The organism is Paenibacillus piri, assembly GCF_004354045.1.
Taxonomy (GTDB): domain Bacteria; phylum Bacillota; class Bacilli; order Paenibacillales; family NBRC-103111; genus Paenibacillus_S; species Paenibacillus_S piri.
The window spans coordinates 1-115,343 of record NZ_SMRT01000008.1; the positions used below are offsets into that span (position 1 = coordinate 1).

A 115,343-nucleotide genomic window follows, 5' to 3' on the forward strand; every position below is an offset into this window, starting at 1 on the left:
ATTTATACCAGTACAGGGATGAGAACCCCGAGGTTCGTCGGAGCATAGGCTTCGAAAGCATCGGCTTCGCAGTCTGGCTACGAAGTAGACAGTATCCCCTACGGGTCACCATTTAAGATTTGGGCGCTTAGCTCAGCTGGGAGAGCATCTGCCTTACAAGCAGAGGGTCGGCGGTTCGATCCCGTCAGCGCCCACCATAATATTACTGACGCGGGGTGGAGCAGCCCGGTAGCTCGTCGGGCTCATAACCCGAAGGCCGCAGGTTCAAATCCTGCCCCCGCAACCAATTTTCTCGAAGTGAATAGCTTCGAAGATGTGTGGAGCCGTGGTGTAGAGGCCTAACATGCCTGCCTGTCACGCAGGAGACCGCGGGTTCGAATCCCGTCGGCTCCGCCATTTAAGTAAATGATTCGCCGTTGTAGCTCAATTGGTAGAGCAACGGTATCGTAAACCGTAGGTTGGAGGTTCGAGTCCTCTCGACGGCACCATTTCAGCTTTTCTATAGCTTAATATGGCGGTCGTGGCGAAGGGGTTAACGCACTGGATTGTGGCTCCAGCATTCGTGGGTTCAAGTCCCATCGATCGCCCCATTTTTTCTTTATTGGGGATTAGCCAAGCGGTAAGGCAACGGACTTTGACTCCGTCATGCCTAGGTTCGAATCCTAGATCCCCAGCTTTCTATTATGAGACATTAGCTCAGCCGGTAGAGCACCTGACTTTTAATCAGGGTGTCGTAGGTTCGAATCCTACATGTCTCACCATTTTTTCATGCGCGTATGGCGGAATTGGCAGACGCACTAGACTTAGGATCTAGCGGGCGACCGTGGGGGTTCAAGTCCCTCTACGCGCATAATTTGCGGAAGTGGCTCAGCGGTAGAGCATCGCCTTGCCAAGGCGAGGGTCGCGGGTTCGATTCCCGTCTTCCGCTCCAGAAATGTCCCGTTTGAAAAAAAATTATTGCATTGTTTCTTAATATATTGTAAAATGTAGCATGTGTCTTTAAGAAAGACTGCTATGCGGAAGTGGCTCAGCGGTAGAGCATCGCCTTGCCAAGGCGAGGGTCGCGGGTTCGATTCCCGTCTTCCGCTCCAATTAAATAGGCCGGTATGGCGGAATTGGCAGACGCGCGCGACTCAAAATCGTGAGGGAAACCGTGGGGGTTCAAGTCCCTCTACCGGCACCATAATCTTCGGGACGTAGCTCAGCTTGGTAGAGCACCTGGTTTGGGACCAGGGGGTCGCATGTTCAAATCGTGTCGTCCCGACCATTTTATAAAATATATGCAAGCGGGTGTAGTTCAATGGTAGAACTCCAGCCTTCCAAGCTGGTAGCGTGGGTTCGATTCCCATCACCCGCTCCATTTATGTTCCAGTAGCTCAGCTGGATAGAGCAACGGCCTTCTAAGCCGTTGGTCGGGGGTTCGAATCCCTCCTGGGACGTCCAAAAGCCACTTGTGGCTTTTTTTGCGTTACAGGAGGCTGATGAGAACCCCCGACGAGGGGGGACGTCGGAGGACGATCGCCATCCGATAAAGGATGGCTGTGCGGAGTCTCGCCGCAGGCGAGTATCCCTCCTGGGACGTTCTACAAAAGCCACTTGTGGCTTTTTTTGCATTACAGGAGGCTGATGAGAACCCCCGACGAGGGGGGACGTCGGAGCACGATCGCCATCCGATAAAGGATGGCTGTGCGGAGTCTCTCCGCAGGCGAGTATCCCTCCTGGGACGTCTAAAAGCCACTTGTGGCTTTTTTTGCGTTACAGGAGGCTGATGAGAACCCCCGACGAGGGGGGACGTCGGAACACGATACGCGGCGGAAGCCAAAATATAAATGTGAGTCAAGAGATACCAGTCACATATTCCGATGTGGCCCATACACTAAGTAAAACTACATGGAAAGGGATGTTAGTCCATGATCGTCATCGCCGGGAACAAACTGACTAATTTTGATGATACTATGCTTCCCGAGCTGGAGCGGATCATTTACCAAAAAAAGATGGGTAGCTCGTTTGAACAACAGTACGACTCCATGGATGAGTTTTTGTTCGAGCTGCATATGCGGGGCCGAGTTGTGGAAGCAGCCCGATTGTTAAATAAAAGCGGAATCCAGTTCGCCGGGTTCAAAAATACCAGATGTAATGATGCGTTCTGGACAATTACAGAGTACGGAGGAATTCAACTCAAGGATGGAGTTGCTCCCCGTGATGCAATAAATGATATATTCCGGAACGGAAGCAAGTATGCAATCGAATGCGCAACTGCTATAGTGATCATTTTATACAAGGCGGTATTGGATTCCATCAATCCAGAACAATTCGATAGGCTGTTTGCGGATTTGCTATTATTTGACTGGCATTATAACAGCAACTTACGGATATTGAGAAGAAGTAATGTTCAGCAAGCCGAAGCCGGGGATGTGCTTTATTTCGAGAACCCCGACTTCTCTCCCAAAACTCCCTGGTGGAGGGGAGAAAATGTTATTTTATTAGAAAATGGCAAGTATTACGGTCACGGCCTCGGAATCAGATCCGGCAGTGAAATGATTGCCGCATTGAACAAGTACAGGGTGCCGGATAGCAACAAGTCGGCTTACTTAAGCGACAGCTACGAACAACTTTACTTTAACTACTTTCGGCAGTTTAGAACAGGAGTTCGGAGCTCACGTGTTAGAGCTATAATAGGGGGGAGCGCTTTCAGCATATACATTTAGTCGGTTCAGCGTGGGAAGCAATGAAAACGCCGCAAGCGATATGGACATTACAAGTCAGTTTGAAGCATTCTGGCGCCGCTGGATATACGCCTTGAAAATAAAAATCCCCATTTTATGGGGCGAAGGTACTCAGCGTCTATCTAAGGAACACTTTACTGCCTCGTGATGCTTTCAAGATCCTGCCAAGTGACGCTTCGGTATTTCCGTTTCTTGAGTACCGACAGCGTTCCGTTCAGCTCCAGTACCGCGAACTCGACCTGCTCGAGTTCGAAAATTCCCTTCCCTCTCAAGCCTTGCCTTAATGCTTCCATCGAGTATTTGTAATTCTTCATCTCCTCTTGCAACAATACGCCGTCCTTAATAATCACGATCGGCTCTCCGGAAATAGCGGCGTCGGCCTTCTTGCTGTACAACGATATTCTCATCAGCGCATACCCGATTACACTGATGACAAACAAGGACAAGATGAAATTCAGCAAACTGACCTTGATATTGAATGCCATATTACCGCCGATCGTCCCGATCATCATCGTAAGCACGAACAAGTGGTACGAGCTATGCGCAATCAGGCGCATGCCGATCAACTTCGTGTACAACCATAGCCATAAATAGGCAAGGATCGTTCTTATTATAATCTCTAGGGATTCGTTCAAGTTGTGACCAGGGCTCCTTCGTTCTTCGAGTTGAGAGTTGAAGATTTGCGAAAAATTCACGTTTTCCCACTATTATTGCTATGGAGATGTTGTTTTATCCATAAACCAGGCGACTTTGTCATAATTGTCGGCTCTTACCTGCCGATAAAATCCTTGGTCAGGATGGATCGCTTTCCCGTTCTAAAGCCATTTGTGGCTTTTTTTGCGTTCCAGGGGGCCGAAGAGAACCCGCTCAATTGACTTTATCCGCAGGAGTGCTCTAAAGTAAAGTGATAATTAAGGAATGAGCATAACCGAAGCGGAAGGTGATTTTATCATGTATAAGGCTTTGATCGTGGACGATGAGAGGATTGAACGGGAAGGCGTGAAATTTTTAATCGATAAGCTGGGGCTGCGTCTCGAAGCGGATGAAGCGGAGAACGGCCTTAAAGCGTTGGAATATTTACAAAACCATGAAACCGATATTTTGTTCACCGATATCCGCATGCCGTTTATGGACGGATTGGAGCTGGCGGCGAAGGCCAAGGCGCTTCAGCCTAAATTAAAAATCATCATTGTAAGCGCATACGGGGATTTTGAATATGCCAAACAAGCCATCCAAATCCAGGTGGTGCACTATTTGTTGAAGCCTGTGGAGGTGGCCGAGTTTCTCGGAGTGGTGACCGAGGTTGTTCGTCTATGCGACGAAGATCGGGAACAAAAAGCAAGATCGCAGCAGCTTCAGCAAGTGTACGAGATAGGGAGCCGTTATGTGCAGGAGCAGATGCTGCTTGATTTGCTGCATGGAAGCAAGTCAGCGAACGGCGCCGCTGCGGCTTTGAACGATTACGGCTGGATGAAAGCGGGAATGCCGTTTCGACTCCTTCTATTGGAAATGCGGGGAAAGTTTTTTGATAAGGTTGAAGAAACGTTTGCTTCGCAATTGATGGGTACTTTGCAGGAGGATGTTCACTATGTCAATTTAAACGAATATCAAAGCGTCCTGTTCGTACGTACGGAGGAGGCGTGGGACAAGACACAGCTGGAAGCGCATGGCTTGAAGCTTCAGAAGTTTCTCCTCACGCATTACGACGCGGATAGTGTGCTCGTATTCAGCGGCTTATTAACCGATCCGGCGAAGATTCCGGATGAATATCAGGAGATGGAGCGATTGCTGGAGAGCAAATTTTTTCTGCAGCCATCGGCACTATTGTACATGGAAACAGGTTCAATATCGGAAGAGACGGTTAACCTCGATCCTGTGCTGGAGGAAATTTCGCGTACGATCGGCTACGGCGAATCTCATTTGATTTTGAACGGAATTGAGAGACTCTTTGCGGAGCTGCAAGCGGGCAGCCGCTCATCAACCAGTTACGTCAAATATATGTGCACGGAGATCGCTAAAAAATATGTGCAAAGCTTTACGCGCGGCCCTCACATTTCAATTCAGCAGTTAGCCGAGCAAATCTACAGGACGGAAAGTCTGCTGCAGCTTAAGGAACTGATGACCGAGCTGGTGGGGGATAAGCCGAGGCATGCTGTCGAACCATCCAGAAAGGTGATCGCTGAAGTGTTAAAGATCATTCACCGTGACTACTGGCAAGACATCGGCTTGGAATCGCTGGCGGATAAAGCTTGCTTGTCGCCGAGCTACTTAAGCCATCTGTTCAAAAAAGAAACCGGGGCCAGCCTCATCAAATACATCACCTGCTACCGGTTGGAAAAAGCGGGTGAGCTGCTCCGCGGCACCAATATGAAAATTGCCGATATTTCTGCCGAGGTCGGGTATTCGAGCTTTGCTTATTTTTGTTCCATCTTCAAAAATTATTACGGAACCACGCCGGCTAAATACAGGGAAGGGGATTGATTATGAGCACCTGGCTCCAAGCCTTCAGAAATATGCGCTTCAAACAAAAGCTTATTTTATCGTATCTGATCGTAAGCTTCATTCCGATGGCGCTGCTCGGGACATATTCTTACCAGCAGTCGAAGCTGTTTCTTCGAAAGCAGACGATCCAGGGCTTACAGGATGCAGTCGGTACAATAGCGAGAGGGATGAGCGACAAGTCGGAGCAGTACGTGCGGACGGTCGATTCGGTCGTAATGAACACCGGGCTTCAGCGAATTTTGGGGACGAATTATGCGAGCCTTGCGCTGCTCTCCGAGGAGTTGAGAAAATATGTAGACCCCTTCTTCCGAATGATCAAAAGCTTGAACCGGGACATTGTACAGCTCACCGTGTATATGCCTAATATGCCCGAGTACGGCGATACCATCCTTTCTGTGGACCGAATCAAGGAAGATAGCGGCGGCTGGTACAACCCTTCCATACAGCAGAAAAAAACGGGATGGGCTCTGGAAAGAGGGGAGCTTGTCGTGTACAGGCAGTTTCCTACGATTCTGTACAACAACATAGCGGGCGTGGTATACCTGAAGCTGAACAAGGAGCAATTTTTCGAATCGCTATCCTCGTTCTCCACTTCAGAGTCGGGGCGCGACGGAATTTTGATCACGGATGGACAGCGGGGCGTCGTTTATTCAAACCGGGAGGATAATAGCCGGCTGCAGCAACAGATTGTGGGGCTCCCCTCACAGTTTGAGAATACGGTCGATATCGGGGGGATACGTTATATCGTGATTAACAGGCCGCTTCCGCCGCAAGGCTGGGTCATTCATTATTATATCCCGGAGCGGGATATATCGATGGATGCAAGCAGCATCGTAAAGGCAACGGTTGTGCTTATCATTACCTGTATCGCCATCTTGATTGCGTTCATCTCCTTATTTTCACACACGATGATTCGGCGCATATATCATTTGAACAAATTGATGAAGCAGGTGCAGCACGGCAATTTGCAAATGGATGTGCGCAGCGAGCATTCGGATGAAATCGGGGAACTGACCAACCGCTTCGGCATGATGCTTCACCGCATTAATGAATTGGTCACGGAAGTTTACGAGAATAAAATTATTCAGAAGGAAGCGGAATTTAAAGCGCTGCAAGCCCAAATTAATCCCCACTTTTTGTACAATACGCTGTCCGTCATTAATTGGAAGTCTTTGAAAATCGGCGCTTCCGATATCAGTCATGTTGCGACTACATTATCCAAATTTTACAGAACGTCTTTGAACCGGGGAGAGAGCATAACGTCTGTGAAGGACGAGGTGCATAACATCCAATCGTTTGTCGATATTCAGTTAGTCATGCATGACCATAGCTTCGATGTGAGCTATCAGATCGACGACGAGGTATACCGGTACGATACGGTTAATCTATCTATTCAGCCGCTTGTTGAAAACGCGATTATGCACGGGATCGATCAGAAAGAAGAAGGCAGAGGCAAACTGGTGATCACGGCCAAGGCTTGCGAAGATTCAATTGAATTCTCGGTAGAGGACAACGGACCGGGCATCGAGAAGGCGCTGCAGGACGATATCCTGGTCACACAATCCAAAGGCTACGGGTTGAAAAACGTGAATGAGCGCATCAAGCTCATGTTCGGCGACGGGTACGGCATTACCGTTATAAGCGATAAAGGACAAGGCACCTTGATGAAATTGACCATTCCGAAATACAGAAAGCAATAATTAGATATAATTCTAAAAAATCTGATAATTAAAACAATTTCACGCTGTGCTATATTAATATTCAAGAATGAATGCGCATTCCTTCATTGACGGGAAGGAGAGAGGTGAATTGCAGGAATCCATCGCAACCGACCGAAAAGCTGAAATCGCTTCCAAATTCAAAAGTGAATTAAGAAGAAAAATACGAAGCTACCGCGTTCTGTATTTTATGCTGCTGCCGGGGCTGTTGTACTTTCTTATTTTCCACTATGTTCCGATGTACGGCGTTGTCCTCGCTTTCAAAAATTTCAAAATCATGCAAGGGATTATGGCCAGTCCTTGGGTCGGTTTGGATCATTTTCATAAAGTATTTTCCGATCCCAACTTTTATCGCGTTCTGAAAAATACGATCCTCATCAGCTTGTATAAAATTGTGTTCGCTTTCCCTGTTCCGATCCTGTTTGCTATTTTGCTGAGCGAATTGACCAGAGAACGGTTCAAAAAATGGGTCCAAACGATATCGTATTTGCCGCATTTTATGTCTTGGGTCATAATGGCAGGCATTTTTATAAGCATTTTTTCGCTGAATGGCCCCATTAATGCGATCGTCAAGCTGTTTGGCGCAGATCCTGTTTTATTTATGGCGGATGACCGTTATTTTCGTTCGATTCTGATCATTACGGATATTTACCAAGGGTTCGGTTGGGGCTCGATCGTTTATTTCGCGGCTATAGCCGGAATCGACCCGCAGCTTCAGGAAGCGGCGATCATGGATGGTGCAGGCCGGATCAAGAGAATCATCTATATTACAGTGCCGATGCTGCTGCCCGTCATCTCCATTATGCTTATTTTGCGTATGGCTCATGTGCTGGACGCCGGCTTCGACCAAATTTTCAATATGTACAACCCTAAAGTGTACGGGGTATCGGACATTCTGGATACGTTCGTTTACCGAAAAGGTTTGGTGGAAACGAACTATAGCTACGCCACGGCCGTAGGGCTTTTTAAATCGGCTGTAGCTCTCGTGCTTATCGTGCTTGTCAACAAAACGGTAAACATGATGGGAGGAAAAGACCATACTTTATGGTAACTCGTATGTTTGACGGAGGAATAACGAATGACCCAAACGAGAAAAACAACCGCAGAAAAGCTGGGTGAAGGCTCGCTTTATTTGTTCATGATCGTGATCGCTGTCGTTACGCTGTATCCATTTTGGAATCAAGTGGTGACCTCGATCAGTGATGAAAGCACTTTATACAACACGGGCGTGGTGCTTTTTCCAAGCAAGCTGTCCTTTGAGAGCTACCATGTTATCTTTCAATACAAAGCCATTTGGTCGGGTTATGGAAACACGATCCTGCGCACGATACTGGGCGTAAGTCTTAGTCTGACGTTTACCGCGCTGTTTGCGTATCCGCTATCCAAACAAGATTTGCCGTTTAACCGAACGATTACGTCATTCGTTTTGTTCACCATGCTGTTTAGCGGAGGCTTGATTCCGAATTATTTGCTTGTGAAAAACTTGGGTATTTTCAACTCGATTTGGGCGTTGGTTTTGCCAAGTATGATCAGCGCCTTTAATGCGCTCATCATGAGAAATTTTTTCAGATCCATTCCGGACAGCCTCGAAGAATCGGCGCGTGTGGATGGAGCCGGCTATTTCTTTATTTTCCGTAAAATTATCGTGCCTCTATCCAAGCCCGTGATCGCCACCGTCGCCTTGTGGATTGCCGTCCAGCATTGGAACGCCTGGTTCGACGCGCTGATTTATATTACCGATCCGAAGAAGCAGGTGCTGCAGGTCGTACTCAGAAAAATTATCGTGGACAACAACATGGATCAGCTGAACGCGATGCTGTATCAGTTGGATCAGAAGGACATGTTCTCTACGCGCCAACTGCAGGCCACGGTCATTATGTTTTCGGTCATTCCGATGCTCGCGGTTTATCCTTTCGTACAAAAGTATTTTGTAAAAGGCGTTATGATCGGTGCTGTCAAAGGGTGATCTTTCCTTCTATTCCGAAAACGAAAGGGTGGTTATTTGTGAAAAAGGCTATGCCGTTGACTTTAAGCGCAGCGTTGCTCGGGGCGTTGCTTGTAAGCTGCAGTACAAAGGACGCGGCCGGGGATCAAACCGATTCGCCCGCTCCCGACAAGAAATACAAGCTGACCTACCTGAATCAAAATTTCGATAAAACGGTCAAGGATTCTTATGCCGTTAAATATGTAGAACAAAAATTCAACGTCGAGGTGGAGCAGCTCCCCAGATCGAAGGATAATTACAAGGAAGAGCTTCTGCTGAAGGTAGCATCCGGCGAAATTCCGGACGTGTGGGTGGATCTCGGCTTTCCCGAATACGAGAAGCTGGTCAATCAAGGGGCGGTAGCGGAAATCCCGCAAGAGATGATCGAGAAGAATGCCCCGCATTACTGGGCCTGGCTGAAGAAGCATCTGGGCGATGATCCGTTGAAGTTTTTCCGTAGAGACGGCAAAAATTATTCGCTGCCGATCATCCAGACGCTGGGGCCGGACCGTACGGTCGTTGGAATTCGTAAAGACTGGCTTGATAATGTAGGCATCGCCAAACAGCCGGAGACACTGGAAGAATTCGAGGACGCGCTGCGCAAATTCCGCAATAACGATCCCGACAAAAACGGCAAAAAGGATACGTACGGCTGGACAGGGCAAGCCGTAACGGTCAAAGACATTTTCAGTCCGGTATTCGGCGCATTCGGCGTGTTTCCCGGTACGTTCACCGAGCAGGGCGGCAAGATCGTCCGCGGCGAGATTGAACCGGGAGCCAAGCAGGCGCTTGCGGTATTGAGCAAATGGTATAAGGAAGAGCTGATCGATCCCGAATTCGTGCTGAATAAAGGACAAAATGTAGACGATAAAGTCATCTCGAGCAAAGCCGGAATGGTAACCGCTTCCTGGTATCAGTTTATACAGCGGGCCGCGTTTTTTGACGGCAAATATTATGAAAAGCTTCGCGGCAGCGTGCCGAACGCCAGTTGGGCGCTGACTGCGGGACCCAAAGGTCCGGACGGACAGCAGGGGACCGTACAGCTGAATCCGATTGCAAGCTCCGGCGGCCAATTCGGCAAGCACATGGAGCAGGACAAAGGCAAGATGGCCAAATATTTGCAGGTGGCCGATGCCACGGCTTTTGATGCGGAGATTTTCGAAAATATCGTATACGGAGAACAAGGCAAGACGTACAAGAAGGGGGAGAAAGGCGATTTCATTTACCTTCCTCCATACGACAAAGAAGAAGAGCAGATCAAATTCGGGATCGGGCAGCAGTATACATTCCTGGGCAAATCGTTCAACGATTACGATTTTCAGACGCCGTATATGACGCTTAACGAGCTGATGCCGCTTCGTAAAGCGTCCGAGCATATCGGTAAAGGAAAATACGACATGCTGCAGCCGGTTCAAATGCCTGCGTACAACGAAAATATTGATACGCTGGATCAAATAACGCTGAAATATTTCATTGATATCATCACCGGTCAACGCCCCGTCAGCGATTTCGACAAGTATGTGGAAGAATGGAAAAAAACGGGCGGCTCCAAAATGATGGAAGAGGCCCAGAAGAAATACGAAGAAAACTTCAAGAAATAACGATGGAGCAGCCCGTCAGTCCTCCGGCGTGCGGTCGACGTATAACCGGGTAACCTCCGTATAGTCTTTGTTTTCAATTTCTTCCTCGGTTGCCTCTTCTTCAAGCGGATCATGCGTATTCATGCCCGGCGCAATAGTAGGCTCATGGTTGTTCTTATCTTTTTCCATTATTTCACGCTCCTTTTGAAGTTAGGATTCCATTGATTTGCAGCATTATTCATGGAGAATCTTCGTTTATGTATAAGCAAGGTTAATGCAAACAAGCCGGTTCTCCTAATAGGAACGAATATACCTCCAATGCCACGGATTTCTGTGGCTTTGGAGGTTGTTATTTTGGTTGTTAAAGCCCGCACATGAGGCACAGATTATAGCCGACGCCGGTCAGCCGTTGACTGGACGCATAGAACGGGTGGCGGTAGCGCTCGAGCGCCGGCCCGCTGTCCTCCGCATTGGCGTCCGCCCAAATGCGGATCATGCCGTCCGGGTAGAAGCAGAGCAGCTGCTCGCCCGGCAAATCCATGAAGCGCGAAGCCATGGCGACGGTGCCGCCGACCCGGCCGCAGGAGCGGCCATGGCGGTCGAGTACCTCGCCGTCGCCGCCGGGGATGCCGCGCACGAGCTCGTGAAACCCGTCGCCGTTCAGGTCGACGGGGATCGTCTGGTACACGCTGAATGGCAGCGTGTACGGCTGTCCGCTCGCGGCGTCGAAGACGAACTCGTCGCGATCCTGGTGAAAGCGGCCGTCCGGCCCGCAGGTTTTGGCGCCGATGCGGATGGCCATCGCGACATGGCCGCCGTCATCTTTCAGGCGGGCCGTCCAGCCCATGTCCATATGGCCGCGTTCGACATTGCCCCACAGCCGCTCGCCGGCGGCGTTGTACAGCAGCACGCGCGGCGAAGCCTCATGATCGCTTTCGCGGATCGTGTATAAGCTCCATTCGCCGTTGTCCCGGCTGCGCATCGGCTGAATAATGTCGGAATGGCCGCGGTACGAATCGCGGTCGGCGCAGAACAGCTCACGGCCGGTATCGAGCTCGATACAGCGCTCGCCCCATAATATTTCATCAATTCCGTCGTGATTGAGATCGACGACCGGACATAAGTGGCTTCCCCGGGCGCCCGCCTCATCTTTGCCGACCTGAAACTCCCAGCGCGGGCTCATATCCCGGTTCCAACCCTGCAGGAACATATTGCCGTACGTGCCTTGCGCCGTCACCAGCACAGGCTCTTCCTTTACATATCCTCCGGCTATAAAATTGCGGAACTGGGTGGATAACGGCTGCTGTCTATCCGGGTACACCCAGGGGTACTGCCCGATCGTTTGCCCCGTCCTGCCGTCGATGCGCTCCAGGCAGCTGTCGAGCAGGCTTAGCTGGTGCTGCTCATTCCGGTTATGAACATACCAGATCTCATCCGTACCGTCCCCGTCCAGATCAAACGGAAACACCGGACAAAACCATATGCCCGGAATGACGGTTTTACCGAAATCCCGCGTCCACAACACTTCGCCTTCCTGGGTAAACAAGGTCAGCTTTAACGTGTCCGTCGGGAAGAAAAACATTTCATAATATGGATCAATGTCGAAGTCGGCGCTGTATACGGCGGCTATAGCCTGTTTGCCCTTGCCCAGCCGAACGGGAAACGCCCGCAGCATGCCGATACTTGAGCCCAGGGAGAGCTCCAAGACTTGCTTTAACTCGATTTTTTTGGCCATTTGTTTCACAACCTCCTGTGGAATGCCCGGCCCGCCGGGCCGGGGATCATTTCATGAATAGCACATGACTACCCCTTAACCGCCCCGACCATCACGCCTTTAACGAAGAAGCGCTGGATGAACGGATACACCGCAATAATCGGAAGCGACGCCAGGAAGATCGACGCTGTGCGAATAGATAAAGACGAAACCTCGCTCATCGCCGACATATCTCCCATCAAGGCCGCCATTTCCATCTGAATGACCATATCCCGCAAAAACAGCTGCAGCACCTTAAGATCGGCCGAGCTCGTATAAATAACCGCATCCATAAAAGCGTTCCAATGATGGACGGCGATAAACAAGCCGATTGTCATAATGGCCGGAAGCGATAACGGCAAATAAATTTTCGCGAAAATATAAATGTCGTTGGCTCCGTCTATTTTTGCCGATTCCTCCAGGCTGTCCGGCACGTTTTCAAAAAAGGTGCGGAGCAGGATAACGTTCCACGTGCTGATAGCGGTCGGTATAACTAACGCCCAGATCGTATCGATCAATCCGGTGGCTTTGACGATTAAGAAGGTGGGCACGATTCCGCCGTTAAACATCATCGTAATGATGATATACAGCATGAACGCCTTTCTTCCCGGAAGATACCTCTTGGACAGCGCGTAGGCAATCGTCAGCTGCAGCAGCAGATTAACCCCCAAGCCGAGCACCGTCCGGGTAACCGTCACCATAAACGAATGCAGAAACTGCGGGTTATCGAATATCAATCCGTACGCTTTGAGGTTAAAGCCTCTTGGCAGGAGCAGAAGCTCGCCTTCCTTGATCAGATTGGAATCGCTGACGGATGCCAGCATCACATAGTAAAATGGAAGAAAGGTCAGGATGGCGAAAGCGGTAAGCAGCGCGCCGATCCACAGGTTCGCAGATAGTTTGATGGACATAAGGGTCACTCCTTTCTTAGTTACCATAAGGAAACCTCGCTGTATTTTTTGGCAAGCCGATTCGTTCCCCAAATTAAGAAAAAGCCGATAACCGATTGAAACAGGCCGATGGCCGCGGTAATACTGAACTGGGCGCTCTGCAAGCCGATCCGGTAAATGTATGTGCTCAGCACATCGCCGACATCGTAAACGGACGGATTATACAGGATATAAATTTGTTCAAAGCCGACATCCAGCAAATACCCTACCTTCAAAATCAGCATAATCAGTATCGTGTTGCGTATGCCCGGAAGGGTGACATACACCAGCTTTTGCCAGCGGTTAGCTCCGTCGATGGTTGCCGCTTCGTACTGCTCCGTATCGATAGAGCTTAGCGCCGCTAAATAAATGATCGCACCCCAGCCGGACTCCTTCAGGATGGATGAAATAACGACGATCGGACGGAAATATTCCGATTTGCTCATGAAAAAGACGGGTTCCATGCCTAACGATCGCAGTATGTTGTTGATCAGCCCTTCATTCGGCGACAGCAGTTGAATGATGATTCCCCCGAATACGACCCACGATAAAAAATGCGGAAAGTATACAACGGTTTGCACGGCTCTTTTAAACAGCAGATTTTTCATTTCATTGAGAAGCAGGGCCAAAATGACCGGCACCGGAAAAGCGAATATCAGCTCGTACAAGTTAATGACGAGCGTGTTGCGTACGATTGCATAAAAATCTTGATTATGCAGCAAAAATTCAAAATGCTTCAATCCAACCCATGGGCTCCCCCAGATGCCTTTGGAAAAATTGTAATCCTTGAATGCGATCATAACCCCGTACATCGGCAAATACCGGAAAATAAAATACCACAGCAGCCCGGGAAGCAGCAGCACATACAAATATTTATGTTTGGTCGCGGTTAACCAAGCGGCCGCGAGCGGCTTGCGCTTCTCCCGCTGCAGCGCGCGGCTTTGCGGTTCCGTCATCGTTCTCATTTCTTTTCGCCTCCCTGATGGATGTTGCCTTTATTATAGGGGCGCCGAATAGGACCGGAAATTTACAATATAACGGATTGTGTATATATTTTTAGTTTTCGGCTTGCCAAATTTTTGAGTCAAAGAAATGTACCTTAACCGCCATGTATAAAATGTTATAATAACATGGCAGCGTTTTCTAAAATGTTTTGAAATATGTTTATTTTATTGGAATCATAATTTACAGGGGGAGAAACATGATGATCACAAGCCCGAAGCTGCCGAGAAAGAAGCTGGTGCTGCTAGTCATGGCCGTCGTGTTTATAGGGGTGCTCGCGTACGCAGTGAACTTGATCAAAATCCATAGAGATACTTCGGAGCGGTTTGTCGATTCATTCCACGTCACTCATCAAAATATGGGCTCCCTTTCTTTAGTACTGGAAAAACAAATCAATTCGATTTACTACCAGCTGACGTTGGACCGGGGCCTCGCACAATGGTTGTCGCAGCCGAAGCCGCTCATTTCCAATATGTACATGTTAGGCGAAGTTCAAGAAAACTCGCTTAAAATCATTAACAGCAATCCGCTTATCGTTTCCGTCTATATATACAGCAAAGTCAACAATATGGTATTAGCCTCCAATCATGAATTTACCGCGCTCGAACAGTTCCCCGAAAAGGAGCTGTTCAGCGATTTTAATGAGAAAGACGGGCATTGGGTCGGAAAAAGAGAGGAAAAGGCCGGATATTTAAACAAAAAGGACATTATTACCTTTGTCGGTTCGCTGGGAGACAAGGGGCTTGTAGCGCTCAACGTCGATGAACGGAAGCTGCTTGCCGCAACGCCGGATAATTACGCGATGATTCTGATGGGCAAAGCGGACCGCATTCTAACCGTACGTGCCGGCAAAGATGTCGATATCGACTCGCTGCCGCTGGACCGCTTGCCCGATTTGAACAAAATAACGGATAAGCCGGTCAAATGGGAGCAATTTTATATGGCCGTATCCGGACAGCCGGGCGGAGAATGGAAGATGATATCATTTACGCCGCAGGTCGAGCTGTCGCCTTCATGGAAGCATCGCAGAAATATGATTATCGTTTTGGCTGCTTTCTTAATAGGGTTAATTTTCTTCATTTACGCTTACATCCGAAGATCGTATTTTCAACCGATTGAAAGGCTGGAAATTTCATTCAACAAAAATTTGGAGGATCTCAAACACCATTTTGTGTTGAATGTCATGTCAGGCAAGCTGAAGGACGCGGATATCCGCGACAAAATGACGGAGACTGGGCTGAACTTCCCTTCGGACCGGTTTATGGTAATTGTTTTTCAAATTGACGACTTTTACAACTACTTGCTGAGTATGAAACAGGATGAACGGTTTTTTATGGATAAAACGGTTTACAACGCAATCAAGTGGACGTTTATGACTACCTATGCATGTTATTCGGTAAAGGCTGAACTGGAAAAAATCGCAATTCTCGTCTCCGTCCCCCGAGAGATGGATGAAGAAGCCATGCTGCAGCGGCTGGGGGGTACGGTTAAATATTTGCAAAATGAGATCAGAGATAATTGCAATCTGACTATTTGCGCTGGAATTAGCCGCATTCAGGACGGACTCAACCGGGTGCACTGCGGATATTATGAAGCGCTGCAGGCTGTCGGGTTCAAAACGATCTACGGCAAGCTCAGCATTATCCATTACCGCGACATTGCCGCCAAGAAAACGGACGACTATACTTACGGAATAGCCGATATCACCAAGCTGTGCATGCTTCTTAAGGAAGGGCAGACGGATGAGTTCGGAATTCAGCTTCAAGCGAAGATCAACAGCTTGGTGAATGAAGAACGTTTCTCGTTGGACCGGATGAATGCGTTTTTTTCCAATGTGCTGTACGGGATCGTGAAAATGACGCTTGAGCTGAGGATTGAAATGGCGGAGATCGTGCAGGGCGATATTTTTATGAATATGTACAGCTATGAATTTTTGCAGGATAAAGCGGACTATGTGAAACAGGTGGCGTGCAAGGTTTCGGATTCCGTAATGTCGCGTAAAAATTCCAACAATAAAACGCTGCAGCTGATTGTCGATTACATTCACGCTAACTATGATAAGTCCATATCGCTAACGACCATTTCCGACTCGCTAGGCATCAATTCATCCTATGTCAGCACGTTAATGAAGCATGAGTTCGGCTGCGGGTTTCTAGAATATTTGAACCAACTGCGGATAAAAAAGGCGCAGCAGCTGCTGGAAGACCCGAGCCTTGCAATCAAACGCATATCCGAAATGTGCGGCTACGATACCGTTCATTCGTTCATCCGTAATTTTAAAAAGCTGCACTTGTTCACTCCGAGCGAATACCGCAGCAAATTAATAGCGCAGCGGAATGTACAAAAAAATGAACATGGTCTGATCTAAAAGATTTTACACGACTCGAAATATTGTAAATTGCGATTTTTTCCGCATCATTGAACAATGGGGGTACCGTTCGGAATCAGGTTGACGGGCGGTACTATCCTAAACATTTGAAGGAGGAAGTCGTATGAAAAGGGTCGCTTGGAAAACCGTTTCGGTTCCGGTTCTGTTAATTACGGCTGCTTGCACCGCTATTGCGGGCTGCAGCGGTTCGAGCGGAACAACGGCCGGAGCGGGCGGTGCCGCGGATAAATCAAAGAGCGCGGGACCGTTCAAGTTCAAGGTTATGTTCGACTATAACGTCGATCCAAAGGGAATGTCATTGACGGATAACGAATATATCCGCTTTCTGAAGGAGAAGACGGGCGTCGAGGTTGTACTGGATTCCCCGGGAACGGCCGGATATGTCGATAAGCTGAACGTATTGATGGCTTCCGGCAGCTATCCGGATGCTTTTGCCGTAGGTGACCGCGATTTAATTATGAAATATGCCAAAGACGATTTGTTGGCCGACTTAAGCCCTTATATTAAAGATACGGCGAAATATCCGAATATTAAAAAGGTGATGCCCGCCGATTCGTGGCTGCCGGTCACCGAGAAAGGAAAAGTTTTTGCCTTTCCTTACAGCCGTCCGGACGGCTTGAGCCAAGTCGTCTACGTCAACAAGGTATGGCTGGATAAGTGAAACTGCCGGTTCCGAAAACGATTGACGATTTTTACAACGTGATGAAAGCATTTACATTGAATGATCCGGACGGCAACGGCAAAAACGATACCTTCGGGTTATTGACTACCAACAACGTGGACAACGGAGCGAGAACGTTCAAGGCGGCTTTTAATGCGGAAGCCTACTCGATCCGCGACGGCAAGGTGACGCCTCCGGAAATTACGCCGGAATATAAGGAATTTTTGAAGTTTATGAACAAGCTGGTGAATGAAAAAATTCTCGATCCGGAGTTCCCGACCGTAACATCGCCGATTTTCCAGCAAAAATTCAAGTCGCTGAAATACGGCGTCATTTCCGGCTTCTGGCATTATCCTTCCGGCCTGGAAATTCCGAAGGAGGTCATGAGCCAATATATTGCGGTTCCGCTGCCCCTGCAGTCGGACGGCAAGCCCGCCAGCTTCTCGTATCCGAGCTTGAACCGGCATTATGTGGCGATTCCGAAAACAACCAAGAACATCGATCAGCTAATGAAGTTTCTCGATTGGGCGGTTTCTCCGGAAGGCATGAAGTTTTCATTTCTTGGTGTGCCGGACTTCAACTATAAAGAAGCAAACGGCAAAATCGAGCTCACCCAGCAGCAGCTTGCACCGATTCATTGGTCGTTCTCACTCGTGAGAACCGGACAGCTGACCGACGATGTCAAGAAGTATATCGGTGTCGTTTATCCGAAGGAAGCGGTAGACAACCTGGAGATGGCGGCCAAAATCGGCAAGCCGGACCTGCTGAGCGCGGCGCTGCCGTATTATCCCGATCTGATCGGGTTCAATCTGGGCAAAATTACAAGCGAATATACGACTAAAGCGATGCTCGGCAACGCCGACGTCGACAAAACATGGGACGACTATGTCAACAGGTATAAATCGGCCGGTGGAGATAAAGCGATCGAATATTGGACTAACTGGTATAACACGGAAGGTAAGAATGTTTTGAAATAAGGGGTTAGGGGGCTGCCTGACAAAAAAGAGGCCGTGAATATTTATTCATAGTACCGTTCTTCCAAGAAAGGGATGGCACTCCACCGCTGTTGAAATTTAAGTTGTCTTTAATATGCCTTGCGGTAACAACTTAATTTCAAAGGCGGCCGTAAACTTTCCATACCATTCCCTTATCCTTCCAGAACCACATGAATAAATCTTCACGAATAATAAATAGTCAGTCAGCCACCTGAAGATGAATAGGAGGAGTAAGTGTGGTCAATTCAACGAAGCAGGTAAAATTGGAAAAAGTGATGGAATTGTCCGTCGGGCAAAAGCTGGGACAGCTGCGGGCGATCCCCGTTCAATTAGGAGGCGGCAAGCAGGCGTTTCTCGCGGTCTACTCGGCGGATTTCGATGTAGACCCGTCGGTTAATATGTTTTTTTATCCTACCGACACTCTAAAAATGATGCTGTTTACCGAAACAGGCGAGGTGCTATGGAAGCGGGAGCTGGGGAAGACCGTCGTGCCCGGCATCTGGTTTTGCCCGGTGTATCCGTTCGATCTGGACGGCGACGGCGTCGACGAGCTGTGGTTCGTAAACAACTTGAACGAACAGCATCCGTTTGCGGTTCCGTTCTACCGGCTGGAGCGGCTGGATGCGGCAACCGGGGAGACGACCGGCCAATGGCCTTGGCCGAATGACGGAGGCAAGGAGCAGCCGCTCAGCTGCACCTTCCGTAATTTTATCGTCGGCGGTTATGCGCACGGCGAGCCGGTGCTGGTAACGGCGCAGGGCACCTACTGGAGCATGTATTTGCAGGGCTGGAAGCCGGATATGAGCCCGCGTTGGGAGTTTAAGGTGGACAAAGATGAAGCGGGAGCGCGCGGCAGCCACGTGACGCCGGTAATCGACCTGAACGGGGACGGCGTCGACGAGCTGATGTGGGGCGAACGCTGCATTGAGCTCGATACGGGCAAGGAGCTGTTCTGCGCCGACCGCGACGTCTACGCGGGACATTCGGATGTGGTTCAGCCTATTCTGAATTTGAATCAGAACAGGTGGTCGCTGTTCACGGTCCGGGAGTCGGATCCGACTGCTACGCCGCGTGTTGTCGCCTTTGACGAGCACGGCAATCGCAAATGGGGAGATGTAGAGGCCGGTCACATGGACATCGGCTGGGCGGCACGGCTTCAGGACGACCGCAGTCATGTGACGATGGCCATCCGCATCGGCGCCAAGACATGTGGACCGGACGGCCGTTTTCACCAAAACATGGATGAATTTATTTACGATGCGGAGACGGGCAAGCCGTATGAGCTGCCGTTCAGCGTGTACCGTACGATCCCGGTAGACATTAACGGCGACGGCTATCATGAGCTGGTGCGGGGAATGCCTGCCGGCGACGGGGAACTGTTCGACCGCCACGGCGTATCCTACGGCAGCGTCGGCGGCACGGTAGCGATGGCATCGAAGTTTATGAATTTGCCGGGCGAGCAAATCTTATCGTTTCTTCCGGACGGCACAGTGACCATATGGGCCGACCGGAACGCCGAAGACGGACCGGAAGCGGTCGCCCGGTACAGCGACCCTTATTATAAAGCGTGCCAGCGGTTGTACGCGGTCGGCTACAATTTGTACATTGTAGCCGGGCTGTAGGCAGCAGCTTGTATATAAACCTTAGTCCGGTCTTGAAAAAAGTCCGGGCTAAGGTTTTTTAATTTTGACAAACACGCTCGTTTTCGAAGGACGGCGCAGCCGTTTATCCTTTCGTTGCAGTAATTCGCGGTCGTTATTCACGTGAGTGCTTGGTTGTCAGTGAAAGCCGATTATAGTAAAATACGTTTGGGTAAATTGTTAACCAAATACCTATTTTAATGGTTGACAATTATATTTACATACGGAGGTGCTTTTTTCATGATACAACTACGAACCGATTGGTACTCATTAGCTTATAAGGCCATTCAAGGCGAATGTCCGACTTTCGAAGAAGGACTGTCGGTGCTGCAGGCGGACGATGACGAGCTGCTTGCTTTAATGGATGCGGCGTTTCAGGTAAGGAAACATTTTTACGGTAAAAAGGTCAAGCTGAACTTAATCATTAATGCAAAAAGCGGGCTCTGTCCGGAGGACTGCGGTTACTGCTCGCAATCGATTGTATCGCAGGCGCCCGTATCCAAATATCCGCTGCTGGAGAAAGACATTCTGGTCGATGGAGCGCGCAAAGCGATGGAGCTGAAGGTTGGAACGTACTGTATTGTAGCCAGCGGTAAAGGCCCAACCGGCAAAGAGCTGGAGCAAGTAATAGCGGCGGTTAAAGAAATTAAAGCGACGATGCCGATGAAAGTATGCGCATGTTTGGGTATATTATCCGATGAGCAGGCGGTACGGCTGCAGGAAGCGGGGGTGGACCGTTATAATCATAATCTTAATACGAGCGAGCGGAATTTTGGCAACATTACAACAACACATACCTACGAGGATCGGGTGAGCACGGTTCAGAAGGCGAAAGCTTCGGGAATGTCCCCTTGCTCCGGCTTTATTGCGGGCATGGGAGAGAGCGACGAGGAGATCGTGGAAACGGCTGTTGCGCTGCGCAGGCTGGATGCGGACTCGATCCCGGTCAACTTTTTGAACCCGATTGCCGGAACGCCGCTGCAGCATATGAACACGCTGAACCCGCGCAAATGCTTGAAGGTGCTGGCTCTGATGCGGTTCGTCAATCCCTCGAAGGAGATCCGGGTTGCCGGAGGGCGGGAGTTGAACCTGCGTTCGCTGCAAGCTTTAGGCCTATATGTGGCTAATTCGATTTTTGTCGGCGATTATTTGACGACGGAAGGTCAGGAAGCGGCGGAGGATCATCGGATGATCGAGGATCTTGGCTTCGAGGTGGAGCTTTGTGCGCTGTAGACGCCCATCCGAGGCAGGGGGATCTTTAGGTGAGGTTGTCATTTTTTGAGGTCGATGGTGGCGCATTGCAGGCACTTCCCGTATAATAAAAGGGATGAAACAAGCTATCGGGTATTTGGATCAGAATGGGCTGAAACTATTTTTTAATGGGGTGTAGAAATGAGTTTTTTTGATTTGACCGGTAAAGCAGCTGTCGTCACCGGCGGCGCCGTAGGTTTGGGCGGGGGCATCTCCCTCGGATTGGCGAAAGCGGGAGCCGATATCGTCGTTGTAACAAGCAACGACCGCAACCGCGAAACGCAAAATCAGATTGAAGCGATGGGCCGCAAGGTTCACACCGTTGTAGCTAATTTGTCCGATGAGCAGGAACTGCCGCGCGTCGTTTCGGAAGCGCTGTCCGCATTCGGTAAAATCGATATTTTGGTCAATAATGCAGGCATTATCCGCCGCACGCCGGCCGCTGAGCACAGCGCACAAGACTGGCACGATGTGATCAATTTGAATATGAACGCCGTATTTTTCCTGTGCCAGCTTGTCGGGCGCGAGATGATCAAACAGGGCTCGGGCAAAATCATCAACGTTGCCTCGATGCTCAGCTTTCAAGGCGGGATCAATGTACCCGGTTATACGGCATCCAAGCATGCGGTAGCGGGTATTACGAAAGCGCTGGCGAACGAATGGGCAAGCAAAGGGGTACAAGTCAACGCAATCGCGCCGGGCTACATGGCTACCGATAACACAACGGCACTTCGCGCCGATCCGGAGCGGAGCGTGCAAATTTTGCAGCGTATTCCGGCAGGACGCTGGGGAACAACCGAAGATTTGCAAGGACCGGCCGTATTCCTGGCTTCGTCGGCTTCCGATTATATGAACGGCCATGTACTTTGCGTGGATGGAGGGTGGATGAATCGATAATGGCTACTCAACCGACTAATTCGCAAATGTTCCAGCCGGAAATGATTACGTTTGGGGAAACGATGGCTTTAATGCTGCCGAACAGCTCCAAAGGTATTGAATATTCCCCACAGTTCAGCAGCTTGTTCGGGGGCGCGGAAAGCAATGTCGCCATCGGAGTCGCCCGTCTCGGCCATCGCGTCGGCTGGTTTACCCGGATGGGGAAGGACCCGTTTGGCCGGATGATATTGAAAAAAGTGCGCGGCGAAGGCGTGGATGTGTCGCGTGTCGAGCTGACGGCCGAAGCGCCGACCGGCTTGATGCTGCGTGAAATCATTAACGGCAAGACGTCGGTCTACTACTATCGCAAAGGCTCAGCGGCGAGTACGTTAAAGCCGGAGCATCTGGACGAGTCGTATATTCAGCAGGCGAAGTACCTGCATGTGACCGGCATTACGCCGGCGCTCAGCGAGTCGTGCCGCGAAGCGGCGATCGAAGCGATCCGGCTCGCGCGCAAGCATGGAGTGAAGGTTTGCTTCGACCCGAATTTGCGCTTGAAGCTGTGGTCGCTGGAGGAAGCGCGGGAAGTTTTGCTTGAAATGGCGAAGGAAGCGGATTACTTCCTGCCGGGTCTGGACGAGTTGAAGCTGTTGTACGAAACCGAAAGCTTCGATGAGATCGTCAAGCGTCTGGGCGAGCTGAAGGCGGTATCCATCGTGAAGGGCGGCGACGACGAGACGTATGTCGTGGAGCAGGGCAACGTCAGCGCCGTGCCGTATTTCAAGGCGGAGCAGGTGGTCGATACGGTTGGCGCCGGAGACGGCTTCTGCGCGGGCTTTATCGTAGGGCTGCTGAAAAACTACAGCCATACGGAGGCCGTCCGTCTGGGCAATCTGATCGGCTCGATGGTCGTGCAAACGGAAGGCGACTGGGAAGGCATTCCGACCTGGGAGCAGGTTGAAGCGGTACTTAACAACGTGAAGCATGTAGAACGTTAACCTATTGCAAAGGAACGGATGATTCGATATGAAAAAAATCAAGCTGCTGCAGCAAATGAGCGAAGCGGGCGTCGTAGCCGTATTGCGCGGGGAGACGCCCGAGGAAGTGGTGGAGATGGCGGAACAGGCCATCGAGGGCGGCATTAAGGTCATCGAGGTGACGATGACCGTGCCGTTCGCTTTGCAAGCGATCGAGAAGCTTGCGAAGAAATATTCCAGCTCGACGCAGGATGCAGCGAAATACGCCATTATTGGCGTAGGTACGGCGCTGGATCCGGAGACGGCTCGAGCTGCTATCTTAAGCGGGGCCGAGTTCGTCGTCGGCCCGGCGTTAAACCCGGCAACGGTAACGCTGTGCAACCGGTACCGTGTGCCTGTTATGCCCGGCGTGATGACGATTCAAGAGATCCAGCAGGCGCTGGAGCTGGGCGTTGATATCGTCAAGCTGTTCCCGGGCAACCTGTACTCGCCGGCGACGATCAAGGCGATCAAAGGACCTCTGCCGCAGGCGAACATTATGCCGACCGGCGGCGTGTCGCTTGCCAATCTGGCCGAATGGGTCAAGGCCGGCGCCGTAGCTGTGGGCATCGGTTCCGATTTGACGACCGATGCGGTCAAAACCGGCGACTACAGCCTCGTCGCCAAAAAGGCGGCCCAATATATCGAAGCTTACAAAGCCGCTAAGCAATAACATCTGATTGCAGCGCAGCGATAACGGGAGAAACCATAACAAGCAGCCTCTGTTAACAGGAGGCTGCTTTTGTTATTTGCGCCGGGATTCGGGGAAGCCGAAAGTTGCTGCAACCGCCGGGACAAAAACTGGAAACAAAAGCCGAAAACTCTGTGATCTGAGAACATATATTCAATTAAATGAAAATTATGGTATATTAAATATATTTCTCAATGAATTCTCGGGAAAACAATTTTTCAACTCATCGTTTGGAAGTGGCTTAGCGGCATGTTCCGGCCGCTTGACGGTCAAGCACGCTAACTAACTTTGCGGAGGCATTATGAAATTCAATTGGCGAAGACGCTTGCTGCTGTCTTATCTCCCTGTTTTTTTTATCGTAGTCACGATGTTGATCCTAATTTTCTTCTTGTCCATGAGTGAATTTTCCAAGCAGGAAGCAAAGAAAGCGAACGATGTTTATGTCAAACGAATTATTGAAACGATCGATTCCTCTCTTCTTTTTATTGAGCAGACCATCACCAAAGAAATGATGTCCAACGACAAATTTGCACTCTTCTTGGGTAGCGAAGATACGTTAACGAGATATTATAATCATTTTGAAACATCGAAAGTTTTGTTCGATTTGATGCGATACAATCCGCTCATTGATTCGCTCTATTTGTACCGGAACTCAGACCAGGTCGTACTGACCGAAAAATCTTCCCCGTTGTTCGAGGAATTTGGAGACCGCCGATTTTTGATTAGTCTGATCGAGGACGGCGTCCCGAGGCGCTACACCGGGTTGAGAATGTATAAGGAGAACGCTGAAGCGGGAATGGGCCGACCCGTAATTACGCTGGTCAAAAAAATGTTCCCGCCGTTCGGCAATGAAGGTTTTATCATCGTCAATGTTCGGTTGGATTCAATACGGCTGATCGTTCAGCCGATGCTCGATTCTAAAATCAGCCATATTGATATTTTTGACCAGAACGGTTCGTTTTTATTTGGTGAGAGCGGGAGGTTGGCGGATGCAGCCATTCAGGCTCGTCCTTCCGCCACAACGATGGTCGCCTCCGACTATTCGGGTTGGGTGGGAAACAGCAGCTTCGCGGACAAAAGCTTGTTCGGATTATTTTCGGTAATAAGTTACGTCTGGATGAGCATCGGGATGTTTACTCTTATTGCAGGGTGTATTTGGATTTTCTATATTACCCGTAAAAATTACAAACCAATTGAAAAGATTATGGCTCGAATTATCCATGTTTCGCAGAACAGCAGTCTTTCTTTTGTTGGAAAAGCAGATAATGACGAGTTCAAGTTCATCGAAGCGGGTATCCACAAATTGATTGATCAATCGATTCGTTATGAAAAGCAAAATGAAGAAAACCAAATTTACCGAAGCAAACATTTCTTTCAACAATTGCTTGAAGGCAACCTGACGAGCGGTCCTTCGATATGGAAGGATGAGCTCCTGCATTTGGGATTTGGAAGAGACATCGAGAGGTTTACTGTCATCGTTGTAGAGCTGGATAAATATTCCGAGTTTATCAAAATCAATAACGTGAAGGATCAAAATCTTCTTAAATTTATCGTCAGCAGCGTCTTGAAGGAAATTTGTCAGAACCATTCGGCGACCGTATGGGTGGAATGGATCGATGCGTATCATCTGGCTGCGCTGTTTCCGATCGCCCGCGACATGGAGGCCGGTGGTTCGATACATCAAATAGGCGAGGAAACGATTCGATGGGTGGCTGACAATTTGTCGTTTACGATTACGATCGGCATCGGCTCGCCGACAAAGCGGCTCGAAGAGATCCCGGTTTCTTACGATGACGCCGTGACGGCGCTGCAATACAAGTCGACGCTCGGGAACAACCGGCTGCTCGACCTTACCGAAATTGCCGGCAAAACGGATCATAAGGACATGTTCAAAAATTTGCAGAGCATCCGTTCCATCACCCAATCGTTCCGGCTTGGCGACGAGAATTGGAAGGAAGAATACGCCAAGATTCTCGGGCAGATTCAATCTGAGCCGATACCCAAAGACGATTTAATCGGTATGATGAATTATATGATTTATCAATTGTATCAGGAGTCGACGGAATTGTCTGAGGAGCTGCGGCGGGTGTGGGAAACGAGGCTGCCCGAATTCAATGCCGTATTGGATCAATTTGATACCGTGGCGGAACTGGAAGCTTCCCTTTTTGGCGTATTGAATGGGACGGCCGAAGACATGCGCCGCATACGCGAAAGCAAAACTCATTATCAGCTGATTGGCGATATGAAGGCCTATATCGAATCCCATTTTGCCGATCCCGACTTGAGCTTAACCGTGCTTAGCGACCAATTTGAATTGCATCCGAACTACTTGAGCCGATTATTCAAAGAGGAATTCGGCGAGAAATTTATTGATTACTTGACCAAAATGCGTATAGAGCGCGCCAAGAAGCTTCTTGCGGAAACGGGGCATTCCGTGCAGGACGTATCCGTTCAGGTTGGTTATACGTTATCGGTATCGTTCATACGCGTCTTTAAAAAGCATGTCGGGATGACACCGGGTGATTACAGAAAAGGCATCATGACCTGATTTTGCTAAAATGCATATCCGTTACAAAATGCATATTGCCCATTTTCGCCCTTTGAAAAAGGGCTTTTTTGTTTTTGCATGCCACCTTAAAACATATCTATGTACGCCTCGGGCTTCAGCCTTTACGATGAATCTGCCAACAAAATATCGTCACAGAGAGAGGAGGTACTCTATACAAATGAAAACAGCTCAACCCCCTTTGTCAAAGGAAACGATGGAACGGGCGGTTCTAAGCGTCAGACTGCGCAGAAAAAGGATAATTAAACAAAATATTCCGTTAATGGTCATGTTTTTGCCGGTCATCCTGTTCTATATCGTGTTCAAGTACATCCCAATGCTGGGCTTAGTCATTGCTTTCAAGGACTACAACTTTTTCGACGGGATCATCGGCAGCGAATGGGTTGGTTTCAAACATTTCAAATATTTGTTTGGAAACGCCTATACGCGGGACATCATCTACAATACATTGCTGCTCAGCTGTCTGCGTGTATTCGTAAGCTTTCCTTTTCCGATATTGCTTGCTATTATGCTGAACGAGGCGCGAAAGCTGCTGTTCAAAAAAACGGTGCAAACGCTTGTCTACCTTCCGCATTTTCTTTCGTGGATCATCGTTGGCGGTATTGTGGTGACGGTTTTTGCCGAGCAGACCGGAGTCGTGAACGGCTTGATAAAGCTGCTGGGCCTACCCAGTTACGCATTCCTTTATCATGAAGGCTCTTGGATATCGATCTATGTCGGTTCAAGCATATGGAAGGAAGCGGGGTTCAGCGCCATTATTTATTTGGCTGCGCTCACTACGATCGATCCCAGCCTATATGAAGCCGCGAGCATGGATGGGGCAGGGAAATGGCACAAAATCTGGCATATTACGCTGCCTGGAATTCGCCCGACCATTGTGTTAATGCTTATTTTGGCGATGGGCCATGTGATGGAGGTCGGATTCGACCATGTCTACGTCCTGCAAAACCAGGTGGTTGCAAAAGTATCTGAAGTCATAAGCACGTATATTTTCAAGATCGGTCTGCAGGGAGCCGACTTTAGTGTGACTGCGGCAATGGGTATGTTCGAATCGCTGATTGGGATTGTTCTCGTGGTGATCACCAATCGAATCGCCCGTGCCTTTGATCAAGGACTTTGGTAAAAAGGTGGATTATCATGAAGGAGAAAAAGGGCGAATCGCTGTTTTATGCGATCAATTATTTCGTACTGACATTAGTGGCGCTCAGCTGTCTGCTGCCAATCATCAATATCGTCGCCGTTTCCGTCAGCGATCATAATGCGGTGGCATCCGGCTTCGTTTCCTTGTGGCCGATCGGCTTTAACTTGGATTCGTATAAAACATTGCTCAAAGGAACCGACATCGTACGCGCTTTTCAGAACAGTATAGTCATTACGCTGGTCGGCATATCGCTCAGCATGTTATTCACCGTCATGGCGGCTTATCCGTTGTCGCGCAAATATTTCTTTGGGCGGAGATTTTTCACGATGGCTATGGTGTTTACCATGCTGTTCAGCGGGGGACTGATCCCGACATTTTTGCTCGTCAAGTCGCTTGGCCTTGTCAATACGTACGGCGCTCTTTGGCTGCCCGGACTCGTCAGCACGTACAATATGCTCATTATGCGTACTTTTTTTGACAACATCCCGGCGGAGACGGAAGAAGCGGCCCGGATTGACGGCTGCGGAGAGCTGAGATTGCTTGGACAAATCATTTTGCCGCTCTCATTGCCGGTTATCGCTACATTGGCGCTGTTTTACGGGGTCGGTTTCTGGAACGCGTTTATGAACGTGCTCATTTACATCAACAATCCGAAAATGTTCAATCTTACCGTTCTTGTGCAAAAAATGGTGCAAAGCCAGCAGCTGATGCAGCAAATGAATAATTTGCAGCCTGACGATGTGGAAGCGGTCACGCCGGACTCAATCAAAAGTGCCGCCATCGTCGTCATGATCGTACCGATGCTGATTGTATATCCGTTTGTGCAAAAATATTTCGTCAAAGGGGTGATGATCGGGTCCGTCAAAGGATAGCGATGCTCCACAATCGGTTTTTAACAAGATTCATGCTTTCAAAAAAAATTCGCGGAGGCAAGCAAAATGAAAATCGGTTCAAACAAATGGGTGTCCGTATTTGCAGTAACCGCTATGACCGGTACTCTGCTCATTGGCTGCTCAGAAGGTAAGCAAGAGAAGCAACCATCTGACAACGGCAAGCCGGCAGCGCAGGGAGAAGCAAAAAAGGAAGTGAAAGAGGCGGCCAGAGGGTCCATTACCGCATCCCTTTACGACAGAGGACGTGTCCCTGCGGAAGAAGGAACGATGGATAAAAACAGATGGACTGAGTGGGTTAATAAGAACGGGCCTGCGGATGTGAAATATGTTTTGATTCCTAGAACGGATTCGATCGCCAAATTCAATACGCTATTCGCTTCGGGAGATGTTCCCGACATTATCAACGAGTACGATACGAAGTACCGCGATCTGCTGTATCAACAAAAGCAGCTGATGCCTCTGGATGACTTGATCGAGAAGTATGCACCCAATTATAAAAAGCTGCTGGAGCAATATCCGCAATTAAAAAAGGCGGGTACGAAATCGGACGGCAAGCTTTACGAGATCGGTCGTCTGCAGGGAACGATGTCCATGTATTCCCTTATTATTCGCGCTGATTGGCTTAAAAAGCTGAATCTGCAAATGCCCCAGACACCGGAGGAGCTCTTTAACGTCGCCAAAGCTTTTGCGACACAGGACCCCAATGGCGACGGGAAAAAGAATACGTATGGGATATCGCTCGCTCAAGATACGGGTATGGCGATCAGTAAGATGTATGGCGCTGCGGGCTGGGTCGTGAAGGACGGCAAACTCATCTACGATTGGGACAGAGAGAAAGCAAGCAACGCATTCAAAAAGCGGCTGTTTGACGAAGGCATCGTTGACAAGGATTACCTCACCGACAAAAACGGTGAAAAGGCGAAGCAGGATTACCTTAGCGGCAAGCTCGGCATTTATGCCATGCAGCATTCGCAGCAGCTCAATCCCGGGTTGAACAACTACCAAACGCTGAAGAAAAATGCGCCTAATGCGGAAATTGTGCCGCTGCCGCTGCCGAAGACCCAATTTGGCCAATTCAGCATGAACTTTCTCAATCCGGCACAAATGACGACCGTCATTTACCGGGGAGCTAAAGATCCGGTTGCCGCTATGAAATATATCGATTTCATGGCATCAAAAGAAACGGCCGGCGTCATGAAATACGGTTTGGAAGGAACGCATTGGAAGCAAGGCCCCAAGGGATGCCCAATCCCGATGGATGTCGAGAAAAACAAAAAAGAGCTCGTCTATGTGCCCGACCTTGCGATGCAAACATCGCCTGACTTGGTGGGCGTCTGCAATCAAACGGAAAGCTCCTTCGATGAGTCCATTCCGGATCAAAAGGAATATTTGGCCTTCATCAAGCAGGCTCGGGCGGCTTATGAAACGCCTGAGCGGCCGATTCCGGATTTAACGCTCTCCGAGCATATGCCTACTTTGCCGTCCGACCTCGCCAAAATCAGTAGCGATCTTGACCTGCAAATCAGCGGAATTTGGGCGAAATCGGTTGTCAGCGGATCGACTTACACGGTCGACAACGCGCTGTCCGATGCGAAGGCGGTATGGGAAAAAGGCGGAGGTAAGCAATTGGAAGACTGGTATGCGAAATGGTATGCGGAAAATAAGGACAAAGCGTTCCTCTCTCAGGACATTTATAAATTTTTGAATAAATAATAGTCGGATTACAGGTACCCCGAAGACGGCATGTTCCGTCTTTGGGACCTGCATTATGTCCTTCTACTTTCGATAGGAGACCGTTATGGATTATAATGTAAAGCTTTTTGGCGCCGTGGGCGATGGACAAACATTGGATCACGAGGCGATCCAATCTGCGATTGACGAGTGCGGTCGAAACAGCGGCGGCATCGTTCGTGTACCGAGTGGAACGTATCTTTGCGGAACGATCCATATCCGGTCGAATGTGTGTCTGCATCTGGAGATGGGCGCAGTCATTCGCGGGGCGGACGATTCGTCCCTCTACCCCGAAATTTGCAAGACGCCTTATGGAAACCTGCCCGGTCAAATACAGGCTTTGATTTGGGCCGACGGCGTGGAAAACATTTCAATTACCGGACTTGGGATCATCGATGGCGGAGGCGCCGGCCCACTTCCTCCGTCTGTGGCCGCAGGGGTGAAATTCCGGCCGGCACTGCTGTTTTACCGGGACTGTAAAAATGTGAAGTTTCTCGATATTACAATGCAGTATTCTTGCTTCTGGACGCTGCATCTAATGCGATGCGAGGATGTGATGGTGCGCGGGGTCACGATTCTTGCCAACAAGCAGCGAATTAATACCGACGGCATTGATCCCGACGGTTGCAAAAACGTCATTATCAGCGACTGCAACATTAAAACTGGCGACGACTGCATCGTGATCAAAAGCACGGAGGGAGATGTGTGCGAGAACATTACGGTGACCAACTGCGTCCTCAGTTCCGGGCACGCCGCCCTTAAAATCGGAACGGAAGCAACCGGACCGATACGCAACATCACTTTTAACAACTGCGTCATCCATGATACGGATGTGGCGCTTGCGCTTTATATGAAAGATGGCAGCGCTTACGAAAACATGGTATTCAGCAACATGATCGTTGAAGCGCGCAATGAATTCCCGATTTTGCTGGACATCACTCCCCGCTATTACAAGGAACCGAAGCTAGGACGTATCCGGAACATCACCTTTGACAATATTACCGTGACGGCGAAGGGGCGCTGCTACATCGAAGGAGTCCCCGGACAGCCAGTCGAGAATGTCCGTTTCCGCAATATCATTTGGAACGTATCCGGTCCATGCAATTTGGCAAATTCAACAAAACCGCCGGGGGCCCGCCGTGTTGAGATCGATCCGAATCGGGTTAATTACGCCACGCATCCTTACCAGTTCATCGCTGTGAATGTAGACGGCTTGCTTCTGAGCGATATCCGCATTCGACACGAGCGGACGGACTGTTTGCCGGATCGGGGGCGCCTCTTCGCAGACCATGTCCGCGATTTGACAGTGGAACGCATGGATTCTTTTGAGGTTCCGGCTGGGCTGGAACCGGTTGTAATTCATCACTGACTTGCCAATTAGCGCAAGAAAAGGGAGAGGCTGATGAAAAAGAATAGGTTCTTAAGTATAATGCTGATCGTTGTATTGCTGGCTGGGATGATGCCGGTATTTGACTCCGCCTTCAATATCGCACAGGCGTCAGGGACGGACACCTTCTTTTTGAACGAAGACTTTAACAACAATGTCAATTTCCCGACAGGTCAAGCGCCGAATTACGCGGATTGGTCGTCGGAAGGCAACGGGGTGTTGGATAAAAATTTTTGGATTACCGAAACGTCAACCGGCACCGTAACTGTAGAGGATTTCCCCGGTAGTTCTGACCGAAGCGTGAAAATAACGAAGTCAGCCAACAATACGAATAAAGCGGAATCCGCAGTAGATTTTAGCAGTCAGCCGCTAAGTGGACTGGTGACCGTGGAAGCGAAAGTGATGTCTTCCGGAAGCATGACCGGAACCCAGGTAGCCCCATATATCGTTGATGCGGCGGGCATTTCTATTGTAAAGATACAATGGAACGGCGGGCAGATAAAGGCAAATACCGGGGCTGCGCAAAATAACGTTCAAGCATTTGTTTCGAACACATGGTATACCGTTAAAACAGTGATCAATACATCGAATAATACATATGACTTGTATATTGATGAAACGAAGATGTTAACAGGCGCAGCTTTAAACGGCGGTACGGGCAAGGGTGTGGCAAAAGTTACTTTCAAAATGGACAGCGGCAACAACACCGGGACTATTCATTATGACAATATGAAAATCTATACGACCGCACCATCCGCCGCTGTAACGGGGCTGGAATTTGATCAGAATACATATAGCATCTATATAGGAGATAGTATCAATACCGTGGCGAGAGCGGTCTACGCGGACAACAGCAAGCAAGTTTTAACGAGCGGCAATGCGTTCTCTTCCTCCAATTCAAGCATCGCATCCATTCACCCGGCAACAGGGGTAGTGACTGCGCAAAATGAGGGTACAACGCAAATTTCCGTTTCAAACAGCGTATACAGCACGCCCGCAACGGCAACCGTGATCGTAAATGCGCTTCCGGTGCTTTCGGCGCCGTCCGGGGTTAGCGCAGGCGTGGTGACGGATATTTTCGCGCAGTTGAATTGGTCTGCGGCATCCGGCGCATCCAAATATTTTATATACAGGGCGGCCGCAGGAAGCGGGCAATACAGTAAAATCGGAGAATCGACTACAAATTCATATACGGATAATACAGTGGCGGCAAGTACAACTTACGATTACACCGTATCTTCCGTATTTACGACTCCGGGCAGACAAGTGATCGAATCTGCACATAGCGCTAAAGTGAGTACAACGACATCCGCGACATCCGGCTTTATTGTAAATGACGATTTTACTAGCACAGCAACAGGATCATTGCCTGCCGGATGGGATTACATCCTTGCGGGAGCCGGTACTGCGGCTGTCGCAGAAGTTCCGTCCGCCGCCGACAAAAGCTTGAGCTTAAAGGTGACAAACAAGAGCGATGCGGCTGAAGTCGACCGGATTTTCCCGGGGGTCGGCGGAAAAGTAGCCATCGAGGCCCGGGTGATGACAACTGGGGATCAATTCAGCGTTGCACCGTACATTTACAACAATAACGATAAAGCTGTCATGAAATTCGGGTTCAGATCCGGTTATTTTGTTGCCATCGGAGCGACAAAGTCTATCAACACGAAGCCGTTCACTGCAAACCGATGGTATGACGTTAAAATCGTAATGAATACTGGCGCGAATACGTACGATCTTTGGATTGACGGGGATAAACAGGACATTGACAGGGAAGATTTAATCGTTCCTTTTGGAGGTGCAGCCACTGGCATAACGCGAGTGATGTTTAAAGCGGACAACAGCAACGCTTCCACAAGCTATGTGAATAACCTGAAAGTTTATTTGCTGCCTCCTGCTCCAATTACGGACATCAGCTTCGATCGACCGGCGTACACCCTCTATACAGACGATACGTTTCAAGCAAGGGTGAACACGATTGATGCCGATGGCGCCAAAGTGAACGTAACTAACGGCGCAATAATTACCTCTTCCAATCCCGGTGTAGCGACTATGGATGCAACAGGTAAAATTACAGCAGTCGGCACAGGAACGACACAGCTAACCGCTGCCTATACAGTCGGGGGGAGCGAGTATCGAGCCGAGGCGACGGTAACGGTAAATTCAATCTCAGATCTGCATGCGCCTCAAGGGCTTACTGTGGAGAAAGAATGGAGCACCTCCGTCACATTAAAGTGGACTCCTGCGGCTGTTGCGACCCAATACAGCGTCTACAGGTCAAACAAGGGAGACAACCAGTACCGTTATGTCGGCCAGTCCCAGCCCGGCATTGCAGCCTATATCGATAACAATGTAGCGCCCCGCACAGCATACGATTATAAAGTAACATCCGTATTTTCGACTCCGGGCGGGCAAGTGATTGAATCGGCGCAAAGCGGTAAAATAACTGCCGTTACTGCGGCTCCGCTTGCCAATTTCCCGTCTGCGGCGACAGGACTGACCGTTGACGATCATTTCAATGGCAATAAAACTGGAAATACACCGGACGGTTGGACAGCGGATACTTCGGGCGGTACAGTGACCGTGGAGGAAGTTCCGTTCCCGGCCGATAAGAGCGTCAAGATATCCAAAAGCGCATCGGCGGATAATGCAACCGCCACAAGGACTTTTCCCTCACTGAACGGGATTGTGACCATTGAGGCTAAAGTAAAAGCGATGGATAGATCCGGAACCAAACACATCCCGACCATCTATGACAGCAATGGCAACACAATTGCGCGCATAGCATTAAATAATACGAATATCTCTTATGTCGGAAGCAACGGGTCATGGACCGGCGCAGGAGTCACTTTCGATGCGGACAAATGGTATATTATCCGGGCGGTTCTCGATACGACTGCCAATAAGTACGATCTTTACATTGACGGAATCAAAAAAGCGAGTGGAATTCCTTTCTTGACCGAGGCTTCGGATGTAGCGAAGTTATCTTTCGGCATCAGCTCGGGAAATACAGGCACTGTATACTTTGACAATGTTAAAATATACAGCCAGGCAACCTTTATAGGAGGGCCGCCGGCTCCGGTATTCGATGTTAAGGACTTTGATGCCAAAGGGGACGGAATAACAAAGGATACAGCTGCAATACAGGCTGCTATCGATGCTGCCGCAGGAACCGGCGGATCGGTTTATTTGCATGACGGTGTATTCCTTTCGGGAATGATCCAATTGCGAAGCAATATGACCTTTTATATCGATTCCTCGGCAACCTTAAAGGGAAGCACGTTGCCTTCGGATTATCCGGATACGAATCCGCTTACTTACAATACCCAATTAGGTCCTGCAGCCAACTGCAATAAAGCTTTGATTTATGTGGAGCATGCGGAAAATGTAATGATTGACGGCGGAGGAACCATCGATGGAAGCGGCGGGTCATTCACTACTGGCAGCGAGCCGACCCGACCTATGGCCATTTATACGGTGCTTAGCTATAACGTAACCATACAACACGTGTATATTACGAAATCCAGCATGTGGACGCTTGTTGGCGCGGAAACCGATTATTTGATCATCAGGAACATCTACCTGGATGTCAGACTGTCAAGCAACAGGGACGGTATCGATATTGTTGATTCCTGGCACGTATTGATTGAAAACGTTACGGTGAATACCGGCGACGATGCGATTTGCATAAAAAGCGGCAAAAGACGCGGAGTCATGGATCTGCTGGTGCGAAATTCAAATGTTACCGCTTCGGGCACAAACGGCTTGAAGTTTGGCACAGCCAGTTATGGAGCGTTCAAGGATGTTCGCTTTGAAGACGTCATGGTGAAGGGCGTTAAATATTGTGCCATGTGCGTTGAATCCGTTGACGGCGCCGATGTAACCAACATCAGCTTTCAAAGGATCGATGTCCAGGATGCGGGAAATCCGTTCTTCGTCATTCTTGGAAAAAGAAGCGACCGTACAACGAAAGACGATGCTCCGAAAAAGGGAACGATGGACACGGTGCGGTTCCAGGATATTATCGGGAAAAATATGAACACATCCTGGGCTTCTCCGATCTCCGGAGCCAATATGTCGGATGGTACGAAGTACAGATTAAAAAATATTCATTTCGACAACGTTCATATGGTCTACAAAGGCGGTGTAACTTCAGTACCTGGTAATCCGCCGGAATATGCTCTGAACCAATATCCGGAATCCAATATATGGGGCAATTTGCCTGCATACGGATATTATATCAGGCATGCGGATGGAGTTACTTTTACAAACAACACGACCGATGTGTCTCCTGCTGATGCAAGAAGCCCTTTCGTTTGGGCGGATGCGTTCAGTTCTACCGGCATTGCGCTCGACTCGACATCGTTCAGTCTCAATATCGGGGAGACTCACAACATTACCGTAACCCAAGCGTATGAAAACGGAGATACGCTGGATGTAACGCATTCAAGCCGATTTGAGTCATCGGATAAGAATGTGGCGACCGTTGATTCTACAGGAAAAATAACGGCAGTCGGCGTAGGAAGCGCAGTCATTACGGTTTCCAATGGCGATTACCAGGCGCAGGTCAATGTGACCGTGAATTTGGTGCAAACGCCGCTGATCACACCGACGAACTTGACCGTCACCGGCAAAACGGAGACAACGGCAACATTAAGCTGGAATGCCGGCGATGATGCTAGAGTGACGGGGTACGCAATATATGTGGACGGAGTTCTTGTAGAGGGAGCAGCTTACTTCGGATCAGGCCCGGCATACGGCTCGACAGTTAGCGGACTGACCGCCGGCACAACCTATCAATTTACGGTAAAGGCCTATGACGCGCAGGGCAACTTTTCGGAAGCAAGCAATCCGGTAAGTGTAAAAACAGACGATTGGGCGTTGAGCGATGACGCCGCATTAAGCGGCCTAACTATTAGCCAAGGTATCTTGACACCTGTATTTGACAAAGGAACAACCCGCTATTCTGCTGAAGTCGCTTATGATGTAAACACGGTTGACGTTACACCGATGTCCTCTTTCTCCGCCGCGGCAATTACGGTCAATGGAGTTCCGGTCGATTCGGGCAGCAGCTACACTGCGGCGCTGGATGTCGGGGTCAATACGATATCGGTCGTTGTCGCCGCGCAGAATGGAAATGTTCAAACATATACCCTTTCAATAACAAGAGCCGGCAACAATTCGGGCAGAAACAGAAGAAGCAACAACACCGGAAATAATGTACAGCCTGCACAGCCTGACACCAAGGACCAAACGGATCCGGTAAATGAAAAGGATCCTGATGTCACATCCGCTGTCACTGTCAGCGTAACGCTGGATACGGCAACACGAATAGCAAAAGCGGAAATCCCGGCATCAGTGTTGGGCGATATGCTGGAGAAAGCAGCCGCCGATAAAGATGGAATAAAAACCGTAAATATTCAAGTGTCCGCAGTAGAAGGGGCTAGCGTATATGAGTCCTTGTTGCCCGCAAGCTATTTAGCTAACGACAGCTCTGCTCTAAAGATAGAGATTGCCACGCCAATTGCCGTCGTCAAATTGCCAGGCAATATGTTCGGGGCATCCGGGATATCCAAATCATCAACGGTATCGGTTTCTGTGGAACTTGTCGGCAAGGGGGTTGTCATCAGGGACTCCGCAATAAAGGAACTGATCGGAGACAGGCCAATCCTGGAGATCCATTTGAAAGTTGACGGTACAGCGGTGAAATACGACAATCCTCAGGCTCCGGTCAGTATATCCGTACCGTATCAGCCGTCAGAACAGGAAATGAAAGATCCCGAACATATCGTTGTCTGGTATATCGACGAGGATGGTAATGCGGTGAAGGTACCGAACGGGAAATACGATACGACAAGAGGAATGGTCACCTTTAGAACGACTCATTTCAGCAAGTATGCCGTCTCTTATGTTTATAAAACGTTTGAAGATTTGGGCAACTACGGATGGGCAAAAAAGCAGATTGAAGTGCTCGCTTCAAAAGGTTTAATTAACGGCACATCGGATAACACGTTTACGCCGGCGGAAAGTATTACAAGAGCCGACTTCCTTGTCCTTTTGGTAAGAACGCTTGGAATCACCGCGGACTTTGACGACAACTTCAACGATGTAAGCAAGTCGGATTATTTCTATCAAGAGCTTGGCATCGCCAGGAAGGCTGGAATCAGCGAAGGAACCGGCAATAATATGTTTAATCCGAGGGAAAAGATTTCAAGGCAAGATATGATTGTACTGTGCGCAAAGGCGCTTAAGCTGGCAAAAATGACGAATGCGCGTGGCGGCGCGTCAGAGCTTGACGCCTTTTCCGATAAGTCGGATGCGGCCTCCTACGCGACAGAAAGCATCGCTTCCATGGTTAAGGAAGGCATAATCACAGGGAACGGAGGTTTGCTGAATCCACGCGGCTATACGACAAGAGCGGAAGCCGCAGTGATCATGTACAGAATTTTCAACAAGCATTAAATGGCTCGTATATCCCGACAGGCTCATGCTGACGCATGAGCCGTTTTTATGCGCCTGGCCCCTGACTTTATACGTTTATAAACTGAACTATTGAAGAAATCACATACTCATTTTAAATTGCAACTATAGCCGCCCAAGAAGCGTCTAAAGCTTACTTAACGAAAGGATGGTAAGCATGAGTCCATTGTTCCGGAAACGTTGTTTTGGAATGTTCTGTTGTTCGCTGTTGGCAGCGGGTATTTTAGGCTGTCAAACACAAGGCGGAGCAAAAGCTCCGGCGGCCGCTGCTTCAAACGGAGTGCCGCCTATCAACATACAGGCCGAGCCGCAGGCAAATAAGCAATCAGATGCCCCGGCTTCATCTCCGGTCTCAGATTCGGCATCTGAAAATCGGAAGACTGCACCTGAAATACAACGGGATGGAAAACAAGGCGCCTCGCCGCCCAATGTGACAGACACCCGGAATGACAAGCTTCAGCAGGATCAAAGACAAACTACTGCCTGCGGTAAGCTCGGCTTTGGGAAAGAGGGACAGGCTGCTGAAATAGAGCTGCCGTTGAACTGTATAGCTGCAAGCTACGGTGCCGATGATCCGGACAACCCGACTACAGTTACACCTAAAACACCCTTGAATACCGTTCCTTATTCCATACCTTCGGAATTGCGCGGAAAGCTTGCAGCCTATTGGATGAACCTTGGCGACAATGTGCGCGGGGTGCTGCTGCTTGCTCCTGCCGATTGGAAGATTACATCAGCGGCAGTCGGCGCGAACGGTTCGTCGGGAATCCGTTTGGAAAATCCGAAGGATCCGGGACAGTATATAAGCTACATGGATAACGGGGGCTGTCAAGGCTGCGTTATCGCCAATATCGGCGCCTATTTTCCGAAGCTTAAGGGTTGGGCGGAGCAGCAAGGGTTTACATCGGAACCGGTGCCGGAAATCAATAAACAAACGCTGCTTCATCCGAATTTGATGGCCTTTAGTAAGAAGACTCCCGTACAGGGGTACGCTGTGAACGGAGTCGCCTATCAAAAGCACGGCGGTGGAGGGGGAATATTCCGCATGCAAGAGGTGCAGCTGCCTGACTCCGAGCACAGGTTAGCGCAAGTCATTCTTAATTTATTTGTTGCGTTGAACCGAGCCGGTTCTGACGTTTCATAAGTCATCTCCAAAGTCTGTTCCCTATAGTTAATCGATAGCCTTCATAAGAGACAGTAGATGAACAGGATAAGGGCCTGGAAAATGGCTTCCGGGCTACCGCAACGACATCCGGTATTGCTTGGGCGAGACCGCAACGTGCCGCTGAAAGGCGCGGTTCAGATTCCGTTCCGAATAGCCGACAAGTTCGGCGATTTCAGTGATGCTGTAGTCCGTCTCCTCGAGCAGCTTTTTCGCTCTTTCCACTTTGAATTCCATCACGTATTCGATAAAGGAAACGCCGGTTTCCTTTTTAAAAATCCGGCTTAAATATGACGGGCTTAAATGCACCAGCCCGGCGCATTCCATAAGAGAAGGGGCTCCCTGATTAATCTCGATATGCCGGCATACTTTGCGGACAGCGTACTGCGATGCATTCGAGCGGATTTCCTCGGTAATTTGCAGATAGAGGGGAAATAAAGTTTCAATAAACCAATCCCGCACCTCCTGCGAAGTTTGCCGCAGCTTAAGCTGCTCGAATAAATTGCTGCCCAAAGTATCGATCACCCCATAGCCTTGGCGCTCCAGCGATTGAATAATCGATGATAGGAGAATGTGGTAGCATTGCATGACGGTATCGTACGATTCGGAGGCCCGGATGTTGCGGGAAAATAACAGCAGCGTTTTTTCCGCGTTTGCCATCTCTCCACGCACGAGCGACTCGATCAGTTCTTCTTCCAGCTCTTTGGGAAAATTGAACGCGCTCGCTTTTACAACCGCTGCAGACTGTTTATCGTAGATAAGAACGGATTCAACATCGTGGAGCAGCCGGGATTGAAGAGCAAGCCTCGCTTCTTTGTACGACTCGGACAATAGGCCTGCGCTGCCTCGCGGCTCGCCAATCCCTATGGAAACGGTAAATGACAAATATTTCTTTAAGGCCGAGCAGACTTCACCGGCGTAGCTGCGGACCGTTTTGTTGATTTCTTGCAAATCCGCGGTTTCCGGAAAATGCAGAATGGCAACGCTTTCCTTTTCTTCATGATCGACCACGAACCCGTTAATGCCCGTATAACGCTCCAGCAGCTCAAGCATCACATTTTTCACGGCAAAAATAATAATGGCTCCTTCGTTAGGCAAAAAGCGCTTCTCCTTAAACAGATTATCTACTTTGGTAATCATGACGACAAAAGTGCCTTCTAACGGAATCCGATAAAACCGCAAGGAGGGCTCGGCGGATACAGGATCGTACGAGCTGCCCGATTTCAGCAGCTTCATTAAAAATTGATCGCGCAGGTCCGGCTCAATTTTTTTAACATACTGGTCAAGCGCTTCCGCCTGTTCGTCCAAATAAGCCAGGCATGACCGGATAAACTCGATCTCGTTGCTTTTGGAGCCGGAAGCTTTGCCGGGCCGGACGGACCGAAGATGCTCGCCGTACCGGGTTAGCTTGTCGATCGGGCTGTATACCATTTTGGAGGACAGATACGTAAGCGCGATGCCGACACATAAGCAAAATAGGACGGAAAGGAGAATAAGCGCACGAATCCAGCCCAGCTGCTTCGTCATCTCCTCCTCCGGCATCATAATGATGTAAGAGCGGCCAAGCGCCGTCTTATGGAATACGGTGAGCAGCTGTTCCTGCTTGTCGTTCATCAGCATGTAATCGGCCGTACGTTCTTGACTCAACACCCGCTGCAAAATCGGAATGCTCCCGGCCGGCCGGCCGATCATGGCATTGTCGGAGGAGTGCAGCATAATGCGTTTATCCGAATCCATAACAAGCAGCGATTGATTTAACGTAAATAGATTGGAATTAAACAATTGCTGTCTTAAAGCGTCAATCTTGACATGGATGAACAGAGCCCCTTGCGGAGCTCCGACCTTCATTATGGGCAGCTGCCGGACATAGGTGATACAGCCTTCCGGTCCGATGCCCGGCGAGTATATCCATCCCCCCTGGCTTTTCAGCGAGAAAACCTCCCGGACAACGGCTTTCTGCGGGGAGCGCTCAAGAGCCGTCGAGCCGTAGGAATTGGATAATACGATATTCGAGGCGAGATCGTAAAAAACGATTTCCTCCACAAGACTATTTGAATTTTTCTGAAACAGAAGGGCATCCATGATTTCCGATTGGAGTACATACTGATTGGCGAAATCCGCTTGACCGAGCGCCGACCGGACGGCAGAATTGCTGGACAATTGAAGCGATTCCAGCTCGATTCGCGCCAGCACATTTTCGAGACGGTCCTTCAGCTGGGCGAGTGAGGCACGGCTGTCCGTTTGAAACTGCTCCGTCAATTTGACCATGGCAAAATGGTAGTACACGCTCCCGAAAAGCACGATCGGAATGGTGACAGAGACGCATCCCAGCCAAATCATGCGCCGCAAGTAATTCGTTCTGGACAACTGCGACAAGATTTTCGCACCGATGCCGTTTAACCAGCCTTTCATCAGATCAACCCCGCATACATGGTTATGAAAATATGACGAGCATGCGCTCCCGATAGCGGCAATACCGGACAACAAACAAAAGATCGGCTTTTGTCATCGTCCGGTATGCTTATGAAGCATATAAAATGAAGTTTGGACAAACGTTCAGTAACGCAGGCGGATTACTTGGCCTGAAACGTTTTATAATGCTCGGCGAATTCTTTGTAGGCCTGCTTTGTTTCTGGCAAACTGTTGACTTTATCGACAAACTGACGGTAATCGTCCATGCTGATTTGACCGACGATCGCTTTGGTCACGGCTGCTTTCCATTCGTTCTCGTATTTCGCCCACACATTAATCCATGTATTGGAGACCAAATAACGGAACGGATCAACCAGCCCGATTTCATCGTACTTTTCGACCTCTTTAATTTTGGCGTCGTTATACGCCTTATTGCCCGAAGCGCTAATCACCTTGCCCCATTTCTCGTAAGTGAGCACGCCGACGCCCTTGCCGGTCGTATTGACCTCCTTCACGCCCTGCTCGGTCAGCACCTTTTGTCCGTCGACGCTTTTATAATGAACATCGGGAATGCCGTAGTAGGAAAAGTCGCTGATTTCCTGCGAGGCGGTAAGCTCGAAATAGTCGAGCAATTGCTTTACTTTGGCCTCCGGCACCTTCTTGGAAATCAGATAGCCGCCACCGCCGCCGATGGCCAGATCAATCGCATAGCCTTTCGGTCCCTTCAAGGTAAGGTTAACGATTTTCGGATTCGGCTGGCCCGCCTTTTCGATTTCATTCTCCCATTCCTTATCCCACCAAATGCTCCGGGCGTACGAAGCGGCGCGGCCTGTTTTAAACAGCTCCTCGGCCTGCACTCTTTTCATTACCGAAAATTCCTTGGCAAGAATCCCTTGCTCGTACAGCTTTCGGAACCAGGCGATGGCTTCTGTGTATTGAGGCGTCAGGTTGGTGAACACAAGCCCGCCTTCGGCATTATAGGTCGGCTCCAGCGCCCCGAAAGCCGCAGCGAAAGAGGTGTCGCCGTCATTGACAATAACGCCGTTGCCGATTAAGCCGAGTGTATCTTTTTTGCCGTTGCCGTCCGGATCGCCTTCGACGATCTTCTTCATGGCCGCTTCATATTCATCAAGCGTAGCGGGCACGGGAATATTCAGCTTATCCAGCCAATCTTTGCGTATTTTAATGCCGATATCGACGCGGGAGCGGGAGCCGGGCAAGGAATAAATTTTGCCGTCGACGGTTCTGTATTTGAATGCGTCCTTGACCGTATTATTTTTCAGATTCGGGTATTTGCTGAAGTCGCCGAGAAACGGCGTCAAATCCCAGAATGCCCCGTTCTTGATGGCGCTGATCAGCGTAGGGCGCTTGAAATCCGGAACGGCAACCACCTCGGGCAAATCGCCCGAAGCGAGCAGCAGATCCAGCTTCGTGTTCAAGTCGCCGGCGGGGATCCACTCGACTTCCAGCTTGCTGTTCGTTTTCTTCTGCCATTCCGTCCAATACGCGTTGTTCATATCGGGTACCTCATTGTAGAGTCCCGCAAACATTTGTATCGACAGCGGCTTTTTACCGTCTGCCGCCTGTCCGCTCTGACCCGGCGATGCGCCGCCGCTGCCGCCTGTCGAGCAGCCGGCTGTAAAGGCAAGGCTCAAAGTTAACGCAGACATGCTTGTAACCCATCTTATCGATTGCTTCATTCCCGTACGTCCTCCCTATGTATACTTCTTTGTGCGGTTTATCGCCTGACAGCTTAAGCGTAACCCATGATTAATAGGCAAAAAACAGACATTTTTTCCTCCAAGGTCCGTGGAAATAATGTCCGGGGCGAAATGTTGCAGCTATAAGGACGGGAGAGACAAGGGGGAGGCAATGACAAATAAAGTCCGTTCTCTTTGGCGGCTTTCTGCCGTTGTCCGGCAATGGATTTCAGGCGAATCAGGTCTCGGCAAAAGCGGCTCAGGCTTCTTCTTCGTCCGGACGGCTGCCGCGCATTTTTCTCCGGAACTCCTTGGGCGAGCACTGATTATGACGTTTGAACAGCTTGTAAAATTGGCCCATGCTCGGAATTCCGACCTCCAGTCCGATCTCCGTCACGTTCAGGTCGCGGGTCAACAGCAGCCTCTCCGCTTTTTTGATGCGCTTGTAGTTGACAAAGTCGATGAACGAAATTCCCATGGCCTGGTGGAAATGGCGTATAAAATAATGGTAGCTCAAATTGAGCAGCCGGCATACGTCCTCAACAACGATTTTCTCATGCAGATGGCGGTCGATGTAATCGATGGCGGGGCGCAGACGGAGCGCGTCATGCTCCCGGGACACCTGCAGCAGCCCGCGCGTATCGTTACGGAGCAGGAGCAGCAGCAGCCTTTTGATTGCCGCGCTGATAGCCAGCTCATAGCCCCGCTCTTGCCGCTGGGTTTCCTCGTAAATGTCCATCACTAACGAAAACGCCTCGCGGCGGATCGACGGCTGCTCCCGGAACATATAATTCAACCGGTCAAGCGGCTTGGTCAGCTCGGAGAAATAATGCAAATAAGGCATCGAGCTCGGTTCAAAATGCTGCAGCAGGTCGACCTGAAATACGACGAATTTGAGCGTGGAGGCATGAGCCTTATGTACGCGATGCAACTGGGACGAGCCGAACAGCACCAGATGGCCGCTGTCGAGCATCTCGTATCCATGCTTGGTTTGGCAGCCGATACGGCCTTCCGTAACGGCGAGAAATTCGATTTCCTTATGATAATGCCAAGTCCAATTGTCGGGAATGCCATATGCCGGCGTACGGGACTGGATCTCCCATATTTTATGGAAGAGCAGCGGATTTTGATACGTCACGATTTCTTCCCTTACGAGATCGGGCTGCAGCTCTGTCGGCACGGTCATAACGGGATCACCTCTTCCGGAAACAATGGAAAGCATGTAAAAGCGAAACGACATTTTCGAGCATTCATTTTCCAAAGCAGTAAGCTGTAATTTAAAGCAAATAATCAATGTAATTATATCATGTTTTATTCGAGAACGCAGTATCGAGCATGTTTTGGGCAGTTTTGCGAATATCTTTTCGCAGCAATATTCTCTATACTCGGGTTGAATACGAATCGATCCCATGGGAGGAATAATGAATGAGCCAGCCGATACGCGTCACGATCTGGAATGAGTTTCGTCATGAGCAGACCAATGAAAAGGTGCGCGCCATCTACCCCGAAGGTATTCACCGTGCGATAGGGGAAGGCATTCAAGGCGATTATGAAATCGGTTACGCTACGCTTGATGAGCCGGAGCACGGATTAACGGAAGAAAAGCTGGGCCGTACCGATGTCCTGATTTGGTGGGGGCATAAAGCGCATAAGGAAGTTAACGAGGAGATCGTCGAGCGCGTCCATAAGCGGGTTCTGGAAGGGATGGGGCTTATTGTGCTTCACTCCGGTCATTTCTCCAAAATATTCAAAAAGCTGATGGGGACGACGTGCAATCTGAAATGGCGCGAAGCGGATGAAAAGGAGAGGCTCTGGGTCGTATCGCCTGGCCATCCGATCGTGGAAGGCATCGGCGAATATATCGAGCTTGAGCAGGAAGAGATGTACGGCGAACATTTTGAAATTCCGCAGCCGGACGAGCTTGTTTTCGTCAGCTGGTTCGAAGGCGGCGAAGTGTTCCGCAGCGGCTGCACGTATCATCGCGGCCAAGGTAAAATCTTTTATTTCCGTCCCGGACACGAGACGTATCCGACCTATTACAATGAGCAGGTGCGCCACGTAATCCGCAATGCGGTCGAGTGGGCCGCGCCTACCGGGCGCGAGAAGCCGGTTTACGGCAATTATAAGCCGCTCGAGCCGATTAAAGCGAAGCAGCATTCTTAATGAAGAACCAAGGACCGAAAAAGGAGATATAAACGATGGAACAAGCGGGAATCAACAAAACATATAAAGTCGTGCTAGTCGGCTGCGGCAAAATGGCTGTGCGTTGGGTGAAATACGCATTGAGCCGTAAAGATACGGAAATTGTAGCCTGCGTGGACATCCGGCTGGAGGCTGCGGAGGCAATGGCGAAGGAGCATCAGCTCGGCTGCCGCTGCTTTACCGATATGGAGGAAGCGATAAAGGCGACAGGCGCCAATCTGGTGTTTGACGTGACCATTCCAGAGGTTCATAAACAGGTGGTGACCACGGCGGTCAAGCACGGCTGTGATGTTGTCGGGGAGAAACCGATGGCGGCGACAATGGCCGATGCCGTGGAGGTGGAGCGGATTGTCCGGGAATCGGGGCATACGTATACGGTCATGCAAAACCGCAGGTATCTGAAACAAATTCGCGAGCTGCGCGGGATGATTGCGGCAGGCACAATCGGCCAAGCCGGATTCGTTACGGCCAATTTCTTCCTCGGACCGCATTTCGGCGGCTTCCGGGAGGCGATGGACAACCCGCTGCTGCTCGATATGGCGATTCACACATTCGATCAGGCGCGTTTTCTGCTGCGAGCAGACCCGGTGTCCGTATATTGTCACGAGTTTAACCCGACAGGCTCGTGGTATAGCGGCAACGCGGCGGCAGCCTGCATCTTCGAGTTTTCCGACGGCACCGTATTTACGTACAACGGCTCCTGGTGCGCTAATGGAGCGCCGACCTCATGGCATGCCGACTGGAGAGTCGTCGGTTCCAAAGGTACGGCCATTTGGGATGGAACCCATGATCCTTATTGCAGCGTTGTTTCGGATAACCAGGAGGAAGGCGCATTTTTCCATGAGTATAAGCAAATTTCTCCGGACAAAGGATGGGAAGGTCAAGAAGGGCATGACGGCTGCTTTGACGAGATGTTCGCCGCTCTGTCCGAAGGCCGACGCGCGGAAACCGACAGCTCGGATAACCTGAAAAGCATGGCGATGGTTTTCGGCGCGATCAAGAGCGCCCGGACCGGCGAGAAAGTACAGATCGCTTCGCTGCTGCAGCCTTAATCAAGGCGGGGTGATCCCAGCCCGGCTGAAGTGAACTCGTTCAGCTTAGCTGAACATCGGGGAATCAGATGGGGACTCTACCCCACCTGATTCAAGGCCCACCTTAGAGGTGGGGTCTTAACCCGATAAAGTCGTAATCGGATAAATAATCCCCCCGGCGTCGACTGGCTCCGGGGGGATTATTTGTTTCATACGTTGCTTTATGTTATTCGGTTGCGACCGATTGGTCAGCCTGCAGATTGACTGGAGCAATTCTTACGAAGCTGTCTTCCAGGTTAGCCAGCAGCTGCTCGACGGTTGCCGCTGCTGCCGTTTGGCTGGAGCCGATCAGCTCTTGGTGATAAGCGCCAAGCAGTTCGTTCAGATCTTTGATGCTTTGCGGACCGATTTTTTCGATCTTCACTTTAGCGCCTTTGGCGATCCGGCGCTCGATCGCGGCTTCGTTCAGACCCAGTTCAGGAACGAGGCGTTGGTAGATGACCCCGCCCGTCATACCTGCGCAAATCCACGGACCCGGGTCGCCGAGCACGACGGCGCGGCCGTTGGTCATGTATTCGAAGGCGAAGCCCTTCAGGTTGGCGCGGCTGGCAAGCCCGCCGAGCTCATCTTGAATCGGCGAAGAAATTTCGCCGCCGAATACGACGTCTGCACCGGAGAAGCGGATGCAGGCACGTGTGTCGGCGTTGCCCTGGATCAGGAACAAGCCTTTTTGCGCGCCGTAGCCGAATGATTTGCCGACGGAGCCGTTGATGAACTGCTTGTTTTTGCTGAGCGACTTCAAGATAGCGACTTTACCGCCGAACGACATTTTGCCTACGCCGTCCTCGGCACCGCCGTGTACGGTAATGTTAAGCCCGCGCGCATTGAAGGCGCCCAAGCCGTTGCCCGGCACGGAACCGTCAACCAGGCTAAGAGCGATGTCAGGCAGACTGTCGTAGCTGCCGTCGAAACGGTCTCTTACGCGATGGCTGGCATAGCGCGTTCCCAGAATGCGGGACTCGGCATCCACCTTGGACCAATTGCGTTCGATCGGTGCATGGAAGGAAAGCGAGTCAGGGAAAAATTCCTGGCCTTCCGCGCCGGCCGCGATGCGGATATCGGACGATACGGCCGCAGCGGCTTCCAATTTGGCATCATGCGCGGCTGCGAAAGAAAGCGGAGCCGGACGCAAAATGTCGGACAAGTCGATTTTATCGAGGCAGCTGACCTGCTGCAGCAGGTCGGAGCGTCCGACAAGCTCCTGCAAGCTTTGGAAGCCAAGCTGCGCGACGATGTCGCGAATTTCTTGACCCATGCCACCGTAGAGGCGAACGAGCGAATCTACCGCCGCATCAAAAACCCGCGGCACGAAGCGGCGAAGACCTTTCTCCTCGGCTTCCTCCATCGAATCGATCTGCGTAGCGATCCCGACGTGGCAAGTATCCAGGTGACAGCCGCGGCATGTAGTACAGCCGATCGCCTGCATCGAGATGCTGCCGAAGCCGCAGCGGTTCGCGCCGAGCATAACCATTTTGACGACATCGGCACCGGATTTCAGCCCGCCGTCCGACCACAGCTCGACTTGATGGCGAAGACCGGCTTCGATCAGAGCGACGTGAGCCAGCTTCGTACCGATCTCGGTCGGCAGGCCGACATGCGTCAACGAGTGAATGCGCGCTGCGCCGGTACCGCCGTCGAAGCCGGACAAAGTGATGACATCCGCGCCGGCTTTGGCAACGCCGACGGCAATCGTCCCGATTCCGGGAACGACCGGAATTTTAACGTTGATTTTCGCCTTGCGGCCGCTTGCTTCTTTCAGCTCGGAAATAATTTGCGCCAAGTCCTCAATGGAATAAATATCATGGTTGTTGGATGGCGAAATCAGGTCGGAGCCGATCGTCGCATTACGTGCGGCGGCAATCTTGGCGGTTACTTTGGAGCCCGGCAAATGGCCGCCTTCGCCCGGCTTTGCGCCTTGGCCGATCTTGATTTCAAGGAATGCGACGGCATTGGCCAATTCAACGTTGATGCCGAATCGTCCGGACGCTACTTGTGCGCCGCGCGTTCTTTTGTAACGGCCGAGCATATCTTTAATTTCTCCGCCTTCGCCGTTCATGGTGACCATGTTCAGACGCTCGCCGGCTTCCGCGTAGGCGCGGAACGCTGTTTCATTCTGCGAACCGAACGACATGGAGGAGATCAGCATGGGCAGATCGTGACCGCCGATTCCGATGTCGACCTGGGACGGGTCCAGCGGCTTGCGGCCGTCCTTGTGAGCCAATTCATAGTTGAAGTCGGCGACGTGGCGAATCGAGATCGGGTTGCGCTTCTCTTCCTCGCGCAGCTTGTCGCTGTAATCGGAGTAAGGCGCGGTGCCTGCAGCTGCTTCGCCCAGCGCTTTCCACATCCGTTGGAAGAAGTGAAAGTTCCGCGCCGCTTTTGCTTTCGGATTGGAGAAGTCCTCATAACGGGCTTCCGCATCTTTTTCCAGCTCGGCAAAGCCGGTGCCTGCCGATTCGCTGCCCAAGTAGTTGACGATATCCAGCACATCGGACACTTCAGGCTTGAAGCCGATGGACGAGAAGAAGCGGGTGTAGCCGCGCAGCTCGTGCGTACCGATGGTGGAAATAACTTTTTCCAGCCCTTTGCTCAAGGCGCTGTATACTTTGCGCGCCGCAGGCGCTCCGTTTTTATTGGCAGCCGTCGAGAACAGCAGATAAGGAGAGACCAGGTCTGCGCCCAGTCCGCAGGCTACGGCAATATCATGCAGATTGCGAACGGCCGCCGTGCGCAGCACAACCGTCGTTTGACGGCGCAGATTGTCGCCGAACGACAGCTTTTCGGCTCTGAGCGCGATGTCCACCTGCGAAACCGCCAAATGCGGATCGAGGAATAAGCGGTCATTCTCATGCACGCCGGCGTCGTCGAGAATAAGCAGCATGGCTCCGTTTTTCACGGCAGCTATCGCGTCCGCGGCCAATTGATCCAAGGCGGCCCGGATCGTTCCGCCACGGGAGAACGTTGTAGACAATACGGCGACAGCGCCTTCCCCTTGAGCGGCAAACAGCTCGCGCAGCTGTTCGAAGCTGAGCTGTCCGAGCTCTTCCAACGAATCGGCGGCATTGCTGCCTTCCAATAAGAGCGGCGTCATCAGCTCGATGCGCAGCCGGTCGTCAGGCTGTCCGTACACCGAAGGGCGGGGTCCGACTACGACCCGCGTGGAGAAATGCTCCATTTCACGGTCGCGGTCAATCGCCGGGTTCGTCACGACAGCTACGCTTTCCTTTATAAAGTCGGGCACGTTTTGGCGTTCCCAGTTGATCGCCGCATGAGGCCCGTCATGGCCCAGCGAACGAATCGGCTCGGCGCCGGTTTCGGACATCGTTTCAATCATCTGAATGCCTTCGCGGTCCCAGCCAAAAGCGCTGTATAACGCGTCGGAGATCACGGCGTCTTCCTGCGGCACAGCTTCGACGGCCGGCTTTTCATCCTTCAGATGCTTGCGCATGCCGGCGAACCCGATTTTTTTGCTGGCGCGCTCATAGACCAACGATTGTACGCCGGAGTATGGAATCACCTGCACATGCTCGCCCGGAGTCAAAATAACCCCGATTTTTTCGCCTGGTGCAATCGGCTTGGGATCGGCCACCATGTCGCCGACCGTAATGACACCCTGCTCGGAGGAGAAGTAAAGCGAGGTGTCGCTTTCGACCATCCAAACCGGACGCAAGCCTAACGCATCCACGCTGAAAATACATTCGTTGCCGTAGCGGGATACAATCCCGGCCGGGCCTTGGGCGTAATGCCCCCACACTTGACGGTAATAAACATATAAGTCCTGAAGCTCCGGACGGAACTGTTTCATTTCGTTAATAATCGGAGGGAATACGATTTCCATCGCTTCGAACAGGCTGATGCCAAAGCGGTGGATGAACGTTTCGATCGTCCGGTTCATATCCTGCGAATCGCTGCCGCCGTCAACGAGCTGAACGCCTACCATGTCGGCTTCGAGGCGCAGTTTTTTTACTGTATTGATTTCACCGTTATGGCCCAACAGGGAGAACGGCTGAACGCGGAAAAAGCTGGATTGAGTATTGGTCGAATAACGGTTGTGTCCGATCGTAACTTGCGCAGCAAACAGAGGGTCGCGGGTATCGTTGAAATATTTGGGAAGGATACTGGCTGCGCCCATCACTTTATAGGCGGCAGTCACATTGCTTAACGTCGCCACATGCACGTTGTAGCGGCTTTCGATAGCGGTATGAAGCTCGAACAGATGGTCGGCGACAACCACTTCCTGCTTGTCGCAAATGGCGGCAATCTGCCAGAAGGTAGGTTCGTCATTGCGGCCGTTTGCGCCCAGCACGCTGCTGTCGACTTGATTTTCCTGCTCCAAAATAATCGAAATCCGGTGTTGGGCAAACAGCCCGCGGATGCGCTCCTGCATCGACTCTACGCTTATGTCGAGCTTGCGGGGCACAAAAATATGGGCGATCGAAAAACGCTCGTCATAAGCAAGCTTGCCCTCCAGCCCGGCGTCGTTCAGCTTTTTCTCCCAGAGCGCTCTTGGAATATCGGTCAAAATACCGCAGCCGTCTCCCTCGCCGTTAATAAATCCCGAACGATGTTCCATTTTAACAAGAGCATCGATCGTTTTTTGGATGTTGTCGCGGGACGGAAAACCGTCTTTTTCCACGATACAGATAATACCGCAGCTATCGTGCTCGGTACCCAACAGGTTTTGAAAGCGGCCTTCATTACGCATTACTTCATTCATAGTTATGGTCAGCAGGCTGACCGTCACCTCCCAAATAAAAATGTGGACGAAATTCGCCCTCAAGCGTGCTTATGGATGCGGATGGATAAAAACGGACAAACCAGGGAACACAGAATATATGAATAAAAATTCAATTTAACTGTATAAAAGGATTCCGCGGCAGTCACTCAAGGTTTGGGGATGAAATAGCCGTAGGCTGTTTTTCGGGAAAGCAATAAGCCCACATCAACAAAATGAGCGCATTTCGTTCAAGCTATTATGCCAAAAAAGCTTACATTAAGCCGAATTTTAAAAAAATAAAGTACGTATAGAATATCACGAAATGTTCGGCTGCACAATAGTAGCATGATGGTTAAAGACTTGATGTAAGCGCTGTCTAATGTGCATAAATGGTGAATAAAGGAAAAATGTGACGGAAATATGTCAATTTATAAAGACGAACGAACTATTACCACGATTAGGTAATAGTTCGCCTTTTTATTGTTGGTAGAAGGATAAGTACACTGTGCTATATAAGTTGAACTAAAGAAACCCGCGCGTGTAAAGCACCTAGAACATACATAATCCAGCAGATGATCTTGCTCCAGTGAAACGAAATTCCTACAATAATGCAGGCTTTTTTTATCGAAATGGCTTATTCATAAGGAATTCCTGCAAATATGCAGGTGTTCTCACGGATTAGGGATCGATCAGAAGCGGAGGCGGAGAAAACATGCAGTTTCTCAGGAATTTAATCACGCGAATTGATGAGCAGCAGAAGAGATGTACAATGGCAGTTTTTCCTATCATCCTTTCACAATCGTTGCTTTGGAATAAATCCTTTCCAATGAAACGAAACCATTAGTTCAACTTATATAGTAAAGTCTAGTCAAAAGTTTGGAGCGTGACGGAGCGAAAAGAGGGGGTTTACCGGCACTAAAGAGGCAGGGCCATGGCGGCAAAAGCGCGTTCGGCCGCCTCGACCGTAGCCGAAATGTCCTCATCCGTGTGGGCGGAGGTCAGAAACCACGCCTCGTATTTGGATGGAGCGAGACAAACTCCTTGGTCGAGCATCAGCCGGAAGAAACGGGCGAACTGCTCGCCGTCCGTATCCTGCGCTTCCTCGTAGTTGCTTACGGGATGCGCGCAGAAGTGGGTCGACAGCGACCCGCGGATGCGGTTGATCGTCAGCGCGATGCCGTGCTCGCGCGCGGCATCCGCCAGGCCGGCTTCGAGCCCGGCCGCCAACCTGTCGAGCCGGTCGTACAGGCCCGGCTCCTGCAGCGCCTGCAGGCATGCGATGCCTGCGGAAATGGAGGCAGGGTTGCCCGCCATCGTCCCGGCCTGATAAGCCGGGCCAAGGGGTGCTACCTGCTCCATGATTTCCTTGCGGCCCCCATAGGCCCCGATCGGCAGCCCGCCGCCGATAATTTTGCCGAGGGCCGTCAAGTCCGGCTCGATAGCCGCGAAGCCTGCCGGTGGCTTTGTCGCCTGCTCGCCTGTGCATCCAAGGCTGGTCGACGACACTTGCTCGCCTGTGTCTCCAAGGCTGGCCGGTGATTTCATCACCTGCTCGCCCATGCATCCGGGGCTGGTCGGTGATTTGATCACCTGCTCGCCTATGCATCCAAGGCTCTGCGCCTCCAGGCCATCGAACGTTTGCGCGGCGCCGTAATGGAAGCGGAACGCCGTGATCACCTCGTCATAGATGACGAGGGAGCCGTTCCGCCGCGCAGCGGCACACAGCGCTTCAAGGAAGCCGGGCTTCGGCATGACCATGCCGAAGTTGCCTACGATAGGCTCTACCATCACCGCGGCGATTTCATCGCCCCACCGTTCCAAAGCGGCCTCCAGCGCCTCGACGCTGTTGTACGGAACGGTGATGACTTCATTGGCGATGCTGATCGGAATTCCGGCGCTGTCCGGTATGCCGAGCGTCGACGGACCGGAGCCGGCTGCGACCAATACGAGGTCGGAGTGGCCGTGGTAACAGCCGGCGAACTTGATTATTTTGTTGCGGCCGGTGTAGGCCCGCGCTACGCGGATGGTCGTCATGACGGCTTCGGTGCCGGAATTGACAAAGCGCACCTTGTCGAGCGACGGAATCGCCGCTTTAATCATGCGGGCGAATTCGATCTCAAGCTCCGTCGGCGTGCCGTACAGCGTGCCGTTTTCCGCTGCGCGGCAAATGGCGGCGGTAACGCGGGGATGGGCATGCCCCAATATGATTGGTCCGTACGCGGCCAAATAGTCGATGTAACGGTTGCCGTCTTCGTCCCAAAAGTAGGCGCCCTGCCCGCGCTTCATGAATACTGGGGCTCCGCCGCCCACCGCTTTAAACGAGCGCGACGGGCTGTTGACGCCTCCCACAATATGCTTCAGCGCTTCCTGATACAGCGCCTCGGAGCGAGGTCTGCCAGTTGTTGAAAAACGATTAGCCATTTTCGCAAAAACTCCTTTAACATTAATCGTATGTATTGATATGAGAGGCAGTGCAAAAGCTTTACCGGGTTAACACGAAATGGCTTCTTTCCTTAAATATAGCTGAAATTTCCGTAAACCTCATGTCATCCGCACGACAGATTTCCGCCAGTCCCGCAGTGCTCCTGCACAGCAATGGGCTGTTCCCATGGGTGAGTCAGTTGTATCGCATCAGCAGTCCTTTTACCACAATAACGGCTTGCCCGTGAAGAAATACCCGGTCCCCAGCAAGCTGCATCTTTACAATGCCACCGCGCTCCGATAATTGGGCGGCTGTGAAGCTGCTTTTGCCCAGTCTGTCTTTCCAGTAGGGTGCGAGCCCGCAGTAAGCCGAGCCTGTAACCGGATCCTCGTCGATGCCGACCGGGGAGAAAAAGCAGCGGGCGACAAAATCGAATTCCTCCCGTTCCGAGCGGCTGGTAACCAGCACGCCTCTGGCCGGAATATTTTTCAGCAGCTTAAAATTCGGCTTCAGTTCTCTAACCTCCGCCTCCGATTCCACCTCTACTATGAAATCAAGCCGGTTGCGGCTGACAGAGGCCGGTTGGATGCCATCCAAAGCATCGGCCAACGACTGCGGCAGCACGGCCGGGGAGGGAGACTCAACGGGAAAATTCAACTCGATCGCGTGATCCAACCGCTTCGCCGTTAATAGACCGCTCTTCGTTTGAAAGCGCAGCTTGTCAAAGTTGTAGGCGACGCCGGTTTCCCAAAGCACTTGGGCGCACGCCAATGTGGCGTGGCCGCATAAATCGACTTCCTTTTTCGGCGTAAACCAGCGCAGACGATAGTGGCCGTTGCCCAAGTCGACTAAAAACGCCGTTTCCGGCAAATTCGTTTCGGCGGCAACCTGCTGCAGCCATTGATCATGCTCGGGATATTCTTGGAGGATACAGACAGCGGCGGGATTTCCTTTGAAAGGAGTATTTGTAAATGCATCGACCGTATAAATAGGTATCATTTCGAACAGCTCCCTCTTTGAAATTGAGCACTTGTTATACCTTTAACCTCATAATCGAATATTTAAAAAAGAAGCACCGGCAGCTTGTTTTCAAGCTGGGTACTTCTGCCAGACACGGTGTTTATCCGGACTTCTGCGTGGAGCCTTCCGTGGCAGAGCTTGTCCTCTCAATCGACAGGCGCCGTTTTGTCCGCGTTGGAACCTGCGGTGTCCGCAGCGCCGGTTCCGCCGGTTTTCAATTCACCCGGCGCCGCGGCATTGAATCCGCCTGTTCGGCCTTCCGTTCCGGCGGCAGCGCCGGTGCTTGAGCTTGCTCCGGCTGTGTTGGTTTTCGCACCGCTATTTGGTGCGGGCGTCGTTCCGTTGAGCTTGGCGTCTATGGTAGAACCGGGCCCGCCGGTTTTGGCCCCGCCGCTCTGCGCGCCGCCCGTTCCGGTACTTCTGCCGTCGGCTGGAGGCGAAGTACCATTCCCTCCCGTTTTACCGTCGCCTGCGGGAGACGTGCCGTTCCCTCCGGTTTTACCGTCACCGGCAGGAGGCGTACCGGTACTTCCCGTCTTGCCGTTCCCGGCCGGCGTTGTGCCGGTTCCCCCCGTCTTGCTGTCGCTGACGGGTACAGTACCCGTTCCTCCGGCTTTACCCGCGCCGCTGCCCGCCTGCGCCGCGGTTCCGGCGCCGTCCGGCTTGCCGCTCGAGGCAGGCGGCTGTGCCGTACCGTCGCTTTTCGCGCCCGAATCCGGCTTGCTTCCCGCTGCGGGCGTCGTTCCCGCGCCGCTGCCGGATTTCAGTCCGGCAGCGGGTAAAGGGCTGCTCTTGATGCCGGCAGCGGGGGTGACGCTCTTTCCGTTTGTCCCGGAGCTTTTCGTGCTGTCTTTGACCGCCGGCGTTTTTTCGGCCGTCGGATCGCGGCCTTCCAGCAGCGCTTGAACGTAGGCATGAAGCTTGTCGCGGTTGACGGACAACACCTCCGCGCCGCCGACCCGCTTTTCGATAAGCAGCTCGGAAGGCGGGATCTGTTGGCTGACCAAGCCTTCCATTTTGGCTTCATAGCCTAACGATCCGAGCTTTAGCATATCGGTCGTCGTCAAATTCGTTTCAATATAAGGATCGACGCTGCTTAAAATTTTCGGCAGCTTGATGATGGACGAGGTGCTTTGCATTTTTTGCGCGACGGCTTGCATAAAATTGCGCTGCCGCTCGGTACGGGAAAAATCGCTCAGCGCATCATGGCGGAACCGCACATATTGCAGCGCCATTTTACCGTCGAGATGCTGCTGTCCTTTTTTCAAATTGATGTCGTATTCATGGCCGTCTTCGGCATCCGAATATTTCATATCCTTTTCCACAAAAATATCGATTCCGTCTATCGCGTCAACCAACTCGATAAACCCTTTGAAGTCCGTATAGACGTAATATTGCACAGGTATGCCGAGAAGGTCGCTCACGGTTTTCATCGCCAGATTGGGACCGCCCAGCGCAAGCGCCGCATTGATCCGTTCTTCGCCGAAGCCTGGAATTTTCACATAGGTGTCACGCAAAATCGAAAACAAAAATGCCTTTTTAGTCGTCGGGTCGATTGAAGCGATCATCAATGTATCGGAACGAGGAACTTCGTTCTTTTTCATACCGCGCGAGTCTCCGCCGAGCAGCAGCACGTTTACGCGTTGCTTGCCTTCCCATTTGGGAGGCATATACGTTTCACCCGTTTTGGATGTCGATTTGGTCGATACGGTATTGAAAAATTTGCTGCCTTCCGGCTTTTTTTGAATATTGTTGCTAAAATGTACGAATGCGTATGTATAATATCCGAGCACCCCTAAAAGCAGCAGAGCTACCGACAGCAGCGACCATTTTACTTTTCTGACCATCTGATCCGCCCCTTTCATCCAATGTCCGTTTTCTTTTCCTTTGTGACGGGTTCGTGTATCATAATGCTTATAGGGTTTGAAAATGCCGCGGGATCATGCGTAACGGTTTATGGAAACTTTTGCGGAAGCTATTGGCTCCGGGGTACTGAAAAATCGTATAAAATCGCATGAGAAGCGGAAGGCTGGGCTCGGGTGATGCGGAGCTTACCGCTCATCTTATTATAGTTTGTTTGTTGAAATTATATCAAGTTTCATCAAATTCGGACAAAATGAGCGCAGTGCGCGCAGCAGCCGCGGAACAATCGATTCATAATGCTGCGGATGCCGAGTTTTACCGCGCAAAATGCGTCCATGATGAAGCGACAACAGGAGGAAGCTATGCAAGCGATAGAAGTGAACGACCTGCGCAAGGAGTTCAAGGTGCAGAAAAGCCGCGAAGGCCTGAAGGGCGCTTTGCGGGATTTGTTTAACCGGGAATACAACCAGGTTACTGCCGTCAAAGATATCAGCTTCCATATTCCGAAAGGCGAAATATGCGGCTATATCGGCGAAAACGGAGCAGGCAAGTCGACCACGATCAAAATGTTGACCGGCATTCTCGTTCCGACCTCGGGCGATATCCGGGTTAACGGCTTCGTCCCCTACAAAGAACGGGAAAAGTTCGTGCAGGGCATCGGCGTCGTCTTCGGCCAAAGAAGCCAGCTGTGGTGGGACATCGGCGTCATTGAATCGTTCCAGCTGCTGAAAAAAGTATACCGCGTCTCCGAGGCCGACTTTAAGGCCCGTCTTGACGAGCTCGTGCAGCGGCTGCAGCTGGCCGAGCTGTTGAACCGGCCGGTGCGCAAGCTGAGCCTCGGGCAGCGGATGCGCTGCGAGTTGGCCGCATCGCTGTTGCATAATCCGCAAATCTTGTTTCTTGACGAGCCGACAATCGGACTCGACATCGTGGTGAAGACGGAAATACGCGAGTTTTTGAAATCGATGAATCAGCGCTATGAGACGACTATTTTGCTGACCACGCATGATCTTCAAGATATTGAGGCGCTCTGTTCGCGGGTCATCATGCTCGATGATGGCCGCATCATTTATGACGGCGGTCTGGAAGAGCTGAAAGCGAAGTGGGGCAAGGGCAAGGAAGTCGTGCTGCAATTTTCCGGGCCGGTTACGCTGGAACGGCTGCAGGGATTGACACAGGGCATGGAGGTGGCCTGGTCGATCGATAACGAGCTGACTGCCCGCGTATGGATTCCGCAGCAGCGGGCGAACGTCTCCGAGGTGCTTGGCCGTGTCGTCGGCGTACTGAACATCGAAGATATCAAGATCTTGGAAACAAATACGGACGATATTGTCCGCGAAATTTACAAGTCGGGCTCGGCCGACTCGAAGGACCGCCGAAGCCTCGATCAAGCGTCCGGGAAGAAAGAGGCCGTACATGTATAGCGCATATATGGACATGATCCGGATCCGCTTTCTGATGATGCTCGCGTACCGGGTCAATTATTACAGCGGCATCATTATTTACGCGCTCAATATCGGGGCGTACTATTTCTTATGGAAGGCGATCTATGGCACTAACGAAACGCTCGGCGGTATGACAGTGGCGCAGATCACGACCTATGTCGCCGTTTCATGGATGGCGAGGGCCTTTTATTTCAATAATCTGGATCGTGAAATCGCGAATGAAATCAAGGACGGCAGCGTAGCGATCCAGTTCATTCGTCCCTACAATTATATCATTGTCAAGATGATGCAGGGACTCGGCGAAGGTTTGTTTCGTTTCTTTCTGTTTTCCATCCCCGGCATGGTCGTGATTTCGCTGTTAATTCCGGTCAAGCTGCCTACCGATCCGGAAGTATGGGGCATTTTTCTCTTGATGCTGTTTTTCAGTTTTTTGATCAATTCACAGATCAATATTATTACCGGCTTGTTCGCTTTTTTTCTGGAAAATAATGAAGGCATGATGCGCATGAAGCGGGTGATGGTCGATCTGTTCTCAGGGCTCATCGTGCCGATGTCCTTTTTCCCGGGCTGGGCGGAGGGCATCCTGAAGCTGCTGCCCTTTCAAGCGATTACGTATTTGCCGGGCGCCGTATTTACCGGAAAAGTGAGCGGTAACGCCGTATACCAGGTGTTCGGCGTGCAGCTGCTGTGGTTTGTCCTGCTTATTATTCCGCTCTACTTGCTGTGGCGCGGCGCCAGGACGCGGCTGTTCGTGCAGGGAGGTTGATGAACGGTGTTTTATGCAGGCTTACTGCTTGACTACTTGAAAAATTACATGAAAACCCGTCTGACGTACCGTTCCGACTTTTGGATCGAGGTGCTGTCCGACCTGCTGTTTAACGGCTTGAATCTGTTTTTTATTCTGGTCGTGTTCCAGCATACCCAGCAGATCGGCGAATGGAACGAGCATCAAATTTTGTTTGTCTACGGTTATTTTATGGTACCCTACGGCATTTTTATTACCTTTTTTAACTTATGGGGCTTTACGGAGCGGTATATTGTGAAGGGCGAGCTGGACCGCATATTGACAAGGCCGGCCTATAATCTGGTACAGCTGGTGCTGGAAAATATGGCCCCGTCCTCGATGTTCAGCGCCTTGACCGGCCTGGCCATCATGGCGTATTCGTGGACGCATCTGGGGCTCGGCTTATCCTGGTACGATCCGTTCGTATTCGTGCTGCTGGTGGCCGGATCGATCATGATATACGGGGGCGTATATATCTTTTTTACCGCGCTGTCGTTTTTCTCCGATTCGCCGACCGGCATCCTGCCGCTGCTGTGGAATCTGCAAAACTACGGCCGCTATCCGATGACGATTTATAACAAGCTGCTCGGTTTCTTGCTCACCTGGCTGCTGCCGTTCGGCTTCGTCGGCTTTTACCCGGCGGCATTTTTCCTTGACCGCGAGCATTGGGGCAGATTCGCACTGCTGACGCCGCTTGTCGGACTGGTATTTCTTGTCTTCGCTCTGGCGGTATGGAATTACGGCATTAAGCGTTACCGCGGAGCGGGATCGTAAGTCATGGCGGCAATATAAGGCGCAAAGCAGGGTGGCAAATCGTCGCGCAAGCAGCTAATCATCTGGAAAAGTCAACCATTTTCAGGGAATTTTAAGGTTATTTTCAGCAAACTTTTATGTAAATATCATCATTTCGTCACCTTTTTTTAAAGGAAGTGCTCTATAATCCTACCTATAAGCCCTGATGTCGGAGATTGCTTTTCTTTCGGGATCGGAAAGCGGAGCACGATCGCTCCGGGAATCTTTCTCGTCTCTTAAGAAAGGAAGGAGCAGATAGAGATGGATAAGGAGACAGAGTACACCGGCACAACCTGTACGGGCGCGGCCCAGCTGAAGCCGAACGCCCGTTTGCCATGGAGGACGGTAGCGCTCATGCTGTGCTGCATGATGACGCTGACGACGTCGGCCTGCGCACAAACGAAGAAGGAAGCGGCAAGCAGCGCCAAATATTCCAGCGAGCAGGTTTTGCAATCGATCGCGGAAGTAAAGCCGCCCGAGTATTGGCCGACTTCCGGCTGGAAATCTGCAAAGCCCGAGGAGCATGGGATCGATTCCGCGGCGCTGGCCGAGATGGTCGATCAGTTCAAAAGCCGCAACCTTCACAGCTTTGTGTTGATCCGGGACGGCTACTTGCTGGCGGAAGGCTATAATCGCGACACGGAGGCAGACAAGCTCCAGCAGCTGTTTTCCGTCACCAAAAGCTTTACGTCGGCGCTGACCGGCATGGCGATTGAGGAGGGAATCCTGACCGGCGTCGATCAGAAGCTCGCCGCGTTTTTTCCCGAGACGGCGAGCGATGAGAAAAAAGCGAATATTACGATAGAACATTTATTGACGATGACCTCCGGTTTGGAGTGGGACAATAAGGGCGACCGCTCGTCCAATGAAATGACCGATGCCCCGAACTGGCTGCAGTATGTGCTGAATAAGCCGGTTACTGCGAAGCCGGGCACCTCGTTTACGTACAGCAATGGCAGCTCGCATGTGATGGCCGGGATTTTACAGGACGCTATCGGCATCCCGCTCAGCTACTATGCCAAGATCAAGCTGTTCGATCCGCTCGGCATCAACAGCTCAGCATGGGGCGTCGATCCGCAGGGCGTCACCATCGGCTCCTGGTCGCTGCAGCTGACAACGAGAGATATGGCCAAGCTTGGACTGCTGTACCTGCATGAAGGGCAATGGGACGGCAAAAAAGTCGTGCCGCGCAGTTGGGTGGAAGCATCCTTGAAGCAACGGGTGGAGACGCCGATCGTCGACGGAACGCGCGGAGGCTACGGCTATTTCTGGTGGCTGAAGCCGATTGCGGGCGAAGCGAATGAAGTGCTCGACCACGAAGTGTTCTATGCTTCGGGATCCGGCGGGCAGCGCATCTTCGTTATTCCCGATTACAACATGATTTTTGCCGTTACGGCAAATAATCAAAAGGAAGGGGCTATGCCCGAGCAGATGCTTGTGAAAGCGGCGATGGCCGTCAAATCGGATAAACCGCTGAAGCCGAACGAAGCCGCGGAGGCCAAGCTGCGGGCATCTCTGCAAAGCTTCAAGACGATAGTGGACAAGCCGGAGTAACCGGTTGTACCATTAGCTCTATAGCAACATTTTCCATGAAGGAGCTGATTCGCCAGCTATGCCGCAAACAGAATTGAAGCAAGCCGTTCCGGATTTTACGCTGCAGGCCGGTAACGGACAGGATGTATCCTTGCGGCAGTATCGAGGAAAACGGATCGTCCTGTATTTTTATCCGACGGATATGACGCCGAGCTGTACGCAGGAAGCATGCGATTTCCGCGATTACAACAGCCGGTTCAAGGAACTGAACGCCGAGGTGCTTGGAGTAAGCCCCGACGATCCGAAGATGCACAGCAAGTTTACGGAAAAATACGAGCTGCCGTTTTTGCTGCTTTCCGATCTGGAGCATCGCGTTTGCGAGCTGTTCGGCGTATGGCAATTGAAAAAGCTGTACGGCAGGGAGTATATGGGCGTCGTGCGTTCGACCTTCCTGATCGATGAACACGGCAAGCTTGTGAAGGAATGGCGTAATGTGCGAGTGAAAAATCATGTCACTCAAGTGTTGGAGGCATTGCAGGAGCTGGGTTCTAAAAAATCCGGTAATCGCACTTCAGGCAATCGGAACGCAGCCAAACGTCAGTGAAGTAAAATAATAGCAGGTGAAATATCGGACAAGCTCCCCTCAAGCTGAAGCTGAAGGGGAGCTTGTTTGTTTCAGTTGAATATCCTTGAGGCGTCGTCTTCTTCTGTCCGACCGCCGCCTTGCGGCATGGAAGCGCGAGCCGGAGCGGCGCACCGGGCAGACAGGACAGCTGTTTACGCACAAACTGGAGCGGATTGAAGCCGCTGCAGCCTGAAATTACAGAACCCTGCCGAGAAAGCCCATACCTTTAGGCGTGGGAGGAATCGGCTTAGGACAAGGGGAGTGTCAAATTTGCTGCTTTCGGAAAACGTTGGGAGCCAGCCCTACATATTTTTTAAACAAGCGCGAGAAGTAGAAGACGTCTTTGTAGCCGAGCGTGTCGGCAATTTCCTTGACCGTCAGGTCGGTGTTCAGCAAGATGTTTTTCGCCTCCGCCGTCTTCAGCCTGTGGATGTATTCGTTGAACGGGTAGCCGGTATATTCGCAGACGTTCCGCCGCAGCGTCGAAACGGAAATATGATGACGCCTGGCGATTTTCGCGGCATCGACCGGCTGGAGCAGCGAGTTGGAAATATCCTCAAGAATCTGAATCATATGCTGGGACTTCCCGTTTTCCGGGATGCGGTCAGCACTCCATATAAATTCGTAGAGCAGCGATTCGAGCAATAGCGATGCGCGGTCCACATTGGCCGGGGCTCCGCTTTCCATCAGCATGAAAATACGGTCGATTTTGTTTTGCAGCGCGTCATCCGTACCTGCCTGACTGACAGCTCCCGGGCGAAGCGGCCAATGTTCCAGCCATTCGTTCAGCCTCTCGCCTTCGATATTAAAATAGTACTCGTCCCAATATCCGTGATCGTCCGGACCGTAATCGAACACGGCCCCCGGATAAAACCAGAACAGGCTCCCCGGTCCGACATTATGCTTCAAGCCGTGATTGACCCGATAGCTTCCTTTGCCTCCGGTAATGTACACGAGCGCCCATTTTTGGAAAGTGGCTCCGGTTCTTTGCAGCGTTCGGCCCGGCAAATGCCCGATATTGGTGAGGGTTAACGATTTGAGGTTCAGCTTGCTTTTATCAACCTTGAGATCGACGATCCGGATCGGCACCGGACTGATCATCGAGTCCATGAAACTTGTTACCTTGTACATTCACCTATCCCTCCGGGGCGTGGTATGGTGGATTTATGATGTTCTTTTAACGCGCTTGACGTTAAGATGCGGCTTGCACATATGAAGCATGTCTTTGCATGCAAGTCCATTGTACCTCGAAAGCGCGGTTTGCAAAACCATCGGAAAGGGACGATATTCATGTCTAAGGTGAAAGTCGGAGTCATCGGCGCGGGATCGATATCGAACGTTCATTTAACGGCCTATGCCGCCAATCCGGACGTAGAGCTGGTTGCCGTCTGCGATCTGAACGCCGAGAGAGCCGGGAACAAGGCGGAGCAGTACGGCGCTGCCAAAACGTACACCGATTACCGTGAGCTGCTGGCCGACCCCGAGATCGAAGCTGTAAGCGTCTGCACCTGGAACAATACGCATGCCGACATCAGCATTGCCGCGCTGGAGGCCGGCAAGCATGTGTTATGCGAAAAGCCGCTGTGCAAAACGGTAGCCGAAGCGGAGCGGGTACGGGAAGCAGTGCGGCGGACCGGCAAGCTGCTGCAGATCGGCTACGTAAGACGGTTCGGGCAAAATGTGCAAACGCTGCGCAAATTTATCGACGCCGGCGAGCTGGGCGAAATTTATTATGCGAAGGCATCCTGCCTGCGCCGTCTCGGCAATCCGGGCGGCTGGTTCGCCGACAGCGAGCGTTCGGGGGGAGGTCCGCTGATCGATCTCGGCGTTCACGTTATCGACCTGTGCTGGTATATGATGGGCAAGCCGAAGGTGAAATCGGTTAGCGGCAATACATACCGGAAGCTGAGCAACCGCGCGCATATCGAAAATTTGAGCTTTTATAAAGCGGCCGACTATAATGCCGAGCTTAACGACGTCGAGGATTTGGCGAATGCGCTGATCCGGTTTGAAAACGGGGCTTCGCTGTTCGTCGACGTCAGCTTTACGCTGCACGCCAAAAAAGACGAGCTTTCGGTCAAAATATACGGCGAAAACGGCGGTGCGGAGATCGAGCCGGAGCTGCATATCATTACGGAAAAGCATCAAACCATTTTGAATGTGACCCCGCAGATCGACCAGCCGACCTTCAATTTTCAGGCGGGCTTCGATGCGGAAATCGCTCATTTCGTCCAATGCTGTCAGGGCAAGGCCGAAGTGCTGAGTCCGGTAGAGGATGGAGTGGAAATGCTGAAAATTTTATGCGGCATTTATGAGTCGGCGGCTGAAGGCAAGGAAATTCATTTCGCTTGAGCGTTGAAAGGATGGGGACGATGAAGCTTACGAATAAAATCGGCGTTATTGTGGACAGCTTCGGTATCGGCGTACGGGCCGGGCTGTTGAAGGCCAGGGATGTCGGCGCCCAGGGCGTGCAAATCTATGCGGTCAAAGGGGAAATGGACCCGGCCCATTTGTCGGCTCAGGCTCGCAAGGAGCTGAAAAGCTATATCGATTCGCTCGGTCTGGAAATTTCCGCGCTATGCGGCGATTTGGGCGGGCATGGCTTCCAGGACCGCAAGGCGAACGCCGAGAAGATCGAGAAATCGAAGCGGATTCTCGATTTGGCGATGGAGCTGGGCACGAACATCGTAACGACGCATATCGGCATTGTGCCGGACGATAAGGGACATGAGGTTTACGACGCGATGCAAACCGCCTGCGAGGAGCTGAGCAACTATGCGCGGAGCATGGATGCTTATTTTGCGATCGAAACGGGTCCGGAGCGGGCGGCGCATTTGAAAAGCTTTTTGGACTCGCTGACCGCGAACGGCGTATCCGTCAACTTCGACCCGGCCAACATGGTGATGGTGACGGGCGACGACCCGGTACAGGGCGTGCGTATATTGAAGGATTATATCGTTCACACCCATGTGAAGGACGGGGTACGGCTGCGCGAGGTCGATCCGAAGGACATTTACGGTTTTCTCGGCCATCACAAGATGGAACATGAAAAAATCGCCGAAATGGCTTCCGCGGGCGAAGCTTTCCGGGAAGTGCCTTTGGGCGAAGGCAAGGTACCGTTCGCCGACTATTTCGCGGCACTGCAGGAAATCGGTTATACCGGCTATTTGACGATTGAACGGGAAGTGGGCGACCAGCCCGAAACGGATATCCGCAAAGCGGTCGCTTTTATTCAAGCTTATAAATAATCGTAACGGGAGTGGCTGTCTGATGAACATTGCGTTAAGCGTATGGAGCTGCCATCAAAACATGTACGATCGAGCCTGGTCCAATGCCGACTTTATCGATTTCGTCGGGACGACGAAGGCTGACGGCGTGGAGCTGTTAAGCATGTTTTGGAATACCGATACCGATCTCCCCCAGGTGGAGGCTGCGCTGCAAAGGAACGGCCTGAAGCTGGCCTGCTTCGGCGCCTGCAACAATTTGGCCGAGCGGGATGAACTGAAACGCCGTGCGCAGGTGCAGGACATCCTGACCAGCGTGGATATGGCCGATCGGCTGGGCGCCAAGGCGGTGCGTATTTTTTCCGGCGACCGTTCGGAGGGACTTACCTTTGACGAGGCCAAAGTATGGATCATCGCCGGGTTGAAGGAAGCGGCGGCTTACGCGGAGAAGAAAGGGATTGCGCTTTGTCTGGAAAATCACGGACATTTCGCAGGCAAAGCAAGCCAGGTCGCGGATATTATCCGCGAGGTCGGGTCCCCGGCGCTGCGCAGCACGTTCGATACCGGCAACTTCCTGCTTGTGGACGAAAATCCGAGCACGGCCATCGGGCAGCTTCTGCCCTTGGTGAGTCATGTGCATTTGAAAGATTTCAAACATATTGCGGCTGGAGCGGAGCAGGGCAGAACGTACACGTCGCTGAGCGGGGCGGTTTATGCCGGCAAAGCGCCGGGAGAAGGCGATGTCGACCTTCCGTTTATTTTGTCGCAGCTGAAGGGAGCCGGCTATGAGGGCTGGCTGGCAGTCGAGTACGAAGGCAATGAAGACCAGCAGACGGCGTCGGCCCGATCGATTGAAAATTTGCGCAGTCTCTTGCAACAGGCATAAGCGAAGCGAGATATTGGTTCAACTATCCCGGTGTATACAAGCGCCGGGTTTTTTGTGTTGAGCAGAAAGTAAAAGCACTTAACTTTGTTCCTCGCAACCTTGGCAACTACGCTCATCCTTGAGTACGGCGCAGCCGGTTTTTTGCGGAAATGAATCGGCGCGGATGCAGGAAGAACGGCACGTCAAAACAGGGCTGCTTAAAAAGCTGTCCAAAGAAATCCTTGCTTTCGATGTAACGGACAACGGGTCGAATTGTAAAAAATAATTCATGCATACGATCGGCAAGTCTCCCATATAGTCTAGTAGTTGTTGAAAAATTTCATAGATTAATGCGGAGGGATCCATCATGCCTAGCCTGCTTCATGTTCATCGGTTTCGACGGATCGGTCTTATCGTCAGTTTTGTGCTAGTCGCGTTAATCCTTTTGCAACCGATTTCTAACTCCAGCGCATTCGCAGCCTCTGCGGACAACGAAGCTGCGCAGCGGCAAGAAATTTACGGGCAGCTGCAAGCCGGGAAGCGGATTTGGGCCGATAAAGACTATGCGAAACCGGATCAGCCGACGGTTTACTTAACGTTTGACGACGGGCCGAGCAAGCTGACGGACGGTGTGCTGAACATTTTGCGGGAAGAAGGAGTGCCGGCGACTTTTTTCATGCTGGGCGAGCAGGTGAAAGCTTATCCCGAGCAGGTGAAGCAGGTCGTCAAGGACGGGCATGCGATCGGCAATCATACGTACAATCATAAATATACGGAGCTTTACAGCAGTGTGCAGACGTTTTGGAATCAAATCCAGCAGACGGAACTAGCATTAGAGGAAACCGCGGGAGTAAAAACCGCGTTAATTCGCGCGCCCGGAGGGACGTTCGGCAACTTTGACGCGTTTTATTTTTACTATTTGGATCAGGCGGGTTACGAAGTATATGACTGGAACATCGACAGCGGGGATTCCGCAAGAGTGGGCGTGCCGGCGGCGGAAATTGTCCGAAAAGTGAAAAACAGCCCTCTTGCGCACGAGGTCATCGTACTGATGCATGACGGGACGGGGCATGTGCAGACGGTCAAAGCGCTGCCGGAAATTATCCGTTATTTCAAAGACGAGGGCTATGCGTTCGCCCCGCTCGGCCCGCAGGTGCAGCCGGTGCATTTCTCGGCAGGCAAAATGAAATGGAGCCGGTCTGTTTCGCCTGCGCTGCATGCCGGCTTGACGCTTGAGGCCGATCAGCACAGACTGGCTTGGGAGCAGGACATTATGCGGCAGCAGGCTCACGAACGGCAGATTGGCGGCGCACAGATGGAGAATAATCCCGGCGTGGCGCTGAATGCGGTATGGATGCGCGACAGTCTTGCCGCCAGCCTTGCTTCGACAAAGCCGCCGGTGCCTTCCGAGCCGCTTGAGGTTACGCTGGACGGCGGCAAGCTGCTGCTGGAGCCGAACGAGTACCGGCTGAAGGACGGCCATTATCAGGTGCCGGTGCGCAAGCTGATGGAAGCGATGGGCGGGCGGACGGAGTGGCATGCGGATCGGCGCACGGCATCCGTTCAGTACGGCTTCCGCGTACTCGATTATGATCTTATGCGCTACGAACTGCGTGTAATTCAGGGGATGAAGCGGACCGTTTATCATTTGCCGCAGATGGAGCTGCTGGATGGGACGCTGTATGTGCCGCTTCGGACCACGATAGAGCTATTGGGCAACCGGGTTGAGTCTTACGAGAAAGATCAGGGCCGGCTTCAGGTCAAGGCGGCTCTTACCGGCGGATATATGCTCCCGTACGGATTTTAGCGCCGTAAGCGGTGGGTCTCACTCCTGAATCGGAACACATCGGCAGTTTGGGCATGACCTTCGTTCGCAGCGCATGATCTGCCGGAATTCTAGCAGCGGGGTCTAAAGCGGCTGCGCCATGGAAATACTAGAATCATAGAGTAGTACTATGAGGAGGTATTTCAATGCAGGTGCATTCATCTTACTTCGACAAGCCGCAGGAACTGTTGGAACGAATCGTCGCGCAAATGGAAAAAGTGATTATCGGCAAGCGAGAGGTTATTGAGCAATTGTTAGTCGCGCTTTTATGCGGAGGGCATGTGCTGTTGGAGGACGTTCCCGGCGTCGGCAAGACGATGCTTGTCCGAACGCTGGCGAGAACGATCGATTGCAGCTTTAAACGGATTCAATGTACGCCCGATTTGCTGCCGTCCGATTTGACAGGCAGCAGTATATACAACCAGCAGACGGCCAAATTCGAATTTCGCCCCGGGCCGCTTATGGCAAACCTGATTTTGGCCGACGAGTTGAATCGGACCTCACCCCGGACGCAGGCCGCACTGCTTGAGGCGATGGAGGAAAAGCGGGTCACGGTGGATGGGGAGACGCATGCGCTGCCGGAGCCATTTTTCCTGATGGCGACGCAAAATCCGTTCGAATTCGAGGGTACCTTTCCGCTGCCTGAAGCGCAGCTGGACCGGTTTTTCATGAAGCTCAGGCTCGGCTATCCTGCGCCCAAGGATGAGATGGAGCTGCTCAACCGGGTCGTGGAACGGCATCCGCTTGCCCAGCTCAGGCCATTGCTGCTGCCGGAGGAATTTATGGCGCTGCAGAAGGATGCGCAGCGCGTCCATGTCGACGACACGATCAAAGGCTATATCGTGCAGCTGTCTGCGGCTACGCGGGAGCATGCCGATGTGACGCTCGGCGTCAGTCCGCGCGCTTCGATCGCTTTGATGCGGGCGGCTCAGGCGCGTGCTTACTTATCCGGCCGCGGCTACGTCATCCCCGACGACGTCAAGCAGCTGGCGGTTCCGGTGCTGGCTCACCGGCTGCTGCTTGCGCCGGATGCGGAGCTGGCTTACCGGAGCCGGGAAGAGGTAATGGGCGGTATCGCCGCAGCCGCCCCGATTCCGGCAAGGCGCTATGCGCCGGCGCAGTAGGTGGTGCATCATGCTGCCTAATGCGGTTTATATGATGGTGCTGCTTTTGTGCGGCGCGGCCGGCGGGTTATGGGGGATTAACGGGGGCGGACGTTCGGCGTGGCTGTGCATGTACGGCGCTGGCTTACTGCTCGTTTATTTGGGTACGGTATATCGGAGCATGCCTCGACGGCTCCAGGCGAAGCGGCATATGGCGCATTCGCGCTGCTGGAGCGGGGAGCCGACAGACATGGAGCTGAGTCTCCGGCTTCGCCCGTTCTGGCTTCCGGTTCCTTCGACGTGGCTGACGGTCGAAGAGGTATGGAGACATGCCGGAAACGGCCAGCCGGTCGTGCTGCGTGAAACGGGTCGCCCGACCGTATCCGGCGCGGCTAAGCTGTCATTGGCTTTGCCCGGTTTGCCGCGCGGGCTGTACCGGCTGGAGACGATGACGGTCAGCCTGAGCGATGCTTTCGGGCTGCTGTGCATCCGGCGTCCGGCCGAGACGGGACAGCACGAGCTGCTGGTGCTGCCAAAGCCGCTGCCGCTGCAGCCGGCGCTGGACGGCGCGGGCGGCGAGCTGCCGCATCAACGCCGGCAGCCGCACCTGCAGCGGCAGGCCGCGTCCCCGTTTATATACGGGACGCGGCCCTTCGCGCCGGGGGATCCGCTTAACCGGATCCATTGGCGCGCAACCGCGCGCGCGGGTGCGCTGCGCGCGAAGGAGACGGAGCAGCCCGGCGCCGACCGGCTGCTCATTTGCCTGGACGCGGCCAGGGGCCGTTCGAACGCGGCTGCGTTCGAAGCGGCGGTCGAGGCCGCGGCGGGGCTGGCCAAGCGCGCGCTCGAGCTTGGCGTTGCCGTGCGTCTTGCCGCATGCGACCGGCAAGGCAGCATGGGAGAGGCGCAGACGGCTTCGCGCCTCCCCGGGCTGCTTCGGCTGCTCGCGCTGCTGCCGTGCGACGGCGCCCGTCCCTTGGCGGCGCTGGTGCAGCGCGAGACGCAGCATCAGCGCCCCGGGACCGCAGTCGCCATTATCACGGCGGAGCCGGATGAGCAGCTGCTGCGTCTGCTGTGCCGGCTGCGTTCGCGCGCCGTGCAGCTCGTGTACGTCAACGGCGCAGCGGAGTCTGGCGCCGTGCAGCAATGGCGGCGGCAGACCGAGGCCGCCGGCTGCAACTTTATGGCGGTGGGTGCGGTTGTCCGCGCCGCCGCCGAAGGGGGTGATGGCGATGCCGCGGATGCCGATCGACCCGCCGCCGTCGTCTAAGGCGGCGGCGCAGCCGCCTGCTGCCTATCTCGGCGGACCGCAGGAGCAGCCCCAATCATGGGCGGCGCGTCTAGTTCCCGCGCTGCTGATGTTTTGGCTGCTTCGCGAATGGCTCGTTCCGTTGGAACGGTTATCCGATATGACGGAAATATACCGGATCACGCCATTCCTGATCGCCTTCGGCATATTTCTGGCACTCGATGTGCTTCGCGTGGCCGGCGTGGCCGGCTGGCCGTTGAAAGCCGCCGTCATCGTCGGCGCTGCGGCGATTGTCCACAGCGGACAAGCGATTCCCGATGCCGGCTGGTGGGCCGGTCTGCTTCGCGACGTGTCTGGCGATGCGCTGGATATAGTGCAATGGAACTTCGCCGGGCTGGAGCCGGTAACCCGGACCATGTTGTTCCTTGCGGGCTGGTCGTTTTTTATTTGGGTGGCGCAAACGTTTGCCGCGGAGCGTCAGCAGATCGGCTGGTTTGTGCTGATGACGCTGTGCTACTTGACACTGCTGCAGCTGATCTTCGACTTGGACATGTCCGACGCGCTGCTGCGGTCGGCGGGAGCCGGCCTGTTACTCCTGTCTTCGCTGCAGACCGAACGGTGGCTGCGCTGGCGGCAGGAACCGTCAGAGCATGCCTTCATGCCGGCTGTTGCCCGCGGACTGCTGTTTCGGGCAAGCCGATTTGCCGCGGGCTCGTCAGCCGATGCGGCGGAACGCCGGACGGCGGCATTGACCGGCAGTCGACGCCGCCTTGGCGCAGCAGGCGCGCAAGCTGCGTCGCTCCCCGTCGGCCAACATCGCACCGGAGCAGCGGGTTCGCAAGCCGCATCTTACGCAGCAGGCCATCGCTACGGTGGCGCAGCAGGCGCGCAAGCCGTATCTTACACCGCAGGCCATTGCTACGGTGGCGCAATAGCTGTGCAAACGGCAGCTCATGGCAGTCGCCGCCACGTCACGGCAGCAGGCATGCAAGCCGCCTCGCAAGCCCCCGGCCATCGCCGATCGCGCGCAGCAGCTTCGCTGGCCGGCGGGCTCGCAGTAGCTGCGCTTTGCCTGCTGGGCGCATCGATCGGTGCGGCGCAGCATTCGCAGCCAAGCAAGCAGGTGGACTGGTCCGGTTTTATTGCCGCCGCGGAACGGCTCGTCCCGTCTTCGGCATGGAATGCGTTCAGCATGCCGGGAGGGGGACGGCTGGCGTCCGTCAAAGCCAAAACCGGCTATGGCACTGACGATTCGCAGCTCGGATTTCCGCTGGAGCCGGACGATCAGCTCGCTTTTACAGCATATACCACTCAACTAACCTACTGGCGGGGCGAAACCAAAAATGTGTACACCGGGCACGGCTGGTCGCAATCGTATTCCCCGTCGGTACAAAATATTAACGACGCCGCGATGACAGCTTCCGATGCTTCCGCTGCGCAGACGGAATTCAGCTCCGGCGCAGCCAAGACTATGGTCCGGCAGCAAATAATGCTCAAGCAAAGCGGACTCGGCGGCCAGCTGTTTTTAGGCGGCGACATCATGAAGGTCGAGGCTATGGTCTCCCTGAAGGGGGAGGCGATTTCGACCGAGTGGCTGTGGCGCGGCAAGCTGACCGACCGCGTCATTCTTCCGGTATTGACCGATCCGCTTGATTCTTACAAGGTGCAGGTGCTGGCCTGGAACCAGTCGGCGCCGACGGACGGCTCAACGGCGGCTTATGCATTTCCTCACGACATCGAAGACGCTTATTTGCAGCTGCCCGACAAGCTGCCGGCGAGGGTCGGCGAGCTGGCCGACAAATTGACCGAGGGTCTGGCTTCTCCGTACGACAAGGTGAAGGCGATTGAACGGTATTTGCGGACAAGCTACATATACAGCATGGAACAGAGCAAACCGCCGTCGGACGGCCAGGACTTCGTCGATCAGTTTCTGTTCGTGCAGAAGGCGGGTTATTGTGATCATTTTTCCACCGCCATGGCTGTTATGCTTCGTTCGATTGGCATTCCATCGCGCTGGGCCAAAGGCTTCGGCCCGGGCGAGATTACGGCTGCGAAGCCGGCAAACGGCGCTGTCGACGACCCAGCCGCTGTCGAATATACCGTGGAGGTGCGCAATAAGGATGCGCATTCGTGGGTTGAGGTTTATTTTCCGTCCAGCGGGTGGGTTCCGTTCGACCCTACCCCCGGCTACGCCGGGGTAAACGCATTGTCGAGCCAGGCAGCAATAGATGCCGCCGCTTTGCCGCATGGCGCTGACGGGCAGCAGGCAGACACCGTCACGCAGCCCTCTCCGGACCATCGGCCGGAGCCGTCCTTCGTCCTCTCCATGGAGCGGGTTATCCCCATGCTGGCCGAATTCGCGGAGGCTTTGTCCACATACGTCTCGGCGATCGGGCGGCTGTTCCACAGCTTCGACCTGTGGGCAGGCAGGAAGCTGGCGTTATCCTTGTGGATTATGATGGCGGCGATACTGCTCCTGCTTGTCCACATGTGGATAAAGCGAAAAAGGAGCATTGGCGCATCCGATGATCCGCCTGCTTCCGTACCCGGTCGCGGAGTAGGTGCGGGTGCCGTTTCGTCCCGTATCGTCATCCACGCAACCGAAAGTTTAAGGTCGTGGCAAACGATCCGGCTGTCCGAACGGATTTGGGGCAAGCTGCAAAAACGGTGGGGGCGCTCCGGTCCGGCCCAGACGATGCGCGAGTATTTGCTGACTCGCCCTTTTTCAACCGATGAACAGCGAAGCGCGCTGCTTCATCTTGTACGGCTGCTGGAAGCGATCCGCTATCATCGAGGCCCCGGGAGGGTCACGCACAGCCAGCTTTATGCCGCTTGGCGCGAGCTGAAGCGGGCGTCGGGGGCAGGCGGCAATCGCAACCAAGCCGTTAATCCTGCAGACCATTTATAACGTTAATCTGCAGCCATGTAAAATATCGGAGCAGTCGGATGAGGTAGTCCATACGGCTGCTTTTTTCTGTTTCGCATAGTTTTGACAAACGCACAAGAGCCCCTAAGGACGGGAATGCCGTTTAACTTAGAGAAAGAACGTATGAGTGTGTAGCTTTTGCGCACACAGCCTTGACAAACGCACCCGTCCTTGAGGACGGCGACCCCGTCCCTCGTTCGCTTCGCACGGTTGTAGCGATGCAGCGGCCCGGTTCATGGCAATGACGGACACGGTTCGGGGCGGCAGCATTATACAATAGCTGATTCATGTTTAAACTATACGGAAAGTTCCGAGGACCATCGCGTTGGAAGCGGCGGGAGGCAATTCGCGCGGGCGGGTGGCTTTTTTCAGACAGGCATTGCCCTTTCCGATGCGGAAGCTTATAATATTGTCTATTGATTTAGCAGGGCGTAGTGCGGAGAAAATTCGGATGTACACGAGGGCGTATATGATGTGAAATTCAGCCTGTGCTTATGACAACCGTTTTGCCCGAGTCAAATTGGAGCGGCGTGTGGCTTTCCGGCGGGGAGTCCGGCGCTGCTTCCGTAGAAACGATTAGGAGGAAATTATGGATAAGCCGAACGAACTTATTGTCGTATTGGATTTTGGCGGACAGTACAATCAGCTGATTGCGCGCCGGATCCGGGATTTGGGCGTGTACAGCGAGCTGCTGCCTTACAATACGACGGTTGAAAAACTAAAGCAGCTGCAGCCGAAGGGGATCGTATTCTCGGGAGGACCGTTGAGCGTATACGGGGAAAACGCCCCCCACGTAGACCCGGCGGTTTATGATCTGGGCATTCCGATTTTCGGTATTTGCTACGGGATGCAGCTGATGGCCTATCAACTGCAGGGCAAGGTGGAACGGGCGTCCAAGCGCGAATACGGCAAAGCCGAGGTCGATTTCGCCGATCATTGCCGGCTTGCGCATGGATTGGACAAGCAGCAGACCGTATGGATGAGCCATGGCGACCATGTCGTCGAGCTTCCGGAAGGCTTTGTTATCGATGCCAGCACGGAGCATGCGCCTGTGGCGGCGATGAGCCATCCGGACAAAAACATGTTTGCCGTCCAATTCCATCCGGAGGTACGGCATTCCGTATACGGCAACGACATGATTCATAATTTCCTGTATAAAGTATGCGGCTGTGAAGGCAAATGGAGCATGGAAAGCTTCATCGAGGATGCGATCCGCGACATTCGCAGCCAGGTCGGCGACAAGAAGGTGCTATGTGCGCTCAGCGGAGGCGTGGATTCGTCCGTTGTCGCGATGTTGATTCACAAAGCGATCGGCGATCAACTGACCTGCATGTTTATCGACCACGGCTTCCTGCGCAAGGGGGAAGCGGAAGGCGTTATGGATACCTTTGTCGGCAAATTCGATATGAAGGTAGTCAAAATCGATGCCCGCGACCGTTTCATGGGCAAGCTGGCCGGCGTGGACGACCCCGAGCAAAAACGGAAGCTGATCGGAACGGAATTCATTCGCGTGTTCGAGGAAGAATCTGCGAAATTCGACGATTTTTCTTTCCTGGCTCAAGGAACGCTGTACACGGACATTGTCGAAAGTGGTACGGCTACAGCGCACACGATCAAATCGCATCACAATGTCGGCGGGCTGCCTGAAGATATGAAATTCGAGCTGGTCGAGCCGTTGAAGGCGTTGTTCAAGGACGAGGTACGTAAAGTTGGGGAAGAATGCGGACTGCCTGCGGAAATCGTATGGCGCCAGCCGTTCCCGGGCCCAGGTCTCGCTATTCGCGTATTAGGCGAAGTGACAGAGGAGAAGCTGACGATCGTCCGCGAATCCGATGCCATCCTGCGCGACGAAATCGCCAAAGCCGGCTTGGATCGCGAGATTTGGCAGTATTTCACAGCTCTTCCGAACATGAAAAGCGTAGGCGTCATGGGCGACGCGCGTACGTATTCTTATACCGTGGGAATCCGCGCGGTCACTTCGATCGACGGCATGACCGCCGACTGGGCACGCATTCCTTGGGATGTGCTGGAAAAAATTTCGGTGCGGATCGTAAATGAAGTCGATAACGTAAACCGCATCGTGTATGACATTACATCCAAGCCGCCGGCTACCATTGAGTGGGAGTAGGTTGGATAAATTTAATGTCGTGCAACGTTTGGAAGCCTTGATGCATAAGGGTTTATGGCGCTGACGATATAGAAATTCCGCGTCCACCTGCAACGATAGAGTGCAAAATAATGACTCTCTTTTATCTGCGTAGTTTAGCAAATAGAAGGGAGTTTTTTTTATGAACACAAGAGCATACTGCTCCCAAAGACGAACCATTGCAGAATCATGCAGTTGCACTTATCGTAGAAACTTTGTTAAAGCATGTAATTCTATTCCATGATAATTATCCATGCACTTGAACAAGTTATCACATACGATATACCATAATCCAATTTGATGGGAAGGTGTATCAGGATGTCATGTTCGTGTGGATGTGGAAGAAAGCGCCAAAATCGCATGATCAGTACTCGAATCGGAAATGCTATGCTGTCGGTTCCATCATTTATCTGTAAGGGTCATAAACGCCGAGGTGCGGTTGGTTGTTGCTTTAAGTCACATCTAAGAGGCGAAGGAATAAAAAGGGTGCCAGGAACTCGCAACGTATACTTTGCAGATGCTAATTTAATATGCACGGGAGCCCTTTGTTCTGGTCGTGATAGGGACATTGTTTTTGAATGGACATTAACACCTATCGATAAAGCAAATCCAGGTAATCTTAGGATTGTGGGAAATTCACGTAGAGTAGGCAACGACAGAGTTGAAATCGCAGGAACCGGTACTTTCGATCTGCACGTAAGAGTTATCTTTAAATGCACACGAGTAAGTTTTCGAGTATTTATTGACAATTGTGTAAGTACGAGGACTGTACGATTCACCCAGTGAATAGAGCAAGATGATATTTTACAGATTGGGCGTTTGCATCGTCCTCTAAATGGTGTGAGGATAAAACGAGGAATACCGTATACGGAACCGTTTCTTGTCCGCATGGAGGAGGGACGGTTTTTTTCGTATAAGATTTTATACTTTGCTTCGCACAACCTTGATAAATGCGCTCGTCCCCCTAAGGGCGGCGAAGCCGTTTATCCTTCGTTATCCAAATTTCCGAACAGGATTGAAAAAAATATGTCGAATGTTCGGAAAAGCGATTGACAAGTTTCGTCATCACTCTTAGAATAAATGTTGGATATGAAGGGAATAACAGTTTCGTATAATCCCGGGAATTGGCCTGGGAGTCTCTACGAGATCACCGTAAATGATCTGGCTACGAACATTCAAGGCGCAGGACGCAATCGTTCGACGCTCCAAAACCGGCCGCAGCGCAAGCTGTGCGGTTGTTGGCGCTGCGATGGCCGTCGGGCTTTGTATGCGGGCTCAGCATTGGATCATGCTGAGTTTTTTCGTTGTTCCAAAAACCAAAGGGGGATTTGGGAATGGATCGATTTTTTAGGTTGAAGGAAAACGGGACGACCGTACGTACGGAAATCATGGCTGGTTTGACGACCTTCATGACGATGGCGTATATTCTCGCGGTAAATCCGAACATTTTAAGCAATTTCGGATCCGGCGCGACAGGCATGGATTGGACGGCTGTATTCCTGGCAACGGCCATTGCTGCGGGTGTGATGACTATCGCAATGGGATTGTTCGTCAATTTTCCGGTCGCTTTGGCGCCGGGCATGGGTTTGAATGCTTATTTTGCAACGGTCATTCTTTCTTCGCAGGGCCATTTTACGTTTCAAATGGGGCTCGCTGCTGTATTTATTTCCGGTTTGATATTTATTGTGCTGACGGTAACGAAGGTACGCCAGCTGCTGCTGGTTGCCGTTCCGGACAGCTTGAAGCATGCGATTACGGTAGGGATCGGGCTGTTCATTACGATTATCGGGTTGAAAAACAGCGGCCTGCTGACGGTGGCGGTGGAAGCTGGCAAAGATATCCCCGCCCACAAATTTACGGACGTTCTTTCTTTCGAAACGGTATTTCATATGGGCAGCATGAAGGATCCGGGAGTCATCTTGTGTATTCTCGGTCTGATCATCATTTCGGTTTTGATGGTGCTTCAAGTGCGCGGCGCGATTTTGTTCGGCATATTGCTGACGACAGTTATCGGTTATTTTATGGGACAAGTCGACCTGGGGACGCTGACCAATGCGAAGACAACCTGGGTTCCGGATATGGGCAAGCTGGCGTTCGCTCAGTTTGATTTCAACGGCTTGTTAAACGTAGGTATTATTTCGGTCATTGCAACGTTTACTTTCGTCGAATTGTTCGATACGTTCGGCACGCTGGTCGGTACGGCCAACCGTGCAGGCATTATGAAAAATAAAGCGGAAGGCAACAAAAAAGTCGGCAAGGCGATGATGGTTGACGCGATCGCGGTCAGCGGCGGCGCGCTGGTGGGCACAAGCACCGTTACCGCGTACGTGGAAAGCGCGGCGGGCGTTGCCCAAGGCGGACGTACCGGCTTGACGGCGGTTACGACGGGCGTTTGCTTTTTGCTGGCGCTGTTCCTTGCCCCTATCGCGGCTTTAATTCCCGGCTCCGCGACGGCGGCCGCATTAATTATTGTCGGCGTGCTGATGATGCAATCGATTAAAGAAATCGATTTTCAAGATTTTGTCGTGGCGATTCCGGCGTTTTTCACGATCGTGTTCATGCCGTTTACTTACAACATCGCTAACGGTATTTCGTTCGGTATCGTGACGTATGTCATTCTGGCTTCCGTCGCAACGATGAGCGGACGCGGGCAGCATAAAGTTCATTGGCTGATGTGGGTTCTCACCGTGCTTATTGTACTGCGTTACGTATTTATCGGCAGCGAAGGATAAAAATCAGACTAACTGCAGCAGATGGGCTCCGGCTGTTCATTTTCGTGAATGGCCGGGGCCTATTTTTCAGAGAAGGACAGTTCGGGAGCAAAAATTTGAATATTGCGCATTGACATCGCATGTGCAGCATACTATACTAACAAACAATATCATAAACGCGAAGAACGGGAACAGTAGTCGGCCGGATCTGTCTAGAGAGCTGCGGGGTGGTGCAACGCAGTCGGAGAAGCCAGCGAACCTCGCCCGGGAGCGGTGGAACTGAAACGGTGTAGCGCTGCACGCGCAAGTAGGTTCCAACGGGTTGCCTCCGTGACAAGGCCGTGCGAAAGAGGAACCAATCCTCTGCACCCAAAGGCGGACCTTCGGCTTGTGCCGGGGTCAACAAGAGTGGTACCGCGATAGACATAACGGTCTGTCGTCTCTTATACGGAGACGGCAGGCCTTTTTTAATTACCGGAAAACCAGAAAAGCATTGGCTTTAAATTTTGTCCGGCACAACCTCGATAACGAAATTGTCCGCTAAGGACGGCTTTGATTGAGCCTAAATATATTCATCACGCGAAGAACGGGAGCAAGTAGAGTATAACCTTTGTCCAGAGAGCTGCGGGCCGGTGCGACGCAGTCAAGGAAAGCTCGAATCTCGCCCGGGAGCGGTGCGGTCGAAGCCGGTAAAACGGTCTAGACGGCAACGGATCACCCCACGTTATCGGGGAGCGCGGCACGAAAAGGATGTGTGCGGTAGTCAGTGGATGTATCCGAGACTGCATGCGGTCCTTTGGCGGCTGCGCATGAGGCGGACGCCCTTCACTTGGAAGGGGTCAACGAGAGTGGTACCGCGGCAGCTGAAAGCCTGTCGTCTCTTTTGTAGAGACGGGGCTTTTTTTGTTGTAAAGAAGTATAAGCTTTAACCTTTGCTGCGCCAATCTTGGCAAACGCGCACGTTCCTTATGCCGGCGAAGCCGTTTATCCCGGGTCGGACGGATATGGGGGTGTTCGGCTCCGTGTAGCCTTGACAAGGGCGTTCGCCTTTAAGGACGGCGAAGCCGATTATGAGTGACACCCGGCAACAAAAAAATTTTTGGGAGGAATCACCAATGACGAATAGAACAGAGACTGAAAAACAGTTGAAACGAGTGCATATTTTCGATACGACGCTGCGGGACGGCGAACAGGCGCCGGGAGCGTCGCTCCATCCCGAGCAAAAAATCATCATCGCCCGCCATTTGGCGCAATTGGGAGTTGATATCATCGAACCGGGATTTCCGATTTCGAGCCCGGGCGATTTCATGGCGGTCCAGCGTATTGCCCAGGAGGTGACGGGAGTGGAAATTTGCGGCTTTGCGCGCGCTGTCAAAGACGATATCGATGCGGCGATTCGGGCTACGGAGGCGGCGGAGCGGCGCAGGCTGCACCTGTTCTTGTCCTCGTCGAACATTCATCTGGACTTTCAGCTGCGCAAGTCGAGGGAGCAGGTGATTCAAATTGCGCGCTCGATGGTCGCTTATGCGAAACAGTTTGTTGACCGGATCGAATATTCGCCAATGGATGCGACTCGTACGGGGGATGAATTTTTATTTGAAATGATTGAAGCGGTTATCGAGGAAGGAGCGACGATCATCAACATCCCGGATACGGTCGGCTATGCGCTGCCGGAGGAATACGGGGCGATGTTTACCCGGGTGATGAACAATGTCAGAGGGGGCAAAGGAGTCGAATACAGCGCCCACTGCCATAACGATCTCGGGCTTGCGGTAGCCAACAGCCTGGCGGCCATACGCGCCGGAGTGACTCAGGTGGAGGTGACGGTTAACGGTGTCGGCGAGCGGGCCGGAAACTGCTCCCTGGAGGAGCTGGCGATGGCGATTGAAACCCGGAAAGAGGCACTAGGCGCGGAGACGGGCATTCAAACCTGGCATATTTACGAGGTGTCGCAAAAGGTAAGCCGTGCCATGAGCTTCCCGATCGCGTTCAACAAGCCGATTGTCGGACGCAATGCATTCCAGCATGAGGCGGGCATTCATCAGGACGGCTTGCTGAAAAATCGCAGCACGTATGAAATTATGGATCCGGACCGGTTGGGTGTCCCTCGCAGCATGATTATTTTGGGCAAGCATTCCGGCCGCCATGCGATCAAGCATCGCGTCAGCCAATTCGGCGTGGAGCTGACGGACGATCAAATGGAGTCGCTGTACGTCAAGTTCAAGGAGCTGGCCGACCGGCAGAAGGTCGTTCAGGATCATCAGCTGATGGAACTGATTGGCCATACGGTCAATACGGTGCTGGAGCCGTATACACTGGTGCAGGCACAGGTGCTGACCGGAACGACGGGCGTTCGGATGGCTTCCTGCACGATTATGGACAATGCCGGCAAAAAGGAGCTTGTCTTGTCGGGAACCGGCGAAGGACCGGTTGAGGCGTTGGTTGCCGGAATCAGTCAGGCGCTGCCGATTACGGTGGAATTTACCGATCTGGAGCTGTACTCTTTGTCCTCGGGCGAGGAAGCGAACGGAGAGGCGGTCGTAACGGTCAGCGCGAACGGCTGCCATTACCGTGGAGTTGCGGTTCACAGGGATGTGCTGATGGCCGTTGCGCAAGCCTATATGGCAGCGTGCAATCAGGCGGTTCGCGATTATGCGCGTCATCCGCAAGCGGCATCGTTGGCAAATGACGGCGAAGTGGAAATTACGATTCCATAAAAGACGAATCAGAGGCTCAGGCAACGGATTGACCGGATTGCCGGCGCTGGGGGCGCACATATTTACAAGATCGCTAACAAAGGGAAAGGCGGGATTGGATGGGACGTGTCGTTCAATATTATGAATCGTTTGACGAATGGGGACGGCTGGAACGGGAACCGGTCGAGCTGACGGTTAATTGGCATTTTATTCGGCAGTATCTTCCCGATCAGGGACATATTTTGGACAACGGAGCGGGCCCGGGCCAATATTCGCTGAAGCTGGCGCAGCACGGGTACTCGGTTACGGTATCGGACATTACGCCGCGAATGGTCGAGCTGGCCAAGGAAAAAGCGGCCGAACGCGGCTTGCTTGACCGGTTTGACGGCTTTGAGGTTGCAGATGCCGCCGACCTGAGCTGCTTCGGCGACGGGCATTTTGACGCATCCTTAATGCTGGGACCCTTCTATCACCTTCAGACTGAGCAGGCACGGACGGCTGCGGCCAAAGAGCTGTACAGGGTGACCAAGCGGGACGGATTTATATTTGCGGCCTTTATGCCGCGGAGCAGGCATTTGATCACTTCGCTGCTGGCGCCTCGGCATTGGAGGCCGAACGACAATGTAGACACGATCGCCGAATTTATGGAGACGGGTATATTCGATCATACTGACGAAGGACGCTTTACCGGAGCGTATTATTTCAATATCGAAGAAATCCGGCCGTTCATGGAGGGCAGCGGGTTTGAAACGGTCGGCATGATCGGGTCCTCGAATATAGGCTCGCTGCTCAACCGGGAGCAATGGGATTATTGGAAGCAGCGCGGGGATGAAGAAATGAGCAAGCTGATCCGGCTGCTTATCAAGACGGCAGACGATCCTTACGTGCTGGGGGCATCTCCCCATATTATGTATATCGGCAAAAAAAGCGGCTAAGCGAAACGGGTTCACCATCGAACAGGCTGTAAAAACAGGGCTGTGGATAAAAATTATCCACAGCCCTTGTGTATATTGTGCATAAATATGGAAAAATGCTATGGATCAACCTGCATAATATTCAACGTAAAGCAGCGGAAGTGGATAAACATTTTACGAAAAATCTGTGGATAAAGTGGATAACTCTGTGGATTAACCAAAATCCGGCGGTTTTTCTCATGATTTGCTGCCCCGGCTATGGGGATAACGTTGTGGATAGAAAGAAGTTCCGGGCATAATGATTCACAAGCTGGATAACTTGATTCGTGTTGTGGGACAGTAATGCCATATGGGTTGAATTGGCAACGTTAAATGCTTTGTGCAAAGCAAATAAGGAAGGAGGGGCCAATCGTGGATAAACGGCGGACGACGGCATTATTTATCACATTGTGGGTAGGCGCGATGTTGTGTTCGAACACGGCTGTTTGTTCACAGGCAGCGCAGTCCGGACAGCTTTCTTTATCGATTGAAGATAAAAAAATAACGCTTGTGTCTGTCCCGGGGCTGTCCTTTATAGAGCTTGATCCGGATTCCGCAAAGCTGTCGGGCATTCAGGGCGATGCTTTGCCTCATATCAAGGAGCTGCAGCGAACCGCCGCCTGGGGAGCGCTCAACGTACGGACGCCGGGTAAAGGCTTGGAGGACGTGTATATGTCGCTGGGGGCAGGGCAGTATGCCGATGCCCCTCCGGGTGTTTCCGGGATGCAGAGGGCGGAACGGCTCGGACAAGCATATGCGGCCGAACACATTCTTCGTTATACGGGAACGGCGGCAGAGATGGAGTCGATCGTTATTCCCCAGATTGAAGCGATCAAAAGGATGAACGCCTCGAATGATTATCGGGCCCGGCCGGGTCGCTTGGGGGAGCTACTGGCTGCGGCGGGCGTTCACAGCGGCGTGTGGGGCAATCTGGATCTTATGAAAGCCGGAGGGCGTTTGAAGGAGCGGGAGATCGGCAGTCTGTACCGCAGATATGCGCCATTGATGCTGATGAATGAGGCGGGATTCGTCCAGCGGGGGGATGTCGGCGGCGGCGATGTTATCGTCGATCATACGAGGCCTTTCGGGCTGCGTACGAATTATGGCTGGCTGCTGGAGCAAAGAAGCAAGCTTCCGGGTCCGGCAGCGGCGCTGCTGGAAATTGGCGATCTGCAAAGACTGTACGACGAGCGCAGCTCTTATTCGGCGGAAGCCTTCACTGTAATGAAGAAGCAGGTTTTGACCGAGCTGGACGCTTTTCTCGGTGAGTTGACCCGGCAGCTGCAAGCGGAATCGGCGGCAGGGCAAACGGTCGAGCTGTGGCTTTTCAGTCCGCAGGTCAATGCCGAGGCGGCTAAAGCGAAAGCTATGCTGGCGCCTGTGATGATATATGCGCCTTCGGGCCGCGAAAGTATACTGACCTCGGCCACGACCCGACGTCCCGGGCTCGTCTCCGCAGTTGATATCGCGCCGGCGCTGCTGACAGCCTTCGGAATTCAGCCTCCGGCGGACATGATCGGGCTGCCGGTCGTCCGCGAAGCGGCGGCTGACGCTTTTCCCAAGCTATTGGCGGATTTGCGGCAGTTCCGGCTCCTGTATGCGCAGCGGCCGCCGCTCCTGTATGCGCTTGCCGTATATGAAATAGTCGTGATGCTGGCCTCGCTCATGGCAGCATGGTATTTCTCCGGCGGCCGGAAAATCGGAGCGAAGGCATTGCTGCTGTGGCGGACGCTGCTGTACTCGCTGCTGCTGGCGCCTGCCGGCTTGCTGGCGATGGGGTGGTTTACGTTCGAACGGTTAAGCGCGGCCGCTTTGTTTGTCGTCGGCTGCGTGCTAACGGGAGGTTTGCTGTTCGCCGTGGCCGCCGGCCGCCGGCGCAAAGGATTTGTATTCAGTCTGGCGGGGATTGGCCTGTTGGTGACGGCGTTGATTCTGTATGACGGGCTGCACGGAGCCCAGGCAATGCAGCGGTCGGTACTTGGCTACGACCCGATGATCGGCGCGCGATACTATGGGATCGGCAATGAATTTATGGGCGTGCTGCTCGGTGCCGCGCTGCTCGGGCTGAGCGCGGCCCAGCAGGCGCTGCGCGGCTTGCGCTGGCCGCGCCGCCCCGCGGCAGGCGAGCCGCCTGGCACGCTGGCCGCCTCCGGTGCGCCTGTACCCGCGCACACAGACGCGCTGCCGCCCGAGACAGCCGCAGCCGCCGCGCTGGCGGCTCCCGCGGGCATCGCGGCGTGGCGCCTGCCGCCGCTGGGCGCGCTCGCGCCATGGCGGCGCGCCGCGGAAGCCGGCGCCGCTTCGGCCGCCGGCGCATGGCCGCGCCGCGCCGCAGCCGGCCATGCGGCTGCGCGGGTCGGAGCCGCGCTGCCTGCGGCCGCGGCCGGTGCGCTCATCGCCGGCTATTTGGCCGCGCCGGCGCTCGGCACGAACGCCGGCGGGGCGCTGGCCGCCGCGGCGGGCTTCGGCGCGCTGGCTGCGCGCCTCGCCGGCGGGCGCCGCTGGCTGCGCCTGGCGCCCGTCCTCACGCTGACGATGGCGGCAGCGCTTGCGGGCCTGTGGCTGCTCAACGGCGGAGCAGCCGGTGCGGTTGCGGCCGATAAGCAGAGCCATATCGGCCGGGCATTCGAGGCGCTGCTCCAGGGGCGCCTTGATGCCATCGGCGCCATCGTCAGGCGCAAGCTGGAGATGAATGCGCATTTGATCCGCGTATCCGTCTGGAGCAAGGTGCTGCTCACCGGCCTAGCCGTCATGGCCGCTCTTGTGCTGCGGCCCCGCGGGCCGTTCCGCCGTTGGCAGCGCCGCTACCCGTATTTGATGTACGGCTGCGCGGCCAACGTCATCGGCACCATCTTCGCTCTGGCGCTCAACGATTCCGGCATCGTCGCGGCGGCGACGATGATTATATACGGTAGCGTGCCGCTGCTGCTGCTTAAACTCGAAAGCGCCTGATCGTCTCAGGCGCTTTACTTTTCCATTTTCGATATGCTTTTTCCGCTGCTCATCGCATCAGCCCCGCTTTGCACATAACTGCTTCGGGACCGAACACAAAACAAAATTGCGGCAGCCATACTATTCCGGTCGTTCCCGCTTTTGCAGTCTGATTTCGTATTCACGGCTTTCAAACGTCCATGAAGACCGGTCCCAAGAGAAAGGCAGGCTCGGCTTCGGGACATACGATACTTCTGACCGGCAGTTGGCACCGGGCTTAATGATGATCGGTCAGCTTTTTTTCGTATGTTTCGAATTAGCGCGGTTCTTTTAACAGCTTTCGCAATATTTCGATCTCAAGGGATCGCCAACTGTATGTTTCCGCGCGGGGTTCAACTGACCGCCGTTCAGCATCCTAAGCGCCTTCTTGGAAATTTTATGTGTTGGAAACTGCAAAAGCACATCTTTTTATCCGTTATTTTCCCTCACAGAAGTATTCCTGCAAAAATACATTTTTTCGTCCGTTCAATACTCAAGATCAGGAGATATCTCTTTGCATAACTGTATTTTTACAGGATTTCCCTTCCAAATAAGTAAATTTGATTGAAAAAACGGTATATTCGCAGGTTTTTAGACAGAGATTTCAAAAATCACGGCCTTTAAATGCTCCGATGAAATAAATATCCGCTGCGCTGGCGGAACATTCAGCCGAGTCGCTGTTGTCTTCTAATTTCTTGAATTGCACCGCGCTACTCCGCCAGCTGCTCCCACTGCTCGTAGCAGTGCTCCAGCTCGAGTTTTTTCCGTTCGATCTGTTCATTCCGCTGCTGCACTTGCATGTAATCGTTGTAGACCTCGGGCGCGGCCAGCTCTTCCTCAAGTTGGGCCAGCTCCGTTTCCAGCCGGGCGATGTCCTGCTCCAACTGCTCCAGCTTGCGCTGACGGGACCGTTCCTCGCGTTTCGCCTGCTTGCTCGCCTCAAAGTTGTTATCCGTTGGCTGCGAGGTTTGAGCCGCTGTGCCGCTCGATCCGCCGTTTGCCTGCTTTCCCGGGGCTGCGGCATCGGCAGCCATCTTTCCTTTAACGGCGGCGGCCGCCAGCCGCTGCTGCTCCATCTCGGCCAATTCCTGCTTCTTTTCCACGTAATCGTCATAGTTGCCCAAATAACGGGTTACTCCGGTACGCGCCAGCTCCAGCATCGATTCCGCCATTTTATTTAAAAAATATCGGTCATGGGAAATAAACAGCAGCGTGCCTTCGTAATCCATCAGCGCAGATTCCAGAACTTCCTTGCTATACAGGTCCAGATGGTTGGTCGGCTCGTCGAGAATCAGCACGTTCGCTTTCTCCAGCATCAGCTTGGCCAAGGAAACGCGGGCTCTTTCCCCGCCGCTTAGCGCCGCGATTTTTTTAAACACATCCTCGCCGCTGAATAAAAAGCTGCCCAGCACAGTCCGAATCCGCGCTTCCTCGATATGAGGGAACGCGTTCCATACCTCCTCAAGCACCGTATTCCTTTCGCCTAGGCCTGTCTGCTCCTGATCGTAATAGCCGATCCGGACATTGGCTCCCCACTGAATGCTGCCGCGGTCCGGCTGCTGCTGTCCGACCAGCGCCTTCAACAGCGTGGACTTGCCTATTCCGTTGGGCCCGATGAGGGCGGCCGTATCGCCGCGCTGCAGCTGGAACGTGACGTTCCGGATTAACGGATCGCGTCCTTCATACGACATCGCCACATTGTCAATCTGCAGCACCTCTTTACCGGTCATCTGCTCCACTTCAAACGTAAAATGGGCGCGCTTCAAATCGCCGAGCGGCTTGTCGAGCCGGTCTATTTTGTCCAGTGCTTTACGGCGGCTTTGGGCTCTCTTGGTCGTGGAAGCCCGGGCGATATTGCGCTGGACAAAATCTTCCATTTTCGCAATTTCTCCCTGCTGCTTTTCAAAAGCCTTCAGCTGAATTTCGTATTCCGCCTGCTTCGTTTCGACGAATTTCGTGTAATTGCCGGTGTAGCGCTTGGAAGTATGACGTTCAATTTCGTAAATGCCGTCAACGAGCGCATCCAAAAAATACCGGTCATGCGAAACGACCAGAATTGCTCCGGAATAGGAGCGGAGATAGCCTTCCAGCCATGTCAGAGTGGGGATGTCCAAATGGTTCGTAGGCTCGTCCAGCAGCAGCAGATCGGGCGCCTGCAGCAGCATCTTGGCCATCGCCAGACGCGTCTTCTGACCGCCGCTCAATGTGTTTACCAGCGTCTCCGGGGCGAAGTCGCCAAACCCCATCCCATGCAAAATGCCGCGGATCCGGGCTTCGGCCTCATAGCCGCCCTGATCCTTAAACCATTCCTGGAGGCTGGCGTATTTTTTCATCGTATCTTCCGTCAGCTTCTCGTCAGCCATTATGGTCGTGTCGGCCATCATCGACTCTAGCTTGCGCAGCTCCCGTTCCGCCTCGTCTAAATGGGCGAAAACGCTTCGCATTTCCTCCCACATCGAACGGTCGGAAATCAGACCGCTGTTTTGCTTTAAGTAGCCGATCTTCGTTTCCTTCGCTTTAAAAATATCGCCGGAATCATACGACATTTCCCCTGCGATGATTTGCAGCAGCGTCGATTTGCCTGCTCCGTTCACGCCAACGAGGCCGATCCGCTCGCGCGGTTCGATCTGCAGCGTTATATTAGAAAGCACGGTGTTGATCCCGTAGCTTTTCGAAATTCCCGATACTTGCAGCAGCATGGTAATCCTCCTGAATAATAGCTTGCTTCGGCCGCGTTTCTTTCCTGTCTCCCTACGATGCCTCGTTGTCCGCATCCAAACGGGCTTAATGCAAGTGTACCATGTTATTCGTAATTTTTCAGCTTTTACCGGCGCTTTCCAACGGTTAGGCGACCGCCTCCAAGGCGAAGCGCTTATTTCCATCGATTCCCTTGTATACAAATGAAAACGGCCCGTCGTATGCTGGCTGTAACCGATATCAAGCGGATGGAGGCCGACGGCTTCCTTCAAATAAAACCGACATGAAATGAGGTGCTTCTTCGATGCAGCCGGTCATTGCCGATCGTTCCACCAATCGTTCCATGGAGTCGTTGAAAAAGATACATCCGCATACCGTGCCCGTTGTACTGCTGCTCGCATGCTCCGGGCTGCTGCTTTGTATGGCCGCCGCCGCAGCTTTCGGCTGGAACCGGCCGCTGCGCGCTTCCGGATCGCCGGCCGCGGCTGCGGATCGGCCGCTCCGCTTCATGACCTACAATATTCGCCATGCGGAAGGCTTGGACGGACATGTCCGCTTATCCGAGATCCGCAGGCAGCTCGAGCGGGGCGGCGCCGATGTTATCGCCCTGCAGGAGGTTGACCGTTACCGGTGGCGCAGCGGACTGCAGGATCAAGTCTCGGCTTTGGCGAAGTCGCTGCGGATGTATTACGCCTACAGTCCGGCCGTCCGGCATGGCTTGTCCCAATACGGAATTGCGCTGCTGAGCCGCTATCCGCTGGACCGTGTACGCACTTATCTGCTGCCCGGCGGTAACGGCACCGAACCCCGGACCGTGCTGACCGCTCAGTTGAAGCTGGGGCCGGAGCGCCCGATGACGCTGCTCACGACCCATCTGGGCGTAACGCGCCGCGAGCGGGAGCTGCAAATGCCCGCTTTGCTCGCGATTTTACATGCTGTTGAGACGCCGCTTGTCGTGCTGGGCGATTTCAATATGCCGGATTCCGACCCGTTGGTGAACGGCCTGCACCTAATGCTGGTTCCCGTTCCATTGGAAAGCTCCCAGGCTACTTTGGCGTACGGCGGACAGGCCGATCATATTTACACGAGCATGGACTCGGGCTCGATGGCATGGGTACAGGCGTCCCCGGCTTCGGACCATCTTCCGGTATTTTGTCAGCTCGACCTTTCCGCCATTCGATAAAACAATGCCGGACGATAGTAAAAAAGACTTATTTTTCGCTGATTGCGAGCTATGGAAATGGAGACCGACGAATAATTCGGCAGAGCCGCTCGCAACGGGCGGAAAATTTGTTAGTTTTAATACATTCTTAAATAAAGAAAAACTTAGAAATACTTAGTCATTTTTTGACCAAGTGGATTGAAGTTGTATAGTACAATAGACTCATTCCATGTCGAACAGTGTTAGCACTGCCTTTAACCTTAATTCCAACTGGGTTTCCGGTACTTACCAGGATGCTTATTTCGCGCAAGGGGGTCGGGCAGATTTACGATGAATGAACGGCAGTTATTGAACAAGGTAGGCTACAAAGTCAATAAGGATCTTCTAAACAGCCGGGGAGTGGTCGTGATCCCTGAACAAACCATCCTGCAGGAGCAGCACGTCGAATGGATATTGAATCACGGCATTTCTCCGGAAGAGCAAGATTTCGAGAACCCTCAAACGATCACGAGCGACCCTTTGGTGACGCAAGCCAGCGAGATGGTCAAGGACATGTTTCATCTGATCAATGAAGAAAAAGAAATTCCTATCGAGGAATTGAACCGCTCCGTTATTCCGACGATTTACCGGGCGGCCGAATTTCCGAGCTTGTTCAGCGTATTATCGGGGCTTCAGGCGAAGGATGATTATACGTACCGGCATAACATCGGAGTCGGAGTCATCTCGACGCTGATCGGGAAATGGCTGCATCTGTCGAAGGACGAGCTATCCTTGCTAAGTACGGCAGCGACCCTTCACGATGTCGGAAAAATACGGATCGACGATGACATTTTGAATAAACCGGGCAAATATTCCAATAAAGAGTATGAAATGATGCAAAATCATACGCTCTACGGGTTTGAGATTATAAAGCGTACGCCCAATTTGCCGCCGCAGTTGGCTTTAGTCGCTCTGCAGCACCATGAACGGGAGGATGGAAACGGCTACCCGAACGGATTGAAGGGCGGACAGATCGAATATTTCAGCAAAATTGTCGCCGTCGCCGATATTTTCCACGCCATGACCTCGAAAAGGGTATACAAGGATGCCATGCCTTTCTATCGGGTCGTTCGTCAGATGCAGCAGGACAGCTTCGGACAGCTGGACCCTGTCATATGCGGAGTTTTTATTAGCCGGATGATGGAGCTGGCCGTTGGCGACGAGGTTATTCTCACCGATGGACGCCGGGGGCTGATCATGAACTGCAATCCTCTTGATCTGACGAATCCTTTGGTCAGGGTCGGTGACGAATATATCGATTTAAGCAGGAACGGGCAATTGTTTATCCAAACCTTGGTGGGTTGAGTGAAAATACGATCATAAGGATGAAAAACGATGGCGAGCCATGACCCCAATAACTTCAATCCTGTCGAAAACCTGATGAGGCGGCCAGAAACGCTCGGCCATCTTGTCAGCCAATTGTCGGATGGAATGCATATAGTTGAACGCGACGGCAACCTTGCTTATCAGGTACTTTCCCACTACCCGACTCTGCAGCTTGCGAAAAATCCGGAGCCTCTTAATCTGTTTTCCTGTGTGCATCCGGCCCAGAAGCTCATGGCGAAGCAATGTCTGGATCGGCTCGTCAACACCGGCTCCAAGGTCATATTCGAATGCCAATGGGCCGCACCGGGGGGAGAATGGTCATGGATGGAGGTGGTCGGGATACCTGTGCATAGCGAAGAGATGCCCGGCGAACCGCTGTATATTATTGCGACTCGAAGCATTTCTCACGCCAAAGAGCGGGAAGCGGAGCTCATCCGTCTTGCCTATCTAGACCCTTTAACCGAGCTGCCGAACCGCAGGGCGTTCGAGCTGAATCTGCAGCAGGCGATCGCCAACGCGAGACGGTTCAATCATTTTATGGCGCTCTTTTACACGGATATCGACGACTTCAAACGGATTAACGACAAGTACGGCCACGAGGCGGGGGATATGCTGTTAAAAGCGTTCGCTGCCAGGGTCAAACGGTGCATCCGGGATATCGATTCGGTCTCGCGCTTGGGCGGCGACGAATTCGTTATTGTGCTGCCGTGGATCGATTCGATTACGAGCGTGCGCAGGGTTGCGGAACGGGTCATGGCTTGCGTCCGCCAAGGCTGGACGATCGGGGAGCATGTGCTGGATGCGACGATCAGCATGGGGGTTGCCGTATTTCCCGATGACGGAGCGGACAGCACCCGATTGCTTCAAAATGTGGATAAAGCGTTATACCGGGTTAAAAATAGCGGCCGCAACGATATATCGTATTACAGTCCTTTTCATTAAGCTAGCGACAAGAGGAAAACGAGGAGCGAACAGCATGGCGAAAATATTGGTGGTAGACGATGCCGCATTTATGCGGATGATGCTGAAGGATATTTTGGAAAAAAACGGGCATGAGGTCGTAGGAGAAGCCGAGAACGGGCTGATTGCCGTAGAAAAATATAACAAGCTGCATCCGGATTTGGTTACGATGGATATTACGATGCCGGAAATGGAAGGGATTGAAGCGCTCAAACAGATCAAGAGCCAGCATCCTGCGGCGAAGGTCATTATGTGCTCGGCCATGGGCCAGCAGCATATGGTCGTGCAAGCGATCCAGGCCGGAGCGAGAGACTTTATTGTCAAACCGTTTCAACCGGAACGTGTGATCGAATCGATCCAAAAGGCGCTGGGCTAATCTCGGCGGCCTGGAGCGGGAATGGTTCAAGCCACTGCAAATAGACGGTATGGAAGGAAGGTCCTGCTTATTCAGGTCCTTTTTTGTTGTGCCTTTTTTCTATTCGCGGATGAAACTCGTTATATTGGGTTTAATTATGGTATATTAAAGAATAAAGGTATTTTTGGAATGCGGTTTTTCTAGTTGAAAATATAAGTTTTTATACTTTGCCTCGCACAACCTTGGCAAACGGGCGCGTCCCCGTGGATAGCGCAGCCGTTTCCAGCAATATTTGCCATAACCATTGCTCGGCATTAGAATGATCTTAACCGCGTAACCGAACGAACTCAAGGAGAAGCCGTATCATGAATATCAAAGAATGGAAGATCGAGCTTCGGCGCAGGGCCGAGGCTGGGCGCAACGCGCTTACGCCATCGGAACGGAGCGCCAAATCGAAGCGCATCAACGAACTGCTGATCCGGAGAATTAGCGAGGTTCTCGATTCCCGCGGCAAAGCGGGCCGCAGGCCGACGCTCTTCACGTATATCCCCGTTAAATCCGAGGTGAACGTCATTCCGGTAATGGAAGCCTGCTGGTTAAGGCGATACCGGGTTGTCGTTCCCAAGGTGCAGCCGGAGCAGAAAATGAAGCTGTTTGAGATTCGTTCCCATTCCGATCTGGAGGAAGGAGCCTGGGGGATCCCGGAGCCTGCATCCGGCGCCGAACCGCTTGCCGATATACGACAGGTCGATGCGGCGCTTGTGCCGGGTCTTGCCTTTGATCTCGACCTTGGCCGGCTTGGCTACGGGGGCGGGTATTATGACCGGTTCATGCAGCAATACGTACGATCCGGGTATGCGAAGCCGTATTTGATCGCCGGCGCATACGATCTGCAAATTATTGAAGAAGTGCCGATGGGCTTGTTCGATTTTCGACTGGATGAACTGATTACAGAAGCAAGAACCGTCCGGGCGTCCAAGTCGGCGAAGTAAGCTGTCCGTGCGGTTCTATTTGGAGAGGAGTGCAGTACATTGGCTGATATCGATGCCGGCCCGTTAACCCATTTTAATGAACAAGGCAGAGCACGCATGGTGGATATTTCCGGGAAGCAGGAGACGAGCCGCAGCGCAACCGCCCGTACGACCATTACGATGCTGCCGTCGACGCTGCAGCTGATCAAGCAGGGCAAGATCGGCAAGGGCGACGTGCTGGCCGTCTCGCAGGTCGCCGCCATTATGGCTGCGAAAAAAACGTCCGACTGGATTCCGATGTGCCACCCGCTTTCGTTGACCGGGGTAGACGTCCGCTTCTCCGATAACGGACATAATGAACTATACATAGAAGCTGCGGTTAAGACCAAAGGTCAAACCGGTGTCGAAATGGAGGCGTTAACAGCCGTATCGGCCGCGGCGCTCACCGTTTATGACATGTGCAAAGCGGCTGAGAAAACGATGCAAATCGGGCCGACGCTGCTTGTCAGCAAATCCGGCGGCAAAAGCGGCGACTTTCACAGAAACGACACCGAATCAAATTGATTAGGATAAGCTGCAAAGGTACAATGAACCCATGGAGAGGAGTAAGCTTATGCGTTGGAAAGTGGCGATTTTGACCGCAAGCGATCGAGGATCCCGGGGAGAGCGAGAAGATACGAGCGCCCAGGTGATTCGGGAGCTGATCGAAGAGGAAATCAACGGGGAAATTATCGAATACCGGGTCGTACCGGACGAAAAGGACGAAATTATGGCGGCTCTTATTGAGATGACCGATTATTTCAAGGTTGATTTGATTCTTACGACGGGCGGAACGGGACTCGCGCCGCGCGATGTTACTCCGGAAGCGACCTTGAGCGTGATCGACCGCCAGGCTCCGGGCTTTGCCGAGGCGATGCGGATGATTTCCATGCAGAAAACCCGCCGCGCCATGCTCTCCCGCGCCGTATCCGGCATCCGCGGCCGTACGTTAATCATTAATCTTCCCGGAAGCCCGAAAGGCGTTTCCGAAAATTTGGCCGCGATTATGGATCAGCTGCCGCATGCGTTGGGCATTCTGACCGATCGCGAAGGAGATCATGGCGATGAAGCCTAATGCGATGCTCCGCGAGGTAAAAGTTGAAGAAGCGATAGGCATGGTGCTGGCGCATGATTTGACGCAAATTATTCCGGGCTCCTTCAAGGGCCGGTTGTTTAAAAAAGGGCATGTCATCGCCGAGTCGGATATCCCGGCGCTGCTCAGCATCGGGAAAGAGCATATTTATGTTATCGCGATGAAGGCAGGCTGGCTTCACGAGGATGAAGCCGCGCTCCGGCTGGCCCGCGCCGCTGCCGGAGCGAACGTATCCTTGACGGAGCCGCATGAAGGCAAAGTTTCCTTGAAATCGACCATACACGGGCTGCTCAAAGTGGACAAAGCTTTGGTCGATGCAGCCAATGCGATAGATCAGGTCGTGATGTCCACTCTCAGAACGAATACGGTTGTGAAGCCGGGCCAGCAGCTGACGGGCACGCGGGTCATTCCGCTGCTGGTCGAGGAGGACAAGGTTCGGCAGGCGGAGCGGCTTGCGGCTGCGCCGTGGATTGAGGTCAAGCCGTTTCGCCGCTTGCGCGTAGGCTTGATTACGACCGGCAGCGAAGTTTTCAAAGGCCGCATCGAGGATAAATTCGGACCTGTCGTCCGCGATAAAGTAGCCGCGCTCGGCTCCGAGGTAATCGAGCAGCGGCTGGCGCCGGACGAGAGTGAAACGATCGTGCGCGAAATCCGTTACTTTTTGGACGAATGCAAGGCCGATCTGATTTTGGTCACCGGAGGCATGTCCGTCGATCCCGACGACCGAACGCCGGGAGCCATCAAGCAGGCCGGCGCGCGTATTGTCAGCTACGGCACTCCGATGCTGCCCGGCTCGATGCTGCTGATCGGCTACCTCGGGGAGGCCCAGGTGCCGGTAATGGGCTTGCCGGGCTGCGTGATGCACGATCCGTATACTTCCTTCGACGTGCTTCTGCCCCGCATTTGCGCAGGGGAGACGATAGTCCGCGAAGATATTACGGAGATGGGATACGGGGGCTTGTACAGCTGCTAGACTATGCGCTTTTTGTGTTTCAGCCGCACTCCGCTGCTTCCGATGCTTTAACGAAAGGAGTTGTACCTTTATATGAGCTTAAGTCATTTGCTATTGATCGCCATCGTTGCGCTCGTTTTGTTCGGTCCGAACAAGCTGCCGGAGCTGGGACGCGCTATCGGCCGGACGATGCGGGAATTCAAGAAGGGCGCCGAAGGGCTGCTCGACGACGTCCAGACCGCCGCCCCGCAGGAGGAGCGCAAGGACGTAACCCCGCGGCCGCAGCCCGATCCGGTATCCGCGATGGTACTGCCGCCTGTGCCGGCTTCGCCTTCGGATGAGCAGCGGCTGCAAGAGCCCCCTGCGGACGGTCAGCGCGTGACGGAGTCCCCTGCTGAAGCCGCGCAGGAAGCTGCGGCTCCGGTGCCGCCGCCAAAGCCCGCGGATACGAGAAGACTGCCTGATTGAACCAGATGCTTACCACTTTACAGCCAGGTTGGTGAAACACGTTATGGATAAAGATGAAACGATGTCGCTCGTGGAGCATTTGGGCGAGCTTCGCAAACGGCTTATTTGGATCATTATCGTTCTGATCGTCGGAATGGTCATCGGCTTAATATGTGCGCAGCCATTGATTACCTATTTAAAGGGAGTGCCTCCGGCGAACGGAATTAACTGGAACGCATTTTCTCCCTGGGACCCGATCAAGATGTACATGAATTTTGCGCTGGTTACCGGTCTGCTTGTAACGCTGCCGTTCGCTCTTTACCAGATCTGGTCGTTCTTAAAGCCGGGGCTGCGCGAGGAGGAGCAGAAAGCGTCCTTGGTCTTCGTCCCCTTCGCTTTTTTATTGTTTCTAGTCGGACTTGCCTTTGCTTATTTTATCGTATTCCGAATGGCCTTTTTGTTCGCCTCCGGCATTACGGCAAGGCTGGAGCTGCAGGAGACTTACGGAATCGCGCAATATTTTTCCTTCATGTTTAATATTTTAATTCCGATCTCGCTCTTGTTCGAGCTGCCCATTGTCATCATGTTTTTGACGAGACTGCGTATTTTGAACCCGAAACGGCTGAGCAAGCTGCGCCGCTATGCTTACTTGCTGCTGGTCATTGCCGCTTGTGTGATCACTCCGCCTGATATGGTTTCGGCGGTCATCGTATCGGTGCCGATGATTTTGCTCTACGAGTTCAGCGTGCTGCTGTCCGGCATTGTTTACCGTAAGCAATTGGTCCAGGATAAGGCTTGGGAAGAGGAATTCGGTGCGAAATGACCCGGTTTTGCAGTGCTGGACGGACTGTGAAGCCGGTTTTTTTCCGTTGCAGAGAAAGTAAAAGTTCTACACTTTGCTGTGCCAACCTTGACAAACGTGCGCGTCCTTTAAGGACCGCGAAGCCGTTTGCTTCGCACAACCTTGATAAACGCGCTTGTCTCGAAGGATGCGAGGCCGTTTATCCCGGGTTAAGGGGAGCCGTATATTTTACCAAACGTTGGAGACAATGATGGAGGTGTGAAAATTCGGTAAAACTACTTGCAAAATTCCGGCAAACTGAGTATCATAATAAGTGTTGTTAGCACTTAAGTGATTTGAGTGCTAACGAAAGTTTGCAGAACCCTATTTCAAAGGAGGCTATTTTCTCATGATCAAACCGTTAGGTGATCGCGTAGTTATTGAAGCCATTGCTAAGGAGGAAACTACAGCAAGCGGTATCGTTTTGCCTGACACAGCCAAAGAAAAGCCGCAGGAAGGTAAAGTGATCGCGGTAGGCAGCGGCGTGTTGAAGGACGGAGAGCGCATTCCTCTCGAAGTAAAAGAAGGCGACCGTATCATTTTCTCCAAATATGCCGGTACTGAAGTGAAATATGATGGCCGCGAACTTCTGATCTTGCGGGAAAACGACATTCTTGCCGTTTTAGCCTAATTAAGAGAGACCTATACCTAAGCTTGTACCAGAGCTGCTGAACGAAAGTTAGCCGGCTTCTACTTAGTTGATAATAAATACACTTAATTTATCGGGAGGGTATCACTCATGGCAAAAGATATTAAATTCAGTGAAGACGCTCGCCGCGCAATGCTTCGTGGTGTTGACGCGCTTGCTAATGCCGTTAAAGTAACATTGGGTCCAAAAGGCCGTAACGTTGTGCTTGAGAAAAAATTCGGCAGCCCGTTGATCACCAACGACGGCGTAACGATCGCAAAAGAAATCGAACTGGAAGACGCATTCGAGAATATGGGCGCTCAGCTGGTTAAAGAAGTAGCGACCAAAACGAACGATGTGGCCGGCGACGGTACGACTACCGCGACTGTACTGGCTCAAGCGATGATTCGCGAAGGCTTGAAAAACGTAACTGCAGGCGCTAATCCTATGGTTATCCGCAAAGGTATCGACAAAGCGGTTAGAGCGGCTGTAGAAGAGCTGAAAAACATCTCCAAAACAATCGAAGGCAAGCAATCGATCGCTCAAGTAGCGGCTATTTCCGCAGCTGATGAAGAAGTCGGCGAATTGATCGCAGAAGCTATGGAAAAAGTGGGCAAAGACGGCGTTATTACCGTTGAAGAGTCCAAAGGTTTCGCAACCGAGCTTGAAGTGGTTGAAGGTATGCAATTCGACCGCGGTTATACATCTCCTTACATGATCACCGATACGGACAAAATGGAAGCTATTTTGGACAATCCGTACATCTTGATCACGGACAAAAAAATCTCCAACATCCAAGAGATTTTGCCTATTCTTGAAAAAGTCGTTCAACAAAGCAAGCCATTGCTGATCATCGCCGAGGACGTAGAAGGCGAAGCTCAAGCTACTTTGATCGTGAACCGTCTGCGCGGCACATTCACTTGCGTAGCCGTTAAAGCTCCTGGCTTCGGCGACCGCCGCAAAGCGATGCTGCAAGATATCGCCGCTCTGACCGGCGGACAAGTCATTACGGAAGAGCTTGGTCTTGACCTGAAATCGACAACTCCGGATCAATTGGGTTCCGCTCGTCAAATTCGTGTAACGAAAGAAAACACGATCATCGTTGACGGTTCCGGCGACAAAAAAGATATCGGCGCGCGCATTTCGCAAATCCGCGCTCAATTGGAAGAAACGACTTCCGATTTCGACAAAGAAAAGCTGCAAGAGCGTCTGGCTAAATTGGCCGGCGGCGTAGCGGTTATCAAAGTCGGCGCAGCAACGGAAACCGAATTGAAAGAGCGTAAGCTTCGCATCGAGGATGCTTTGAATGCAACTCGCGCAGCTGTTGAAGAAGGTATCGTATCCGGCGGCGGTACAGCCCTCGTTAACGTATTCAGCGCAGTAGCAGCAGTAAACGGTGCCGGAGACGAGCAAACTGGCGTAAACATCGTTTTGCGCGCTCTGGAAGAGCCTGTGCGCACTATTGCGGCTAACGCTGGCCAAGAAGGCTCCGTTATCGTTGAGCGCTTGAAAAAAGAAGCGATCGGCATCGGCTACAACGCTGCAAGCGGCGAATGGGTTAACATGTTCGACGCAGGTATCGTAGACCCTGCGAAAGTAACGCGCTCCGCGCTGCAAAACGCAGCATCCGTAGCGGCTATGTTCTTGACAACCGAAGCGGTTATCGCAGACAAACCGGAAAAAGATAAGCCAGCTATGCCTGACATGGGCGGCATGGGTGGTATGGGCGGCATGATGTAAAAAAGGCTGAGAGGCCTTGCGCAGCAAGGAATCTCAAGTTAGAAAACGTCATTTGACCACATTGAATAAAAAAAGACTTCTCACGAGTTCTAATGAACTTTGTGAGAAGTCTTTTTATTATGCATTGCTTAGGTCGTCAAGCATTTGGTTAAGCTTCTTATCAAAAGTGAAAACAGTATGTCCTCCGATCTTCGAATAAGCGAAGAGCAGGGAGTCAACAAAATCGATTTTGATTTCACTGTAGACCTTTAGAGCTTCAACTAGGATTCTTCTGTCATGCGTGGCGATGTTGCTGTAGGAGAGTAGGTTCCGAAGTGAATCATAGATAAGTGGTCGATCCACCTTGTATACCTTTTCCAGTACATAAACGACCTCGGCGATAACTTCGTTAGGGATAAAGATGTGGTGGTTTTCAATCGTGTCCATGGCTTGATCAATGAACTGAACCGCATCATGAAGCAAATACCTCAGGATTAAATTTGCATCAACGATGTTCATGCTTATCTTGGACACCCTTTTCCCAAGCGTCTTTTTCATATTGGATAAGGTCCGGGTTGGCAAATTGTTTTAATGCGCCTCTCGCTGTAGGAGTACTCGGGGTTTGGGTTTTATGTGTAGTTGAGTCTCCAATGGGTAATATGATCAATTCAACGTCTTGGTTGCGCAGGTTCTCTGGGAGATCAACGATATGCTTGAGAGCATCGCTGTGGGTTACTTTTCTGACGAAGTTCATGTTAATCACCTTCCTTAGATTAAGTATAGCTGATTCAGCATTGACTCACAATTATCAATCTTACAGTCGTATTCAGATACACTATAGGCTTCCCATGAGTTCACTGAACTTTTGGGAAGCTTGCTCTCGGAAATTTTTTTTGCGATTCATTTGGCGCAGAAATCACTTCTCGAATGACCTTTTCTTGCAGTGGATCGTAGGCACCAATTGTCAGGTATGCCTGGGTTTCGTCTTCATAATAGATGATAGCTGAATCATTTTCAGTCATAACTGTATGCGAATTAAATACACCCAGAGCTCTTTCAGCTTGGTATTATATTTTGGTGTTATTTGGTTTTCTACAATCGATGCCAAATGTGATGGATTAAAGGCATCTAAACCGTCGATGGTTGAAGATTCGCAGTAACTCCCATACATCCAACCCATAACATATAACTGGTTATTAATTTTTAGGAAGCGCGATAAGTATTTTCTTCAGCTTAGTTAATCAAAGCGGCCGCTTTGATTAACTAAGCTTGTTTGTTTTGCAGCAAGTTTCAACTATCGCCAAGCCGCTCTTCTATGTACGTCGGGTGGACGTTGAAGTTCACGTTACTTTACCGCTAGCCTAAATATAATCCTCCACAATAATCCCTTTTTATCGTTCAGTAACTATTCAGCGGTCGCTCATGGGCAGTTAAGTCGTGTGATGCATAATGGTTTCAGATCAAACGAGTTGAATTTTTGAAAAATCGAGAGTAAATCCAGGCTCGACTGAGACTAAGGTGGAGGAGAGGTTGGCAACATGAATTTGGCACCTAAGCTGAAGGAACGTATTCCATTATTTTTAATTTTGCTGCTTTCGGCGTTTTTAAACATGTACAACATTTGGACAGATGAGTATGCCAACACATACTACACAACTGCTGTTGCAAGCATGCTGCACAACTTTCATAATTTTTTCTTCGCGTCGCTTGATCCGGCAGGCTCTGTTACGGTCGATAAACCGCCGGTCGTTTTCTGGATTCAAACCGCCAGTGCCTATTTGTTTGGCCTACACGGCTGGAGCGTGATATTGCCTCAGGCCTTGGCGGGGGTTGGTTCGGTTCTATTATTATACCGTCTTGTGAAGCCGACATTCGGCTTGGCAGCCGTACGGATCAGCGCACTGGCGATGGCCTGCACCCCGATTGCGGCAGCTGTCAGCCGGACGAACAATATCGATAGCATGCTCGTATTCACGCTGCTGTTAAGCACATGGCTGTTGTTCCGGGGTATTCAGCGAAACAGCATTTGGAGCCTGTTGGGCGCTTTTTCCATGATAGGTGTGGCGTTCAATATGAAGATGCTGCAGGCATATATGGTTTTACCGGCTTTTTATTTGTTCTATCTCGTAGCGGCTAAAGCCAGCTGGAAAAAGAAAATCGCTCTCCTTTCAAGCGCAACGGCGGTTATGCTGGCCATTTCCGTGTCATGGGCTGTTGTAGTCGATTCCATACCGAAAGACCAGCGGCCGTATATCAGCAGCAGCCAAACAAACTCCGTTCTGGAGCTTGCGTTCGGGTATAACGGGGTTTCACGGTTAACGGGAAATCAAGGACCGGGTGGTGGAGGCGGCATGCCAGGCAGAAACGGAGGGGGATCTGTCGCTGCTTCACGGAATAGCGCGATAAATGAAGATGGCGGGGGCACGATGTTTGACAGAAACGATGGCGGTGGAACTGCCTCAAAGCAAGCGAACGATGCTGCTGCGGTTGATGGCGGAAACAGGCTTGATACAACGGCCACTCCGAATGGCAACGGCAATTCGGGACAGTATAACAGTACCATTCCCGGAGGCGATCAAGGACAGCCGCCAACCATGAATGGTAACGGTGGTCCGGGAGCTCCAGGCGGCTTTGGCGGTGGTGGAGGAGCTTTCGGAACGGGACAAAAGGGACCTTTGCGGCTGTTCCAATCGGAATTGTCGGGGCAGGCCAGCTGGCTCATTCCATTCGCAGGAATATCGATTATCGCGATTTTCGCCGGATGGCGAAGACGAAACTTCACGCCAAAGCATAAAGAAACGTTGTTCTGGCTCGCATGGCTGCTGCCTGCGATGGTTTTCTTTAGTATCGCCGGATTTTTCCATCATTATTATTTGATTATGCTGGCACCTCCAATCGCGGCTTTGGTCGGAGCCGGCTGGAAGCAGCTGTGGGATGCGTACCGACTTCGGCAGGGCTGGAAAACTTGGCTGCTGCCTGCAGCGATTTTTGCGACAAGCATATTCGAATGGTACATTATGCATCCGTATGATGACGTGATCGGCAGTGTTTGGTCTGCGGGAATCGCCGCGGGAGGCATTATTATTTCGCTGCTGCTTCTGCTCTGGAAACGAAAACATAACAAGCTAGCTCGCACGTTGGCGCTTGCCGGAATGTTGGTATTGTTTGTCGGCCCATTATATTGGGCGGCGACACCGATCACTTACGGCTTGAACAGCATGCTGCCGCAAGCAGGACCCGGTATCGCCAACGGTAGAGGCGGTGTTGCAACCGAAATGGGCCCGGGCAGGACCGCTGCAATGGGGGAAGCTTCGGATACCAAGCGAACGCCAACCATGGGGACCGGTGGGCCGGGAATGGAAAGCCAGCAAATCGATGAAACGACGTTGAAATTTTTAAGATCACATAATACGGGAACTTATTTGTTCGCAACTTCCGATTACAGCACCGCGGCCCCTTACATTATCAAATCCGGAGAATCGGTATCACCATGGGCGGTTTTTCAGGCTCAGATCCGGTCTATACGGTCGAGAAGCTGGAAGCTATGGTGAAAAATGGGGAGCTTAAATATTTCATGATCTCCGATGGAGGCATGGGCGGACGAGGCGGCAGCGCAGAGCTGACCCAATGGATCAAAGAGCACGGGACAGCTGTCCCGACCGAGGAATGGAAATCAACCGGAAATAACAACGGAGAATCCCGCTCCATGCAGGACAGACGAGGCCAAAATATGACCCTTTACGAAGTGAAACTATAAAAGGAGAGGTGGGAGATGGGAGCGAATGTGACATATTCCATAATCATTCCAATGTATAACGAGGAAGCTGTTATTGAGGAAACGTACTGACGGCTGAAAAAGGTGATGAGCGAGACAAATGAGACCTACCAGCTTCTGTTCGTCAATGATGGGAGCAAAGATCGGAGCGCTGAGATTATCAAAGAATACAGCCTTTGGGACGAAACCGTTAAACTGATCGATCTTTCCCGCAATTTCGGACATCAGATCGCAATTACGGCCGGTATGGATTATGCGGAAGGGGATGCGGTTATCATTATAGACGCCGATCTTCAGGACCCTCTGGAGCTGATCTGGGACATGATCGAGAAATGGAAGGAAGGCTACGACGTCATCTATGCGAAAAGACAGAAGCGCAACGGAGAGTCGTGGTTTAAAAAATGGTCGGCTAGCGCATTTTACCGAATGCTGCGAGCGTCAAGCGATATTGACATTCCCGTCGATACGGGCGATTTCCGTCTGATGGACAGGAAAGTGTGTACGGAGCTGAAACGTCTGCCCGAAAATAATCGCTTTGTCCGCGGTTTGGTAAGCTGGGTTGGCTTTCGCCAAACGGCAATCGAGTACGAGCGGGACGAACGATTGGCGGGCGAAACGAAATATCCGTTGAAAAGAATGATCAAACTTTGTTTAGATGGATTTACTTCGTTTTCCACCAAGCCGTTAAAGCTGGCCGGATATGCGGGAATGCTTTTGTCAGGCGCCGGGTTTCTCTACTTGATTTACGTACTGTATTTGGCATTGTTCACAGCCTCGACGAATAAAGGCTGGCCTTCCCGCATCGGCATTATTCTTATATTCAACGGGTTTGTCCTGGTAATGCTGGGGATATTGGGCGAATATGTCGGACGTATCTATGATGAGACAAAAGGTCGGCCGCTATACATCGTACGCGAATGTCATGGGATGGTGAAAAAAGAACCGCCGATGGCAAGACAGCTGGAACTACGTTATGAGTAAGCAGATGTCCAGGCTGGTGAAGTTCGGTATTGTCGGAATGTTTAATACGGTTGCCGACTTTGTCGTGTTTGCTCTTCTAAGCGCGGCAGGAATGACGGTGTTACCGGCTCAGTGGATCTCATATGGATGCGGGATGGTGAACAGCTATATGTGGAACCGAAACTGGACATTTCGCGATAGTAGGAGCCAGGACTCTAGAGAAGCCTTGCGGTTTATTCTCGTCAATCTGGCGGCGTTCACAGCCGCTGCCGCGATTCTGGATTGGTTATACGGTCACATGAACGTTTCTTTGCCGGTTTGCAAACTGATTGCAACATCGGCCAGCGTTCTCATTAATTATTTGGGAAGCCGGTTTCTCGTTTTCCATACATCGGATAAAGGAGTGAAATCTTATGAAAATTAGAAAAGCTGTTATTCCCGCAGCCGGATTAGGTACGCGATTATTGCCTGCTACCAAGGCGCAGCCCAAAGAAATGCTCCCTATTGTCGATAAACCGGCGATTCAATATATAGTCGAGGAAGCAGTCCAAGCCGGCATTGAAAGCATTCTGATCGTCACGGGACGCAATAAGAAGGCGATTGAGGACCATTTTGATAAATCCGTCGAACCTGGAGCAGACGCTCCTTGAGAAAGGAAAGCTGAGCCTGCTGGAGCAGGTTGAACACATTCCGAACATGGCAAACATTCATTACATCCGTCAAAAGGAACCTCTGGGGCTAGGTCATGCGATCCTTTGCGCCAAACCGTTTGTTGGGAATGAGCCATTTGCCGTGCTGCTCGGCGACGATATCATGATGTCAAGCCCTCCGGCATTAAAGCAGCTGATGCATGTATATGAAGCGCATGGCGGGCAAATTGTAGGAGTTAAGAAGGTACCTCATGAGGAAGTGAGCAAATGCGGAATTTTATCGGCGGACGAGCCGAATAACCGGACATACCAGGTACGTGACCTTATAGAAAAGCCGGTGCCGCATGAGGCTCCGTCCAATGTGGCCATCATGGGAAGATACATCTTAATGCCATCCATTTTCAGTGCGCTTGAGAAGATCGAAAGAGGCGCGGGGAATGAGTACCAACTGACTGATGCGCTGCGGATGATTTGCCGAAGTGAAGGCTTGTTGGCGTTAGAATTAAACGGAGAGCGTTACGACATCGGCGATAAAATCGGGTATGTAAAGGCTATTATGGAGATGGCCTTGCAGAGAGGAGATATGCAATCGGAATTGGCATCCTACTTGCAGGAGCTTGTAACAAAGAGAGCAAGAACAGACAACCGGAACATTGCCGCAATTTAATGAAATCTTATAATCCCTCTCGATTAAAAATTGAAGGGGGATCTTTGTGCATGTTAGAAAGAGAGTTACGACAAATGTTTAAATAAGGTTGCAATTGGGTAATTATTGTACGAGCGTTTCGGGAGAGCTTTTACAGACACAAATATAAGAAAACCTCTATCGAGGCATTTCCAGGATGAGCGACCGCGATTTAAATGTAGGTTTTCTTGCAATGACAGAAAGCTTCAGCTCCGCTGAAAACTTATACTTTCTGTCATTATAAAAAAAAGACCCGATACCATAGTATCGAGTCCTCCTAAATCGATGATTAGTTAATGAAGCTTGCAAGACCCAAGAAACGCTTCAACATAGTTGCAGCTTGAGCGCGGGTAGCTTTTTCAGCGGAACCGATTGTAGTATCAGTCAAACCGTTGATGATACCTGCGTTAACAGCAGCAGCTACTTCTTTTTGAGCCCAAACAATTTTGTCGGCATCTTTGAACTTGCCAAGTACGGAGTTAACATCAGTTACGTTTGTTGCTACATTCGCGTAGTCAACTGCACGGATGACCATAGCAGCAAGTTCTTCGCGGTTGATTTGAGCATCAGGACGGAATGTGTTATCTTCGTAGCCGTTGATGATACCAGCATAAGTAGCTGTTGCTACAGTGCTAGCGTACCAAGCATCGGACGTTACATCTTTAAAGTTCGCAGCTGTTGGAGCTTGAGTCAGACCAAGAGCACGAACAACAAGTGCAGCAAACTCGGCACGAGTGATGTTGCGTTCCGGTTCGAAAGCTGTTGCAGATGCGCCGTCGACTACCAGCTTGTTAGCCAGAAGCTCAACATCGGCTTTGGACCAGTGAGAAGCAACGTCTGCGAAGCTTTTGTTCAATTCAACAACTGTGTAGATGCTGCTGCCGTTACGTTTCAACGTAGCAACAGTTTTATCGTCAGCAGTTGCGAATGTGGAAGGAACGAAGCTCAATTTGTTTGTAGTATCGTTGAACATAACGCCAGTTGCATGTTTGGAATCAACATTTTTAGCAACATTTAACGTACGGGAAACATAAGTTTTACCGAAGTCAACAGCAACCGTTTTGTCGTCTTTGCCGACAGCAACGACAGCAAAGTCAACAGCGTCAGCTACTTGAGTACCGCCAAGTGCAGTTGCAGCAGCACTAACAGCGTCAGCAGTTGCGCCAGTTACTTTGGTAATGGAAACTTTAATGATCAGATCGTTTACGTCAATACCCAATGCTTTAGCCAATTCTTCTAATTTCAATACGGAAATCGGAAGAATGATGCTGCCATTATCGTTTACGATGGTGATTGTTTTTCCGCTTGCGTCAACAAGAGCAGAGGCAGGGATTAAAGCTAAATCACCGGCAAGCTTCAAGGTAACCGAACCATTCGCCAAAGCGCTAGCCAAGGCACTTGCGTTTACGGAACCATCACTGCTAACGGAAATCGAACCGTCAACGGATCCGATAAATGCAGCACCACCACCACCGCCGCGACGAGTCGTGGAACCACTGGAATCGTTATTAACGGATTGGTAAGCTGAAGTTGTTACAGTACCGTCGTAATAAACTGTGGAGTTAACATCCAGTTTACTTTGCCAGTTGGTTACTGATTTCGAAAAATCATAGTAGTATTTGCCGTCTGCATAGGTGCTGTACGTAGCCGTAAACGGGCTAACTACCAGCGAACCGCCACCATATACGTTAACATATACTGCATCTTTAACACCGTCTTTTTCCCCAACGGCATAAACGTCAGTATACACAGTTCCGGATACGGTACCGTCCTTATAAGTAAGCTTGGAAAAACCAATGTTAGCCGCGAAAGCCATTACTGGAACCATGATCGCGATAATAAGCATTAATGAAAGCATTGCAGAAATTTTCTTAACGGAAACTCGATTGAACACTAGGTTTCTCCTCCTATTTCTTTCTCTGTGTGAAGATTGTTGCTTGTTTGAATTCGCCATTCTATCATTCACCTCCTTCCTAGGCGATACTGGTAAGACCATAAAGCCTAAATTGCAAGAGACACAGAACTTATTCTAACATCTATCAACTAATAGTGGTAGCATTTTGTAAAAAATAATGCTACCAAATAATAGAACGTGTTTAAGCTTAAAAAGTTGCGTTCACAAGCTTAATAATTTCATCTTTTTCTTTCGGATCTTTGGCGATCAGCTTGTTCAACAGAGCTTGATCGTTTTTGTTTTGCTTTTGAAGTGTGGCCAGATACGATCGGGCCATTTGCTTATTTAACGGATCATCAAATTGGTCCGTTAATTGGAATTTGAAGAAATTTTCGGCTGCTGCGTAATTGCCTCGAATCAGATCAATATTTCCGAGAGCAAGTGCCATGTTTTTTGTCAGTCCGAACGCTCGGCCTTGAAGCTGTTCCTTAGGGAGCGCTTCGAGCTCCTTCGTTTTTGCCTGGACTTGCTTATACACTTCAATACTTTGATTCCAATACTGATCTTTAAGAGCGTTGTTTTTTTCCTGACGTGCTTTCTCGCCTAACTCAAAGCCGATCGTGATGCTTCGTTCGTAAAACGAAATATCCCACGGGAAGTTAACCATCTCTTTATTTATCAGAGCAAGTACTTCCGGCAGTTGTCCCTTCACGGACATGGCGGAAATCTTTTTCTCTATAATAAATCGGTTTCGAGGTTCCCGTTGTAACGTTTGCTGAATTAATGCTGTTGCATCATTATAGTAACGCTCATCTTTCGTTTGGGAATAAGCTTGCAGTAAAATATCGATTTTAAAGTCGGCATACTGCGGGTGATACGGATGTTGGCTCAGCGCATTGTTCAACGGTACGAAAATTTCATTAATACTCTTGTTATTCTGGCCCAATGAATCCGCGGCTCGGAAATTGCTGTTGGCGTTTAACAGCTGGGTCGAATTAAAAAACATGACCAGCGCAAAGATGATTAATACGCTCGGGTAAATCCATTTGTATTTGTTGATGGCCGTCCACTTGCCGCTGAGCTGTCCCACATCAATATTGGATATCATAGCGCCCAGACACAGGAATAGAAGGATCCCTAAATATACATAACTCAGGTCGAAGTCAATCATACTATGAATAAGTAACGAAATTGTGACAATGTAGAAAATGAATCGGGGGTTGTTGGATTCCGAGTCATTTTTCAACTGATTTCTAATAAATAGGTAAAAAATCCATCCAATCATGAATAATAAAACGATCAGACCAATAATACCGACTTCCACTAAATATTGTAAGAAAAAATTATGCGCTTGACGGCTAACGTAAGGGTTGTTTTGATACTTCTCATATAATGCTGACCAAGCTCCTCCGCCGGCGCCAGAAACAGGGTAGTCTTTAAACAATTTTATGGCATCCGAGTAAAAGGTTCCTCTTTCCAGAACGCTGTGCTGTTGAAAGTTAATATTTTCAATACGTGTTTTGATGTTTTCCGGTAAAAGTTTCGTTAGCCCTGTATCGTTAAATAAAAGCAATGCCATTAAAGTACCGATAACTACCGCACCAATAGGAAGTATAACATTGGATAAGCGGTACTTAGTGAGCGGTAGAAGCTTGGTTTGAATATATGGGGCAATGTATTTCATAATACATAAAGCCAGTGCTGCATTAATAATAGAAGCAAGGAGCAGCACGCCCCAGCCTTGCAGCGAAAGACCGGAGACGAAGTTTTTACTTAGTTCAATTCCTACATTTGTAATTTTGTTTAGTATGATAAAGGAAATAATAAACGAAACAGCCATTTGAATGATATAGACCAGTTGTTTATAAGGTTTTAAAAATGGAAGCACTGCCAATAACACAACAGGAAGTATGACCAAACCTCCACGTGATAAAGTAAGAAAAAAGGAGATGATAATAGGTACAACCATGATGCCATGAATCAAAAGTGAAGACCACTTTCTAGAGATGACGATCATGTACAATGAGCATAATAGTACTGCTATAAGAAAGGCAGCATATGAGTTGGCATATTGGAATACAGAGGTTAGACGTACCCCATTAGCGTCAGTCATGACAGCATCCTGGTAGAAAGGCTGGATCATATCGGCTGAAAACCATTTTACAAGCTTAAATATCGCTTCTTTATTTCCAAACCAATTAAACAAGCCAAAAATAACGATGAAATAAGCTGAATAAATAATACTGTTACGAACAATGGATGCTCCTAGGTTATTATTACTAATATAAATTCCAAGAAGGAAAAATACACTGTATGCGAATTGAATGTATATCATATTAACTGCGTAATAAGAAGATGCCGCGAAAATTGACGAAATAACAAAAGTAATGGGGATTAACCAAATAACCAAACTTAATAAATCCGATTGCTTGTTCAGTTTCCAATTGTAAAACAGAAATATAGACATAATGAATAATATAATGAAGGCCCAGACGAACGAACTGTAAATAGGTCTTTCAAACTCATAAGTGTTACCGTTAAATAGTCCTTTTTGAAAAGGGGCCCAAAATAAAAAAAGAGCGGTGAAGGCTGATAAAATCCAGAAAAGAAGTGAGGATTTTTGGCCGTCTTGGTTTGATTTTATTGTCGAAGCGTTGGGATTTTTGTAGGACATTTATTTTCTCCTTTTTTCTTTATTTCGACAATAATCTTAACATAAAATATTGAAGGTCCAAAGTAAATAATTAAGGCTTACCTTTACGACAACCACACGAAGCGAATGGCGATTCTTAAAACAACCATTGCAAAATAGGCAGAAAGAATAGTGCCTTATACTGCCTACGCGAGAGCCGGGTCAAGTCGCCGGTTTCGGCAAGCATGGACATAACCCATAGATCGCGGACGCCATCAAGGGATCATCTTTACTAGGGTTGCCTAGCGGTTATCTTCCGAAGCTTTCCCTTCGAAATAGTAGGAAGAAATCGCCGGGCAGAATCTTTTGGTTCTCTGCTCTCTGATATAACTTTGAACACCTCCAAGAGCAGCTTTTTTTGAAATGGTTCCTTACACTATATATTCGACAAAAGAGGCTCTAAACCCCTCTTGTTGTTGATGGATTTTTATATCAAATATAAGTATAGCAAAATTATTAAGTTTTCTAAAATAGAATAATCAAAACTACTTAGAATTTTGCTTCCAGTTAACTTCTATGTTCCGCACATATGTGCTAGTTTATAAAAGTCCCTAATTAACATATGTTGGCCCAACAATTTTGCGGAAGAATATCACTATAGTATTTATTATTTACATCTGATAAAATATCGTATGAGTTCTACTTGTTTTTTTGTTGAATATTGTCAGTTTCAGTAGATTTTCGGATTTGCGGTGACCAATACTGCTTTCCATACAAGAACCAGCTGGCCTTTATGGAGGGTCTACCTTTTAGCAATTAGTTCGATAATTGCTTCGATAATTATAACGTCGGCCAATAATTGTGAATTATATAGGGTGGCTGAAACAATGTAACTAATTTAAAAAATTCTTAATAAATCCAATTGCTATAACTCGATCTCAAATAAGTACAGCCTGATAAATATGAACTTCTTTAACATCTTAGCTCATAGATATCAGAAACATGAACATTATATTTAGGTATACACAAAGGAGTTTTAATTAAAATGTCTAATCCATATTCCCCAATAAGTATTGTTGTAAAATTATGGGAAAATCGCAACATAATAAAGCACTTCACAAAGCGGGAGATAGTTGGGCGTTATCGTGGTTCATATCTAGGATTACTTTGGTCTTTTCTTAATCCGGTTATTATGTTATTTATTTACACTTACTTTTTTAGTGTCGTTTTAAATGCGAGGTGGGATACAGGTAGCGATAATAAAGTTGAATTTGCTCTAATCCTATTTTGTGGGATAACAACTTTCAATCTATTTTCCGAGGTTGTCACACGTTCCCCAGGACTTATAGTTAATAATGTGAATTATGTAAAAAAAGTCGTATTTCCTTTAGAAGTATTACCAGTTATTGCTTTGTGTTCTTCTTTTGTTCATATGATCATTAGTCTTACAATTTTACTAGTCGGACTAATTATATTATTAGGCATTATTAATTGGACAATAATTTTCATACCATTAATTTTAATTCCCATTGTTCTCTTGACAATAGGATTAGGGTGGTTTTTCTCCTCATTAGGTGTTTATTTGAGAGACACAAGTCAATTTATTGGTTTGGGAGTTCAAGCATTAATGTTCCTCTGTCCGATTTTTTATCCTATATCAATTATTCCGTCAAATCTAAAATTCATATATTCAATTAATCCTATAAGCTATGTAGTAGAAGATATGCGTAGAGTTATCATATGGGGTCAGTATCCCAATTGGGAATGGCTTATTATAGGAACAATTATCGGATTTATTATTTCTTTTTTAGGATATGCGTGGTTTCAAAAAACAAGAGGAGGGTTTGCAGATGTCCTCTAATTTTGCAATTACTATAAACAACTTGAGTAAATGTTTCCAAATATTTGATCGTCCACAAGATCGTCTAAAACAAGGCATTTTTCGTGGGAGAAAAAAGTTTTTTAGAGAGTTTTGGGCACTCCACAATGTTTCTTTTGACATTAAGAAAGGTGAGACAATTGGAATAATCGGCCGAAATGGTTCCGGGAAAAGCACATTATTACAAATTATTGCCGGTACATTATCTAAAACATCCGGAGAGGTAAGAGTTAACGGTCGTGTTTCGGCCTTATTGGAACTTGGAAGTGGATTTAATCCTGAATTTACAGGACGAGAAAATGTTATCATGAGTGCAGCAATTATGGGGATTTCAACCAAAGAAATCTTGGAGAAGATGCCATTAATAGAACAATTCGCTGAGATTGGAGAATTCATTGATCAGCCAGTGAAATCTTATTCTTCTGGGATGTTTCTTCGTTTGGCTTTTGCATGTGCAGTTAATGTAGATCCAGATATATTAATCATTGATGAAGCTTTAGCAGTTGGTGATATGCAGTTCCAATTGAAGTGTATAGAAAGGATGAAGTTGTTTAAAAGTCAAGGAAAAACAATTTTATTTGTAAGTCATGATACCTACTCTATGAGAAACTTTTGTGATCAAGCTATATGGATGATGGATGGGCACATACACTTGCGTGGTGATGTTAACAGTGTTACTAATGCATATCAGGATTTTATGAAATTCGGAAACGATTCTAATGTTACTCTAGAACATAAGGAAGAGAAAACGGAAAGAATTTTATCTATAAATGATGTTACTTTTCTAGATATTGACGGGAAGATCAAAAAAAATTTTAGTTATGGAGAGGACATAACGGTAGAGGTTAATTTCACTATTTTATCAACTATGGAAGGTATTGTAGGCGGGATTGCGTTGTATGATAAACAAAATACGTATGTTTGTGGTCTGAATACAAAACTCGATGAATATCCGCTTCCCAGCGAGCCTGGAGAATATAAATTGATCTTATCCTATAACAATTTTGATCTATTGCCTGGGACATATTTTGTGGACGTTGGATTTTATGAAAGTTCAGCAGTAGTTAATCTTGACTATAAGAGTAGATATAAATATTTTATGGTTCATTCTGGAGAATACTTCGCAGAAGGTCTAACATATATTGATCATCAATGGTCAGTTGGAGGTGGCTAATATGTCGAAATATGATTTTGGAATAAATATGAACACAAATAATTCACATAGCATAATACTTCACAGGATTTCTGAACATTCTAAAGTTTTAGAGTTCGGTCCTGCCACGGGTTCAATGACACGGTATATGAAGGAAGAATTAGGTTGTGAGATTTTCTGTGTTGAAATAGACAAAAATGCCGCTGAAAAAGCAAAGATATATTGTGATAAGATGATCATTTCTAATCTTGATACCTTAGAATGGGTCAAGGATTTAGAAGGTCATAAGTTTGACCATATTATTTATGCAGATGTATTGGAACATTTGTATAATCCGTGGGAAGTTTTAAAAGTATCATTGGACTTTTTAAAAGAGAATGGCACAGTGATATCTTCAATACCAAATGTTAGTCATAGTGCAATTATTATGGAGCTATTAGAAGGAAAATTCAACTATAATCAAATTGGACTGCTTGATGACACCCATATTAGGTTTTTTACAAAAAATAGTGTTCTTGATTTATTGGAACAATCTGGACTATTTCCTGTTGAGTGGTTGGCTACTTTTGCATTACCTGAACAAACAGAATTTAAACAAAAATATTCAAACTTACCTGAATCTGTTGAAAGATATCTGAAGCAAAAAGAAAACGCACATGTTTATCAATTTGTTACAGTTTCAAAAAGAAAACAGGACGTAAGCATAGAAGAATATAGTAATCAGCTTACAAATAAACCTGATTATTTATTTAATGAATATTTGCAGGTTTTCTGGGAAGTCAATGGACTATACAAAGAGGAGCATTCATTAAAAATACCGCTTATTAACAGCAATGATTATATTACTTACGATATTGTTATACCTGAAGGGGCGGGGTCTAAGCTTCGCTTAGATCCTATTAATAAGATGGCCTATGTAGATATAAATAAAATAATTATATTTGATGATGATCCTCATGCTATAAAGGATCCTACATCACAAATGATTTGGTCTGAAGAAAATTGCTTTTCTGGATTAGTTGAACAAAATGGTATTCTACGATTAAAGAGCAGCTCCTACTGTTTTTTTTGTACTACAAATGATCCACAATTAAGTTTGGATGGAATATTACTGAGCGATAATAACAAAAAAAGGTATTTACGTATAATGATGCGGGTACTTGAGGATATTCCTGAAATAATTGTCAAGGCTAACCAACATATAGAATACATTAAAAATGAATTGATTGAAACAAATAGGAAATTTAAAATAGAAACAGATAATTCTTATGAGAATAAACAAAAATTGGATGAGAAAGAAAAGTTTATAAATCGCTTAGTAGAAGTTAGTGAATTTTTACAAAATGATCTAAAAGAAAAGGATAAAATACTGAATATTACGGCTGAACTATTAATGAAAAAAGATGAGCAACTAAACAATACGATTATGATATTGAATAAAAAAGATGAACTATTGAATAATACAATTGAAAATTTAAAAAATAAGGATGAACAACTGAAAAACACATTAGATGTACTACAAAAAAAAGAAGAAATAGTTAGTAGTTTAAATGGATTAATTACAGATCTTTCAGAAAAATCAAATAGCTTACAAAAAACATTAAATGATTTAATGAACTCTACTTCATGGAAAATAACGAAAGGTCTACGAAAAATAGGACATTTCTTTAAAAAATAATAAATATTTATTTGAGAGAAGTGGTGGACAAGTGAATGATGGTATTAGTATTATTATTCCCACATTTAATGGTGGAGAAATATTTAAACAATGCTTAAATTCTCTAGTAACTCAAGAATATAGTGGTGAAATTCAAATTATTGTGATAGATTCAGGTTCTAAAGATGAAACGGTTCATAATGCAATAGCAGTAGGAGCAGAAGTAACTATAATTGACTCAAAGGACTTCCATCATAGTCGAACTAGAAATCAAGCTGTAAAGCTTGCTAAACACGCTAAAGTAATTTTAATGGTTCAAGATGCTATTCCTATAGGTAATAAATGGATCCAACATCTTACAGATTCTTTTAATGAATATGATATAGTTGCCGCTTATGGTAAACAAGTTCCTCATATGGATGCCGATTTATTTGCAAGATTTGAAGTGGATTATCACTCCCAGTATTTAGGTGACAAGCCCGTAATTCAATCAATTGAATCTATGGAAATACTCGATTCATTATCCTTTGATGATGCATTAAGAAGAATTAGATTTGATAATGTCTGTGCAATTTATTCAAGAGATCATTTATTAAAATATCCATTTCCAGATGTACCATTTGGTGAGGATATGGCATGGGCTATGGAAGTTATGAAAAATGGACACAAAGTACTTTATAATCCTGAAGTTAAGGTACATCATTCACATAACAGAAGTTCTGAATATCGTTTTAAAAGAGCTATTATCGATACAATTGTTTGTGCAGAAATTCTCGGGCGTACTAAACAAGATTTATCTTTCTTAGATTATAATGATGTAATGGTTATTTCTAAAGAAACAACTGATCTTATAAATGAGATGTATAATGAGGTAACTAGTAGTAAAATGGACAATACGTTAAGACAAAACACATCTTATTTAAGGTCTGTATTCAAAAATTCGTTAATAAAAAAATTTGTATGGATTGCATTTAAAAATTTAAAAAGAGGCTCATTTGATAAAGTTTTAAAACTAGGAATTAAGAAAACTTTTGAAAATCATATGCGATACGTACTATCCTATATTAAAGAAAATTATCCGAATTGTAAAAATGAAGAATTATTAAGTGTAATTGATCAGATTGCAGCCAGTATGCAAGGCGGATTATTTGGGGAAGTTTATGTTAGCCACAAAGCAAATGGAAATATTCCATCAAATCTTGAAGAGATGATTACTGCTAATTCGAGAGGTGTTTAATTTGTCAAGAGTAATGCTGGCATGCCATCAATTTTTTCCTAGATTTTATACCGGTACTGAAATATTGACGTTAGAAATTGCAGAAGAGTTAAGGCGGCGTGGTAATGATGTTGCAATAATAACTGTAGAACCGATACTACCAGGCGATTCAGTCCCTAATGAAATCACTATTGAAACAATGAAGTATAATGAATTTCCTATATATAAATTATATATTCCTAACCCCCATGACCAAATCGAACGGTTAGTTCGAGAATCAGATGACGTAAAATTACAAAGCAGTTTTCGAACAATTTTAGAAGAATGGAAACCGGACGTGGTTCATTCATTTCATTTAATGAGATTAACTGCATCTTTTGCAAAAATTGTCAAAGAAATGCTAATTCCTTTCTATATAACCATTACCGATTTTTGGCTTTTGTGTCCAACTTATCAACTAATAAGATATGACGATACATTATGTAGTGGACCGTCAGGTAATGGGTGTTTTGCTTGCTTAAGTGATGCTTACTCAAAAGGAATGCCTAGAGTACCTATTAAATTTAAACTCGCTAAAAAACTCCCATGGTTAGCGACAATGGTTAACAAAACAGCAGGTGAATGTAAATCAATTTTAACAAATAGAACAGTAATTCACAAAAAGCTTTTTGATTTAATAGATGGAGTTATCTGGTCAAATAAATTCATTCAGCAAATATTTCATGATAATGGAATGAGAAATGATAACGAATTTATTTTACCATTTCCGATACCTGAAAGAGCTAAAGGTCTAATTGGCTTACCTTTAGCCAAATCGGAAGAGGTATTAAAAGTTGCATTTATAGGAACTTTAAGAAAATCCAAAGGCCCACAAGTATTAATAGAGGCTAGCAAACACTTTCCAGCGAATGTTAAAATAGAATTGCACATTTGGGGAGCAGCAGAAAAAGAAGAATATTATAACGAATTAGTAGAACTGGCTGCGAATGATAACAGAATCCAGTTCCGCGGCACATTTCCACAAGAGAAGTTTCCTGAAGTTCTTGAAGATATACATGTAGTTGTTTTGCCATCTTTATGGTATGAGAACACTCCGTTAACTGCATTATCAGCTCAAGCTGCGAAGCGAATATTGGTTGTTTCAGATTTAGGAGGTTTATCATCTTTAGTTGATAATGGTGTCAACGGTTATACTTTTAAAGCTGGAGATTCAGAGGAACTTTCGTCGATTTTAGTTAAAATTGCTAATAACCGGGAGTTATTAAATAA

76 protein-coding genes, 14 tRNA genes, 4 pseudogenes, 1 riboswitch and 1 other annotated feature (1 of these 96 running past the window's edge) are annotated in these 115,343 nt (G+C 50.5%); of the genes and pseudogenes, 76 read left to right on the forward strand and 18 right to left on the reverse strand.

Going from position 1 to position 115,343, the window contains the following annotated elements; genetic code table 11:
* Positions 1-121: 121 nt before the first annotated feature.
* From E1757_RS17120 to E1757_RS17190, 15 genes are all read left to right on the forward strand, one after another.
* A tRNA-Val gene (locus E1757_RS17120) sits at positions 122-197 on the forward strand.
* A 12-nt stretch (positions 198-209) separates the two neighbouring features.
* Positions 210-286, forward strand: a tRNA-Met gene (locus E1757_RS17125).
* Positions 287-319: 33 nt separating this feature from the next.
* A tRNA-Asp gene (locus E1757_RS17130) sits at positions 320-396 on the forward strand.
* 16 nt (positions 397-412) lie between these two features.
* Positions 413-488: transfer RNA gene (locus tag E1757_RS17135), tRNA-Thr, on the forward strand.
* Between the two features lie 26 nt (positions 489-514).
* Positions 515-590 (forward strand) — tRNA-His (locus tag E1757_RS17140).
* A 12-nt stretch (positions 591-602) separates the two neighbouring features.
* A tRNA-Gln gene (locus E1757_RS17145) sits at positions 603-674 on the forward strand.
* An 11-nt stretch (positions 675-685) separates the two neighbouring features.
* A tRNA-Lys gene (locus tag E1757_RS17150) sits at positions 686-761 on the forward strand.
* Between the two features lie 9 nt (positions 762-770).
* Positions 771-850, forward strand: a tRNA-Leu gene (locus tag E1757_RS17155).
* A gap of 6 nt (positions 851-856) precedes the next feature.
* Positions 857-931, forward strand: a tRNA-Gly gene (locus E1757_RS17160).
* A gap of 85 nt (positions 932-1,016) precedes the next feature.
* A tRNA-Gly gene (locus E1757_RS17165) sits at positions 1,017-1,091 on the forward strand.
* A gap of 9 nt (positions 1,092-1,100) precedes the next feature.
* Positions 1,101-1,183, forward strand: a tRNA-Leu gene (locus tag E1757_RS17170).
* 7 nt (positions 1,184-1,190) lie between these two features.
* Positions 1,191-1,267 (forward strand) — tRNA-Pro (locus tag E1757_RS17175).
* A 19-nt stretch (positions 1,268-1,286) separates the two neighbouring features.
* A tRNA-Gly gene (locus E1757_RS17180) sits at positions 1,287-1,360 on the forward strand.
* A gap of 5 nt (positions 1,361-1,365) precedes the next feature.
* Positions 1,366-1,439, forward strand: a tRNA-Arg gene (locus tag E1757_RS17185).
* Positions 1,440-1,910: 471 nt separating this feature from the next.
* The gene (locus E1757_RS17190; protein WP_133230280.1) at positions 1,911-2,708 is read left to right on the forward strand and encodes a protein-glutamine gamma-glutamyltransferase; all 798 of its coding nucleotides are present in this window, start codon (positions 1,911-1,913) and stop codon (positions 2,706-2,708) included.
* Between the two features lie 152 nt (positions 2,709-2,860).
* Here E1757_RS17190 and E1757_RS17195 read toward each other — a convergent pair whose 3' ends face one another.
* Positions 2,861-3,361: a DUF421 domain-containing protein gene (locus tag E1757_RS17195; RefSeq protein ID WP_133230282.1), complete on the reverse strand. Its 501-nt coding sequence runs from the start codon at positions 3,359-3,361 to the stop codon at positions 2,861-2,863.
* Positions 3,362-3,677: 316 nt separating this feature from the next.
* Between E1757_RS17195 and E1757_RS17200 the strand changes: the two genes are divergently transcribed.
* The 5 genes from E1757_RS17200 to E1757_RS17220 all read left to right on the forward strand — a co-directional run bounded on the left by E1757_RS17200 (position 3,678) and on the right by E1757_RS17220 (position 10,531).
* Complete coding sequence (locus E1757_RS17200) at positions 3,678-5,207, forward strand: response regulator (protein WP_165972158.1); 1,530 nt, start codon at positions 3,678-3,680, stop codon at positions 5,205-5,207.
* 2 nt (positions 5,208-5,209) lie between these two features.
* Positions 5,210-6,928, forward strand: a complete 1,719-nt coding sequence (locus E1757_RS17205) for a sensor histidine kinase (RefSeq protein WP_133230286.1) — start codon at positions 5,210-5,212, stop codon at positions 6,926-6,928.
* A 109-nt stretch (positions 6,929-7,037) separates the two neighbouring features.
* Positions 7,038-7,997 (forward strand): ABC transporter permease, encoded by a 960-nt coding sequence (locus E1757_RS17210; protein WP_246079240.1) that lies wholly within the window; start codon positions 7,038-7,040, stop codon positions 7,995-7,997.
* Between the two features lie 27 nt (positions 7,998-8,024).
* The gene (locus E1757_RS17215) at positions 8,025-8,912 is read left to right on the forward strand and encodes a carbohydrate ABC transporter permease (RefSeq protein WP_133230290.1); all 888 of its coding nucleotides are present in this window, start codon (positions 8,025-8,027) and stop codon (positions 8,910-8,912) included.
* A gap of 38 nt (positions 8,913-8,950) precedes the next feature.
* Complete coding sequence (locus tag E1757_RS17220) at positions 8,951-10,531, forward strand: type 2 periplasmic-binding domain-containing protein (RefSeq protein ID WP_133230292.1); 1,581 nt, start codon at positions 8,951-8,953, stop codon at positions 10,529-10,531.
* Positions 10,532-10,546: 15 nt separating this feature from the next.
* Here E1757_RS17220 and E1757_RS35840 read toward each other — a convergent pair whose 3' ends face one another.
* From E1757_RS35840 to E1757_RS17235, 4 genes are all read right to left on the reverse strand, one after another.
* The gene (locus E1757_RS35840) at positions 10,547-10,699 is read right to left on the reverse strand and encodes a hypothetical protein (protein WP_165972159.1); all 153 of its coding nucleotides are present in this window, start codon (positions 10,697-10,699) and stop codon (positions 10,547-10,549) included.
* Positions 10,700-10,871: 172 nt separating this feature from the next.
* Positions 10,872-12,245, reverse strand: coding sequence for a rhamnogalacturonan lyase family protein (locus tag E1757_RS17225; RefSeq protein ID WP_133230294.1), 1,374 nt, complete (start codon positions 12,243-12,245; stop codon positions 10,872-10,874).
* Positions 12,246-12,313: 68 nt separating this feature from the next.
* Positions 12,314-13,174 carry a carbohydrate ABC transporter permease gene (locus E1757_RS17230; protein ID WP_246079241.1) on the reverse strand — a complete coding sequence of 287 codons (861 nt, stop codon included), beginning with the start codon at positions 13,172-13,174 and terminating at the stop codon, positions 12,314-12,316.
* A 20-nt stretch (positions 13,175-13,194) separates the two neighbouring features.
* Positions 13,195-14,157 (reverse strand): ABC transporter permease, encoded by a 963-nt coding sequence (locus E1757_RS17235; protein ID WP_133230298.1) that lies wholly within the window; start codon positions 14,155-14,157, stop codon positions 13,195-13,197.
* Positions 14,158-14,393: 236 nt separating this feature from the next.
* On the opposite strand from E1757_RS17235, the gene E1757_RS17240 reads away from it, so the two are divergent.
* The 15 genes from E1757_RS17240 to E1757_RS17310 all read left to right on the forward strand — a co-directional run bounded on the left by E1757_RS17240 (position 14,394) and on the right by E1757_RS17310 (position 39,052).
* On the forward strand, positions 14,394-16,562 hold the full coding sequence (locus E1757_RS17240) for a helix-turn-helix domain-containing protein (protein WP_133230300.1): 2,169 nt from the start codon (positions 14,394-14,396) through the stop codon (positions 16,560-16,562).
* Positions 16,563-16,686: 124 nt separating this feature from the next.
* The gene (locus tag E1757_RS36910) at positions 16,687-17,244 is read left to right on the forward strand and encodes an extracellular solute-binding protein (protein ID WP_133230302.1); all 558 of its coding nucleotides are present in this window, start codon (positions 16,687-16,689) and stop codon (positions 17,242-17,244) included.
* Positions 17,241-18,221: an extracellular solute-binding protein gene (locus E1757_RS17250; protein WP_133230304.1), complete on the forward strand. Its 981-nt coding sequence runs from the start codon at positions 17,241-17,243 to the stop codon at positions 18,219-18,221. Before E1757_RS36910 ends, E1757_RS17250 begins: the two co-directional genes overlap by 4 nt.
* Positions 18,222-18,475: 254 nt before the next feature.
* Positions 18,476-19,861 (forward strand): polysaccharide lyase 11, encoded by a 1,386-nt coding sequence (locus tag E1757_RS17255; RefSeq protein ID WP_133230306.1) that lies wholly within the window; start codon positions 18,476-18,478, stop codon positions 19,859-19,861.
* 258 nt (positions 19,862-20,119) lie between these two features.
* On the forward strand, positions 20,120-21,112 hold the full coding sequence (bioB, locus tag E1757_RS17260) for a biotin synthase BioB (RefSeq protein ID WP_133230308.1): 993 nt from the start codon (positions 20,120-20,122) through the stop codon (positions 21,110-21,112).
* 159 nt (positions 21,113-21,271) lie between these two features.
* Entirely contained in the window at positions 21,272-22,027 is a 756-nt protein-coding gene (gene kduD / locus E1757_RS17265) for a 2-dehydro-3-deoxy-D-gluconate 5-dehydrogenase KduD (protein ID WP_133230310.1), read from the forward strand.
* Complete coding sequence (locus E1757_RS17270) at positions 22,027-23,004, forward strand: sugar kinase (protein ID WP_133230312.1); 978 nt, start codon at positions 22,027-22,029, stop codon at positions 23,002-23,004. Before kduD ends, E1757_RS17270 begins: the two co-directional genes overlap by 1 nt.
* A gap of 28 nt (positions 23,005-23,032) precedes the next feature.
* Positions 23,033-23,695 (forward strand): bifunctional 2-keto-4-hydroxyglutarate aldolase/2-keto-3-deoxy-6-phosphogluconate aldolase, encoded by a 663-nt coding sequence (locus E1757_RS17275; RefSeq protein ID WP_133230314.1) that lies wholly within the window; start codon positions 23,033-23,035, stop codon positions 23,693-23,695.
* Positions 23,696-24,014: 319 nt separating this feature from the next.
* Positions 24,015-26,261: a helix-turn-helix domain-containing protein gene (locus E1757_RS17280; protein ID WP_133230316.1), complete on the forward strand. Its 2,247-nt coding sequence runs from the start codon at positions 24,015-24,017 to the stop codon at positions 26,259-26,261.
* Between the two features lie 178 nt (positions 26,262-26,439).
* The gene (locus tag E1757_RS17285) at positions 26,440-27,402 is read left to right on the forward strand and encodes an ABC transporter permease (protein ID WP_425464849.1); all 963 of its coding nucleotides are present in this window, start codon (positions 26,440-26,442) and stop codon (positions 27,400-27,402) included.
* A 14-nt stretch (positions 27,403-27,416) separates the two neighbouring features.
* Positions 27,417-28,292 (forward strand): carbohydrate ABC transporter permease, encoded by an 876-nt coding sequence (locus tag E1757_RS17290; protein WP_133230318.1) that lies wholly within the window; start codon positions 27,417-27,419, stop codon positions 28,290-28,292.
* Positions 28,293-28,358: 66 nt separating this feature from the next.
* Positions 28,359-30,026, forward strand: coding sequence for an extracellular solute-binding protein (locus E1757_RS17295; RefSeq protein ID WP_133230320.1), 1,668 nt, complete (start codon positions 28,359-28,361; stop codon positions 30,024-30,026).
* 85 nt (positions 30,027-30,111) lie between these two features.
* Entirely contained in the window at positions 30,112-31,413 is a 1,302-nt protein-coding gene (locus tag E1757_RS17300; protein ID WP_133230322.1) for a glycoside hydrolase family 28 protein, read from the forward strand.
* Positions 31,414-31,446: 33 nt separating this feature from the next.
* On the forward strand, positions 31,447-37,890 hold the full coding sequence (locus E1757_RS17305) for an S-layer homology domain-containing protein (protein WP_133230324.1): 6,444 nt from the start codon (positions 31,447-31,449) through the stop codon (positions 37,888-37,890).
* A gap of 448 nt (positions 37,891-38,338) precedes the next feature.
* A complete protein-coding gene (locus E1757_RS17310) occupies positions 38,339-39,052 on the forward strand; it encodes a DUF4850 domain-containing protein (protein WP_165972160.1) in 714 nt (237 codons plus the stop codon).
* Positions 39,053-39,145: 93 nt separating this feature from the next.
* Here the strand turns inward: E1757_RS17310 and E1757_RS17315 are convergent, their stop codons facing one another.
* The 3 genes from E1757_RS17315 to E1757_RS17325 form a co-directional block, all read right to left on the reverse strand.
* Complete coding sequence (locus E1757_RS17315; protein WP_133230328.1) at positions 39,146-41,482, reverse strand: helix-turn-helix domain-containing protein; 2,337 nt, start codon at positions 41,480-41,482, stop codon at positions 39,146-39,148.
* 161 nt (positions 41,483-41,643) lie between these two features.
* Positions 41,644-43,182, reverse strand: coding sequence for an extracellular solute-binding protein (locus E1757_RS17320; protein WP_133230330.1), 1,539 nt, complete (start codon positions 43,180-43,182; stop codon positions 41,644-41,646).
* 259 nt (positions 43,183-43,441) lie between these two features.
* The gene (locus tag E1757_RS17325; RefSeq protein ID WP_133230332.1) at positions 43,442-44,368 is read right to left on the reverse strand and encodes an AraC family transcriptional regulator; all 927 of its coding nucleotides are present in this window, start codon (positions 44,366-44,368) and stop codon (positions 43,442-43,444) included.
* 239 nt (positions 44,369-44,607) lie between these two features.
* Here E1757_RS17325 and E1757_RS17330 point away from each other — a divergent pair, with 239 nt between their 5' ends.
* Positions 44,608-45,345, forward strand: coding sequence for a ThuA domain-containing protein (locus E1757_RS17330; protein WP_133230334.1), 738 nt, complete (start codon positions 44,608-44,610; stop codon positions 45,343-45,345).
* A gap of 35 nt (positions 45,346-45,380) precedes the next feature.
* Positions 45,381-46,436 (forward strand): Gfo/Idh/MocA family protein, encoded by a 1,056-nt coding sequence (locus E1757_RS17335; protein ID WP_133230336.1) that lies wholly within the window; start codon positions 45,381-45,383, stop codon positions 46,434-46,436.
* A 205-nt stretch (positions 46,437-46,641) separates the two neighbouring features.
* Here the strand turns inward: E1757_RS17335 and E1757_RS17340 are convergent, their stop codons facing one another.
* From E1757_RS17340 to E1757_RS36220, 4 genes and pseudogenes are all read right to left on the reverse strand, one after another.
* The gene (locus tag E1757_RS17340) at positions 46,642-51,192 is read right to left on the reverse strand and encodes a glutamate synthase-related protein (protein WP_246079243.1); all 4,551 of its coding nucleotides are present in this window, start codon (positions 51,190-51,192) and stop codon (positions 46,642-46,644) included.
* A gap of 915 nt (positions 51,193-52,107) precedes the next feature.
* Positions 52,108-53,613 carry an aspartate aminotransferase family protein gene (locus E1757_RS17345; RefSeq protein WP_133230338.1) on the reverse strand — a complete coding sequence of 502 codons (1,506 nt, stop codon included), beginning with the start codon at positions 53,611-53,613 and terminating at the stop codon, positions 52,108-52,110.
* 196 nt (positions 53,614-53,809) lie between these two features.
* The gene (locus E1757_RS17350) at positions 53,810-54,613 is read right to left on the reverse strand and encodes a PhzF family phenazine biosynthesis protein (protein WP_133230340.1); all 804 of its coding nucleotides are present in this window, start codon (positions 54,611-54,613) and stop codon (positions 53,810-53,812) included.
* A gap of 845 nt (positions 54,614-55,458) precedes the next feature.
* Positions 55,459-56,481 (reverse strand): annotated as a pseudogene (locus tag E1757_RS36220) (LCP family protein); the annotation flags it as partial.
* A 378-nt stretch (positions 56,482-56,859) separates the two neighbouring features.
* On the opposite strand from E1757_RS36220, the gene E1757_RS17360 reads away from it, so the two are divergent.
* The 5 genes from E1757_RS17360 to bcp all read left to right on the forward strand — a co-directional run bounded on the left by E1757_RS17360 (position 56,860) and on the right by bcp (position 61,655).
* Positions 56,860-57,921 (forward strand): ABC transporter ATP-binding protein, encoded by a 1,062-nt coding sequence (locus tag E1757_RS17360; protein ID WP_133230344.1) that lies wholly within the window; start codon positions 56,860-56,862, stop codon positions 57,919-57,921.
* Positions 57,914-58,708, forward strand: coding sequence for an ABC transporter permease (locus E1757_RS17365; RefSeq protein ID WP_133230346.1), 795 nt, complete (start codon positions 57,914-57,916; stop codon positions 58,706-58,708). Before E1757_RS17360 ends, E1757_RS17365 begins: the two co-directional genes overlap by 8 nt.
* Before the next feature lie 6 nt (positions 58,709-58,714).
* Positions 58,715-59,500, forward strand: a complete 786-nt coding sequence (locus E1757_RS17370) for an ABC transporter permease (protein WP_246079245.1) — start codon at positions 58,715-58,717, stop codon at positions 59,498-59,500.
* A gap of 279 nt (positions 59,501-59,779) precedes the next feature.
* Positions 59,780-61,072, forward strand: a complete 1,293-nt coding sequence (locus E1757_RS17375) for a serine hydrolase domain-containing protein (protein ID WP_133230348.1) — start codon at positions 59,780-59,782, stop codon at positions 61,070-61,072.
* 58 nt (positions 61,073-61,130) lie between these two features.
* Positions 61,131-61,655, forward strand: a complete 525-nt coding sequence (gene bcp / locus E1757_RS17380; RefSeq protein WP_133230350.1) for a thioredoxin-dependent thiol peroxidase — start codon at positions 61,131-61,133, stop codon at positions 61,653-61,655.
* Between the two features lie 285 nt (positions 61,656-61,940).
* Here bcp and E1757_RS17385 read toward each other — a convergent pair whose 3' ends face one another.
* A complete protein-coding gene (locus E1757_RS17385) occupies positions 61,941-62,807 on the reverse strand; it encodes a helix-turn-helix domain-containing protein (protein WP_246079247.1) in 867 nt (288 codons plus the stop codon).
* A gap of 159 nt (positions 62,808-62,966) precedes the next feature.
* Here E1757_RS17385 and E1757_RS17390 point away from each other — a divergent pair, with 159 nt between their 5' ends.
* The 12 genes from E1757_RS17390 (at position 62,967) to E1757_RS17445 (ending at position 84,326) form a co-directional block, all read left to right on the forward strand.
* On the forward strand, positions 62,967-64,028 hold the full coding sequence (locus E1757_RS17390; protein ID WP_133230352.1) for a Gfo/Idh/MocA family protein: 1,062 nt from the start codon (positions 62,967-62,969) through the stop codon (positions 64,026-64,028).
* A 20-nt stretch (positions 64,029-64,048) separates the two neighbouring features.
* Positions 64,049-64,924: a sugar phosphate isomerase/epimerase family protein gene (locus E1757_RS17395; protein WP_133230354.1), complete on the forward strand. Its 876-nt coding sequence runs from the start codon at positions 64,049-64,051 to the stop codon at positions 64,922-64,924.
* A gap of 22 nt (positions 64,925-64,946) precedes the next feature.
* A complete protein-coding gene (locus tag E1757_RS17400; RefSeq protein WP_133230356.1) occupies positions 64,947-65,786 on the forward strand; it encodes a sugar phosphate isomerase/epimerase family protein in 840 nt (279 codons plus the stop codon).
* A gap of 346 nt (positions 65,787-66,132) precedes the next feature.
* The gene (locus tag E1757_RS17405) at positions 66,133-67,572 is read left to right on the forward strand and encodes a polysaccharide deacetylase family protein (RefSeq protein ID WP_133230358.1); all 1,440 of its coding nucleotides are present in this window, start codon (positions 66,133-66,135) and stop codon (positions 67,570-67,572) included.
* 164 nt (positions 67,573-67,736) lie between these two features.
* Positions 67,737-68,714 (forward strand): AAA family ATPase, encoded by a 978-nt coding sequence (locus E1757_RS17410; protein WP_133230360.1) that lies wholly within the window; start codon positions 67,737-67,739, stop codon positions 68,712-68,714.
* A gap of 229 nt (positions 68,715-68,943) precedes the next feature.
* Complete coding sequence (locus E1757_RS17415; protein WP_133230362.1) at positions 68,944-69,963, forward strand: DUF58 domain-containing protein; 1,020 nt, start codon at positions 68,944-68,946, stop codon at positions 69,961-69,963.
* Positions 69,926-72,850: a transglutaminase-like domain-containing protein gene (locus E1757_RS17420; protein WP_246079248.1), complete on the forward strand. Its 2,925-nt coding sequence runs from the start codon at positions 69,926-69,928 to the stop codon at positions 72,848-72,850. The genes E1757_RS17415 and E1757_RS17420 overlap by 38 nt, the downstream gene beginning before the upstream one ends.
* Before the next feature lie 607 nt (positions 72,851-73,457).
* A complete protein-coding gene (gene guaA / locus E1757_RS17425; RefSeq protein ID WP_133230364.1) occupies positions 73,458-74,996 on the forward strand; it encodes a glutamine-hydrolyzing GMP synthase in 1,539 nt (512 codons plus the stop codon).
* A 1,105-nt stretch (positions 74,997-76,101) separates the two neighbouring features.
* Positions 76,102-76,202, forward strand: a riboswitch (purine riboswitch).
* A 146-nt stretch (positions 76,203-76,348) separates the two neighbouring features.
* A complete protein-coding gene (locus E1757_RS17430; protein WP_133230366.1) occupies positions 76,349-77,746 on the forward strand; it encodes an NCS2 family permease in 1,398 nt (465 codons plus the stop codon).
* Positions 77,747-77,897: 151 nt separating this feature from the next.
* Positions 77,898-78,172 (forward strand) — a binding site (T-box leader).
* 668 nt (positions 78,173-78,840) lie between these two features.
* A complete protein-coding gene (locus E1757_RS17435) occupies positions 78,841-80,442 on the forward strand; it encodes a 2-isopropylmalate synthase (protein WP_181956661.1) in 1,602 nt (533 codons plus the stop codon).
* A 98-nt stretch (positions 80,443-80,540) separates the two neighbouring features.
* Positions 80,541-81,356, forward strand: a complete 816-nt coding sequence (locus E1757_RS17440) for a class I SAM-dependent methyltransferase (protein WP_133230368.1) — start codon at positions 80,541-80,543, stop codon at positions 81,354-81,356.
* Positions 81,357-81,746: 390 nt separating this feature from the next.
* A complete protein-coding gene (locus tag E1757_RS17445; RefSeq protein WP_133230370.1) occupies positions 81,747-84,326 on the forward strand; it encodes a hypothetical protein in 2,580 nt (859 codons plus the stop codon).
* A gap of 728 nt (positions 84,327-85,054) precedes the next feature.
* On the opposite strand, the gene E1757_RS17450 is transcribed toward E1757_RS17445, so the two are convergent.
* Positions 85,055-87,043 carry an ABC-F family ATP-binding cassette domain-containing protein gene (locus E1757_RS17450; protein WP_133230372.1) on the reverse strand — a complete coding sequence of 663 codons (1,989 nt, stop codon included), beginning with the start codon at positions 87,041-87,043 and terminating at the stop codon, positions 85,055-85,057.
* A gap of 302 nt (positions 87,044-87,345) precedes the next feature.
* On the opposite strand from E1757_RS17450, the gene E1757_RS17455 reads away from it, so the two are divergent.
* The 12 genes and pseudogenes from E1757_RS17455 (at position 87,346) to groL (ending at position 97,594) form a co-directional block, all read left to right on the forward strand.
* Positions 87,346-88,224 carry an endonuclease/exonuclease/phosphatase family protein gene (locus E1757_RS17455; protein ID WP_133230374.1) on the forward strand — a complete coding sequence of 293 codons (879 nt, stop codon included), beginning with the start codon at positions 87,346-87,348 and terminating at the stop codon, positions 88,222-88,224.
* A 309-nt stretch (positions 88,225-88,533) separates the two neighbouring features.
* Entirely contained in the window at positions 88,534-89,547 is a 1,014-nt protein-coding gene (locus E1757_RS17460; protein ID WP_133230376.1) for an HD-GYP domain-containing protein, read from the forward strand.
* Positions 89,548-89,577: 30 nt separating this feature from the next.
* Positions 89,578-90,510, forward strand: a complete 933-nt coding sequence (locus E1757_RS17465) for a sensor domain-containing diguanylate cyclase (RefSeq protein WP_133230378.1) — start codon at positions 89,578-89,580, stop codon at positions 90,508-90,510.
* Between the two features lie 34 nt (positions 90,511-90,544).
* Positions 90,545-90,904, forward strand: a complete 360-nt coding sequence (locus E1757_RS17470) for a response regulator (RefSeq protein ID WP_133230380.1) — start codon at positions 90,545-90,547, stop codon at positions 90,902-90,904.
* A 344-nt stretch (positions 90,905-91,248) separates the two neighbouring features.
* Positions 91,249-91,875, forward strand: a complete 627-nt coding sequence (locus E1757_RS17475; RefSeq protein WP_133230382.1) for a 5-formyltetrahydrofolate cyclo-ligase — start codon at positions 91,249-91,251, stop codon at positions 91,873-91,875.
* A gap of 39 nt (positions 91,876-91,914) precedes the next feature.
* Complete coding sequence (gene moaC, locus E1757_RS17480; RefSeq protein WP_133230384.1) at positions 91,915-92,418, forward strand: cyclic pyranopterin monophosphate synthase MoaC; 504 nt, start codon at positions 91,915-91,917, stop codon at positions 92,416-92,418.
* A gap of 49 nt (positions 92,419-92,467) precedes the next feature.
* Positions 92,468-92,968 (forward strand): molybdopterin adenylyltransferase, encoded by a 501-nt coding sequence (gene mog / locus E1757_RS17485; protein ID WP_133230386.1) that lies wholly within the window; start codon positions 92,468-92,470, stop codon positions 92,966-92,968.
* Positions 92,958-93,959 (forward strand): molybdopterin-binding protein, encoded by a 1,002-nt coding sequence (locus E1757_RS17490; protein WP_133230388.1) that lies wholly within the window; start codon positions 92,958-92,960, stop codon positions 93,957-93,959. Before mog ends, E1757_RS17490 begins: the two co-directional genes overlap by 11 nt.
* Before the next feature lie 72 nt (positions 93,960-94,031).
* Positions 94,032-94,152, forward strand: a pseudogene (tatA, locus tag E1757_RS37210) (twin-arginine translocase TatA/TatE family subunit); the annotation flags it as partial.
* A 297-nt stretch (positions 94,153-94,449) separates the two neighbouring features.
* A complete protein-coding gene (gene tatC / locus E1757_RS17500; protein ID WP_133230392.1) occupies positions 94,450-95,208 on the forward strand; it encodes a twin-arginine translocase subunit TatC in 759 nt (252 codons plus the stop codon).
* A 367-nt stretch (positions 95,209-95,575) separates the two neighbouring features.
* Positions 95,576-95,857 carry a co-chaperone GroES gene (groES, locus tag E1757_RS17505; protein ID WP_133230394.1) on the forward strand — a complete coding sequence of 94 codons (282 nt, stop codon included), beginning with the start codon at positions 95,576-95,578 and terminating at the stop codon, positions 95,855-95,857.
* A 108-nt stretch (positions 95,858-95,965) separates the two neighbouring features.
* A complete protein-coding gene (groL, locus tag E1757_RS17510) occupies positions 95,966-97,594 on the forward strand; it encodes a chaperonin GroEL (protein WP_133230396.1) in 1,629 nt (542 codons plus the stop codon).
* A 117-nt stretch (positions 97,595-97,711) separates the two neighbouring features.
* Here the strand turns inward: groL and E1757_RS17515 are convergent, their stop codons facing one another.
* Complete coding sequence (locus E1757_RS17515) at positions 97,712-98,092, reverse strand: type II toxin-antitoxin system VapC family toxin (RefSeq protein WP_133230398.1); 381 nt, start codon at positions 98,090-98,092, stop codon at positions 97,712-97,714.
* Positions 98,079-98,327 (reverse strand): hypothetical protein, encoded by a 249-nt coding sequence (locus E1757_RS17520; protein ID WP_133230400.1) that lies wholly within the window; start codon positions 98,325-98,327, stop codon positions 98,079-98,081. The genes E1757_RS17515 and E1757_RS17520 overlap by 14 nt, the downstream gene beginning before the upstream one ends.
* A gap of 784 nt (positions 98,328-99,111) precedes the next feature.
* Here E1757_RS17520 and E1757_RS17525 point away from each other — a divergent pair.
* From E1757_RS17525 to galU, 5 genes and pseudogenes are all read left to right on the forward strand, one after another.
* Positions 99,112-101,124, forward strand: coding sequence for a glycosyltransferase family 39 protein (locus tag E1757_RS17525; RefSeq protein WP_342774575.1), 2,013 nt, complete (start codon positions 99,112-99,114; stop codon positions 101,122-101,124).
* A complete protein-coding gene (locus E1757_RS37085; RefSeq protein ID WP_342774576.1) occupies positions 101,118-101,330 on the forward strand; it encodes a mannosyltransferase YkcB-related protein in 213 nt (70 codons plus the stop codon). The genes E1757_RS17525 and E1757_RS37085 overlap by 7 nt, the downstream gene beginning before the upstream one ends.
* 15 nt (positions 101,331-101,345) lie before the next feature.
* Positions 101,346-102,329, forward strand: a pseudogene (locus tag E1757_RS17530) (glycosyltransferase family 2 protein).
* Positions 102,322-102,732, forward strand: coding sequence for a GtrA family protein (locus E1757_RS17535; RefSeq protein ID WP_133230402.1), 411 nt, complete (start codon positions 102,322-102,324; stop codon positions 102,730-102,732). Before E1757_RS17530 ends, E1757_RS17535 begins: the two are co-directional and overlap by 8 nt.
* Positions 102,722-103,625, forward strand: a pseudogene (gene galU, locus E1757_RS17540) (UTP--glucose-1-phosphate uridylyltransferase GalU). Before E1757_RS17535 ends, galU begins: the two are co-directional and overlap by 11 nt.
* Before the next feature lie 307 nt (positions 103,626-103,932).
* Here the strand turns inward: galU and E1757_RS17545 are convergent.
* Together E1757_RS17545 and E1757_RS17550 are read right to left on the reverse strand one after the other, a co-directional pair.
* The gene (locus E1757_RS17545) at positions 103,933-105,537 is read right to left on the reverse strand and encodes an S-layer homology domain-containing protein (protein WP_342774577.1); all 1,605 of its coding nucleotides are present in this window, start codon (positions 105,535-105,537) and stop codon (positions 103,933-103,935) included.
* A gap of 208 nt (positions 105,538-105,745) precedes the next feature.
* Positions 105,746-108,211, reverse strand: coding sequence for an O-antigen ligase family protein (locus E1757_RS17550; protein ID WP_133230406.1), 2,466 nt, complete (start codon positions 108,209-108,211; stop codon positions 105,746-105,748).
* A 1,003-nt stretch (positions 108,212-109,214) separates the two neighbouring features.
* Between E1757_RS17550 and E1757_RS17555 the strand changes: the two genes are divergently transcribed.
* The 5 genes in view from E1757_RS17555 to E1757_RS17575 are tightly spaced (at most 31 nt apart) and all read left to right on the forward strand, a layout consistent with a single transcriptional unit that may run on beyond the window.
* Positions 109,215-110,030, forward strand: coding sequence for an ABC transporter permease (locus E1757_RS17555; protein WP_133230408.1), 816 nt, complete (start codon positions 109,215-109,217; stop codon positions 110,028-110,030).
* Positions 110,020-111,222 (forward strand): ABC transporter ATP-binding protein, encoded by a 1,203-nt coding sequence (locus tag E1757_RS17560; RefSeq protein ID WP_133230410.1) that lies wholly within the window; start codon positions 110,020-110,022, stop codon positions 111,220-111,222. The genes E1757_RS17555 and E1757_RS17560 overlap by 11 nt, the downstream gene beginning before the upstream one ends.
* A 1-nt stretch (position 111,223) precedes the next feature.
* A complete protein-coding gene (locus E1757_RS17565) occupies positions 111,224-112,879 on the forward strand; it encodes a class I SAM-dependent methyltransferase (protein ID WP_133230412.1) in 1,656 nt (551 codons plus the stop codon).
* A 31-nt stretch (positions 112,880-112,910) separates the two neighbouring features.
* On the forward strand, positions 112,911-114,095 hold the full coding sequence (locus E1757_RS17570; protein WP_165972162.1) for a glycosyltransferase family 2 protein: 1,185 nt from the start codon (positions 112,911-112,913) through the stop codon (positions 114,093-114,095).
* A gap of 1 nt (position 114,096) precedes the next feature.
* A protein-coding gene (locus tag E1757_RS17575) for a glycosyltransferase (RefSeq protein ID WP_133230416.1) crosses the window boundary here: on the forward strand, positions 114,097-115,343 show its 5' portion. 73 nt of this gene lie beyond the right edge of the window; 1,247 of the gene's 1,320 nt are visible here — the first part of the coding sequence; it begins with the start codon at positions 114,097-114,099; its stop codon lies off the right edge, out of view.

Coding starts and splice junctions, on each gene's coding strand:
- E1757_RS17190 (WP_133230280.1), top strand. CDS start 1,911: ATGATCGTCATCGCCGGGAACAAACTGACTAATTTTGATGATACTATG.
- E1757_RS17200 (WP_165972158.1), top strand. CDS start 3,678: ATGTATAAGGCTTTGATCGTGGACGATGAGAGGATTGAACGGGAAGGC.
- E1757_RS17205 (WP_133230286.1), top strand. CDS start 5,210: ATGAGCACCTGGCTCCAAGCCTTCAGAAATATGCGCTTCAAACAAAAG.
- E1757_RS17215 (WP_133230290.1), top strand. CDS start 8,025: ATGACCCAAACGAGAAAAACAACCGCAGAAAAGCTGGGTGAAGGCTCG.
- E1757_RS35840 (WP_165972159.1), bottom strand. CDS start 10,699: ATGGAAAAAGATAAGAACAACCATGAGCCTACTATTGCGCCGGGCATG.
- E1757_RS17225 (WP_133230294.1), bottom strand. CDS start 12,245: ATGGCCAAAAAAATCGAGTTAAAGCAAGTCTTGGAGCTCTCCCTGGGC.
- E1757_RS17230 (WP_246079241.1), bottom strand. CDS start 13,174: ATGTCCATCAAACTATCTGCGAACCTGTGGATCGGCGCGCTGCTTACC.
- E1757_RS17235 (WP_133230298.1), bottom strand. CDS start 14,157: ATGAGAACGATGACGGAACCGCAAAGCCGCGCGCTGCAGCGGGAGAAG.
- E1757_RS17240 (WP_133230300.1), top strand. CDS start 14,394: ATGATGATCACAAGCCCGAAGCTGCCGAGAAAGAAGCTGGTGCTGCTA.
- E1757_RS36910 (WP_133230302.1), top strand. CDS start 16,687: ATGAAAAGGGTCGCTTGGAAAACCGTTTCGGTTCCGGTTCTGTTAATT.
- bioB (WP_133230308.1), top strand. CDS start 20,120: ATGATACAACTACGAACCGATTGGTACTCATTAGCTTATAAGGCCATT.
- kduD (WP_133230310.1), top strand. CDS start 21,272: ATGAGTTTTTTTGATTTGACCGGTAAAGCAGCTGTCGTCACCGGCGGC.
- E1757_RS17270 (WP_133230312.1), top strand. CDS start 22,027: ATGGCTACTCAACCGACTAATTCGCAAATGTTCCAGCCGGAAATGATT.
- E1757_RS17275 (WP_133230314.1), top strand. CDS start 23,033: ATGAAAAAAATCAAGCTGCTGCAGCAAATGAGCGAAGCGGGCGTCGTA.
- E1757_RS17280 (WP_133230316.1), top strand. CDS start 24,015: ATGAAATTCAATTGGCGAAGACGCTTGCTGCTGTCTTATCTCCCTGTT.
- E1757_RS17285 (WP_425464849.1), top strand. CDS start 26,440: ATGAAAACAGCTCAACCCCCTTTGTCAAAGGAAACGATGGAACGGGCG.
- E1757_RS17290 (WP_133230318.1), top strand. CDS start 27,417: ATGAAGGAGAAAAAGGGCGAATCGCTGTTTTATGCGATCAATTATTTC.
- E1757_RS17295 (WP_133230320.1), top strand. CDS start 28,359: ATGAAAATCGGTTCAAACAAATGGGTGTCCGTATTTGCAGTAACCGCT.
- E1757_RS17300 (WP_133230322.1), top strand. CDS start 30,112: ATGGATTATAATGTAAAGCTTTTTGGCGCCGTGGGCGATGGACAAACA.
- E1757_RS17305 (WP_133230324.1), top strand. CDS start 31,447: ATGAAAAAGAATAGGTTCTTAAGTATAATGCTGATCGTTGTATTGCTG.
- E1757_RS17315 (WP_133230328.1), bottom strand. CDS start 41,482: ATGAAAGGCTGGTTAAACGGCATCGGTGCGAAAATCTTGTCGCAGTTG.
- E1757_RS17320 (WP_133230330.1), bottom strand. CDS start 43,182: ATGAAGCAATCGATAAGATGGGTTACAAGCATGTCTGCGTTAACTTTG.
- E1757_RS17325 (WP_133230332.1), bottom strand. CDS start 44,368: ATGACCGTGCCGACAGAGCTGCAGCCCGATCTCGTAAGGGAAGAAATC.
- E1757_RS17330 (WP_133230334.1), top strand. CDS start 44,608: ATGAGCCAGCCGATACGCGTCACGATCTGGAATGAGTTTCGTCATGAG.
- E1757_RS17335 (WP_133230336.1), top strand. CDS start 45,381: ATGGAACAAGCGGGAATCAACAAAACATATAAAGTCGTGCTAGTCGGC.
- E1757_RS17340 (WP_246079243.1), bottom strand. CDS start 51,192: ATGAATGAAGTAATGCGTAATGAAGGCCGCTTTCAAAACCTGTTGGGT.
- E1757_RS17345 (WP_133230338.1), bottom strand. CDS start 53,613: ATGGCTAATCGTTTTTCAACAACTGGCAGACCTCGCTCCGAGGCGCTG.
- E1757_RS17350 (WP_133230340.1), bottom strand. CDS start 54,613: ATGATACCTATTTATACGGTCGATGCATTTACAAATACTCCTTTCAAA.
- E1757_RS17360 (WP_133230344.1), top strand. CDS start 56,860: ATGCAAGCGATAGAAGTGAACGACCTGCGCAAGGAGTTCAAGGTGCAG.
- E1757_RS17365 (WP_133230346.1), top strand. CDS start 57,914: ATGTATAGCGCATATATGGACATGATCCGGATCCGCTTTCTGATGATG.
- E1757_RS17375 (WP_133230348.1), top strand. CDS start 59,780: ATGGATAAGGAGACAGAGTACACCGGCACAACCTGTACGGGCGCGGCC.
- bcp (WP_133230350.1), top strand. CDS start 61,131: ATGCCGCAAACAGAATTGAAGCAAGCCGTTCCGGATTTTACGCTGCAG.
- E1757_RS17385 (WP_246079247.1), bottom strand. CDS start 62,807: ATGTACAAGGTAACAAGTTTCATGGACTCGATGATCAGTCCGGTGCCG.
- E1757_RS17390 (WP_133230352.1), top strand. CDS start 62,967: ATGTCTAAGGTGAAAGTCGGAGTCATCGGCGCGGGATCGATATCGAAC.
- E1757_RS17395 (WP_133230354.1), top strand. CDS start 64,049: ATGAAGCTTACGAATAAAATCGGCGTTATTGTGGACAGCTTCGGTATC.
- E1757_RS17400 (WP_133230356.1), top strand. CDS start 64,947: ATGAACATTGCGTTAAGCGTATGGAGCTGCCATCAAAACATGTACGAT.
- E1757_RS17405 (WP_133230358.1), top strand. CDS start 66,133: ATGCCTAGCCTGCTTCATGTTCATCGGTTTCGACGGATCGGTCTTATC.
- E1757_RS17410 (WP_133230360.1), top strand. CDS start 67,737: ATGCAGGTGCATTCATCTTACTTCGACAAGCCGCAGGAACTGTTGGAA.
- E1757_RS17415 (WP_133230362.1), top strand. CDS start 68,944: ATGGAGCTGAGTCTCCGGCTTCGCCCGTTCTGGCTTCCGGTTCCTTCG.
- E1757_RS17420 (WP_246079248.1), top strand. CDS start 69,926: ATGCCGCGGATGCCGATCGACCCGCCGCCGTCGTCTAAGGCGGCGGCG.
- guaA (WP_133230364.1), top strand. CDS start 73,458: ATGGATAAGCCGAACGAACTTATTGTCGTATTGGATTTTGGCGGACAG.
- E1757_RS17430 (WP_133230366.1), top strand. CDS start 76,349: ATGGATCGATTTTTTAGGTTGAAGGAAAACGGGACGACCGTACGTACG.
- E1757_RS17435 (WP_181956661.1), top strand. CDS start 78,841: ATGACGAATAGAACAGAGACTGAAAAACAGTTGAAACGAGTGCATATT.
- E1757_RS17440 (WP_133230368.1), top strand. CDS start 80,541: ATGGGACGTGTCGTTCAATATTATGAATCGTTTGACGAATGGGGACGG.
- E1757_RS17450 (WP_133230372.1), bottom strand. CDS start 87,043: ATGCTGCTGCAAGTATCGGGAATTTCGAAAAGCTACGGGATCAACACC.
- E1757_RS17455 (WP_133230374.1), top strand. CDS start 87,346: ATGCAGCCGGTCATTGCCGATCGTTCCACCAATCGTTCCATGGAGTCG.
- E1757_RS17460 (WP_133230376.1), top strand. CDS start 88,534: ATGAATGAACGGCAGTTATTGAACAAGGTAGGCTACAAAGTCAATAAG.
- E1757_RS17465 (WP_133230378.1), top strand. CDS start 89,578: ATGGCGAGCCATGACCCCAATAACTTCAATCCTGTCGAAAACCTGATG.
- E1757_RS17470 (WP_133230380.1), top strand. CDS start 90,545: ATGGCGAAAATATTGGTGGTAGACGATGCCGCATTTATGCGGATGATG.
- E1757_RS17475 (WP_133230382.1), top strand. CDS start 91,249: ATGAATATCAAAGAATGGAAGATCGAGCTTCGGCGCAGGGCCGAGGCT.
- mog (WP_133230386.1), top strand. CDS start 92,468: ATGCGTTGGAAAGTGGCGATTTTGACCGCAAGCGATCGAGGATCCCGG.
- E1757_RS17490 (WP_133230388.1), top strand. CDS start 92,958: ATGAAGCCTAATGCGATGCTCCGCGAGGTAAAAGTTGAAGAAGCGATA.
- tatC (WP_133230392.1), top strand. CDS start 94,450: ATGGATAAAGATGAAACGATGTCGCTCGTGGAGCATTTGGGCGAGCTT.
- groES (WP_133230394.1), top strand. CDS start 95,576: ATGATCAAACCGTTAGGTGATCGCGTAGTTATTGAAGCCATTGCTAAG.
- groL (WP_133230396.1), top strand. CDS start 95,966: ATGGCAAAAGATATTAAATTCAGTGAAGACGCTCGCCGCGCAATGCTT.
- E1757_RS17515 (WP_133230398.1), bottom strand. CDS start 98,092: ATGAACATCGTTGATGCAAATTTAATCCTGAGGTATTTGCTTCATGAT.
- E1757_RS17520 (WP_133230400.1), bottom strand. CDS start 98,327: ATGAACTTCGTCAGAAAAGTAACCCACAGCGATGCTCTCAAGCATATC.
- E1757_RS17525 (WP_342774575.1), top strand. CDS start 99,112: ATGAATTTGGCACCTAAGCTGAAGGAACGTATTCCATTATTTTTAATT.
- E1757_RS37085 (WP_342774576.1), top strand. CDS start 101,118: ATGGTGAAAAATGGGGAGCTTAAATATTTCATGATCTCCGATGGAGGC.
- E1757_RS17535 (WP_133230402.1), top strand. CDS start 102,322: ATGAGTAAGCAGATGTCCAGGCTGGTGAAGTTCGGTATTGTCGGAATG.
- E1757_RS17550 (WP_133230406.1), bottom strand. CDS start 108,211: ATGTCCTACAAAAATCCCAACGCTTCGACAATAAAATCAAACCAAGAC.
- E1757_RS17555 (WP_133230408.1), top strand. CDS start 109,215: ATGTCTAATCCATATTCCCCAATAAGTATTGTTGTAAAATTATGGGAA.
- E1757_RS17560 (WP_133230410.1), top strand. CDS start 110,020: ATGTCCTCTAATTTTGCAATTACTATAAACAACTTGAGTAAATGTTTC.
- E1757_RS17565 (WP_133230412.1), top strand. CDS start 111,224: ATGTCGAAATATGATTTTGGAATAAATATGAACACAAATAATTCACAT.